Genomic DNA, 115343 nt, shown 5'->3' on the forward strand with positions numbered 1-115343 from the left:
TATCACACAAAAACAGATTGATAATTCGCGTCACAAAAAATAATGTATTCATGCTTATTAAGGGGTTTATACCGTTTATTATTGGCTTATTTTTTTAATTTCACGCGGTCTGCCTTTCCCGCGTTTTAAATGTCAAGAGGAAATTCACATGCATATCTTTACTGGAAAACGTAATACCCCAGCGCTGGCAATTGACGCGCCAGGCTGGATTATTTTTCCGCAGGCTAAAGCCGAAAGTTTCTCTGCTGATTCCAGCATTAACGTGCAGTGCCAGTGCCGATAATCATTAAGGAAAATGACATGAAATCATTAAAAACAGGCCTGCTGGCAACCGCAGTTGCTGGAATAATGGGCAGCGGAACAGCCTTTGCCAATCAGCAAACTGTCGATCAAATCAGTCAACTCAAGTTTAACTATACCGTCGTGGATAACCACGCGGCGCTGCATGGCGTTGATTGCGCCAGCCTGGGCGCGGACTGGGCATCCTGTAACAAGGCCACCATCAGGTTAACGAATGATGGCGATGCAATTACGGGTAAAGACTGGGCGATTTATTTCTCCAGTATTCGCCGGATTCTGAGCGTGGATAATGCCCGGTTTAAGGTTACGCATATCATCGGCGACCTGCACAAACTGGAACCTACTGATAAATTTAGCGCATTCCCGGCAGGACAAGCTGTGGACATCCCGATTATTAATGAATACTGGCAGCTGTTTATGAGTGATGTGATCCCGCGTTGGTACGTCACTTCCACGGATGCGCAGCCCAAAGTCATTGCCAGTACCGATACAGAAGATCTCAATCAGGTTGTCACACCAATTCGCGGTGATTTATGGAAAAGCACGGCCGCCGACAACAATGTCCTGATGACGGCCGAAGTACGCTTTGAGAAAAACAGCGATGTGAAATTGCTCAACGCCTCATCCCTGCGCGGCCAAATTGTGCCAACGCCGCAGGTGGTTAACGTGCATGATCGGGATGTTGATCTGAGCCACGGAGTTAAGCTGGATCTTTCTGCCCTGCCGAAGCCGTCGGCAGAGGCGATTACCGAGCGCTTCTCCCTGCTGGGCTTGAAAACCGATCGAGGTTACCCGGTGCGTACCGAAATTTCTGCGCCATCTTTCCAGGGTAAGGAAGCGGTACCGGGAGCTTATACCCTTAAGATTGACGAAAAGGGGGCACTGGTAACCGGTTACGATCGGGCTGGGGTCTTCTACGGCCTCCAGTCAATTCTTTCACTGGTTCCTGCAGAGGGGCCGATGAAGATCGCCACTCTTGAAGCCAGAGATGCGCCGCGTTTCCAGTATCGTGGTTTGTTTATCGATGTTGCGCGTAATTTTCATAGTAAAGCGGCTATCTTGCGGGCACTGGAACAGATGGCGGCGCTGAAGCTGAATAAATTCCATCTTCATCTCAGCGACGATGAAGGCTGGCGTATTGAGATCCCTGGGCTACCTGAACTGACGGAAGTCGGAGGAAAGCGCTGCCATGATTTGACGGAAAAAACCTGCCTGCTGCCGCAACTGGGGTCAGGCCCGGATAGCACTACGAACGGCAGTGGTTGGTTTAGCCGTGCTGATTATATTGAGATACTCAAGTATGCCAAAGCACGGCAGATTGATGTCATCCCGGAAATTGATATGCCCGCGCATGCCCGGGCGGCAACCATATCGATGGAAGCCCGCTACGATCGTCTGATGAAAGAAGGTAAAGAGAAAGCAGCGAATGAATTCCGTCTACTCGATCCTGACGATACTTCGGTGACTACCGGGGTTCAGTTCTACGATCGCACCGGTTATCTGAACCCATGCTTACCGTCGTCTCGTCATTTTGTCGATAAGGTGATGGGCGAAATCCAGAAAATGCATGAAGAGGCGGGACTACCGCTAACGACCTGGCATTTTGGTGGTGATGAAGCGAAAAATATTTATCTGGGCGCCGGATATACCGATAAAAACAATCCGCAGGAAGGTAAAGGTCAGATTGAACAGCGCAATCAGGACAAACCGTGGGCGAAGTCAGCGGTCTGCCAGGTCATGCTGAAAGAGGGAAAAGTGGCTGATATTGAGCATCTGCCGAGCTGGTTCGCCGTGGAAGTCAGTCAACTGGTCAACCAGCATGGTATTGCGAAAATGCAGGCCTGGCAGGATGGATTAAAGCATGCTAAGGATGCGACCGATTTTGCCACCAAAAAAACGGCGGTAAATTTCTGGGACACCTTGTTCTGGGGCGGTGCGGAGTCGGTTAATGACTGGGCAAACAAAGGCTACGAAGTGGTCATTTCCAACCCGGATTATGTTTATCTGGATCACCCATACGAGGTTAATCCTCAGGAGCCAGGCTTCTACTGGGCAACGCGCTTTAGCGATGAGCGTAAGATCTTTGGATTCACACCAAATAACCTGCCGCAAAATGCAGAAACTTCACTCGATCGGGACGGTAACCCGTTTGAAGGCAAGGCAGATAAAGAGTGGCCGGGCGCGTATGGCCTGTCGGCTCAAATATGGAGCGAAATCGTCCGTACCGACGAAGAGATGGAATATCGCCTCTTCCCGCGGCTGTTCTCCGTTGCCGAACGCGCATGGCATCAAGCGGCGTGGGAGCAGGATTACCTGAAGGGGAAAAGCTATAAGGCGGGCGTAACGCACCATGTTGATGCGAAAGCACAGAATAAGGACTGGATTCGTTTCGCCAATATCCTGGGCAGCCGGGAACTGGCGAAGATGGAAAAAGCCAGTATAGCGTTCCGTTTGCCGGTACCGGGGGCGAAAATCACCAACGGCAAACTGGAAGCAAACACCAGTTTCCCGGGGATGATCATTGAGTACTCCACCAATGGTGGCAGCAGCTGGCAACGTTATGATGACAATGCGCAACCACAGGTGCAGGGCGCAGTGAACGTACGTACTGTCAGCGCCGATGGTAAACGTTTTAGCCGCATCGATACCGTCAGGTAACGGGTTAACCGGTGAGGATACTCACCGGTTTTTTATGCCCTGCTGGTAATCGTGTGGCGTTGTTCAATGCCAATGTTCATCATTTTGGCCCCATTGTCGTAAAACAGGTGAACACAGAAGGGAATAATGTCCAATAGCAGGACGGGATACACCGGTTTCGTGCGGCAATATGCAACGCACTATTCTTCCAGAAAAACTAGCCTCTGCGTACTGTCAATGCCGCAAAAACCTGTTTCCAGTGCTGGTTCATAAATTTCATAAAGCGCCAACAGCCGCTCAAGAGACAATAAACGAATGATGCCTGCCCATTAGGCGATATATTTTGTCACTAATGAAATACCCCCCCAGTGAAGTACATTTAATACATGATCAGCTAACGTCTATCTTTTACCCGGCATAACGATTTCACATTTCGTACCAAATAAAAAAACAACATCGCCTTTATCTAATCGCTCCATTATTAAGAATCTCACGCATAGTTAACCTTTGTCGTAACGTCGACCACCAACGAAAAACCGCGAAGGCGGGGCAATATGTCTTTATCATTTGTGAAGCTGCGGCAGAACGCCTCAGGATAAGATTTTTTCACATTTTCAAATGCGCACTTCATGTTTCATCAGATTAAATCACTACACAATTCCAGCCCTCAACACCAAGATACTCCGGCAAACTAAAAAGCGCTTTGCGTTTATTTTAGTTGCATTGATGTTGAAATTTAACTCCGCGGTTATTTTATGCGCCAACCCTTAGCATGCGTATAAAACGAAGCGTAATTTCAACATTAACTTTAAAGGAAGAAATTACACTCACCAGCCTAATACATGTAGGCTGATTATTTTTCTAAAGGATATTTTGCAATGAAAAAAAGTTTGGTGTTGATCCCTGTTACTGCGATGTCTCTTCTGATTAGTGCACAGGCGTTAGCTGCTGATAATACCGTCACTTTCCTTGGGGAAGTCACCTCTGAAACCTGTACCGTGGCGATTAACGGCAACAAAGTTAGCCCGGTAGTTCTGCTGCCGAGCGTTAATAAATCCGAACTGCTTACTGCGGGTAGCGTTGCGAAACCAACCACCTTCGACATCAGCGTAAGCGGCTGTACTGGCAATCCTACACAACCAACGACTATTTCCAGCAAATTTGCAGGTAACAGCATCACCGTAGGCGGCAACCTGGGCAACGTGGCAACGGGTACTACTGCGGCAACAAATGCTGAAATCCAGATTCTGGATACCGCTGCAGCGCCAATCAACTTTACGACTCCCTTTACTGCATCTGGCGATCTGACTCTGGCGGCAGCAGCAGATTCTGCCTCTGCGACCTACACCGCGCAGTATATCAGTGAAGCCGGCGTTGCCACCCCAGGCGCGGTACAGGCCTCGATGCAGTACGCGGTTAGCTACAACTAATCAGGCGTTAAAACAGGGATTCAATATCTCTTAATCGATATTTAGATAAATTAAGACCAGGGATGGTCTTAATTTATTCTTTCCGGGTTGTCAGAAAATAATTTCCAACAGGTGACTGATATGTCCCGCTTACAATGGCGTAGCATTTTCTTATTTATATTATCCCTCTATTTTTGTCAGTCAGCATTGGCCAGTGTGGTCATGACCGGCTCGCGGGTAATTTATCCCTCTGACGCAAAGTCCGTTGATCTAAAACTAAGAAATGATGATGATTTTCCTTATGTGATTCAGGCCTGGTTCGACAGTGGCGATCCCTCCTCTACGCCTGAAACAGGAACGGCCCCTTTTATTGTTACGCCGCCAACGTTTCGCATTGCGGCAAAAGAAGGGCAAATTTTACGCGTTTTCTTTACGCAAGATAAACCGTTGCCGCAGGACCGGGAATCTATATTTTATTTCAACTTCCTTCAGGTACCTCCGGCAAACATTGGCGGCGATAAAGGTAGCAAAATCGTTGTGATGTTGAAAAACAGAATGAAAGTGTTTTATCGACCCACGGGTTTAAAAACTAACCCAAAAATGATTTTCGACTATCTGACGGTCAGTAACACGTCAGCAAATAGCATCCGGGTTACTAATACCTCTCCCTATTACATCTCATTAAGCAAGGTGAGCGTTAACGGTGTTAATGCAAAGCATAAACCACCAATGATTGCGCCTTTTACCGCTGTAGACATTGCGCTTAATGCCGGAAAGGTGACTGACAGGAGCGCTAAGGGAATAGAGATCGGTCTGGTTAATGATTATGGAGCAACGGTAAGCCATGTATATCCAATTCAAAAATAAGGAAGTTTATTTTCGTCTTGCATTAATAACCTGCATGATTAAAGCCTCTCTGTTTTCGCATTCGGCCTTTGCAGAAGAGTATCGTTTTGACAACAATTTACTCGCTGGATCAGGGTTTGCTAAAGGTATCAGCCTGGAAAAATTCAACGATACTGAGGTTATCATTGCGCCGGGGCAGCAGAATTTAGACCTGGTACTCAATGGTACTAAAATAAAAAGCCAGGTTCCGGTTAAATTCCAGAAAATCAATCCGACGGACAAAAGTGCGCAGCTGTGTCTTGATGCTGAGCTAATTAAACTGTTACAGCTAAAAATCCAGCCCTCCTCCCTACCCCAGGTCCCGTGTTTATCTTTAGCGGATATTACCCGGCAGGGAAGCTGGCGGATTAAACCGTCAACGCTGTCGGTGGAGTTTTCCATCCCACAAATTATGCTCAACCGCCCGCCTCGCGACTATATCCCGGTTGCCGAATGGGATGCGGGGGCGCCGCTGTTATTTTTACGCCATAACACCAGCTACACCCGCAATATTCTGCGTGACATTCACTACAGCTATCTGTGGAGCATGATCAACGCCGGCGCAAATATGGGGATGTGGCAATTACGTCACCAGGCCAATCTGCGCTACATGCAGAGCAGCACTGCAGGCAATGCCTATAAATGGAACTCGGTGAGAACCTGGGTACAGCGCCCGCTGCCCGCCATCTCCAGCGAGCTGATGGTCGGCGATACCTATACCGACAGCGCCATGTTTGGCTCAATCTCTTTTAACGGCGTCAAGCTGTATACCGATCAAAGCATGTGGCCACAGGGAAAACTGGGCTACGCGCCCGAAATCCGTGGCGTGGCCAATACCAATGCCCGGGTTTTGATCCGCCAGGCAGGCCATCTTATTTACGAAACGCAGGTTCCTCCGGGCCCCTTTCTGATCGACGACCTCTACAATACCCGCAGTCAGGGTGATATTGAGGTGCAGATCATTGAAACCGACGGAAAATCGTCCTTCTTCGTTGTGCCTTATGCTGCCGTGCCGGGCTCCATGCGTCCGGGCAATATGAGCTATCAGTTGGCCGCAGGTAAAGTCAGGAATTATTACTCCGTACAGAATGCTTTCGCCGAAGGCGTCTTGCAGTACGGGGTGAATAACCGTTTTACCGCCAACACCGGCACGCGGTTCGCCAACAATTATCAGGCATTGCTCGCCGGTGGCGTTTTCGCCTCTGAACTCGGCGCGTTATCGCTCAATACAACCTGGTCACATGCACAGGTGGAAAACAATCAGTCCAAAAGCGGCTGGCGCGCCGAGGCGGCATACAGCAAAACCTTCCCGAGCAACACCAATATTGTGCTGGCAGCCTACCGCTATTCCACCGCCGGATACCGCGATCTCCAGGATGTTCTCGGCGTGCGGCGCCAGCAACAGAACGGGGCTAATTATTACTCCGACACGCTTAAGCAACGTAACCGCTTCACCGCGACGTTAAGCCAGAACATGGACGAGTACGGTACTCTCTCGCTCAGCGGCAGCAGCACCGACTATTACAACAACCGTTCGCGTATCACTGAGCTACAGCTGTCCTACAACAACATATGGAAAAAGCTCAGCTACAACATCAACGTCGGCAGGCAGCGTTCCAGCTGGAGTAACACGAATTATATCTATAGCGTCAATGACGCTGAATATGATTCCAGTCGTTATCAGAAATATACCGAGAACGTCGTTTCCATCGGGTTTTCCATTCCGCTCGACTGGCGTGACTCTCGCTCAAGCGTGTCGTTCGACATGACGAAGAATAAAAATACCCGCACGGCGATGACCACCCTTTCCGGTTCCGCAGGCGAAGAAAATGATTTCACCTATTCCCTGTACGCCAATCACGACAAGTACACCGCACTGGAACAGGGCCGAAGCCATACCATGCGCTGGGGCGCGAATGTGCAGGAGCGTACCCGTTCAGGAACAATGCGAGCCTCTTACGCTCACAGCGGCAAAGATCACCAGCTGGGTCTGGGAACCGCAGGGACTCTGGCCCTGCACAGCGGCGGCGTCACCTACGGCCCGTACGCCAGTGATACCTTTGCTCTGGTTGAAGCCAAAGGTGCCAGCGGCGCGCGCATTAACAATGCGCAGGGAGCCAGAATTGATGTCTTCGGCTATGGGATTGCGCCTTCTCTGGCGCCATACCGCTACAACACCATCAGCATTGACGGTAATTCCCTGGACCAGGATGTCGAGCTGGAAGGCGGAAACGTACGCGTGGTCCCGGTTCGCGGCGCGGTGCCGAAAGTGGCTTTCAACACCCTTGGCGGTACCCCTGCCCTGATCGCGGTCATGATGCCCGATGGCTCTCCGGTACCGATGGGTGCGGAGGTTCAGGACCGGGATGGGAAAAACATTGGGATGGCCGGCCAGAATGGACAGGTCTATGCGCGCTTGCCCGATGCCTCCGGCACTTTATTCATTCGCTGGGACAGCAAGCAAACGTGCCGCGTCAATTACCAGATGCCCGCACGGAATAAAGCATCAGGCAATAACTTCATCCATTTAAATGGCATCTGCGTACAGTGAGATAACACATGAAATTTCCAGTTATTCAGTTAAAACACGGCCTGATTGCCGCACTCATGATAGTCAGCGCCCCCTGGGCTCAGGCGGAGTGTCGCAGAGTGACCTCAATCGGTACGGGAATCAACGATATTCCTCAGGAAGTTGCCGATATGGGCTACACCGCCACCCCGCTGGTCACGAATGGTAATAACGCCCCTATTTCTTTCGGGGTACTCAGTATCGGCACGGGGTCGGTATCATTAAACCCACCCGGTACGTTACTGGGCACTGCAAACGTGGACGTGATTAGCTCCGGGCTGCATGCCCCCTATGCGGCGAATCAAATTTTATACAAATGCCCTTTGTCCGATGCGGATTCGCTCTATGAAATGTACGCCACGGCTAACTCAAACTTTTATGGTGGGATTGAGGTCAATGATATTGACAGCGGGTATATTACGCCGGCAAAAAATGTCGCTTTTCGTATTACGAACCAGAAAGCAGGGGCGTATTACACAAAATTTTGGCAGGAGCGTAAATTAACCGCCGCGGATTATATTACCGTCGGTTCCACTATCTATGTTCCAGCTTCCGCGTTCAGCAATATCACCTTTGAGCTACTTAAAACCAACGATTCCGGCAATATCTCATATGCTGATCCACGTAACGCATTTAACACCCTGACCCAGGCGCAAGCCACCGTGCGCTTTAAACCGGTTTTCGGTATGACCAGCCCCATCGCGGGGGCAGTGGCAACCAGCCCCTCAGCTTCTGCTACAAACATAGTGGCGGTATGGGGGATGAGAGGAGGGAGTACCACCATCATCCACGGCGAGACCTGCGTGGTCAGTGATTTTGATCAGGTTGTTACTCTTCCCCCGATCGGGGCGGCTGAACTCAACGCCAGCATGACCAGCACCAGCAATTTTAATGTCGCGATTGAATGCGATGCCGGCGCGGTATCCGGGACGGTGACAAACACCACCACACCACCCGTGGCCATGGGGTTTCTGGTCACCCAGCCCACGGCGCTTGCCCAGGCCGCTACACTGGGGCTGAAAAACGCTTCCGGCGGCATCAGTCATTTGCTGGACAATAGCTACGGAACAAGCGGCGTGGCTTCAGGCGTCGGCATCCGCATTTACCCAGAGGGATCGAGTACGCCGCTTACTCTGCTGTCCACCAATACCACCACCGGAACAGGCAATGCCGCGGGCTGGTACGGCTTTAGCGATTATCTGGACAACGTTGGGGCAACGGGTACAGGTGGCAGTCGATATAGCGGATTATTCACCGCTTCTCTTGAGCGGCTTCCAGGGTTACAAGCAACGGCAGGGTCGGTCCATGCGCAAGCACAGATTTTTGTCAGTCTTCAGTAAGACCTGCCTGATGATGACACTCTTGCTGAGTACTGGCTACGCAGGCGCGGTGGTCAACAGCACGCAGAGCCGGCTGGTGTTTAATGAAAACAGTATCGCCGAGACGTTGGTGCTGGTGAATTCAGAAAGAGCGCCAGCGCTGGTTCAGGTCTGGAGCGATGATAACGATCCGCTGGCTCAGCCGGATAACCTCCATACGCCTCTGGTTGTGGTGCCGCCGCTGTTTAAGCTGGAACCGGGAGAATCCCGCAATCTGCGCGTCATGCTCTCCTCGCGTCAGGAAATTGCGGCCGGGCGCGAGCGCGTCTACTGGCTGAATATCTATCAGATCCCGCCGAACACGCAATCTGACGGCGAAAAGGGTAAAAAAATCATTTTGCCTCTACGTATCCGCTTAAAAGTTTTTGTCCGCCCGGCCGGTCTGAAAGCACCGGATGAGAACATCGGAGAGTCGCTGATATTTACGCTTAAAAAAGGCAGTAGCACAAACCGGTCGCTGCTGATTACTAACCCTACGCCCTACAACATGACGTTAGGAGAGCTACGTCTGGGAGGAAAACAGCTGACCACCATGATGATTGCGCCCGGAGCTTCCACCGCAGTGCCGCTTTCGCCAGCGAGCGCCTCCGGGCTGTTGAGCTGGTCAGTCATCGATGATTACGGCAAACAAATCGCCTATACGCGCCAATTATGAAGTCAGGCCTCTCTCCCCCACCCACTATCGATGGCTGGGGGAGAAGCGCAGATGCGATGTAACACGGTTTATTAAATTCGACATAATTATAGTCTCCCATGCAAAACATGACGCTTAACATTACCTACTTTCATAAATATTTCATGACCTATGACCTCATCACCACCTGTTTACAGCGTGAACTGCAAACACATTATTTAAGGCTACATCATTTACCCAATCTGAACGCACTGTTAAGCGCGGTTGAAAATAATAAAATAGATATTCTGCTGATTAATTCATCCTGCCTTTTCGATGGTTTTTTCCACGAAACGGAAATCAGAAAAATGCTTTCCGTTATTTGCCCTCATCAGCGAACGGTGACCGTACTCTTCGCCCAAAATATGAAGCCAGTGTTGCTGAGGAAAATGGTGAGTTCAGGCATGAATATTCTGATCAGCCCCCATGATACTGCTCATGAACTGCTGAGCGCATTGACGAAGGCGATCGCCTCACCTCATGCAGAACCTTATATATCACAGACGATTAAAGAACTTCTGCAACATTCATCGGATGAACTGACCACCAAGGAGTGGGAGGTTCTCAACCTGATCAATCAGGGTTATTCGCTGTCACAAATAGCCTCGAAGAAATGTCGTGCCATGAGCACCGTCTCGACGCAGAAGCGTAAGGCGATGGATAAACTGCATCTCGCAAACGAAAGTGAATTACAGCGTTTTTTACATCAGAACACCTTTTTTAATCACTAAGTCCTGTGGAACACCATGTTTAACAAAATACTTATTTCGCTTATCGTCGGATTATTGTTGTCCGGCAGTGCTTGTGCGCTGTCGCTTCAGCAAGCCCTGCTGGCAGCCAGCGCTTATAACGCCGAATTTAATGCGGCGCGCAGAGCGCATGAAGCTGATGCACAAAAAAAATATCAGGGATTTGCCGGATTACTGCCGGTTGTCACCCTCAACGCCGCCTGGAATAAGACCGATCAGCCGGACGCCGCCTATTCCGCTGGCGTCACCCGGCATAATTACAGTTTTAATCTGACGCAGCCTGTTTTTGACGTCGCCAGATATGCTAACTGGCGGAAAACCGTGGTCATCAGCGATCTGGCCGATGTGAATTACCTGATCGCGCAGCAAAAAATGATCGCTGACGTGGTAACGGCTTATTACAGCGTGGTGTATCAGCGCAGCGTCCTCGAAACCCAGCGCAAAATCCTTGCCGCCTTTGATGCGCGGCTGAAACAGGTACAAAAATCGTTGAAGTTAGGCGATGGAACGCGGCTGGATGAAGCGGAGGCGCAGGCTAATTATGACAAAGCGGTCGCTGATGAACTGGCATCCGAAAACACCCTTAATGATGCCAGAGTGACTTTTCACCAGCTGACCGGTCTGGACGCTCGGGACATCGCCGATCGGAGCCTGGACTGCGTTCGCTATGTTGACGACATGAATCCAGAACAATTAAAGCGCACGGCGGCGGCGAGCAATCTTGATGTTCTCGCCGCCCTACAAGCCATTAAAGGCAGCGAAGCCGATCTGGTCACGGCCACTGCCGGCCATCTGCCGGTTGTTACCTTACAGGCCGGTTATGGCAAAAACTGGAGCCGGGCGGAAGACAGTAACGTACTTGATGACCTGTTCGGCACCACCGCCAAAACAGATAACACCACCGTTGGCATCAATATCTCCATTCCCCTGTTCGCCGGCGGAAGCCACATTTCGCAGAGTCTGGAAGCGGCCCATCGCTTTGAACAAAGCAAAGATCTGCTGATTGATGCGCGTCGCAAAGCGGAACAGCAGACCTTACAGGCAATGTCGGGAGTACGAAACGCCCGCTCGCTGATTAAAGCTTACCAGCGAGCGATCGGCTCGGCAGGTAAACGGTTGAACGCAACCCGCTATGGACGGGAGCTCGGCCAGCGGACGCTGATCGACGAATTTAACGCAGAAAATGAATATTACCAGGCTATTCAGGATCTTGCTCAGACTCAGAACGCGCTGATCCAGTCGATCGTCAACTTAAAATCAGCCACTGGATCGCTGGATTACGCCGCGATGCGCAGTCTTGATTGCAGTGCCATCTAACCGGAGCTTTCGACAATGAATCACGACTTATTTCGTCAGGAATCGCTGGACGCGAACAAAACCAAAGTGTTAGGTCCGGTAGCACTTTACTGCCCTCCTTTCCGCTGGCTGATCGTGGCGATGGTATGCGCCCTGACTATCGTGCTGGTCGGCTTTTGTAGCCTGGGAAGCTACACAAAGCGGGAAACGGCGAAAGGGGTTCTGACGCCGGAAAGCGGCATCATGACCATTACCGCCCTGACGGCGGGCACCGTTACCGCCCTCCCCGTCCGTGAAGGCGCTGGGGTAAAAAAAGGCGAACGTATCGCCACGGTGTCTTCCGAAATCTCTACCGCACGCTATGGCCAGACGCGCGAGGCAATAGCCAGACAGCTCGAGATCCAGTCCCAGGGATTGACTCAACAGTTAACCAATCTGGAACAACGTAACGCTGAGGCGCTGAAATCCTTACAAGAAAGAAGCAGCCTGCTGGCACAACAAACGACGGAGCTGGATACCATTTACCGCCAGCGTCAGCGGCAAATTGCGCTGAGCCAAAAGCAGGTCGATAAAATGGCGGCGATGCGCGCCGAAGGCTACGCCTCTAATACCCAGGTCGAGCAGCAGGAGAGCGATCTGCTGGATGCCAAAGTACGATTACAGGACGTCGCCCGTCAACGTATCGAAATCAGGCAACAGCACGCGCAAACACGCCAACAGCTACGTGAGCAGCCTCTGACCTACTTCCAGCAAAAGAATGACCTGCAGCAAAAACTGTCGGATATCACGCAATCGATGATGGAAAATGAATCACGCCGTTCGGTGGATCTGCGCGCGCCGGAAGAGGGTACGGTGAGCGCCGTGCTGGTGAAGCCGGGGCAGATTGTCAGCGCCGGGCAAACTATCGCCATGCTTCTTCCGGACAACGCCCATCTACAGGCAAGGATCCTGCTCAGCAGCCGGGCCATCGGTTTTATCCACACCGGTCAGCGGGTGGTGCTGCGCTATGAATCCTTTCCCTGGCAAAAATTTGGCCAGCACTCTGGCGCGGTCAGCGAAATCTCGACATCCCCCCTGTCACCTCAGGAAATCGCCGGTATCACCGGCAATACCCAGATTCAGGAGCCGCTTTATCAGGTCAAGGTCACGCTCGATAGCCAGTCGGTACAAGCTTACGGCAAACAGATAGGCCTGCGTCCCGGCAGCGGGCTCGACGCAGACTTTATCGTCGATAAGCGCCGTATCTATGAATGGGTTCTCGAGCCGCTGAATGCGCTTGGCAAAATGACCTCTTTATAATTTCAAATGTTAACTCAGGTTGATCATGGATCTCTTTCACAAACTTAATTTGTCGTTTCGCCATAAACTCCCCGTCCTGCGACAAACCCAGGCCGCAGAATGCGGGCTGACCTGCGTCGGTATGATTGCCGGCTATTACGGCTATCAGATAGACATGGTGTCCCTGCGTCATCGTTTTCCCTCATCACAAAAAGGCAGTACGCTGGCCGACGTCATGTCCTTTACGCAAAAGTTAGATATGGGCTGCCGGGCGGTACGTCTTGAGCTGGATGAGCTCAATAAGCTGAAGCTACCCTGCATCCTGCACTGGGATATGAACCATTTCGTGGTGCTGAAAAGCATTAACAAAAATACCCTCACTATTCACGACCCGGCGCGCGGCGCGCGTAAGGTGGCGATGGATGAGGTATCGCGATCCTTCACCGGCGTAGCGCTGGAACTCTATCCTGCCGCCACATTTGAACGGAAGGATGAGAAAAAATCGATCTCGATGCTGAGTCTGATCCGTAACGTCTCTGGCATCGGTTCAGCATTTATCCAGGTGGCGCTGCTCTCGCTGGCACTCGAGTTCTTCGGCATCATTACGCCCTTTTATATGCAGTGGGTCATTGACCAGGTGCTGGTCTCGGCCGATCGGGATTTGCTGACGCTGCTTGGTGTGGCGTTCATTTTTATTACGCTGTTCCAGAATCTGATTGGCGCACTGCGCAGTTGGGTAACGACCTGGTTCTCCAGCATGCTGAGCGTACAGTGGTCCAGCAACCTATGTGCTCACCTGCTGGGTTTGCCGCTAAGCTATTTTGAAGATCGCCACGTAGGTGACATCCTGTCACGCTTTGGCTCCATCGCGAATATCCAAAGCACGCTGACCGGCCGGTTTATCTCCTCTATCTTCGACGGCATCATGGCCCTGGTCACCCTGGGGGTGATATTTGCCTACAATACCTCCCTGACGTTTATCGTTATTGGCCTGTTTCTGCTCTACGCGCTGATCCGCTGGATCTCATTCGAACCTTTCCGCCAGGCGAGTGAAGACCAGCTGCTGGCTTCGGCGCAGGCACAGTCGCAGCTGCTGGAATCCATTCGCGGGGTTCAGGCGATCAAGCTCAACAATAAACAGGATTTGCGTGTTTCAACCTTTACCAATGAAACCGTACAATCCACCAACAAAGGGATTACTACCCAGAAACTCTCTATCGGTTTCAGTACGTTACAGGGCACTATTTCAGGTGTGGGCAAAATCGTACTGATTTGGCTGGCCGCCGCGCAGGTGCTGGATGGCAACTTTACCAGCGGGATGCTGGTCGCCTTTATCAGCTTTTCTGACCAGTTTATTTCGCGATCCGCCGGGCTGATTAACGCACTGATTGATTTCAAAATGCTGCGTTTGCATGGGGAACGTCTCGCGGACATTGTGCTGAGCGAAAAAGAACCGGACCAGGCAAGCAGCGCCTCGCTGCCCGATCGGGAGGGGCCGGTGCATCTGGCCATCCATCAGCTCTCGTTTCGCTATTCCGCCACCGATGGCGAAATTTTTACGGGCTTCAACCTGGAGATCGAAGCCGGCGAATCGATCGCTATTATTGGCCCTTCCGGACAGGGTAAAACGACTCTGGCAAAACTGCTGTTAGGGTTACTTAAGCCAGAGAATGGCAGCATCTGTATCAACGGTATCGACCACAGAAAACTCGGGATGACCCTCTACCGCGATCTGATCGGTAGCGTGATGCAAACAGACCAGCTCTTTGCCGGTTCAATCATCGATAATATCAGCTTCTTTGATGCCAGCCTCGACCGGCTGCGGGTTGAACGCGTGGCCAGAATCGCGCAGATTCACGATGACATAATGGCGATGCCGATGGGTTACAACAGTATGGTCGGCGACATGGGTTCTTCCCTCTCCGGCGGGCAGATACAACGCGTTATTCTCGCGCGAGCGCTGTATCGAAACCCACGGCTATTGATCCTTGATGAAGCGACGAGTCACCTGGATATTGCCCGGGAAAGCGCCATCAATGACGCCATCAGGCATATGAATGTCACTCGTATCATCATTGCTCACCGTCCGGAAACCATTTTAAGCGCAGACCGTATTATTGAGATCCATAGCCGCGGCGTCATTGAAGTGGCAAAGCATGATTTTATCCATGCCATCAAAAACTCACAGTCAGTCCTGCGGGTTTGATTTGTGATTAAAACTGGCAACCCTTCCCCCTTATCCCCCATAGCCTTACATACAGGAGAGAATATGGCTAACCGTTTAGTATGCCTTGAAGGCACCGTAGATTTTGAAGAAGAGATTAGAAACCAGGCTGTGAATATCATCTCATTCCACCAGGGGCAGCAAATCACGATTAATCGCGACCGCATGCTGCCCGGCAGGTCTTTCGCTGAGCAAATATCATTGCAACTGGACAATGCTCAAAAAATATTTAAACAATTTAATTTTGTCAAAATGGAAGAGTGGAAAGACGACGATGTATTTGGTGAGACAATAGAAATTATATTTACTTTCGTATCAGCAAGCGGGCAACGCGTCTGGCAGGTTACTCTGGCATCCTGCATTGCCGGTCAGGATATTATCAATTTTACCAGCGTATACCCTGACAAAGGGAGCATGGAAAGAGAGATTGTCCGGCTTCATCGTTGCGTGAAGCGCTTCATTTTAAACACCTAGTGCTATCGCTTGCTGTTTTTACATGAAAACCAGCACCTTGAAAATTACAAAAACCAGTAATGAAAAAGGTAAAATAGAAGTAATTCTATTTATTTAAACATATACCATAGGCATAATTCACACATCAGAAATGACCGGCGGAAATTAATGCCAGGATATTTCTGTAATTACACTTTATTTTTAACTAAAGGAAGAAACACATGCGCGAATTAAACGTAATGGAAATTGATGCCGTCTCCGGCGCGGGTCTTTTTAGCTCTCTGACCAGCGCGATTCTCGGTGCAACGGCGGCCGGGTTTGCTGGCGCGATCATTGGGGGGATGCACGGTGGTGACGGCGGCGGTGTCCTGGGCTTTGGCGCCATCGGCCAGCTGGTGGGGATGATTGGCGGCGGCCTGATCGGCGTCGTTGGCGGGGCCGTCGGTGGCGCGGTGATCGGCTGGGATGATCCGGGTTCAGTGACTTCTAGTGTGCTCCAGTTTGTCAATAACGTCAGCAGTGGAGATTTCATGCGGGCCGCATGATTGCCTGACTAACCACAAGGTGCAGATCATTCTGCACCTTTTTCTTTTCCGCAACGTATTAATCAGCGGCATTACAGATATAGGTAGGTAGCGCTGAGATCATAAAAAGATAGTTGCCATTTTTTTGTTGGTTTATTCGAATATGAAGACTCTTGTCCGGGTACACGAAAAAATCAGGTTGGTACTGACTCAACCAGCCATCGTCCACATTATCATCCGGAAACTTAATATTTTTCTCTGATGTCATATAATAGATATCCTGATGCCGGCGCATGCTAAACGATATTTTACGGTTAAAAATATTCTGCGGATCAGATCGCGCACGGCCATTAATACTCACCACGCCAGCCTGACCGCTAAACATAAAACGGAGTGAAACATCGATATTTTCATTTGCATAATGCTGAGAAAAGCTGGCAACACAGGAAAAATCATCAGGCCCTTTTTTACTCCATAATGAATAAATGAACACCGCGGCAGTCGCTGCCGTTAATACCGGCAGCAGTACCTTTAATTTACGGCTAATTCTCACTTACTGGTCCTCAAAAAAATAATCAGAAACACAACTATTGGGTTCGTTCATCTGCTTATCACAGCGAATAACGGAGGTTCTCGGCAACAGCGGAAAACGAGTAACGTATACCCAGGGATAATTTGTGCAGTTCTCCAGGAACTGGCTGGCTCGTCTGAGAGCGGAGGAACGCTCTTTATCAGAGATAATGGCGCCCGAGAGATGGATGTGACAACCCTCAATGGTTTTCAGGAAGTCGTAGTGAGAAAAGTACTGGTTTTGCCCCTCAACATAACGACTCGTCGCGATAAATCCTACGCTAAGAATAATGGTCAGTAGCGCCCCGGTCATCACGCCTGGCAATGAGTGACGGCATCCTGTCTTGCGCCTTGTTTCCGGGTGTTCCGGTGGTTGTATTTCTTCGTTCTCGGTTATCGCCGATTCGCCATCAACCTGAATTGATAACGGAGGTTGCGTTTTAAGTGTCCGTTCCTGCAGCGTTTCATCAAAATTGATACCGTTAGAAGGCATAGGGCTGGTTTCAACCTGCTGTTCGGAGGTCAGTTTTTTAATATATACGCCACTGGCCAGCGTTAACCCCACGCGCGAAATCGTCACCACCAGCTCTTCATCAAGGCCCATCTTTTTAAGGCCTTTACGCAGGATAGAAATGTTTTGATAAAATGTATTAGTGGATACCTGCATACCGCATTTTGTCCAGACAATATCCAGGAATTCTTGCTGGGTAACGATACTGCCAATCCGTTCAATAAGAAGCAATAAACACCGACTGGCTGGTGAATTTAAGGTAATAACATTGTCATGATTATTAAGGTCGCGCAACGTACTGGTTGCCGGATGAAACTCAACGGTTCCATTTATAATATAATGGTTATGCATACGTTTACGTCAAGGCTCCTGGTAAAATGCAGGCACTGGCAATAATCCACTACGTACAATAACCCCACCAGAGATTGTTTTATTGTTTGGGTAGCGGGTTATGAGACTTCCTGATACAACATGACTAATAACGAACAGATGGAAGCGAGACAACTATAATTAATATAATCTACTACGGATTTAACATATCTTATTCATCAAGAAAACCAGCAATAAAATATGCATATTAGACTTCCTGCCATCATTAACAAATTAAAGCACGCATTTAATTCTTAATAAACATTAAGACAGTCCCAGTATAATCACAGCTCCGAGGAGCAGACCAACTGTTTTTAACCAATAGATATCCATCATTTGATAGGCAAAACAAATCATCCAAAATATAGTCAGCACTGTTATATTTTATCCAGCAATCGATATAATTCTTATATTCTGATTTATTGAGATAATTTCATAAACAGAATTCATTGATGCGCTTGATTTTAATCATTATTTTTTCACGCATTGATTTAAATCAATTATGACTTATCTAAAGAATTAAATAAATCAATCAGGATTCTTTATCTTTCCTTAAAAAATCATCCACAAATCTCACGCCAGGGCTCGCCCCCACGCTTAAAAATATTCAGCGTATAATGTGCCAGTTGTGATGATTCATAGAGGAGAAATAAGAATATTCCCTGATTTTAAAGGACCTGATGATGAACGAAGATTTTTTATTTTTACTTAAATGAGGGGGGCCTGCAGATTTTCATTTAGCTAACTCATCAGCCAGTGAGTGATGAAGGCCCCCAGTCAGAGGAGCCTGATTTAAAAAGCCCGCTTCAGGAAACTTAAGCGGACTTTTTGCTTTGCTGCTTTTGAATTCACCCGCAATGGGTTATTTCCACGCCAACGATCGCGCGCCGCTAGCTCCCGATATGGCTTTGGGTGCCAGCCTCGCTGATATTAACCGGCATGCCGGAGCGTCGTTCGAGAGCCTGCTCCGCCCGAATCACATTGACACCCACCCCCTTCACAAACGCCTGAATGCCTGCGGTCAGGGGTAACGGCACTTTTCTGTCCGATTCGTATTCTGCGCGGTTACGCGACAGCGGCTCATGAACTTCAACCCAGCGACTACCGTCCGGCTCTTCGGTAAACTTCACCGGCTGATCGATAATCTGCACGCGGGTGCCAACCGGGACGTTGTCGAACAGATATTTAATATCGTCATTCCGCAGGCGAATACACCCCTGACTGACGCGCAGCCCGATACCAAAATTAGCATTGGTGCCATGAATAGCGTACAACCTGCCGATATAAATCGCGTACAGTCCCATCGGGTTATCCGGCCCGGCCGGAACGAACGCCGGCAGACTTTCGCCTCTGCGGGCATATTCACGCCGCGTGTTGGCCGTTGGCGTCCAGGTCGGCGCTTCCTGCTTACGTTCTACGGTCGTGACCCAGTTACGCGGCGTTTCACGCCCCGCCTGGCCGATACCAATTGGCAAAACCTCAACGGTGTTGCCTTCCGGCGGATAGTAATAGAGGCGCATTTCCGCCACGTTGACCACGATGCCTTCACGAACCGTAGCAGGCAAAATCAGCTGCTGCGGGATCACCAGCGTCGTCCCCGACCTCGGTAGAAAGACATCAACGCCGGGGTTCGCTTCCAGCATATTGCTCAGCCCCTGCCCGTATTGCGCCGCAAAGGCTTCCAGCGGTTGAGTATTATTGTGCGGTACGGTAATCAGCTGCGGGCTTCCCACCAGGCGGCTTCCTTCCGGCGGCAACGGATAACTTACGGCCAGCGCACTCTGGCTTGAGAGAATAAATAAAAAAGAGCAAAACCATTTCACACGCCGCACCATTTATTTCCCTTCCTCAGTCGCGACAATCGTGAATGAATTATAGCGTTTTTCTCACCTCTTCGTGGCAGCGGACCGCTGTTCCTTTATCCGCCACCGCGAAAATCTTTCAAATCTGATAATCAATGGCCGCTTCTTCCGGCTCCATTGCCTGACGTTTAATTTCATCCAGCGACAGCCCGGCGTTGCACAGCTCGATAAACCGCCAGACATAATTGCGCTGCAGTTGCCCGCGTTTAAGCCCTAACCAGACGGTATTCGCATCGAAAAGGTGCCGGGTTTCCAGGCGGGTAAAGGTGTCTGACTCCCGGGCATCGCCCGATTGTTCCGCCACCAGCCCGACGCCGAGTCCCAGCTCAACATAGGTTTTAATGACGTCGGAGTCCTGTGCGCTAAGGACAATATCCGGCATTAGCCCTTTACGGTTAAAGGCTTCATCAATACGCGAGCGCCCGGTGATGCCCTGCCGATAGGTAATTAACGGCCAGCGAGAAATAGCTTCGAGAGTTAAAGGGGTCGTTTGCACCAGCGGGTGATCTTTCGGCACCAGCAGGCTGTGATGCCAGCGGAACCAGGGAAAAGCCACCAGCGTCGGATCGTTACTCAGACGTTCACTGGCGATACCGATATCTGCGCCACCGTTATGCAACAGCGCTTCAATCTCCTGAGGGGTACCCTGAATCAGTTCCAGCCGCACATCGGAAAAGAGCTCCCGGAAAGCTTTAATCACCGGCGGCAGGCTATAGCGCGCCTGGGTATGGGTCGTCGCAATGGTGAGCACACCGGAGGCATCGTTGGTAAACAGGTCGGCAAGACGGCGGACATTGCTGGCTTCATTGAGAATGCGTTCCGCAATGGATAAGAGCGCTTTACCCGGCTCCGTCATCCCCAGCAGACGCTTACCGCGTCGGATGAAGATCTCGATCCCCAGCTCTTCTTCCAGTTCACGGATATGACGGCTCACGCCCGATTGCGATGTATACAGCATATTTGCGACTTCCGTCAGGTTGTAATCCTGACGGGCAGCCTCACGAATAATTTTTAGTTGCTGGAAATTCACCCTTTCCTCCGGGCTATCAGACATAACATATGCTCTATTGTTAAAGTCTGTCGTCCTTACTAACAAATAATAAAAACCAGCAACTTATTCCTTTCGGGAATATAGATTAACTTACCAGCAACAATTCACGATTTTCCAGCGAAGGACGACTCACCAGCGAAAGCAAAATCTCTTTCACCGCCTGTGCCTGCGGTGACAGACTGCCCTTCGCCGACATATTCAGCGATAACGACAGACTCATCGAGGGCGTACTGATCCGCGCCATCCAGCCGTTTGCCGCTCCGCACAGCGATCGCGCGGCGGACTCTGGCAGCACGGTAACGCCCATTCCACTGGCAATCGCCGCGGTTAGCGTCGTAATGGATTCAATTTCACCGATAATTTTCGCCGACAGACGACGCAGGGTGAACGCTTCCGTCACCCGCGCACGTACCGCGCTGTAATCGCGCGGCAGGAACAGATTCATCTCCGCCACCGCGGTCAGATCGACGCTCTGTCCCGGGCAATCGCGGGTCCCCACCAGATAAAGATCTTCTTTCAACAAAGGCTGGCTGATGATGCCAGCTACCGGCGAACGCTCGTAGAGCACGGCCATATCCAGCTGGCCGCTGAGCAGTTTATCGTTAAGGATTGTCCCGCTACTTTCCTGCAGATAGACCATCACTTCGGGCAGCTCATTGCGCACCGTCTGCAGCAGCGGCATGGTAATGGCAGAAGCCGCGGTCCCCGGCGCAAGGCCAATCGAGACCTGGCCGCTGAGCGTATGACCCACGTTATTCACCGCCAGCTGCGCCTGCTCGCACTGACGCAGGATGGTGCGCGCATGGGTATAGAGAATCTTCCCGGCTTCGGTCGGGGTAACGCCGCGCTTTGTCCGAATCAGCAGCTGCTGGTCCAGTTCGCCTTCCAGGGTCGCCACCTGCTGGCTCAGCGCCGGTTGTGCGATGTGCAAGACTTCAGCAGCCTGGGTCAGACTGCCGATATCGACGATTTTTACAAAATACTTCAGTCGTCTTAAGTTCATTTTGCCTCCTGTAAGGAAAGCCAGTACCAACGCTGGCTATTGAGTTACAGAGGTTTTGCAATTTGCTTGCCAGTTTTTTTGCATCGGTGCAAAGGCCGCTACAGGCGGCGTGATAAGCGATTCTGATAGCAACAGAGTATTTATTTGCCCGGTAAGCGGATTACGCTATGCCCCATTAGGGGTATATTTGCACCACAACGGTGCGCATTGATGGAAAACAGCGCAAACGCATCCCTGTTGCTGAAATTGTCAGCAATCAAACAGATTCGGGTGATTCTGCCTTTGACAAGGCCATGCGCCGCCGTTAATATGCGCCCCGTTCACACGATTCCTCTGTAGTTCAGTCGGTAGAACGGCGGACTGTTAATCCGTATGTCACTGGTTCGAGTCCAGTCAGAGGAGCCAAATTCTTGTTTTCATGCCGCTCTACGAATCCTTATATGATTCAGATTCAATAGGTTAGTGTGAAAAGTCTTCCCGATGCATTTTCAGTTTTCCCTCTGCATCGGAAGATTTTGGTGGTCAGATTTGGGGTCAAGTTGGTTCGATGACGGAGTGACCCCCAAATGTCCCTTAACGACTCAAAAATCCGCAACTTAAAACCATCCTCAAAACCCTTCAAAGTTTCCGATTCTCACGGTCTGTATCTTCTTATCAAACCCGGCGGCTCACGTCACTGGTATCTCAAATATCGTATAAACGGCAAAGAATCCCGCATTGCACTGGGAGCCTATCCTGCCGTCTCCCTGTCTGATGCCCGCCAGCAGCGCGAAGGAATCCGTAAGATGCTGGCGCTGAACATCAACCCGGTAAAGCAGCGGGCCGCAGAACGCGGTGCCTGCCCAACTGAGAAGGTGTTTAAAACCGTGGCACTGGCCTGGCATAAAAGCAATAAAAAATGGTCGCAGAATACCGCTGACCGTCTGCTTGCCAGCCTGAACAATCATGTCTTTCCGGTTGTCGGACATCTGTCAGTTACCGGACTTAAACCCCGTCATTTCATTGATCTGCTGAAAGGGATTGAAGAAAAAGGTCTGCTGGAAGTCGCGTCCCGCACGCGGCAGCACGTCAGTAATATCATGCGCCATGCGGTCCACCAGGGATTAATCGATAACAACCCAGCTGCAAACCTTGACGGCGTGACGGCACCACCTGCCAGACGGCATTATCCCGCCCTGCCGCTGGAGCAGTTGCCTGAACTGCTTGAACGCATTGAGGCATATCATCAGGGCCGTGAACTGACCCGGCTTGCCGTCCTGCTGACGCTGCATCTGTTCATTCGCTCCAGTGAATTACGTTTCGCCCGCTGGTCGGAGATTGATTTCAGAAACCGGGTCTGGACAATTCCTGCCACTCGCGAGGCCATTGCAGGTGTGCGTTATTCCGGGCGCGGTACCAAAATGCGCACTGCTCACATCGTGCCCCTCTCAGAACAGGCCATCGCCATTCTGAAACAGATAAAGGAAATATCCGGTGTTTATGAATTGGTTTTCCCCGGCGACCATAACCCGTACAAGCCGATGTGCGAAAACACAGTCAATAAAGCACTGCGCCTGATGGCATACGACACGAAAAATGACATCTGCGGTCATGGTTTCCGGGCAATGGCGTGTAGCGCCCTGATGGAATCCGGTTTATGGTCGCAGGATGCGGTAGAGCGCCAGATGAGCCATCAGGAGCGCAACACCGTGCGTCTGGCTTACATTCATAAGGCTGAACATCTGGAAGCCCGCAAGGCAATGATGCAGTGGTGGTCTGATTATCTGGATACGTGTCGGGAGCTTTATGTGCCACCTTATATCCAGGGTCAGGAAAACAGCAATGCCGCAACCTGACTTATGAATAACCCATTATAAAAACCCAAGCCGTATCAGCTTGTGCTGATAGCTTCAGATCAGCGGGTAAGATTTGTCCCAATACCCTGGAGTCTGATACAGCGCCTTGAGATAATCGATAAATAATCTCACCTTCGCCGGCAGATAGCGTTGGTGGGGAAAAACGGCCTGGATGTTGTATGCCGGCAACGCATACTCATCCAGCGCCGTAATGAGCTCACCGCGCTGCAGTTCGCCATGAATCTCCCAGGTCGAACGCCAGCCGATCCCCAACCCCTGCTTTACCCACGACAGTAAAAGCTCGCCATCATTGCATGCCAGGTCGCCGCGGACCTTGATCGCCACCTGTCGCCCCTGATTCTGGAACGTCCAGCCGCGCTGTTGACCGCCCTGCATGCTAAAGGCCAGGCAGTTATGCTGTGCTAAATCATCAAGCGAGTGCAGCATACCGCAGCGGGCAAAATACTCAGGGGTACCGCACACCACCCGCTGATTGGGGAAAAGTTTAATCGCCACATAGGTGGGATCCAGAATCTCGCCGATACGGATACTCATATCAAAACCATCGTTGACCAGATCGAGAACCGTATCGGTAAAGTTGAAATTAAGGTTAAGCTCCGGATAGCGCTGTTTGAAAGCGTAGACATGCGGCGCAATATGGCGACGGCCAAACGCCGCCGGCGCCGATACGGAGAGCTGCCCGTTCACCGCCAGGTTGCTGTTGCTAATATCCCCCTCAACTTCATCGAACTCATGCAGCACGATTTTCGCGCGTTCCAGCAGACGTTCTCCGGCTTCAGTCAGCTTGAGTCCGCGGGTTGAACGATGCATCAGTTTAACGCCGAGGCGTTTCTCCAGCGCATCCAGCCGCCGCCCCAGAATCGCCGGGGTCACGCCTTCATTGACCGCGGCCGCCGCAAAGCTCCCCTTCTCCGCGACCTGCACAAATGTATTCAGTTCAGTGTAGCGCCCCATTCAATACCTCTTGTATCGACAGAAACCGATTTTAGGTCATTCAAGTAATATACAGCCTATTTTATGCTGAAGACGATAATTAAAATATCGACTATCAGGAGTTAATCATGGCAAAAATGAGAGCAATCGAGGCAGCCGTCCAGGTAATGCGGCGCGAAGGGGTGGATACGGCATTCGGCATCCCCGGCGCGGCGATTAATCCCCTGTACGCCGCGATGCAGAAAATCGGTGGTATCGATCACGTTCTGGCCCGTCACGTGGAAGGCGCCTCACATATGGCGGAGGGCTATACCCGCACCAACGCCGGCAATATTGGGGTCTGCATTGGCACATCCGGTCCGGCAGGTACCGACATGGTCACCGGACTCTACTCGGCCTCCGCTGATTCGATTCCCCTGCTGTGCATCACCGGCCAGGCGCCGCGCGCCAGAATGCATAAAGAAGATTTCCAGGCGGTCGATATCACCAGCATCGTCAAACCGGTGACAAAGTGGGCGACGACGGTCATGGAGCCGGGCCAGGTTCCTTACGCTTTCCAGAAAGCGTTCTACGAAATGCGCAGCGGACGCCCGGGGCCGGTGCTGATCGATCTGCCGTTCGATGTGCAAATGGCGGAAATTGAGTTCGATATCGATACCTATCAGCCATTACTGGTGCATCGACCGGAAGCAAGCCGGGCCCAGGCGGAAAAAACCCTGGAGATGCTTAACGCGGCCGAGCGGCCTCTGCTCGTCGCTGGCGGCGGCATTATCAACGCCGACGCGAGCGAACAGCTGGTCGCCTTCGCGGAAATAACCGGCATTCCGGTTATTCCTACCCTCATGGGTTGGGGCACGATTCCCGACGATCACCCGCTGATGGCGGGGATGGTGGGGCTGCAAACCGCACATCGCTACGGTAACGCCACGCTGCTGGCCGCCGATGTGGTATGCGGAATCGGTAACCGCTGGGCCAACCGCCACACCGGCTCGGTGGAGGTCTACACCGAAGGCCGCCGTTTTATTCATGTCGATATCGAACCGACGCAAATCGGCCGGGTATTCACCCCCGATTTTGGCATTGTCTCGGATGCCGGTGCCGCCCTGGAGCGTTTCCTGGAGGTGGCGCGCGAGTGGAAAGCCGCGGGCAAACTCAAGGATCGTAGCGCCTGGGCCCGCGAATGCGCCGAGCGTAAACGGACGATGCATCGCAAAACCCACTTCGATAACGTGCCGGTCAAACCCCAGCGCGTCTATGAAGAGATGAATAAATTCTTCGGTCAGGAAACCTGCTATGTCAGCACCATCGGTCTGTCGCAAATCGCGGGCGCCCAGTTTTTACACGTCTACAGGCCGCGCCACTGGATCAACTGTGGTCAGGCCGGCCCGTTAGGCTGGACGATCCCGGCGGCGCTGGGCGTGGTCAAAGCCGACCCGCAGCGCCAGGTGGTGGCGCTGTCCGGCGATTATGACTTTCAGTTTATGATCGAAGAGCTGGCCGCGGGGGCGCAGTTCAACCTCCCCTACATCCACGTTCTGGTCAATAACTCCTACCTGGGGCTGATCCGCCAGGCGCAGCGAAACTTCGATATCGACTACTGCGTCCAGCTGTCGTTTGAAAATATCAACGCGCCGGACCTTAACGGCTATGGCGTCGATCACGTGGCGGTGGTGGAAGGTCTGGGCTGTAAAGCGCTGCGCGTGTTCAACCCCGGCGATATTGCGGCGGCGCTGCGGCAGGCGCAGGAGCTCATGCGGCAATATCGCGTCCCGGTGGTTGTGGAGATTATCCTCGAGCGCGTCACCAACATTGCGATGGGAACGGAAATCAACGCGATCAATGAGTTTGAAGAGCTGGCGGGAAGCGCGGCCGATGCGCCCACCTCCGTTCCGCCGTTTAACTGATTATCGTCTCTGACCCGGAAAAACAAGGAGCACACGATGCCACGTTTTGCTGCAAACCTGTCCATGTTGTTTACCGAAGTGGATTTTATCGAACGCTTTTCTCTCGCCGCCAGCGCTGGCTTCAAGGGGGTGGAATATCTCTTCCCCTACGATTACAGCGCGGCGCAGCTCAGGGCGCTGCTCGATGAGCATCAGCTCACCCAGGTGTTATTTAATCTGCCGGCCGGCGACTGGAACGCCGGCGAACGCGGCATCACCTGCCTGCCGGAGCGGGTGGCGGAGTTCCGCGATGGCGTCGAACAGGCGATTCTGTACGCCCACATTCTGGGGAACCGCCAGGTTAACTGCCTGGCCGGCATTAAGCCGCAAGGCTATGACGATGAGGTCATCGCGACAACCTTTATCAACAATCTGCGTTATGCCGCCGACAAACTGGCGCAGGCGGGTATCAAGCTGGTTATAGAGCCGGTGAATACCCGCGACATCCCCGGTTTTTACCTCAACCACACCCGCCAGGCGCTGGAGATCGTCGACCGGGTTAACCACCCGAATCTGTTTATCCAGTATGACATTTATCACATGCAGATTATGGAAGGCGACTTAGCCAGAACGCTGCAGGAGAACCTGGCGATCATCCATCATGTCCAACTGGCGGATAATCCGGGGCGGCATGAGCCGGGCACCGGCGAAATTAACTATCCGTTTCTCTTCGCCCATCTGGAGGCGATTGGCTATCAGGGGTGGATCGGCTGCGAGTACAAACCGGCCACGACGACCCAGGCGGGCCTCGGCTGGATGAACGCGCACACTATTTCTTAACGGAGACCGCAATTATGGCACGTATTGGATTTATCGGAACCGGCATCATGGGCAAACCCATGGCGCAGAATCTGCAAAAAGCCGGCCACACCCTGCTGTTCTCTGAACATTACCGGCCGGCTCCCGCCGAGCTGCTGGGCGAATACGGTATCGCCCTGCCGACGCCGCAAGCGGTGGCCGAGGATGCCGAATTCATCATTATTATGGTGCCGGATACACCGCAGGTTGCAGAGGTGCTTTTTGCCGTTGGCGGCGTCGCCGAGGGGCTGGGCAGCGGCAAGGTGGTGATTGATATGAGCTCAATTTCACCCGGCGCGACGAAAGGGTTCGCGGCGCGGGTGAACGCGCTGGGCGCCACCTACCTCGACGCTCCGGTATCCGGCGGCGAAATCGGCGCGAAGGCGGCAACCCTGTCAATCATGGTGGGCGGCGATGAGGTCACCTTCGCGCGCGCGCTGCCGCTGCTGCAGGCGATGGGCAAAAACATCACCCACGTCGGCGGCAACGGCGACGGGCAAACCGCCAAAGTCGCCAACCAGATTATCGTCGCGCTCAATATTCAGGCGGTGGCGGAAGCGTTAGTTTTTGCGGCGAAAAATGGCGCCGATCCGGCCAAAGTGCGCGAGGCGTTGATGGGCGGATTCGCCTCATCAAAAATTCTCGAAGTCCACGGGGAGCGGATGATCAAACGCACCTTTAACCCCGGATTTCGTATCGCGCTGCACCAGAAGGATCTCAATCTGGCGCTGGCTGGCGCAAAAGAACTGGGCCTGAATTTGCCCAACACGGCCAATGCACAGCAGGTCTTTAGCACCTGCGTTGCGCTGGGCGGCGCCGAGTGGGATCACTCGGCGCTGGTAAAAGGACTCGAACATATGGCGAATTTCGCCATTGACGGTCAGAAATAGGCAACAACTCTCCTCCTGAAGCGTATGCCGGATGCGGGAAACCCTCCGGCTTTTGCTGAAAGAAGAGCCCTTACCGACGTACCCTACGCCCATCGGGCACATGTCAAATAAAGCGTAAAAATAAGACGCCATTCGCGCTGCCGCCGTCGGGCAGCGCGTACAGGAGATCGCTATGTCCTTCAATGCCCAATCGTTTCTCACGGGATTATTTACCACCGCCATTGCCGCCGCTCATCCGCGTCAGACCCTGAAGCCCTACCTGCCCGCCCCCGCCGGCGGCAGAACGCTGGTGATCGGCGCCGGTAAAGCCGCCGCCGCGATGGCGGCCGTCGTGGAGGAAGCGTGGCCAGGAGAGCTCACCGGCCTGGTCGTGACCCCCTACAAACATGGCGTCAGTTGCCAGAGAATTGAAGTGGTTGAAGCGGCGCACCCGGTCCCGGACGACGCCGGCGAACGCGTCGCCCGTCGCGTATTAGAGATGGTCAACGGCCTCAGCGCAGAAGACCGGGTCATTTTCCTGCTCTCCGGCGGCGGTTCATCGCTGTTAGCTCTTCCCTGCGCGGCCATCACTATCGAAGATAAGAAACAGATCAATAAAGCCTTGTTACGCTCCGGCGCCAGCATCAGTGAAATAAACTGCGTACGTAAGCATCTCTCGGCCATCAAAGGAGGACGCCTGGCGGCGGCCTGCTGGCCAGCCAGCGTCTACACCTACGCTATTTCCGACGTCCCCGGCGATGATCCTGCGGTTATCGCCTCCGGCCCGACGTGGGGAGACGCCACCACCTCTGCTGACGCGCTGGAGATCGTCAAACGCTACGCCATTCAGATCCCCGCTCACGTTCATCAGTGGCTGTCAGATCCGCAATCTGAAACCGTTAAGCCCGGCGATCCGCGTCTGGCGCGCAGCCACTATCAGCTTATTGCGACGCCGCAAATGGCCCTCGACGCGGCCACCAGCTATGCCAGAGCCGCAGGCATCACGCCGATCGTCCTCGGCGACCTGGAGGGGGAATCCCGAGAGGTCGCCCGCGTACACGCGGGGATTGCGCGGCAAATTCAGCGATATGGCCAGCCGATTGCCGCGCCGGCGGTGATTATTTCCGGCGGTGAAACCAGCGTCACCGTGCGCGGCAGCGGGCGCGGCGGGCGCAACGCCGAGTTTCTGTTAAGCCTGACCAATGAGCTCAAAGGACATCAGGGGATCTGGGCCCTAGCTGGCGACACCGACGGCATCGACGGTTCAGAAAACAACGCGGGGGCGATCATGACGCCGCAAAGCTGGCAGCGGGCGGCATCGATCGGCCTCAGCGCACGCCATGAGCTGGATAACAATAACGGCTACGGCTACTTTTCCGCGCTGGGCGATCTGATTGTCACCGAACCAACGCGCACTAATGTCAACGATTTCCGGGCGATTCTTATTACTCAGCCCGATAGCTGATTGCGGGGTCTTTCCCATTGTGGGGCTGCGGCGCGATGCTCTCGCGCCGCATTTTTTTACGCTATAGCGGATAATGCGCCGGATAATCCAACTGCGCGACGCCGCTGGCCACCGCGGCCTGGGCCACCGCGCCGGCGATTCGACCCAACAGCCGCTCATCCATCGGTTTCGGTAAGATATACTCCGGACCAAACGTCAGCGACCCGCTTTGGCTGCTGCGCAGCACGGCCTCCGGAACCGGCTCTTTTGCCAGCGCCGCCAGAGCATGCACCGCGGCAATCATCATAGGCTGGTTAATATCCCTGGCGCGGACATCCAGCGCCCCGCGGAAAATAAACGGAAATCCGAGAACGTTATTGACCTGGTTAGGATAGTCGGATCGTCCGGTCGCCAGAATCATATCGCTGCGCGTGGCGTGCGCCAGCGCCGGCGCAATTTCCGGGTCCGGGTTAGAGCAGGCGAACACCACCGGTTTTTCCGCCATCGCGCGTAGGTCATCCGCGCCAAGTAGATCCGCCCCGGACAGTCCCAAAAAGACATCGGCGCCCTGCATCGCCTCCCGCAGGGTGCGCGGGCCGCTGTTATTGATAAACTCTTCCTTGAAGCGGTTAACGCCGGCGCGCCCGGCGTAGATCACCCCGGCGCGATCGACCATATACAAATTCTCCGCCTGCGCGCCAAGCTGGCGCAGGAGCCGCATGCAGGCGATGGCCGCCGCGCCGGCGCCCAGGCAGACAATTTTGGCGCTGGCGAGGGTTTTCCCCTGAATCTCCAACGCGTTCAGCATCCCGGCGGCGGTGACAATGGCGGTACCGTGCTGATCGTCGTGAAACACGGGAATGGCGCAGGATTGCTTTAACAGCCGTTCAATTTCAAAACATTCCGGCGCTTTAATATCTTCTAAATTAATACCGCCAAACGTATCGGCGATCTGCGTCACGGTCTGAATAAACAGCGCCGGGTCTTTGGTATTAATTTCAATATCAATCGCATCAATATTGGCAAAGCGTTTAAACAGCAGCGCTTTACCTTCCATTACCGGTTTACTGGCCAAAGAACCTAAATCGCCTAATCCCAGAATCGCCGTACCGTTGGAAATCACCGCCACCTGATTGCCCTTGCCGGTATAACGCCAGGCATTTTCCGGATCCCGCGCAATTTCCCGCACCGGCTCAGCGACGCCCGGACTATACGCCAGCGCTAAATGTTCAGCATTATCGGCCGGTTTACTCAGGGCAATACTTATTTTCCCCGGTAGCGGATATTGATGATAATCCAGCGCTGAACGTTGCTTCTCGTAAGACATATAAACCTCATATTGATATTAAATCACTCAAACAGTCAGGATTAATTGACTCCGCCCAAAAATACGTCGGGTAATCCTCAGCGGAATACCCGACGCGGTATGACATTAATGCACCAGCATTCCCGTAAAGACGTATGCCTGAAGCAAGGTAATGACGCCAATAATGCAGGCGAAGATCAGGCTATGTTTAACGGTAAAACGGAACAGTTCCGACTCTTTCCCCACCATTCCCGTGGCGGCGCAGGCGACGGCGATAGATTGCGGAGAGATCATTTTTCCGGTTACGCCGCCGCTGGTATTCGCCGCCACCAGCAGCGTATTGGAAACGTGGATCTGCTGTGCCGTCGTTGACTGCAGCGAACAGAACAGCGCGTTGGAAGAGGTATCGGACCCGGTAAGAAACACCCCCAGCCAGCCAAGGAACGGCGAGAAGAAGGGAAACATCGCCCCCGTTCCGGCCAGCACCAGCGCCAGCGTGGTCGACATCCCGGAGTAGTTGGTCACAAAGGCAAAGGCCAGCACCATGCCAATCGACCATATGGGCCATTTCAAGCTGACCAGCGTCTCGCCAAATACCCCGACGGCTTTTTTGACCTCAACCTTTAAAATAAACATTGAGATAATCGCGGCAATAAAAATGGCGGTTCCCCCGGCCGAGAGCGGATCGAACTTGAATACCGCGTCCATTGGCGTAGGCTGCGCGACGATCGGCGCGGTTTTCATGACCAACTGATGCAGATGCGGGATCTGGAAATTAAAGACCAGGGAGTACAGCGCCCCTCCGGGAATAAACAGCGCTTTAAAGGATTTCATCGTCCAGATCGTCACCAGCAGCGTGAGAATCAAAAACGGCGACCAGGCGCGAAGAATTTGCCCAAAATGGTACTCAGAAGGGACCGGGCCGGTAGAAATCGGTTTCTGTAGCGCCATCGCCCCGGCGGACTGCCCCATGCTCAGCGACGTTTCGGTATTTTTCGGCCGCCAGACCTTGAGGAACAGCGAGAGTGAAACAATGCTGACCAGCGCCGAGGTAATATCCGGCAGCTCCGGGCCAATATAGTTAGAGGTAAAAAACTGCGTAACGGCAAAGCTGCCGCCGGCCACCAGCGCCGCGGGCCATGTCTCCTTAATGCCTTTCCAGCCGTCCATCATCGCAATCAGCCAGAAAGGCACCATCACCGATAGCAGCGGAAGCTGGCGCCCGGCCATCGCGCCGATATGAAACGGATCGATCCCCGTAACCTGTCCGGCGACCAGAATCGGCACGCCGAGGGCGCCAAACGCCACCGGCGCGGTATTGGCAATCAGGCATAATCCGGCGGCGTATAAGGGTCTGAACCCCAGCCCGACCAGCAAGGCGCCGGTAATCGCCACCGGTGCGCCAAAACCGGCGGCCCCCTCCAGCAGCGCGCCGAAAGAGAAACCGATCAGCAAAACCTGCAGACGCTGGTCGTCGGTGATCGACAGCACCGAGCTGCGAATAATATCAAACTGGCCGCTGATTACCGTCAGTTTATACAGGAAAACGGCGGCGATAATAATCCAGGCGATCGGCCATAGACCGTACAAAAAGCCATAGCCAGCGGCCGCAAACGCCATTTCGGCCGGCATATGAAAGGCATAAATCGCAATCACCATCGATAATATTAAGGTAATCGTCCCGGCAACATGACCTTTTAATCTTAATACTGCTAGGGCAATAAAGAAGAATATAATGGGTATTAAGGCGATCAGTGCTGATACCCCCAGACTGCCTGACGGTGTATACATTTGATTCCAGGTAAGCATATTTTTCAGTCTCTAATTATTTAATATACCTGGTATGCTCCGGGCATCCTGAGCGGCTGCAAATATAATTTAATATATCTTGCCGTCACGACTCATAAAGATACCCGCCAGCACACCTGATATATGTTGGTAAGAGGAGTTCTTCAGCACACGAATGCGCAGAAGGAGATTAAGATGTCCATCTTCTTCATACCGCCCGGCGTCAGTCACAAAATAAAACTGCGCGAGTTTCTTTATTTTTATTTTGACCTCAGCGGACGGGGGGCCGCCGCTCAGGTCATCAGCATAAAAAGCGCATCGTCGCGCTACCGCATTATCTGCAGTAGCCCCCGGCAAGAATATCGCCGGGGGCTTTTTATTGCGCCATCGATGGCGCCGCGAGGTCTCTATCCGTTATTCAGCGCGATGCGTGCTGCTTATCGCGTAAACGCCAGGCATGCAGCAGCGGTTCGGTATAGCCATTCGGTTGTTCCGCGCCGAGAAAAATCAGATCGCTGGCCGCCTGAAACGCGCTGGAGGCGGAAAAATCCGTCGCCATCGGTCGATAGGCGGCGTCTCCTGCATTCTGCCTATCCACGACTTGCGCCATATTCTCCAGCGAGGCCTGCACCTGCTCCCGGCTCAGCACGCCATGCCGTAGCCAGTTGGCGATATGCTGGCTGGAGATGCGCAGCGTCGCGCGATCCTCCATCAGCGCCACGTTGTGGATGTCCGGCACCTTAGAGCAGCCGATGCCCTGTTCAACCCAGCGCACGACGTAGCCAAGGATACTCTGCACGTTATTATCCAGTTCTTGCTGAATCTCCTCCGCTGACCAGACGTCCCCTTCGCTCACTGGCACCGTCAGCAGATCGTCCAGCAGCGGCTCAAACTCGGCGCTGAAATCGGTCGCGGCGATCCCGGCCTGCACCTTCCGGACATCGATCTGGTGGTAATGCAGCGCGTGCAGCGTTGCCGCCGTCGGCGAAGGCACCCACGCGGTATTGGCCCCGGCGCGCAGCTGTTCGCCCTTTTGTTCCAGCATCGCGGCCATCATATCGGGCATGGCCCACATCCCTTTGCCAATCTGCGCCTGGCCGCGTAAGCCGCAGAACAGGCCGGAGAGAACGTTATTACGCTCATAGGCTTTAATCCACGGGGTCGATTTCATCTGATTTTTACGCAGCACCGCCCCCGCCTCCATCGCCGAATGGATCTCATCCCCGGTGCGATCGAGAAAACCGGTGTTAATAAACGCCACCCGGTGACGGGCCTCGGCAATACAGCTGCGCAGGTTGACCGAAGTCCGCCGCTCCTCATCCATAATCCCCATTTTCAGCGTGTTTTCCGCCATTCCCAGCATCGCCTCGATACGCGTAAACAGCAGGTTGGCGAACGCCACCTCGCGCGGGCCATGCATCTTAGGTTTGACGATATATACGCTGCCGGCGCGCGAATTTTTCCTGCGCTGCAGGTCATGTAAGGCGATGGCGCCCGTCATGACGCCATCAAGAATACCTTCCGGAATATCGCGGCCGGCGCGATCCTGGATAACGGGAGTGGTCATTAAATGGCCGACGTTGCGAATAAACAGCAAAGCGCGGCCCGGCAGCGTCAGGGCCGAGCCGTCGGCGGCGGTGTAGCGGCGATCGTCATTGAGCCGACGCACGATTTGCTGGCCATTTTTGGCGAGCGTCTCCTGCAGCGTTCCGGTCATCAGCCCCAACAGGTTGCGATACACCAGTATTTTATCCTGCGCATCGACGGCGGCGACCGAATCCTCGCAGTCAAGAATGGTGCTGATCGCCGACTCGATAATCACATCATTAATATGCGCCGGATCGCCCTGACCGATTCGCCCTCCGGCATCAATCTGCAGTTCGATATGCAAACCGTGATTCTTGAGCAAAATCACCTCAGGGGCCGTCGCTTCGCCGCGATAGCCGACAAACTGCGCCGGGGTGCGTAACGTCGTTTCGCCTTGCGTACGCAGTTGAATACGCAATTGCCCCTGCGCCACGGTAAAGCCCAGCACATCGTGGTAGCTGCCCCTCTCCAGCGGCAGCGTCTCGTCAAGAAAGCGGCGTACCCATGCGATCACCTGCGCGCCGCGAACCGGATCGTAACCGCTGCCGGACGCCGTCTCCTGGGGAATAATATCGCTGCCGTACAGCGCATCGTACAGAGAGCCCCAGCGGGCGTTCGCCGCATTCAGCGCATAGCGGGCGTTCATCACCGGCACCACCAGCTGCGGCCCGGCCTGCCCGCTAATCTCCTCGTCAATACCGGTCGTCGCCACCTCGACGCGCGGCGGCGGCAGCACCAGATACCCCAGCTCGCGGAGGAAAGATTTATAGGCGGCCTTATCGCTTACCGGACCGGGAAACGTGCGGTGCCAGTTATCCAGCGCCGCCTGAATACGATCGCGCTCCGCCAGCAGTTTGCGGTTTTCCGGGGTCAGGTCGTGGATTAACGCCTCGATATCGCGCCAGAACGCCGCGGGCTGCACGGCGGTGCCGGGCAGGACCTCCTCATCAACAAAGCGCTTAAAATCGGCGTCAACGCGTAAAGTGCCCTGGGTTATCATCTCACTCATATTCCGCTCCTTATGACTCGTTCGTTGCCGTTACCAGACCCGCGACCGCCGCTTTCGCCACCTGGGCATCCTGCGCGCCGGTTAAGCCGGACACACCTACTGCGCCGATGACCTGGCCATCAACGATAATCGGCACGCCGCCTTCAAGCGGGGTTAATAGCGGCGCGGTCACAAACGCGGTACGGCCGTTATTCACCATCTCTTCATATCCTTGCGTTTCACGGCGGCCCAGCGCGGCGGTCCGCGCTTTCTCCTGTGCGATATAGGCGGCGATCGGAGCGCAGCTATCCATGCGGGTTAACGCCAGCGGATGGCCTCCGTCGTCCACCACCGCAAGGGCAACCGACCAGTTGTGTTTCAATGCTTCTTCATGGCCCGCGGCAATTATCGGGGCAGCCAGCTGCTGGCTGAGGATCGCTTTAGTTTTCATTGTGCTGTTCCTGTTCAAGGGCTTCTTCTACAATTTCAATCCAGTGGCGCACGGGCGTCCGCCCGGCGCTGGCCAGATGCGTTTGACAACCGATATTCGCGGTGACGATCAGGTCGGGTTTCCCGCTTTCCAGCGCGTTCATCTTGTTATCCCGTAACCGACGCGACAGCTCGGGATGCGTAATGGAATAGGTGCCTGCCGAACCGCAGCACAGGTGGCTATCCGGGACCGCCGTTAAACTGAATCCCAGCCGGGTCAGCACCTTTTCGACCTCACCATTGAGTTTCTGCGCATGCTGCAGCGTGCAGGGGCAGTGGAATGCCAGCTTTTTGTCTCCGCGAATGCGCAGGTTTTCCAAAGGCTCATTGCGCAGCAGCTCAACTAAATCAATCGCCAGCTCGCTCACCCGGCGCGCTTTTTCCGCGTACCGCGCATCGTCTTTCAGCAGATGGCCATACTCTTTAACAAAAGCGCCGCAGCCGCTGGCCGTTTGTAAAATGGCCTCGGCCCCCGCTTCAATCCCCGGCCACCAGGCATCAATGTTCTGCCTTGCGCGCGCCAGCCCCTTCTGCTGCGCATTCAGGTGATAATCCACCGCGCCGCAGCAGCCGGCCTGGGCAATCGGCTGCACGCTGATGCCAAGCTGGTCCAGCACCCGGGCCGTCGCCGCGTTGGTATTGGGCGACAGCGTGGGCTGCGCGCAGCCTTCCAGCATCAGTACCCGGCGCGCATGGCGCTGCGGCGGGCGCGCTTTCGCCACCGTCGCCACCGCGGGCAGCTTGGCCCTCAGCACCGTGGGCAGCACCGGGCGGAACACCTGGCCCACCTGGGTGAGCGCGCGGAAAACCGACGGCCGCGGGACGATCTGCCGCAATCCCTCCCGCAGCATGCGCTCCGGCAGGGGCCGCTTCACCTTCTCTTCGACGATTTCGCGGCCGATATCCAGCAGATTGTGATAGCGCACGCCCGACGGGCAGGTTGTTTCACAGTTGCGGCAGGTCAGGCAGCGATCCAGATGCTCCTGGGTTTTTAGCGTGACCTCGTTGCCTTCAAGAACCTGTTTGATCAGATAAATTCGCCCGCGCGGCCCGTCCAGCTCATCGCCCAATAGCTGATAGGTCGGGCAGGTCGCCGTGCAGAAGCCGCAGTGAACGCAGGAGCGCAGGATGCTTTCGGCTTCTTCCGCGCGCGCGTTGTGCCGCATTTCTTCATTAAGATTGGTTTGCATGATTAATCCTTATATTTCCGCGTACATCCGCCCCGGATTAAACACGCCGTGAGGGTCGAGCTGCATTTTTAGCCGTTGGTGATAGTGCAGTAGCGGCACGGCAAGCGGCGAGAAGCCATCATCGCCGGCGCTAAAACGGGTGGCGTAGCCGCCCGCCTCCGCGGCCATCAGGCGGATCAGCCCGGCATCGGCGTCGGATTTCAGCCAGCGTAGGGCGCCGCCCCAGTCGATCAACTGCTCGCCCGGGAAACCGACGATCGGCGCATCGATCGGCAGCGAGATTCGCCACAGCGTCGCCGGCAGGCGGAAAAAGGGCAGTTGATGCTCGCGGAGCTGCCACCAGAACTGATTGGCGACCGTCTCGCCGCCGAGCCGCTCGCGCGCCGCTTTCACCGAACCTTCGCCCCCTTCCAGGCGGATCCACAGCGCATTATCGTAATAACATAGCGCGCTGATCGGCAGCGGCTGCTGCTGCCACTTGGCGATCTCGCCCATCGCCACATGCAGGTTATAATCGAGACGTAAGCTCATCGTCGCTCGCGGCTTAGGCAGCACTTTCATGGAAACTTCGGTTAACACGCCGAGGCAGCCGTAGCTTCCCGCCATCAGCCGCGAGAGATCGTAGCCGGCGACGTTTTTCATCACCTCACCGCCAAAGCGCAGATGCCTGCCGCGGCCGGTAATGACGCGGGTCCCCAGCACAAAATCGCGCACCGCCCCGCTCCACGGCCGCCGCGGGCCGGCCAGGCCGCTGGCCACCATCCCGCCCCATGTCGCGCCTGCGCCAAAGTGCGGCGGCTCGCAGGGCAGCATTTGCCCCGCGTCGCCCAGCGCCTGTTCAATTTCCGCCAGCGGCGTGCCGGCGCGGGCGGTAATCACCAGCTCTTTAGGATCGTAGTTAACAATGCCGCGGTGATAACGCACATCCAACAGCTGACCGCAGGTCTCACGCCCCAGAAAGGTCTTGCTGTTGCTGCCCTGAATCGCTAACGGCGTTTTATTGCCGATGGCATCGTTCACCTGTTCCAGCAGCTCTTGGCTGTAATTACATTCGCCGGTCATCAGAAGCGCTCCAGTTCAGGAAAAGGCAGGTGGCCATGATGGACATGCATGGCGCCAAATTCTGCACAGCGGTGCAGCGTGGGAATATTCTTGCCAGGGTTCAGGAGACCATCGGGATCAAAAGCCGCTTTTACCGCATGGAAAGTGATAATTTCATCGCTGTTGAACTGCGAGCACATTTGATTGATCTTTTCACGGCCGACGCCATGTTCGCCGGTGATGCTGCCGCCCACCTGCACGCAAAGCTCAAGGATTTTGCCGCCGAGGACTTCGGCGCGGTCAAACTCGCCGGGTTTATTGGCATCAAACAGAATCAGAGGATGCATATTTCCATCGCCGGCGTGGAAGACGTTCGCCACCCGCAGATCGTAGCGACGCGACAGGTTGGCGATGCCTTCCAGCACCCCCGGTAGCGCGCGGCGCGGGATGGTTCCGTCCATGCAGTAGTAATCGGGCGAGATGCGCCCCACCGCCGGGAAGGCGTTCTTGCGCCCGGCCCAGAAGCGGATACGCTCGGCTTCATCCTGCGCCAAGCGGACATCGGTTGCCCCGGCCCGCAGCAGGATCTCGTTGACCCGCTCGCAGTCCTCCTGCACGTCGGATTCCACGCCGTCGAGCTCGCATAACAGGATGGCCTCCGCCTCGACGGGATAGCCGGCATGGATAAAATCCTCCACGGCGCGGATAGAGAGGTTATCCATCATCTCCAGGCCGCCGGGAATGATGCCATTGGCGATAATATCGCCGACGGCCAGACCCGCCTTTTCGATCGAGTCAAAGCTGGCCATCAGCACCCGGGCAACCGGCGGCTTGGGCAGCAGCTTGACCGTCACCTCCGTCACCACCCCCAGCATGCCTTCAGAACCGGTAAACAGCGCCAGTAAATCAAAGCCGGGGGAATCCAGCGCGTCGGAGCCGAGCGTCAGCGCCTCGCCCTCGAGGGTTAACACTTCCAGTCGGAGCAGATTATGCACGGTCAGGCCATATTTCAGGCAGTGTACTCCCCCGGCGTTTTCCGCAACGTTACCGCCAATAGAGCAGGCAATCTGGGAAGAGGGATCGGGAGCGTAATAGAGATCGTAAGGCGCGACCGCCTGAGAAATCGCCAGATTGCGCACGCCCGGCTGTACCCGCGCCCGGCGCCCGGCGGTGTTGATATCGAGGATCTCATTAAAGCGCGCCATCACCAGCAGGACCCCCTTTTCGAGCGGCAGGGCGCCGCCGGAAAGACCGGTTCCCGCGCCGCGGGTAACCAGCGGGACCTTCAGCCGGTGGCAAACGCTCAGAATAGCGCTCACCTCGTCGAGACGTTTTGGCAGGACCACCAGCATCGGCCGCGTACGGTAGGCGCTTAACCCGTCGCATTCATAGGGAATCATCTCCTCATCGCTATGGAGTATATCCAGGTCGGGGACGTGCTCACGCAGTGCCATCAGCACCGATGTCCGCTCGACATGGGGTAAAACGCCGTCAAGGCGCTCGTCGTATAAGATGTTCATGAGTAGGGTTCACTTTGTCATCAGGCTATGTGGCAGCAGTGCGTTTGCCTGCTGCTTCTACCATAAGGTTTTAGGTGGGGAATGGGCCGCCGTCTATCAGTTTATCTATCGGTCAGACCACTTTTTTTTGCGCAATCATTGACGGGAGATGGTTAATTTGGTGTTAAATGACTGTGATAATAAAACTTCCAGCATGTAACTATTGCGATAAGAACATAACAGCAAAATTGGTCCTACCAGCAATCGAGGTCCGTGATGAAAGATGAACATAGCTCGAACCGTCGCCCTATTTGTGAAGTTGTTGCGGAAAGTATCGAACGATTGATCGTGGATGGCGTGTTAAAAGTTGGCCAACCGCTTCCGTCAGAGCGTCGCCTGTGTGAGAAGCTCGGGTTCTCCCGTTCGGCTCTGCGTGAAGGGCTTACCGTGCTGCGCGGCCGCGGGATTATCGAAACGGCCCAGGGCCGCGATTCCCGCGTCGCCCGTCTGAACAAAATGCAGGACACCACGCCGCTGATCCACCTGTTTAACTCGCAGCCCCGCACCCTGTACGATCTGCTTGACGTGCGCGCGCTGCTGGAAGGGGAATCCGCCAGGCTTGCCGCCCAGCTAGGGACTCAGGCTGATTTTGTGCTGATCACCCGTTGTTATGAGAAGATGATGGCTGCCAGTGAAGGCGATAAAGAAATTACCCTCATTGAACACGCTCGCCTCGATCACGCCTTTCATCTGGCAATTTGCCAGGCATCGCATAACCAGGTGCTGGTGTTTACCCTACAGTCGCTGACCGATTTGATGCTCAATTCCGTCTTTGCCTGCGTGAATAACCTGTATCACCGTCCGGCGCATAAAAAACAGATCGACAGACAGCACGCGCGGGTTTACCACGCCGTGCTGCAGCGGCTGCCCAAAGTCGCCCAGCGCGCCGCCCGCGACCACGTCATGAATGTGAAAAAAAATCTCCATGACATTGAGCTGGAAGAGCAGCGTCTTATTCGTTCCACTATGCGTCTGGAGGGCTGGAGCTAGCGGCAAGCGGAGAGGAGAAGCGGAGCAATGCGCGCGAAAATTACCGCCCATTGCTCCCTGGCGTTGGCCAGCTCGTACGGAAAACCGCGGGGGAACGTCGCCTTAGCGGCGGCGCATGGCTATAGCCCCCTCGCCTGCTCTTTCAGCAGGTCGAGGCCGTAACAGTTAATCCGCAACAGGCCCGGATTCAGCTGATATTGCCGACGTTCCAGGTCCCAGTGCAGATCGGTCCCAATCAGGCCCTTTTCTGCCAGATACAGCAAGTGACCAATAAATATCGTCTCGCTGGCTTCCTCAGCAACATACTGCTGATAGCGCTGTTCGTCCGCACAGCATGGATATATTTTGGCGAGTTTAGACAAAATTGAAATCAGAATACTGGTTTGGATATGCATTGTTTCCTCAAAAAATATCAACGCGCGGATTTGAAAGAAGAGAGTTGGGAAAATGTGGTCAGAATGGCGATCACCAAATGGAAGGTAAAAAATAACAGCAGCCATTTGGCTATCTCTTCCGGTAGAAAATACCTGTCGGAATTGCTGGCAATAGGATTCAGGATATTGGCGTGCATAAATTCATTCAGCGATATGAGCCAGACCGGCAGCAGTTTTGGCATACCGTCACTCAGCTCTTCCGCGGCAGAAACCGGACTCAGAAACTGCTCCAGAGAGAGGCGTAACCCCTCGAAGGTGCTGATAAACCACAGCGCCAGCGCGCCGTAGCGCAGGAGGCTTTCGGGGGCATAAGCGCCGACCATGCCGGCAACCACGATGCCGCATAGCGCATATTCCTCATAGCCGATGCGGTCAGCGGCAATCAGGCCGCGGGCGGCAAAAAATAACATCAGCGCGCCCATTAATAACGCGCTGCCGGCAATGATGAACCAGCAGCTGCGTTTCTGTGAGAACAGATAGACATATTCAGGCATACGGCATTCCGAAAAAAAGGCGATGCTGGTCTGAGCCAACGCGCCTACGGAGAAAAGAGCCACCCGCGCAACGGTCTTCGATCAAGCGCATTGCCGGGTGACCCTGTCGCAGTGTTTAGCGGGCGGTGACGCGCCAGACGGCGTTGCCGACATCGTCAGCGATGATCAGGGCGCCTTCATTGTCCTGAGCCAGGCCAACCGGAGCGCCATACAGCTCTTTCTCATCATCGGAGACAAAGCCGCTCACTACCGACTCGGGTTTGCCTGTCGGTTTGCCATCTTTAAAGGCGACGAAAGAGACCTGATAGCCGTTCAGCGGCGAACGGTCCCAGCTTCCGTGCTCGCTGATAAACGCGCCGCCCTGATATTTCTGCGGCAGCAGCGTACCGGTGTAGAACCACAGGCCTAGCGGCGCCACGTGCGAGCTCAGCGCATAGTCAGGTTTAATCGCCTTCGCCACCATATCCGGACGCGGCGGTTGGGCGCGGCGATCGACATGTTGGCCAAAATAGCTCCACGGCCAGCCGTAGAATCCCCCGTCCTGCACCGACGTCATATAGTCCGGCACGAGGTCCGCGCCGATCTCATCGCGCTCATTGACCACCGCCCAGAGTTTGCCGCTGTGAGGCTCCCACTGCAGGCCCGTCGGGTTACGGATCCCGCTGGCGAAAATACGGCTGGCGCCGGTGGCGACATCCACTTCCAGCACGTTGGCGCGTCGATACTCGACATCGATACCATTTTCGGTGATGTTGCTGTTCGAACCGACCCCGACGTACAGCTTTTTACCGTCCGGACTGGCTAGCAACGCCTTGGTCCAGTGGTGGTTGATCTTATCCGGAAGATCGGCAAGCTCGGTTCCCGGCGCGCTAATCGACGTTTCCCCTGTCCGATAGGGGAAACACATAATGCTGTCGGTATTGGCGACGTACAGGTTATCGCCGATCAGCTGCACGCCAAACGGCGAATGCAGATGTTGCAGGAACAGATGCTTCTGCCAGCCGTCGGGGCCTTTGCGCAGCAGGGTAATTGAGTTCCCGCCCTTTCCGCCTTTGCCTGACTGATTTTTTACGATGCCGGCAATAAGCTGTTTCGGCGTGGTCAGCGGTTCGCTTCCCGGACTGTTGCTTTCGACCACCAGAACGTCGTCGTTCGGTAAGACATAAACCTGGCGCGGATGCATCAGACCGCTGGCGATGTTCTCAATTTTCAGCCCGGCCGCCACTTTGGGGGCCATCCCTGATTTCCAGCCCACCCCGGAAGGCACCTGCATCGGCGGCACGAGGAAATCCTGCGCTTTCGGTAAAAGCGGGTCGGGGCCGATTTGCTGGTCCGGCGTCAGTTTTGCTTTTTCATCGCAGCCGCTGAGAACGGCGGCAAGCGCGAAGGCCAGCGGCACAATCAGGAAATGTTTATACATGGCGTTCACCTCTTTTTTCTTCCCTTCTGCATGACAAAACCAACGAGGCGATCAGTAAGCAGGCCACCGTGATCGCAGAATAAACCACGTTCTGCGGCGCCACGGCGTAGGCATCGCGGCTATGAACAAAGGCGTTGAGAATCGCTGAAATGATGGCAACAACGTTTAACCAGAAATTGATCTTCACCGCTGAGAGAGCCGGCGATGACTGCCCGACCCACACCTGAAAAAGATTAATCAGCCGGGGAATAATGGCCAAAATAAGCCCCAGCGCAATTAACCAGGCCGCACTCTTTTCCCACATCACATTGGTGCTATAGAGATAAATAACATCAAAAATTAACGCCGCGCAGAAAAAACCATAAGGTATGGGATTAAGGAGTTCATAAATGACGGCCGCAGTTGAGCATCGGCGCCGGATCGTATTGGTACGCATATTAATATCCTTGGTATTAAAATAACTATCGCAGGTGAAGCGGGTATGCGAGTGAGCCCGGCCGGCCAGGGTTCTCCTCTTCGCGGGACAATCCGGCAACGGCGTCTTAACGCTTTCCCGTTCGCTGACACCGTAGCCAGTATGCCGTTTTCGAACAAGCAGAGAAACGCAATATATGGAATTCAGTTTTGCATAAATAGCGGGGGTACGAACATCGTCGCCCGGTCCTGTAAGTTAAAACGCAACACAGTTTTGCATCCAGGGACATTGTCCACGAAACGATCCCCGGTAGTATATTGTCCGTCAGGCCAGCGCAGAATATCAGCCATAGACAACCTATTCTCTTGGCCCGGAGATAAATATCGCACGGACTTAAAATCATTATCCTTAAATAAAGTTAATATTGAGAAATACATTATGGTAAATGCGTTTTCGTTATTGGTGGTCGCCCAATTAACAGGTGAACTACTAAGGAATTTACTCCATCTTCCGCTACCGGGGCCGGTTATTGGCATGTTTATTCTGGCGCTGATCATCATTCTGTGCGGCGCAAGCAAGATAGCCAATGCCCCGGATAGCGCATTAAAACAGCTCGCCGAGGGGTTGATAAATAATATGGGATTGCTGTTTGTCCCTGCGGGTGTCGGGATTATTACCGAAGGCGGGATCCTGCGTGAGTACTGGTTACCGATTCTCATTGGTCTGATCTTTTCGACCATCCTTGGGCTGCTCGTCACCGGCCTGGTGATGCATCATTTTTCACAAAAAAATAAACAGCAGAGTGAATCCACAGCACCGCGGGGACAACAATAATGTCAACAATTCATGCTTTATGGACGCCGATGGCATTAAGCCCTTTACTGTGGCTGACGCTGACGCTGTTATGCTTTATGGCGGGGAAAAAGATCCAGCGGCTGGCGGGAAATTCGCCGTTATTCAACCCGGTGCTGGTCGCGATTATTTTGATGGCTATCGTGCTTCATATCACCAGAACGCCCTATGCGGTCTATTTCCAGGGCGCCCGGTTTATCAATTTCCTGCTTGGGCCGGCGACCGTTTCCCTGGCGGTACCGCTGGCGCTGAACATGTCGCATATCAAAAGCAGCTTTCGGCCGATTGGCCTAGCGCTCCTCGCGGGTTCATTGACCTCAACGATCGCCGGCGCGCTGCTGGTATGGCTGTTTGGCGGCGCGCGTACCGTGGCCCTGTCGATGGCCTCCAAGTCAGTGACCACCCCGATCGCTATCGCGCTGGCGCAGGAGGTTGGCGGCGTGCCCGCCCTGACTGCCGCCCTGGCGATTGCCGGCGGCATCGTCGCGGCCATAGTCGGCCGAACGATTCTCGGCTGGTTTAAAATTAACGACTGGCGAGCGCACGGTTTTGCCGCCGGCGTGGCCGGTAGCGGCGTCGCCGCCGCGCAGATCGCGCCGCTGAACGGACTGGCCGCGGCATTCGCCGCCATTGGTATCGGTCTGAACGGGCTGCTCACGGCGTTGATTGTGCCACTGCTGGCGGGGTTGTGGCATTAAGTCGGTATTGTGCGCCATACCGTTGGGCGCGGAACCGGGGTTCGGGATGCGCGGCCTGCCCCTGGTTTCGCAACATCTGGCGGCTATGGCTGCTCCTGGAGCGCCAGAGTGCCTATTTTCTCCACCAGAAAATCAATAAACGAACGCACTTTGCTGGAAACGATCCTTTTACGCGGATAAACCATCCAGATAGCCGTTTCCGCGCGCAGCATGCTGAACTCCCATTCGGGAAAAACGCGCTGCAGACGCTGTTCCTGTACATCCTTACGGACCAGCCAGTCAGGCAGCACCGCGATGCCTGACCCATGACGGCAGGCATAAAGCAGAGCTTCGCTGTCGTTGGCAATCAGTCGGGCGTTGGTGGATATGCGGGCCCACGCCTCCCCGCTATCCTCTTTACGGGCATACCAGCCTTCGCCGTGGAGACGAGAAAACATCAGCATTTGCTGACCCGGCAGCAGCTCTCCCGGCGAATGACGCGCGATCCATTCCGGGCTCGCCCAGGCGTAGCGCTTCTGCGGCGCCAGCTTCCGCGCATGCATGGTTGATTCCGGCAGGATGCCGATGCGGATACTCAGATCGATGCGGGACTCGATCAGGTCCTGGACATCGTCGTTGAAGGTCATGTCCAGGGAGATTTCCGGGTGGAGCGCAAGGAACTCCTCTACGAAAGGCATAACGTGCATGCGGCCAAACGCGCTCGGCACGCTGATGCGCAACACCCCGGCGGGCCGCTTGTTCAGCGCCGACGTCGAATTTTTCGCCTCTTCCCACTGCGCCAGTAATTGGGTGGCATGCGAATAGAACAGCCTTCCCGCCTCGGTTAACGTCAGACCGCGGGTCGAACGATTAAACAGCGCAATATGCAGATCCGCTTCCAGGTCCGCGACATGCCGGGAGATGGTGGAAGTTTCGATATTCAGTTCCTTCGCCGCGGCACTGAAACTTTTCAATTCTGCAGCGCTAACAAACGTTCTGATCGCAGCAAAATAATTCATTTTTTTGTCCTTTTCCGCTCCATTAAGGGGCATTTCGCAGGTGGTATAATTATGCAATTGTGTTATCCATAAATCGCACTTCAGGAACGGCCCCTTCGATGCCATCGTATCTCATCATAAATAATGTCGGGGTGTCTATGAACTACTTTTCCGCTTTGCAGTCCTTTATCCACGTGGCCGAACTGCAGAGTTTTAATCGTGCCGCCAGCGAGCTCTCGATAAAGCGCTCGACCGTATCCCGGCACATCTCGGGCCTGGAAGAACATCTGCATATTACGCTATTCAACCGGACCTCCCGCGGATTAAGTTTGACCGAAGCAGGCACGCTATTTTTTCCGAAAGCCAAAGAGTTATTGCATAATCTGGCGGAGGCCAAAGCCGCCACCATGGCGTTAAATCAGCATCCTTCCGGGCAATTAAAACTGACCGTTCCCGGCGCCTTTTGTCGTCACCATGTGCTGAAACTGATAGATAAATTCTTTCTGCGCTATCCGGATATCGATATTTATCTGCGCTACGGCACGGGTCAGGAGAGCCTGATAGGCACGGAAACCGACCTCGCAATTTGTTTTGGCACTTTAAACCCGTCAACTGTACACGCACGTAAACTGGCGACGCAAAGCTACGCGGCTTATGCCAGCCCCGCCTGCCTGCAGCGTCCCGGATTCCCGTTGCATGTGCAGCAGCTGATCGCCAGCGCATTTTTCATCCCCAGCGAAGCCGGCTGGTTCTGGCGGGCAGGCAAAGGTGAATGGCAGGAAACCGGAATGCACCGCCTGCCGCGTCTCATTTCACGGGAAGAAGAAGTGCTGCTGGAGCGAGCCAAAAATAACCAAGGTATTGTGGTTCTCCCGGAGTGGCTGGCGTTTAATGCCGTACAGGCAGGGGAACTGGTCAAAGTTTTCCCGCACATTGCTTTTCAGCCGGGGCGCGAAGCGACGAATCTCTGGTTAGCCTATCCGCATAAAAAGACCGTATCATCAAAAGTCAGAGCCTTTATCGACTTTATGATTGCAGAGATCGGTGAAAAACCTTACTGGCTCACTCCTGCCCTGAGTGAAAATGTACTGCCCGGTCATCACTAGCGGATTAAACATCGAGCATGAGATCGCGTGCGGCAAAATAAGACGTTAGCCTGGCTCTCGATGGATGAAATGCGCTCCCAAACGCCCGGAATAAAAACCCGGCGTCAAACGTGTGATGTAATATTTTCTCGCGGCTCGCTTCAGCATTAAGACAATCGCTATCGGCAATAACGTTTCGCCAGGCGACAATTAAGGCGGCACGCCGCCGCTCACGTTACCGTGCCGATAGGAGGCAGTAAAAAAAATAATCAATAATACTGCTGACAGGCCGCCGAACGGTAGGCGCAGCGATTATAATTTATCCAGATCGTGTACGGTACGTTCATTGACGATATTGCCCGTATTTAACGTCGATTTTGGCTCCAGTAAAACAACGCAGCACTCGTGGGTTAACGCCTCAGGACAATGCTCGGTTCCTTTCGGCACAATAATGAACTCGCCGGCGTCAAGATCGATATCTCCCGTTCTTAGCCCCATCCGCAAACGGCCGCTGATAACAAGAAAAAGCTCGTCCTCATGTTCATGATGATGCCAGTCAAACTTTCCGGAGAATTTGGCCAGTTTGACATACGCGTCATTAATATCGCCGACAATTTTCGGACTCCAGTAATCGCTGAATAGATCAAAACTTTCTTTTAAATTAACTTTACGCATTCATCTTCTCCGTCACACTGATCTAACCCGTACGGGTTTATTTTGTCATAAAAAATAGTCGCAAATCGGCAGCACGTTGCTTAGCCCTAGATGGCTATATTCGCTTTTGCAAAAGAGACTTCGGCGGACCACGGGTAAATTGGCCGTATTACAGTCAGCGGTTCGCCGCTCGCGCTTGCGGAACTTTGTGGAAAAATAGAGCGCGAGGGGGCCGGGGCAGCTGTTCGAAATAAGGATACAAGCAGCCGGAAAGCAGAACAATGGGTTTCCCGATTACTGGCGCAGAAATTCATCCTTCCATGATCAACAGGCTGAATTTAGTGTCTTTTATTTATAAAAAATTTTACCGCCGGGCTATCAGGTTTCAGGTTTTGTTTCTTTAAGTGAACAAACGGGCGGATCGCCGGCACCTGACCTGAGGTCTCCTCGCCTGATAACGGCGCCGGGGCGTTAACCCGGGTCGAGGTGAGACATCACCACCGTCGCGCTAATCGCCGTTTCCGTTGAGATATACGCATGCGCAACCTCCGCGGAGAAAGCATAAAAATCCCCGGGTTGTAATGTGATAACCTCATTCTGGCTAAAACGCAGGAGCAAGGTCCCGCTATGAACCAGAATATGCTCATGCGTCCCGACGGAATGCCCGGGACTATGGATAGTGATTTGCGGATTCATTTGCAGGAGCCACATCTCGGAGGTATTGCCGGGGCCGATGCGGAATTTCATCATTTGCGAATAGTCGCCCGGCGCTGGACGATATTTTTCAAGATAGGGGTATATCCTGCTGCCGCCGCCCAGCAAATCGCCAACCGGCAAACGTAAAGCGGCAGCGATCGCGTCCAGCGTATCGACGCGCGGATTGGAGTATCCTGACTCCAGTTTCGATAAGGCCCCCTTTGAAACCCCTGACAATTTAGACAGGTCGTTTAACGAGATGCCTCGTGACTGCCGCAGACGCCTTATTTTATTGCCGATATTTAATGACAACGCGGTCGGTTTATCTTGCCCTGAATCAGGCGTTATTGCGTCACGCATCGTATGTTACCTTAGCAGTCGAATGGACATCCCACCCCATGACGAGAACCACGGGCGCGTCCGACGGGATCGCGAGCGCTAAGCATAGCGTTTTACAGAGTGGCTTTCTGCATAAAAAATCCGCCCCGCCGGCATCATGCCGGCAGGGCGATGGATAACATCAACCGCCTGATTCCGCGCGGGCGGCGACGGCCGTTAGCTGAAGCGAATATCCAGCGAACGCAGCCAGGTTTGCAGGCCAGCATCCTGGATTGGAATAAGCTTTGCGACCTCGCTGGATTCATTGATATGCGCATGCCAGTAGCCCGGAGGGGTCACAAAAGACATCCCCGGTTCCCAATCCACCCGGGTGGCATCGGCAATATTCCCCTGCTCATCGAGTTTCGTACCTACCAGCGAGTAGCATCCCTGCGGGCAGTCAACGATAAAGTCCAGCGCAATCGACTGGTGACGATGCGGTTTTTGTAGCGAATTTCCGGGCAACGTGCCAAACATAGCCCACAGGACATGGGTCACCGTGCGGGTCTGTGGGAAGTGCGTATTCCCCAGCAGCACCGAAATCCGGCTGCGGTTAGCCGCGTCTTTATCCACCGCGGCTTTACGCAGCTCCTCTTCTGCACGTTCGGCGCCATACAGCGTCGCGGAGAAGCGCGGCGTCACCTGACCCACGCCAAGATAAGCAAGCAGCGGAGCGTCATTGACGTAATAGAGCTTTAAGGTCGTCACGGCTTTCAGCGTGGTCGGGATCCCCCCCGGGAAGGCGAGGAAAGCGCCCTTATCCAGCGGGATATTTTTCCCATCCTGTTCCGCGACGCCAAAACCATCAATGACATACACAATTTGCGACGTCGCCAGCGGATTCAGCACAATGCGGTCCCCGCCGTTGATGCGAACAAAGTTAGCCAGCACTCCCGGCCCCGTTGCCGGGCCTACGCAGTTCAATATATCGGAGAGATCCAGGGGAATCACGCGGGACTCGCCGCTTTCATACAACGAAGCCGGAAAAGTATGATACGGCACACGTGAAATAATCTTTGCACCGATAGGATTAGCGGCTTTTGAGTATTCATAAAAGACGGCATCGGCGGTGACATCTGCCGAAAGAATATTATGACGTTCCATAATTGAATCGGCCATATTGCTACTCCTCAATAATATAAATAGGTGGTTGGCGACAAAGCCCTGTTGATTTTTAACTACGCAGTCACTTTACCCCGGATTATTTTCTGGAATAAGCTCTATGTCGGCAAAACTGTGTTGCGTTAATGCCAGGCCAGAATTATAAGGTCAATTTATGCCTGTCCTTCTAAATTCCCACCGCGACGATGCCTCTGCCGGCGGCGCCCGGCAAATGCAAAACTGTTTTCCATTTATTCCGCTTCTCCCCGGGGCTATTTTTACCTATGCTGACTAACGATGAATTTGGCCTGTATTCCCCCCTTGATAAATAACGAGAGCCAGATAATCATTTACACAAGGTTGTCATCCAATACAACCGGCAAGCAACACGCTTTAAGGCAATCATTTAATCCGACTGATTGCCTTTTTTTATTCCCGCCCCCATTAGGCTTAATCGCTCTTGCGCCGGGGCGGCTTCTTATAACACAGCGAGAAAAGATGCGTTGTCGCCGCGTAAACGATCGACAATAAGGCCACATCCGGCGATGCGGCCTGAAGAGAAATAGCGAGGGGTTAGTGCGTTTTCATTCCGGCAGCCAGCATCAGCAGCCTAAAGATCGATGCCACGATAGCTAATGCCATCACGCTGGCCGCCCAGATAACCACCATCCACCCGATGCGTTTCCACCACGGGCGCGGCGCGGCGGCCGCCGTTTTGCCCCGGTGGGATTTATAGGAGAAACGCATCAGTGATACCCCTCATCAGGATTGATTTTGCCGCGAAAGACGTAGTAGCTCCAGCAGGTATACATCAGAATCACCGGAATAATCAGCAGGCCGCCGACCAGCATAAGTCCCTGACTTTTGGGCGGCGACGCCGCCTGCCAGAGGGTAACCGATGGCGGAATAATATTCGGCCACAGGCTGATGCCCAGGCCGCTGAATCCGAGGAACACCAGGCCGAGCGCGAGCATAAACGGCCCGTAGCTGGCCTTACGACTATATGCGCTACGCACATTCCCCCAGCAGAACACCATCACCAAGAGGGGGACCGGAGCAAACCAGAAAGCATTCGGCAGACTGAACCAGCGATGCGCGATCTCCGGATGCGTCAGCGGCGTCCAGAGACTGATGACGACGATCGTCGCCAGCAGCGCCAGCGCCAGAGGGATCGCCAGATCCGACATCCTGCGGTGTAACGCCCCCTGCGTTTTCATGATCAGCCACGTACACCCCAGTAGCGCATATGCTACAACCAGCCCTGCGCCGCAAAATAGCGGAAACGGCGCCAGCCACGCCAGCGATGAACCGCTGAATGCCCGTCCGGCCACCGGCAAACCGTTCAGCAGGGCGCCGACGGCCACTCCCTGACTCAGGGCCGTGAGGATCGAGCCACCGATAAACGCCTTATCCCAGAACTGACGGTGCGCCGGCGTGGCCTTAAAACGAAATTCAAAGGCGACGCCGCGGAAAATCAGCCCCAGCAGCATCGCCGTTAACGGCACGCTTAGCCCGTCGAGAATGACGGAGTAAGCCAGCGGGAAAGCGCCATACAGCGCCGCCCCGCCGAGCACCATCCAGGTTTCGTTACCGTCCCAGACCGGCGCGACTGTATTCATCATCGTGTCGCGGTCGCGCCCGCTGTTAATGAACGGAAAAAGGATGCCGATCCCGAGATCAAAGCCATCCATCACGATGTACATCAGGGTTGCGAAGACGATGATGACAAACCAGATAACTGACAGGTCGATGCCCATATTATTCTCCTTTGCGCGTATGTATCGGCTCGCTGACCGCCGATAGCGGACGTGCCCGCGGCGAGTTCAGGCGTATCGCCGCTGACCGGCCCCGTTTTAATCAGACGTACCAGATAGAGATAGCCGATACCAAATACGGAGGCATAGACCGCGATAAATGCCAGCAGACTGAGGGACATATGGATATCGCCGTGGGCCGAGACCGCATCGCGGGTACGCAGCAGTCCATATACCACCCACGGCTGGCGGCCGATCTCCGTGGTAAACCAGCCCGCGAGGATCGCGATAAGCCCGGACGGCCCCATCAATAACACCAGCCAGAGAAAGGGCCGGCACTGATAGAATCGCCCACGCCAGCGTAATCCGGCCCCCAGCAGACCCGTCAACACCATCAGCATGCCCAGGCCGGCCATCACGCGAAACGACCAGAAGATAACGGTTGAGTCAGGGCGATCCTCTTTGGCAAAGGATTTGAGCGCCGGTACCTGTTGGGTGAGGCTGTGCGTCAGGATGATGCTGCCGAGCTAAGGGATCTGTAATTTGTACTTTGTCTCTTCCGCCTGCATGTCCGGCAGGCCGAACAGCACCAGCGGCGTCGCCTCCCCGGGAACGTTTTCCCAGTGCCCCTCAATGGCGGCTATTTTCGCCGGCTGAAATTTGAGGGTATTCAGCCCGTGCGCGTCGCCAATCACCGCCTGCAGCGGGGCGACGAACAGAGCCATCCACAGCGCCATCGAAAACATTTTCCTGATCGCGGGCGTATCGCGGCCTTTAATCAGATGCCATGCCGCCGAAGCCCCGACGAAAAAGGCGCTGGCCAGAAAAGCGGCAATCGACATATGCAGCAGGCGGTAGGGGAACGAGGGGTTAAAGATGATTTTTAGCCAGTCCACCGGAACGACGATACCGTTGGCGATGGCATACCCCAGCGGCGTCTGCATCCAGCTGTTTGAGGCGAGGATCCAGAACGTTGAGAACAGCGTCCCGAGGGCGACCATGCAGGTGGCGAAAAAATGCAGCCCCGGCCCCACGCGTTTCCAGCCGAAGAGCATGACGCCGAGAAAACCGGCTTCCAGGAAGAACGCCGTCAGGACTTCATAGGTCAGCAGCGGTCCGGTAATACTGCCAGCAAATTGTGAAAAACCGCTCCAGTTGGTGCCGAACAGATACGCCATCACCAGCCCGGAAACTACCCCCATACCAAAGTTAACCGCAAAGATTTTTGACCAGAAATGGTAAAGCTCCCGATACGTCACGTTGCGGGTCCTGAGCCATAACCCTTCGAGAACGGCGAGAAAACTGGCCAGACCGATAGTGATTGCCGGGAAAAGAATATGAAAGGATACGGTAAAAGCGAATTGTATCCTCGCCAGATGAAACGCATCTATTCCGAACATAATATCCTCCGGAAAATCGACGGCGCGCCATTTATTTCGTGTAATACCTGCATGTCTTAATCCTTGCATTTATTAAAATGATATCTCACGTATAAAACCGATATAAATATAACCGAGGGGTAAATAGAATGAGAGATACCCGCAGCGCTATTTAAAAATACGGGCAATGGTGGTCAAAAAATTTATTATGTTGTCGTTTCTGCGTCAGCCTGAACTGCCTACCGGCAATCCTACAGAGGGGTCAGCACCGCGCAAATACCTTTATATGCAAAACTGTGTTGCATATTAGCAGCCAGTAAGATGCCCTTTGCGCGGTCGCGATAACCATTTATGCAAAAGAGAAATCCCTGTATTGCATTTCTCTCGCCCGCCCTTCCACGCCATAATCATCGATACCATGCAGAAAATGCCCATGACTAATATCAGGCGCGGACAAAATAATTTAACGCCTTGCCAGTCATAACCCTTAATCAAAGCGAAGAGCTAAAAAGATCACCTGCCAGGAGTTTATATGAATAAGAAACGGCGTTCGGTTCCCGGGATCCGCTATTACGATGGCCCCGCTGGCGGCTGGGGCGCGTTAAAAGCGACGGCCATTGCCGTGCGCACCCAGATGGATGCGGTTGACGCCCCCGTCACCCTGCTGCGTACTAACCAGCCGGATGGTTTTGACTGCCCCGTCACCCTGCTGCGTACTAACCAGCCGGATGGTTTTGACTGCCCCGGCTGCGCATGGCCGGACAAAGAACATAAATCAACCTTTCAGTTTTGTGAAAACGGCGCCAAGGCGGTGACGTGGGAAGCCACCCATAAACGCGTAACGCCCGAATTTCTTCGCCACAACAGCGTCACCGCGCTGCTGGAACAAACTGATTTCGAGCTGGAAGGATACGGTCGCCTGACGCACCCGCTGCGGTATCACCGGGAGAGCGATACTTTCCAGCCCGTAGAGTGGGAACAGGCCTTTGCCCGAATCGGCGAAATTTTACGCGGGCTGTCGGCGGAACAGGTGGAGTTTTATACGTCGGGTCGCGCATCCAATGAGGCCGCTTACCTGTTTCAGCTCTTTGCCCGCAAATACGGCACCAACAATTTTCCCGACTGCTCCAATATGTGCCATGAAGCCACCAGCGTGGGATTGCCACGTTCAATTGGTATCGGTAAAGGCACCGTTTCGCTGGATGATTTTGACAAAACGGAGCTGGTCATCTCTATCGGTCACAACCCGGGAACCAACCATCCAAGAATGATGGGCACGCTCCATGAACTTGCCCGCCGCGGCGTGCCGATTATTGTGCTTAACCCGCTGCGCGAGCGCGCCCTTGAGCGTTTTGCCGATCCGCAAAGCGTTATCGAGATGGCCACCTACAGTTCAACCGACATCGCCTCGACCTATTTTCAGGTGAAAGCCGGCGGCGATGCTGCCGCATTAAAAGGGGTAGCTAAGCATCTGCTGCAGCTTGAGGATCAGCAAGGCAACGTTCTCGACCGGGAGTTTATTGCCGCCCATACCAGCGGTTTTGCTGATTTTTCCGCCGATATCGCCGCCACGCCCTGGGCGGCGATTGAAGAGGAGTCAGGTTTAACTCGCCAGCAACTGGCAAGCGTGGCGGAAGCGTATGCGCAATCCAAAGCCACGATTATTACCTATGGGATGGGCATCACCCAGCACAACAGAGGAACCGCAAACGTCCGCCTGATCGCCGATCTGTTGCTAATGAGGGGCAACATCGGTAAGCCGGGCGCCGGTATTTGCCCGCTTCGCGGCCATTCCAACGTTCAGGGGAACCGGACGGTCGGGATCACTGAAAAACCCCCGGTCGCGTTTCTCAACCGGCTTGAACAGGTTTTTGGCTTTACTCCCCCGCTCAAACACGGGCATGACGCGGTCCAGGCCACGCAGGCCATCATCGACGGGCAGGCGAAAGCGCTCATTTGCCTTGGGGGGAACTTTGTCGTCGCCATGCCGGACCACGAGCAGAGCTTTCCGGCAATGCAGAACCTAGCGCTGGGCGTCCACATTGGCACCAAACTAAACCGGACGCATCTGCTGGTCGCCGAAGAAACCTTTATTCTCCCCTGCCTGGGCCGTACCGAACTGGACATCCAGCGCAGCGGCAAACAGTCCATCACCGTGGAAGATTCCATGTCGATGGTCCACGCGTCTTCCGGGAAGCTGAAACCGGCATCGCCCCTGCTACGCTCGGAGCCGGCGATTATTGCCGGTATGGCGCAGGCCGCCTTGCCGGACACCCGGGTCGCCTGGTCAGAACTGATTGCCGATTACGATCGCATCCGCGAATGCATTGAACAAACGATCCCAGGATTCGATAACTACAACGCGCGGATCCGCGTGCCCGGCGGATTCCGCATGCCCCTGCCGCCGACGGAACGGATATGGCCAACCCCAACCGGCAAAGCGATGTTCTCCGTTTTTCATGGAGTAAATGAAAACCTGGCAGGGGAAGGCGAGCATATTCTACGGCTCATTACGCTGCGCAGCCACGATCAATACAACACCACGATTTATGCGATGGACGACAGATATCGCGGTGTTTTTGGCCGCCGCGATATTCTTTTTATGAACGAAAGCGATATGGCGCGCCTCGGACTGGAGCATGGTGACCGCGTCGATATTAAAACCGCGCTGCCCGGCAGCGCGCTTTGCCTCTGCGATATTACCGTGGTGGCATATAGCATCGCGCAAGGATCGGTTGGCGCCTATTACCCCGAAGCCAACGTTTTGGTCCCTCTGGATTACGTGGATAAAGACAGCGGCACCCCTTCCTATAAGTCGGTGCCGGTGCAGCTGACTTTACGTTCGAAAGATATACGCCCGCTGCGGCATTGAATATATTATTATGCCGAGTTTACGACGAAGAGACCGAAAAAAAGTAATCCACCTCCGTCACTGAAAGGATTAATATTGTGTAGAAAATTCCCAGAGCATTTACATGTAAATTCTAGAACTAAACTTTTCAAGCAGACAGGGGGACTGCCTGAACGTCATCTGGGTTAAAGGGCCAGAATAGCTGAGACTAACAGCCCTACATTTATAGTTAAGATAATAAACGTATATATCGTATTATGGGGAGCAACGTAAAGTATAGCCGCAGTAACTGGGTAATTACTTATCTCTCGAGGTTTTGGTCTAGCCTCATTTCTACCGGGAGAAATGGTATGTTTGATTAAAGCAGAGATGGCATGAAGCTCAATACTCTGACAATGTCCTTTAATTGGAATCAAAATGGATAACAATATAATAAAAATATCTTGTGGAGGGATAGGTTTCATATAAAAAATATTGAAGTGATTGTCGCTGCTGCAAACTTATTGCTTGCCATATAAATAAATTTCAATCAGTCAATTTCCAATACAATATACCGAGACACTATATGAGATGAGTGAAATGCATTTAAATTTATTAAAAATAATTTTACACTTATCATAACCATCAACTTAGTCACACAAGTGAAATCATTAAATTGGTAATTACCAAACATCATGCACGCTCATTAGCATTAAAGGTGTTTTTATGAAAAGAGAAGATAAAAAGATCAATAAGTCTTTACCGAAACCGGCATGGTTTACTATTCGAGAGGCTGTAAGAATAACAAACAAACAGAGAAGAATAAAAATTTCAGAAGGTGACATTTATCGCCACGCTTTATATGGAAATATTTGTCTCTCTGTCTACTTTCAATCCCTTCCCACATTAAGATTGAGGAAGATAAAATCATCCTTGAATAAAATAAAGCTACGCCCTCCTATAGAAAACTCGCTACGATACAGACTTTGCATGCTTAATATGAAAAACTTTATGAATGGTAATAATTTAATACTGAGTACATATGGAAACTTTATCAGACCTGACCGGCTAGTCATAAGCACTAATTTACAAGGATATGAATTTATTCTAATTCAAAGATTACTGGCATACTCCTTGAATATGCGCTTGCCTATTACAGGTGCAAGCGATGAGAACTATGGCATAACTGTTAATTTATCAGGTCAGCCCTATCAAGTTTTTGAGAAAATTCCATGTCAGGAAAGAATCTATAAGCAGATCATGAAACTCCCCGAACATATCGCTCCGGAAATATATTCACTTAATTCTAAATATGACTTCAAAGAAGATTCAGTGAAAGATTATTTTCCTATTTATGACCTTCCCGAAGATGCATGCTTTGTCATTGAGCAGGAAGAACTTGATACATTTCTCAGTCTCTCTGCAGAAAAATTTACTAACCCTTCATCCAATCGAATCTCAACCCCCCTTTCTCGTTTATTCTGGCTGTCATGTAAACATAATGATTCTATCAGTCCTCTGCTCAGTCACCCTTACAAGCTTCTGCCCATATTTGAGCAATGGGCATCTATCGAGGGAATTACTGACCACCTGAGTGGCGATACTCTGAAAAGAGCACTCGAACGTGGTTCCCCAACTTCGGTATCGAAATAACATGACAATCCGAACTCAAAGTCCGTATTAACAATCATCACCTCATAATACGGACTTGCTTCTCCTTAATATTTCATCTGTATTTCTCCTTCCTTAGATAAACCTTATCATTCCCAAAACCCCTAAAGTTAATCATATGACATCAAACTGATGCCTGACTAGCATCAGGCCTCACCACTGAGTAAGCGACATGACATTCGGGTCAGACCTAAAATCCGTATTAAGGATAGTATAACCCGCAATACGAGACTGCCAGCTATCTATCCATCCGCCTATGTGCTTTTTTTATTATTCCCATACATGCATTTTTCAGAAAAGAAGGAAGTTATGGCAACTCATCAGCTACTACGTTTGAAACAGGTTGAAGAAAAAACCGGTCTTAAACGCTCTCAGATTTACCTGTATATGAAAAACGGAACCTTTCCGCGGTCAATCAAGATCGGTCCATCCAGTGTGGCATGGCTTGAATCCGAAATTGATGAGTGGATCAACCTGAAATTATCCGGACGCGAGGCCAGTTGAAAACTTCCGTTTTTTATTTTCTCAGTTTTTTCCAGAAATAGTATGAGGAGATAACCGGATGATCCCGTCAATTAATTACGCCATCATAGCCAATGCATTGCATGCACTAAAAGAAGGCAATATTCATCATTGCGAAGCTCTGGGATTTACTGTCGACGAAATAAATTCTCTCGATCAATTATCCCTTGATGAACTGTTTATTGTCAGCCGTGCGGCGGCACCCTTTGTTTCGATCACTGTCCGCCATGATGTGCTGCATCATTTACTGGCGCAGGCCCGCCAGGAATACCGGCATCAACAGGAAATTAACCGGGCTATCCGCCTGGGTGGCTCTATCGCGTTGCTCAACCACTATTTTGGCCTGACGTCAAATGAAGTCTGCCTTCGCCGTAGGTTACTGGGTGTCAGCGTGCCGTATGGCCGGACACCTGAACCGGATGAAAAGACGGATGCGGCTATCTGGCTGCAATGGCAACAGTGCCGGGTGGAAAACCTTGAATCGCCCGCCGCACTGATCGCCATGATGCAGGTGACGGAATCCCTGATACCAAAGCCCGAAGGACTATCACTCACCACGGTCTGGAAGCGTATCGCGCTGTGCGAAAAGGACGTCATCGCCAACAGGAGGACACCATATGCCGGATGAGATCGACCGCGATCAGGAATTTAATGAGCAGCGACTGAAAGAAATGATTGAGCAGAATCGCTTTAAACCAGGGCCAGCGCCATCATTATTTCACTGTCGTGTATGCGGCAACCCCATTCCTGAAAAACGAAGGCAGACACTGCCGGGTATATCAACCTGTACCGAATGTCAGGAAAAACTTGAACGTTGCAGACGCTAATAATAGCGATAAAGACGTGCGGGGATATTATTTCCTTGCACGTCTTTCTGTTTTCATGAAGATATAAATACTTCTTTATTACCTGCTCCGTATCCTTCGCCCTCTTTCCGCATCTGATAATCCTCATCAGGATATCTCTCTTATTTTTATTTTGATTTTATCATTTATATCCCTGCCGAAATATCTGAATCTGAAAACGACGTTACAGCATAGTTGCCCAGATGGACATTAATTCGTCCGGGCCGGGCATTGCTCTTTAACAAAATGGATCGGGCTGTCACATAACCACAATTCAGGGTGCCGCTGAATGTTCTCGCTGCCCCGTTAAAACCGGAATGCAGAACCGGGATGTGATTCGTTTATTTTATTTACTGTTTTTGATTAAAGGAAATTACATGAGGAAACCCGCTTATCACGTCTTTGTTACCCAGGAAAGTCAGCCCGATGCTCAGGGCGAAAAAAACACGTACTGGACAAAAGTTGGTGTGGCCTTCGCGCATAACGGCAAGCCCGGCCTGAATATCGTTTTGGTACCCGGTATTGCCGTCTCCGGCAGGCTGGTGCTACTCGAACCTAGAGAAGAAAGTGACATTTCACAGGATGCCTCTGCCGCTTAATCCATTTTCTTTTCCTCTCCTCCGGCGGCGTATTTTTCTATAAGCCGCCGGTCTCTCTGTTACGAGGCCAGCATGCTTTCCACCACTGCCTTTCTGGCACTGGCGGTGCAGTGCGCCGCCAGTATTCACCCGTCCACGGTGCTTGATTTCGCACGAGTCGAATCCGGATTACACCCTTATGCCATTGCTGAAATTCTGCCAGACAGCCGGGGCGTGATTTCACATTTCCCCACGAGCCTGCCGGAGGCGATCCGCCTCACCGGACGGCTGGGAGCACAGAGCAGACGCTATTCGGTCGGCCTGATGCAAATCACCAGCACCAATTTCCGTCGCTACAGTGTGAACGCCCGAGTTCTGCTCGATCCCTGCACCAATCTGTCGATATTTGAGCGCATTCTCGCCGACTGTTACCGGCGCGGCGGAACGCTGAAACGGGCGCTCAGTTGTTACTACTCCGGCAACTTTGAAACCGGCCAGCGACCGGAATCCGCTTTTAACCAGACCAGCTACGTGCAGCGCATTGGCTATGTCGTCCCGTCCACGCGGGAAGACCGGCAGCTTGCCCCTGACCGGAACGCACAGCCGTCTGTCCGTTATCCCGCCGTTGTGCTGCGCGGCGAGCCTGCCGGTGCCACTGCGCCGGTCCTGACTTCTCTGCATTATCCCGGTGCCGTCATTCGCGGCGCTATCCCTGTTATCCCTGATGAGGAGAAATGATCATGCGTAAACGCCGTTACTCCACTGTTGCGTCCGTCCTGCTGTCCGCCCCGGTGCTGGCGGCGGACAGTGGCTTTAATAAAGCCAGTGAGACACTGAGCAACACCTCGACCGGCCTGCTGGGACTGGCCGCCGTCACCATCACGCTGGCGACCATGTGGGTGGGCTACAAGGTGCTGTTCGATGGTAAGAGCCTGCACGACATGCGTAACGTCATCATCGGCGCGATCCTGATTGTCGGCGCATCCGGCTTCGGTGCCTACTGGGCGTCATAAGAGAGGCAACGATGGCTACGCTAAATAAAGCACTTACGCGGCCTGCCGCCATTATGGGGATTCCTCTGGTGCCGTTCGTTCTCGTCAGCGGGGCCATCGTCCTGCTGGCGGTCTATGTTAGCTATTACCTGGCGGTTCTGCTCATTCCTGCCTGGGCGGAAATGAAAAATAAAGCCCGAAAGGATATGCATTATTTCAGTCTGCTCTGGCTGGCGTTTAAAACCCGTGGACGACTTTTCACCAATACCCATTTTGGTGCAAATGCCCTCCTGGCAAACCAGTACGATAACGTTGATGTCTCGGAGTTTATTCAGAAGATGAAATTAAACGAGCGTATTACGCTGGATAAATATATTCCATATTCCTCCCATATTCACCCTTACGTCATCAGAAACCGTCACCGTGATTTTGTTGCCACCTGGGAGCTGGGCGGCACAGTCTTTGAATGTGAAGACGAACATCACCTGACCCTGATGGCTACGCACCTGAATAACGTTATTCGTTCGTATGAGGGTCTGCCGGTAACATTCTATATTCACCGGCTCCGTGAAAAATACCATGATGCTTTTGAAGCCTGTTCGGGTATTCCCTTTTCCGATGACGTGACCCGGCGGTATTACCAGCCGGTAAAAGAAAAACCGTTCTGGCGGCACCGGCTGTTTTTCACCGTCTGCTACGCGCCGTTCTCTGCGATTGAGAAGAAAACCATGAAAGCGCAATCGCCCGGTAAACGCCGGGCGGCGCTGGATGAGGCGCTCAAAATCATGCTGGAATACCGTGAAGCGCTGGCGTCAGCGTTATCCCGTTATATGGCAACGCCGCTGGGGATATATGAAGAAAACGGGCGGGTGTATTCCTCACAACTGGCGTTCTTCCACCGTCTGCTCACCGGCCAGTGGCAGAAAGTGGCCGTAACACGCTCACCATTTTATGAAACGCTCAGTACACCGGACGTCTTTTTCACCACCGACACCGGTGAATGCCAGACGGTCAGCGGTTCCCGCTTCTTCCGCAGCCTGGAGATTAAGGATTATTCCCCGGAAACCCATACCGGTATGCTGGATGCGCTGCTGTACGCCGAAAGCGAGTATGTTCTGACGCAGTCCTTTACCTGCATGGCACGGGATGAGGCGCAGAATCATATCCGGCTGGCGGAAAAACGACTGAAATCGACAGACGATGACGCGACTTCCCAGCGCGAAGAGCTGACAGTACTGCGCGATCTGCTTCAGTCCGGACATGTGTCGTGCGGTAAATTCCACTTTTCCCTGCTGATCTCCTCAGACAGTGCCCTCCAGGTGGTGAAGGACACTAACGTTCTGGCCCAGCCCTTCGCCGATCTGGGTATTATGACGACGCTTTCCACCCTGTCACTGCCCGCCGCATATCTGGCGCAACTGCCGGGAGTCTATATGCTGCGTCCCCGACTGGTGGCCGTCAGCAGCCAGAATTTTTCCGATATGGCCTGCCTGCATAACTTCCATCCCCACAAACGCAGCGATAATCCGTGGGGGGAAGCCATCGCCATCCTCACATCTCCCGGCGGTGGCGGGTATTACCTGAACCTGCACGACAGCCAGGCCGGGCGGGATGACACTGGTGAGAAAACGCCGGGGAATACGGCGATTATCGGAAAAACCGGCTCCGGTAAAACCCTGCTGATGACCATCATGCAACAACTGATGCAGAAGTACCGTAACCCGGCGTCGTTTGCGCCTTCTGCCACCATCAAACGGCTGACTACAGTGTATTTCGATAAGGACCGGGCGGCGGAGATGGCGATCCGCCAGGTGGGTGGACGATACTTCCGCATCCGTACCGGCGAGCGCACCGGCTTCAACCCGTTTGCGCTGGAGCCAACCCGCCGGAACATCAGTTTCATCAAACGGCTGGTGCGCATGCTGTGCCGCCGCAACGGTAAGCCGCTCGATCCGCGCGATGAGGAGCGGATCAGTGCCGCCGTTGACACCATCATGCTGGACTATCCGCCGGAGTACCGCCGGTTCGGGATCACCCGGCTGCTGGAAGTGCTGCCGGAGCCGCCGACCACAGACGCCCGCACTAACGGGCTGCGTATTCGCCTGAAACAGTGGGCGCAGGGGGGCGAGTTCGGCTGGGTGTTTGATAACGAGGCCGATACATTCACCATCAGCGATGTCGATAACATTGGTATCGACGGCACCGAATTTCTGGATGATGACGATATTCGCGGTCCCGTGACCTTTTACCTGCTGTACCGTGTGACCAGTCTTCTTGACGGTCGCCGCCTGGTGATGTTTATGGATGAGTTCTGGCGCTGGCTGGCCGATGTCGAATTTTCCCGCTTCTCGCTCAATATGCTGAAAGTCATCCGCAAGCTGAACGGTATCTTCGTTCCGGCAACACAGTCACCGGATGAAATCGTCAGACACCCCATCGCCCCGGCGATTATTGAGCAGTGCGGTACCCAGATTTTCCTCGCCAATCCGAAAGCCAGTCATGCGGATTACGTGGAAAAAATGAAAGTGCCGGAAAGTGTTTATGACACGGTCAGAAACCTGGATCCGGGCGAGCATTATATGGTCATCCTGAAAACACCGTTGCAGGCCGGAGAAACCCGCCCGTTTGTGGCAATGGCGAAAATGGATCTGTCCGGACTGGGTAAACTCACCCGGCTTCTCAGCGGCAGTGAGGACAACCTGAAAATATTCGATGCCGTTTATCAGGACGGTATGCGACCTGATGAATGGAAAGACGCTTTCCTTGAGCGGGCAATCTGAAAGCCAACCGGAGGTAATATCAATGCGTACCCGGGATCATCTTCTGGCATTATCGTTATTTTTCTCGACGCAGGCGTTCAGCGCCGGAATACCGGTTTTCGACGCCGTGCAGAATACCGAATCCATTAATCAGTGGATGCAGAAACTACAGCAATGGGAGGATACGGCTACCCATTATAAAAGTGAACTTGATGCGTATAAAAAACAGTTAGCCACTGCAACCGGCGTGCGGGATATTCAGGGTTTTCTCAGTGATGCCCGAAGTCTGAAAACCGATATTGATAATCTCCGTAAGAGCGGTATTTCACTGGATGATCTGCTGACCACGCAAAACAGTTCATATTCTTCTGAACTGCAAAACCTTTACAATAAATACAAATCATTCAGCGTATGCAGCGAGGAACAGGAAGGAATAAAATCTCAGGCCCTGGCCGACAGTTGTAAACAGATGATCCTCAATCAGGCAATGGCGATTGAGAATACCACTGACGTTGAAAACAGGATCAACAGCACACTCAGCGACATATCAGACTTATCTGATCGTATATCGAATGCGCAGGACTCGAAAGAGTCTCAGGATCTGGCTAACGCCATCGCGGCGAAAAGCGTACAGTTAAATGTGCTGACGAATCAGTGGGAGATGTCTGTCAGACAGGCTCAACAGCGAACGACATTGCTGGAACAGCAAAGACAGAAAGCCTTTGAACAGCAGCAGTTAACGGCACCTGTTGCTGACCTTAATAATTTATAAGGAGGTTATCCGTGCTCAAATCCTTATTCATCTTATGCACACTCTCAGGCGTGATATTACTGTCCGGCTGCAAGGAAACCAAATCCGAAGCCTGGTATAAGCAGCATCCTGACGAAACTTATGCGGTTTATACGCAATGCCTGAAGGATGGCGAGGCAAGCGATAACTGCGAATTTGCCCACCGGGCAGCACTTATGTTTGCACAGGAAGGCCAGCCCGGGGTTAAGGAGAAATTCGGGGCAATATTTCAGCAGGAAGCTGAAAAACGAAATACAGTGACACAGTAATTACTCCTCCAGCAAAACAGGGAGTCCTCCCTGTTTTTTATTTCCTTTCTGACTATATCAAGTGAGGCACCATGTCCGGTGGTATTTTTGTTGGTATGGACAAAAACATCATGGATGGACTTAATGCCGTACTGGAAGGCCAGTCTTCCACTTACGGCACGATGATCAGCGTCATCATCGCCAGCTCTTTTACCCTGTTTATACTGTTTCGCGGTTATCAGACGCTGGCTGGCAAACTCCGGACCCCGGTTGAAGATGTCGCCTGGGATATGGGGCGAATGTTGCTGATCACCACCTTTGTGTTAAACCGGGATGGCTGGCTGGATTTGGCGGTAGCGGCTATCCAGGGACTCAAAGACGGTATCAGCGGCGATGATAACGTCTGGGCGCTGCTCGATACCGTCTGGGAAAAGGCACAGGCGCTGGGGCAAAAGTTATTTAATATGGACACCTCAACTTACGTCAAACTGAATGGCGGCCTTGCTGAAGTCCTGGTATGGGGTGGCGCAATCGTCCTGCTACTGGCGGCAACCTTTGCCAACCTGCTCGCCGAAATCACCATCCTGTTAATGACCACCACCGCGCCGCTCTTTATTTTCTGCCTGCTGTACGGTTTTCTTAAGCCGATGTTCGATAACTGGCTGAAAACGATTTTCGCGGCAATATTAACGATCATGTTTTCCGCCTTATCGATCCGTATCGCCATTAATTACCTGAATAAGATACTGGATGCTGCAACAAAAACATCCGCTGAAACTAATATGGTAACACTGGCGGCGCAGTGCCTGCTGGCCGGGATAGCAGCAGGTGTTGTGGTCTGGTTCTCCGCGAAGCTCGCCAGCGCACTCAGCGGGGCCGCCGTACAGGCGGTGCTGCAGGGGGCAGCCATGAGTGGTCTGAGCGGACTGGCGAATAAATCCTCCAGCCTTGCCGGGCCGGGCGTCAGAGGCAGTGCCCGCCTGGCTGCGAAAGGCGGCATGGCCGTCGCCGCGGCGACCGGCAGGCTCACTGGCGCAGGCGCGGGTAAAACCGTGAGCGCCTGGCAGAAACGCGCCGCCGCCATCGAAAGCATGAAACGCCTGAACCGGCAGCGACATCGTTAATCCTCCCGACCCTTAATTTCCTTTCCCCGTCACGCCGTGGCCTGCGCCACCGGTGCGGCATTCCTGCATCCATACGATAAGGGGCTTCCATGAAATTCAGCATCTTCTTTCTGATGCTGTGCGCGCTCACAGGCTGCGCACGGCATCAGGGCGACCTTCCGCCGGTATCCGGCGAACCCGAGCCGGTGAATTCCCCCGCCATCATTCAGGAGCTGACTCACCATGTCTGATATTCAGAACATTGTTAATGTTTCCCGCTCTTTTGAATCCATCCTGCTGGAAAAGGAGGAGCGTTCCCGAAAAACCGCCTGGCGGGTGGCCGCTGCCGGACTGATTCTGGCCGCAATGGCGATTACGGCCATTATTATTCTGCTGCCGCTGAAAACCACCGACACTGAATTATGGTCAGTGGATAAACAGACCGGTCGCTATGAATATATGACCCGCGTGAAGGAGCGGGATATTGCTGCTGAAAAAGCGCTGGCACATTCACTGGCAGCACACTATGTCAGACTTCGCGAGGGATATAATTATTTCTCCCTCCAGCGTGATTATGACGACGTGCAGTTATTTAACAGCGACATCGTGAACCGGGACTATCTGGACGGATTTAACGGCGACCAGGCCCCGGACGTGATTTTTAACAAGGCGGAATATGTTGTTGATATCGACATTATTTCCAATGTGCATGCGCCTGCCACCGGGCCGGATAATCTTGCAACCCTGCGTATCAAGCGCACAATTCGTCGTATTGCTGATAATTCCGTGAAAACGGATGTGTGGAATATCCGCCTCACATACCGCTACGTCCCGCACCGGCAACTGACCGACAGCCAGCGCGAAGTGAACCCGCTGGGCTTTATCGTCACCAGCTACCAGCGCGATAAAGAGCTGAGGGGGGAATGATGCTGAAACATACCCTGCTCCTCTCTGGCTTAATGATGTCATGCGTGGCATGGAGCGCAGCGACACCGCGCGGCAGCGCGTATGACAGCCGGATGCAGAACGTCACATACAACAACCAGAACGCCACGGTCGTCAGTACCCGCCCCGGCTACGTCACCATGCTGGTGTTTGACGATGATGAAACCGTTATCGATGCGCAGGTGGGTTTTCCCAGAGGCTGGACCGTGACGAAAAGCGATAACCGGGTGGGCGTCAGCCCGAACCCGATTACCCAGCCGGTCACGGATGCCAGCGGCAACAACGTCAGCCAGGTGTTTCTGCCGACGGCAAAAGACTGGAAAACCAATCTGTTCGTAGTGACATCGAAGCGCGATTACAGCCTGGAGCTGAACGTGCTGGATAAAGACTCGCCCGCTCTGGCCTTTGTTATCCGCTACCGCTATCCCGACGAACTGCGGAAAAAGTCTGCCGCCGCCAGCGCCGCCCGTCAGCAACATCTGCAAGAAGCACTGGACCGGCAGCGGATTGCGGCGGCATTCGGGCAGGCCACCACGCCGCGCAACTGGCGCTATACAAAACGGGTGGCCACCGGATCAACCACTATCGCCCCGGACTTTGCCTGGGATGACGGCCGTTTTACGTATATCGGTTTTTCCCCCACGAAAACCCTGCCTTCTGTCTTCCGGCTGGTTAATGGTCAGGAGCAGGCGGTCACGCCCCGAACCATTAAACAGGGCAATTACACCGTGATGGCGGTTCCGGCATCGCCGCAACTGGTTCTGCGTTACGGCACCTCGGTGGTGGGCGTGGAAAACGCCGGATTCGGGCGTATCCAGGTAACCCGCAGTGACACCGTTTCACCCTCCGTTACGCTGGAGGCAAAATGACCGACAAACCTTTCCCGGACGAACCGGAAAAAACCACCGCAGAACGGGAAGCGGAAGCCCGTGAACGCGCCCGCGCGGCAATGGCATATCAGGAGCCGGAGCAGAAAACGCCACCCGGTCAGCCGGAAGTGACCCGTTTCCGTAAAGCTTCAGGTCGCCGCACGTTGATCGTCAGCCTGCTGAGTCTGGTCCTGGTCATCGCGCTGGCATCCGGTGGCGATCGTCTTCTCAGCGCCCTGAAAAGGGGTGATGAGAAAGAATCCGACACCGCGCCGCCGCCCTCCTCCGGTACCGTGCAGCATGAGCGTAAGAATCTGGGTCTGGACAGTAACCCGTTTGGCCTGTTCGGGCCTGGGAGGCAGGAAAGCACAGACCCTGCCAGTCAGAGCGCCCCGGCCACTCCAGCTCTTCCGCCCGGGCCGCCCGCCCTGAACAAGGCGGCAGCACTGGCAGACGGGCTGAACAGCGGCAGTACAGGGTCAGGCGACGATACACGCACGTCCCGAAGCGGATTGCGCAGCAACGCGGGAACGTCGGGCAGCCCGCCAGCCTCCACGGCGTACACATCTTGTCAGTCTGTACTGGTCAGTGGCGAAGATGGACGTCTGCGCTGCCCGGATACGACAGCACCGGCAGGCAGCAATAACAACGACAATCCGGGCGTTGCCCGTGTCACTGGTGTCAGGCGGCTGGGCCTCGATCCCGATCTCTATATCCCGGTGGATCGTTATATTCCGTGTTCGATGATGCGGCGCTTCGTATCCGATGTTGGCGGTCATATCTCCTGCCTGATCGGTGAGAATGTCTGGAGCGCCAGTAACCATGTGAAGCTGATCCCGGCAGGAACGGTCGCCCGTGGCGTCTACCGCACTGGCGCACTGCAACACGGGCGCAGCCGGATGTTTGTGCTGTGGACGGAGCTGCGCACGCCGGAGCCCGGCAGCCTGCAAATCCCGCTCACCGATACGCAGGCCACCGGCCCGCTCGGTGAGGCGGGGATCGCGGGCTGGATCGACAGCCATTTCTGGGAGCGTTTCGGCAACGCCCTGATGCTCAGTACCGTGCAGGACGTGGCGGCAGCGGCATCAGATGCCGCGCCGGGTAAAGACCGCAATACCGACTATACCGAAAACACCCGCGCCGCCACGGCGGAAATGGCGAAAACGACGCTGGAAAACAGCATCAGTATCCCGCCCACGATGTACCTGAACCAGGGCGATGTGATCGGCATCATGACCGGCACGGATATTGATTTTTCCTCTGTTTATCAACTACGGCTGAAAAAGAAATGGTATGAGCGCTGAAAACCTGTCACTGGATTTTATGAAAAACCGGCTGTTTGGTGATTTTCTTGCTCAGGATGGCCTGACAGAAATTGCTGTTAACCGGCCGGGTGAGCTGCATACAAAAATTCGGGGAAAATGGCAAAAACAGGCATCCCCCATCACGTTGCGTCAGTGTCATGCTTTTGCCAGAGCGCTGGCGTCCTGGCATGACGATAATATTGACGATACATCACCCATCCTTTCTGCAACATTAGGATCCGGCGAACGTATTCAGGCGATTATTCCTCCGGCCTGTGAACGTAATACGGTGTCCATTACGCTGCGCAAGCCCTCGTTTGAACAGAAAACACATCAGTCATGGATTGATGCGGGATTTTACCAGCGCGTGGCCGGTCAGGAAAAAACGGAAAGTCAGGATAATGCACTGATCCGGCTATATCACAGCGGGGATATTCCCCGCTTTATGGAAAAGGCGGTGGAATACGGCAAAACGATTTTTATTGTGGGTGAAACCGGCTCCGGCAAAACCACCTATATGAAAACGCTGCTGCATTATATTCCGCTGCATCTCCGTCTGGTAACGATTGAGGATAATCCCGAAATCCGTTTTTATCACCATGCCAATTATGTTCATCTTTTTTACCCGGCGGATGCCGGGGATAATGCTATTGTCACGCCTGGCAGGCTGATCCGGGCTAATTATCGTATGAACCCTGACCGGATATTACTGGCGGAAATTCGTGGGCGGGAAGCGTGGGACGCGCTGAAAATTGTCGGTTCCGGGCATGAGGGGTTAATCACCTCCCTGCATGCAGGCAGTCCGGCAGAATGTATTGAAGGGATCATTGATCGCTGCTATGAAAACCCCGACTGCCGGAATATTCCTTTTGATGTTTTGTTACGCAAAGTGCTTAAAAGCATCGATATCATCGTCAGTATTGATATACAAGGCGATGTGCGCAGGATGCGTGATATTTACTTTAAGCCAGTTCATTTAAACAGCATGAAAGAGGCATTAATAAAATAACCCCGGCAAATAACATTACCCAAAATACGTAACCTTTCATTAATCATAACGGTGACTGAAATGAAAAAAGCAATATCCTCCGTATTATTGTTTTGCGTTATGGCGTCATGTTCAACATCTGTACTGGCTGCTGATGCCTGCGAGGTGGTGTTATGTATGTACGGTAAAGCAACCGGAAATGGCGGCGGCGGTGAATGTCATTCCGCTGAACGGGCATTCTTTAATATCGTAAAAAAGAACAGACATGGTTTTCTGCCTGACCATACGGCTGATGCCAGACAATCGTTTTTAAGTGAATGTGATTCGGCAGACCCGGCAGCTATAAGTCAGATCATCAGTAAATATGGCCGCGTTCGTGGTTAATACTGGCGAGACGGGCACAGAGCATGACGGTTTTCAGGTTTTTACGGCTTCTGTTTTTCGCGGATTAAGGAGCGAAGAAACAGGGTCCGTAAAAATGAGGCAGCGGGCAGAAATATTTTCGCGGGTTAAGGAGCGAAAATAATTCAGGCACTGCGCCTCACCGGCAAACAGCCGCGCCTACGCGGATTTTGCAGGCCGGGGGAAGCCGGATAAATTTCGCCGCCCCAGCGAGCGAAAAGCTGTCGCCCACGACAGCGGTTTACCCGGGGGGCACAGCCCCGCACACCGTCGCGGCTAAGTCTCCGGCCCAAAGCCGGTAGCGTGGCGCGACCACCCTCTTTAAAGGTCAGCTTCCCTTTTATTCCCGCTGCGAGGAACGAGCAAAGGGAAGAAAAAGGCGAAAGCGACCGTCTTAAAGGGGGTGGTCGCGCGTAGCGGGCGACGGTGTGCCGCCGTTGACGTTGGGGGGTAATGTCGCGGCGTCCAGCCGCGACATTACCCCCATGCGACATATCATAAGGGCGTCCAGCCCGCATGAACTGGCGCACGCCGTTTGGTGCAGGGAAGCATGCTTTCCTGCACATGGCCGCAACGCGGCCACCTTCTTCGTCCCTGACGCTCGCCCCGCCTTTTCGCCCGACACCGTGGGGCGAATTGATGGGGCGATGTCATGGGGCGAACTGCTGACGAAGGAGGCATCGTGATTTTGAATAAGCTGGCCGTTTCACTGTCGCCGATAGTGAATGGCGCGCTGAGCTTCATGGCTTTTATGCAACAGCATCAGCTGATGCTGGCGCTGTTATCGGGGCTGACGATGCCGTTTTTCGCGTCGATGAAAAGCGATGAACGGCAAAAAGCCCCGTTGTGGCAAAAGCTGATTATTGCTTTTTCCCTGCTGTGCTTTCTCTCTGGCACAATGGGGCCCGTTGTTATCTGGATTTTTCAGTGGCTTTATCAGGGCCGAATAGTTACCCGCGTTCCCGTTCTGGCATGGCCGGTGCTGATTGCCTTTACCGTAACGGGTTTTATTTTGCATATTCTGCTGCGCAGAGTATTAACACCTGAGTTAGACAAAATAAAGACACGCCTCGTCAGGAAAACCACGCTTGAACGGGAATTACGCACCGATGTCCGTACGGTGAAATCACTGCTGCCGGAAACACTGCATTATGACCCGCTGGATTATATCGACCTGAACAAAGGGTTATTTATCGGCATGGACCGCGATATTCAGCCGATGTACCTGCCGTTAAAAGACTGGCAAAAACAACACGCGGATATTATCGGCACCACCGGCGCCGGTAAGGGCGTTGCCACCGGGATATTGCTTTATCAAAGTATTCTGGCCGGCGAAGGCGTATTTGTGATGGACCCCAAGGATGATGAATGGGCACCCCACCTTTACCGCAAGGCCTGTGAGGATGCAGGCAAACCTTTTGCCCTGATTGACCTGCGTAAACCCCAATACCAGTTAAACCTGATTGAAGATATTACGCCAGATGAACTGGAAGAATTGTTCGTTGCCGGGTTCAGCCTGGCAGAGAAAGGTCAGGAATCTGACTTTTATCGGATTGACGACCGGAAAGCGGCCCGAATAGCCGCGCAGTTTGTTAATCAACATACCACCGCAACCATTCGGGATGTTTATAACGGCGACTACGTTCAGGGTATTGCAGATAAGATAAAAGCCTTTTTCGGGAAAATTGAAGAGCTGGCTTTACTCAATGCCATTAATGCCCCCACTGGATTTTCGCTTAATACGATATTTAAGGAAGGCGGTTGCTGTTATGTGATTGGCTCAATGCGCAACAGCAAAATCATTACCGCTCAGCGCATGCTGCTGGTTCGCCTGTATCAGCTAGCGGAAAAGCGCGAGCGAGTGAAAAAAGTGCCCCGCCCCATTGCTATTTATCTTTCCGAACTGAAATACCATTTATCCAGGCCCGCGCTGGAAGGTTTAGGCGCCGCACGCGATAAAGGCGTACACATTATTATGGACCACCAGTCGATTGCCGATTTAAAAGACTGCCCGGCAGATTTGAAAGGCGACGCCGTAGTCGGCGCGGTCGTTGAAAATGCCAAATTCAAACTGGTTTATCGGGTCATGGACCCGGATACCGCGGAATGGGTAGCCAGGATGTCAGGCACTATATTAGTCGACGATGAGGTCCGCAAAGCCAAAACCGATGCCGTGCTGACAGAGACTATCGACAGTGAACGCACCATCAGACAGGCCGAGCGTTTCTTTACCGACAGCAATATGATCCTGAACCTACCCGATTTTGTCAGCTTCATCTTCACGACAAAAACTCTCCCTGCTGCTTCTCTGATTTCGCCCATCAGGGTGAAAAAACGCGAACTGGAGATCTGTGCCGTGTCGCCCGCGATTGCCGCCAATGCCGCAACGGTAAATATCACCCTGGATTTTAACGAGGAGGAAACTTCCCCCGGACCCGCATCAAAGACGGATATCACCACAACGCGACCCGATCTTTTTTTTGATAATACGGACGAAGAAGACACAACAACACCGAACGCCGATAAAGAGGAAAACCCATCATTGCTGGATTTTTAAAGGGGGAATGATGCTGATCACCGCATATAGCGAACGCCAGACGCGACACCGTGAAAAAATACAACGACTGCTGAATTTCCTGAAAGAAGAAACGTACAGTGATTTTAAAACGCTGATGCTGCTATTCGGCTTCAGGGATCATAAATCGCTGTATTCCCTGCTTTCAAAAGTCGAGGGCATGGGCTTAATACAAAAGCACGTCCTGGTATCGCGCACGATGAAGATTTCATTGTGGGGCATAACCAGTGACGGACTGGCCGTTGTATTAACACCCGACGATGCGCTTTTCCCGGCGCGGTTTGAGCCGTCAAAAATTACCGGCTGGACGCTGGAGCACCACCTTGATAATCAGACCGCCCGTATCATCCTTGAGCAAAAAGGCGCATCAGGGTGGATAAACGGCGATCGCACAACCTTCCTCAGCCGGTATCAGGTCAGTCACCGACCGGACGGGCTGATCACCCTGCCCGGCGGCACCGTGATCGCCATTGAGACCGAGCGCCGCCTGAAAACCAAAGCCCGTTACCAGTCGATCATCGCCAGCCATTTACTGGCACGGACCCGTAAAGACTGGATTTACGTTTTTTATATCGTGCCGGACCCGCAGAAAAAGCGCGGTCTTGAACGGTTGTTTGACAGTATCAGGCACGTCATCGTTAACCATCAGCACATCCCGCTGGAAACCCGCCACCGGAATGTCTTCCGCATCTACACGCTCGACGAGCTGCAACAGCTCGATTTAGACCACGGCATATAGTTCTTCTCTATCACTTACAGTTCCAACCCACCCAACCCGCAGCGCAACGACCTGAAAAAATCCCCCTCGAAATACTCCCTGAAAATCAGAACAGACAGGACACCAAATGAACAGAGAAGCTGACCGACTTTCGGACGTACTGACCGAAATGAGCGCAAAAGCGCTGGTGACATGGATGACGCATTCCGCTTTGCAGGACATACCGCGCGAAGCATTACTGGTTCGCGGCCACGATTTTGTCTATGCCCTACATGCAAATTTTGTGCTGCTACGAGATGTCCTCTCAGAAACACTGGAAGATATTGAGCAGCAAAGTCATGACATTGAAGAAAGACTGGATAGCCTGGAACAGCGGCTGCAGATGCTTCAGAAAGATATTGATAATTTGTCCTAGCTCAGACTTGACCTGGCACAACTACGACATAGGGCCAAACCTAATCTGACAGGCAGCTTTGTGCCAAAAGCGGAAATCGTTAACTCAACAAATTTTCAAAATTAGGGCAGATCACCAGAATAATAGAAAATCTCTCAAATCCCGTTCTACACCGATGTATCAGGCGATCGTATACGCAAAACATGGCGATAAAAACTGATTCTTAGGGCTAATTGCTGGGCTTTTGGCAGACCGCATACAAAAAAGCACAAAACGCAGTTGATAAAAATATAAAGAATTATGTAAAACACTCATTATGCATTTCAACTTCACCCGCCACCCTTTTCGAACAGAGAGGGGAAGTTATCTGTTGAGATTTTTCAAATACAGCAAGGAAGTAATATGTACGATGACGAAACAATAGCTTTTGCGAAGAAGCAAGAGCAAAAACTGATTGATGCGCTGGGACATAGCCGTGAGCATACTGATATCAGCTCTGAAGTCCGAAACAGAGATGATTACCAGCGAGACTATGCCCGAATTCTTTACTCATCCTCATTCCGACGGCTTCAGGGGAAAATGCAGCTTTTTGAAGTAGATCCTGAGAAATTTAACCGAAACCGCTTAACCCACAGCCTTGAAGTCGCACAGATAGCACGCAGTATTGCATCAGATCTTAAATTGCAATTCCCCGTGGTTGTTGAGCTGGCAGCACTGGCCCATGATATTGGGAACCCTCCATTCGGGCACTCAGGGGAAAAAAAGCTTAACAACTTATCTGCTGAAATCGGCGGATATGAAGGAAATGCCCAAGCGCTTCGTATCTTGAGAAAACTCGAGAAAAAATATGCCCGCTGTGCAGGCTTAGATCTCACCTACCGCAGCTTATTGTCTGTCATCAAGTATCCAAATACAAAATCCACTTCAGATAAATTCATTTATGATGATGACTATGCCTTCTATACGCAGTTGCTGAAAGATAAGCAACTAGACATGAAGGCGGGTGAAAAAACTATTGATGCGCAGATTATGGATCTCGCCGATGAAATCGCCTATGCGGCGCATGACCTGGAAGATGCGTTGAGCAGGAACATGGTGACTATCGAAGATATTGAGTATGAATTTCTCAAGTCACCAGACTACAACGTTGCTCTTAAGCACTTCAATGAGATTGTCAGTACGTCCAAGAAAACTGCATCTGAGGCAACATTACTGAAGTCATCAGAAGAATTTGCCATAATTTTTCGAAAAGAGCTGACGTCCAATATCGTTAACCGCTTGGTCATGGATATTGGCGTCGTTGAAAGTAAAAATGGTTATGAAGAGCTTGGGTACAAAACGTTACAGGAACTTGCTGAAGGTCTCAAAAAGCTGCTCTTCAGAGTCATCATGCGCAAAAGAAACATACTGACTTACGAGTTTGAAGGAAATAAGATCATCAGTGATTTATATGCGTTTTATAATGCCGGTGACAACTATAAGTTTCTGTCACCTGAGCTCAAGTCTTCGTTATCTGAAACAGAGCCGAATGAGTTAAAAACCAAAAAAGCGCGGGCTGTGGTTGACTACATTTCAGGCATGATGGACACATTCGCCGTCAAGGAATGGGAAACTCATTGTAAGAAATAACACCAACGATAGACGTCTATACTGCATGAATTACTTTCAACTACAGTGCAGCGTTCTGTTTTAAGACCGTTTTGATAGCCTGCCGGAACAGCATCTTTTGCATCCTGGTAGGCTTTTCAATACGTTTGGTAACCGCTTTTGTATTACCTCACGCTGATTTTCGGCCTGACAGTCGCTAAGCCCGTAACATATGCTCTTAGTGAATGGCGGAGGATAATGGATAGTGCATTTAGTCAAAACGATCCGTCCTCCGGGGCAGTTTAAAAGGAGCGTCACGAATGAGAGTAATGACTGCTGTGTGTGCCAGGAGCGGACCTTACATAATCCATATTTATGGATCAGGTCAGAATGTCGCACATTGCCAATACAGCATAGGTGCGTGAGCCGTTCTTTCCTATTCAGAGGCCTTTTAGGCATTCATCACATCAATGATAAGATAATTATCCATCAATCTACTCTCCAGAAGTGACTGGCGAGCTTACTATTGTTCTATACCGATATCTTGAGGCTCATTATCGAATACGACACCTTCTGTATACTCAGCATACTTTTTCTTTAAAAACTGTAAACCATCTTCACGGTCATAAGAAAGATTGAGCTGATCTCTGAGAAATCCCAATCGATGCTTGTTTTCCTGTATAAGTTGCGACCATGTTTTTATCCAAATTGTCATCTCTTCGGCTTGATAGATAGCACCGTCAGGCAGGTTTGTTTGTTTTAATTCCCTGCGAGCATAAGTTGTCAGATCGTTTGATATTACCCAAAAATTCCACTTGGTTTTTAAACCATTAAATCTTTCATCTTCTGCAACCGCATACGCATATGATTTTACTTGTTCAATTTCTGCCTGCCCGATATTAACACTAGGCGCCTTTAATTCGATAACAATATGTTCACGTTCGTCGGGATAATTCTTGCCAATGCTCTTAGTCAACATTAAGTCAACAATGCCTACACGCCCATCGATTCTTGTAACTTTCTCATCGACTGGCGTATTAATACCGATAGTTCTTAAATGTGATCTTAACACTTCTGTCAATGATTTGTCACTCACACTCAAGGTAAACGACTCACCAAAAAACCATGTATTATCTGCCATTATTTTATGCAATTGGCTTCTTTCTTTGAAAATCTTTCGGGTGCTTTTATTAAACAATACATTTTCAAGGCCAGAGATAAACTTTAATCTGTCAGATATAATTTTCGAAACACCGATTACTGCTGACAGTGATGCGTCCTTTAATATTTCAGCAAGTTCATTTTGTTTTTCACTGGGTAGTGAAAGAACCTCTTCGAGTATGGTTCTTAAATCATCAGGACAACTTCCGACTATTTGCTTCAGTAGCTTAAACTGGAATTTTTTTAGTTTAAAATCTCCATTATCAAATTGCGGTATGTATTGAATAACATTCAGAGCCATAATGTCGAAGACTTTCCTTTCAGCCTCCTCCACAATATTTACAGCTTTTCCATTGTATGGATACACACCTTCACTTTTCCATTTATCAATCAACTCTCTAGATTTTTCGTGCTCTCTTTTATTAAAATGTTCTTTTATCAAGCATTCAGCCTGATGTAATACTGGTTTTAAAGATGGTTCTAACTCCATTAGAGATATGACGCCCGCATGAGAAAGTTCAGTCAAATGCGAGGATTTTAAATAAATAGAATATGAATATGCACTTGTTCCGCGAACTTTCTTTTCATGACTAATTAATGGAAAGCCTTCTTTGTCGCACAAAAAAATCTCATTATCCTTAACTGACTTCCATTCAATAATTTGAAGTTCGTATGGGTGAAATTCATTAGAATAAAAAGCATCGTCTAATTTATAGGTTGTATCGAATGAAATTTGTGAAGCTGGGTCGATCTGCTCTTTATTTACAAAAACCTTCACTGCCGGATATTTACTTAAATACAAAGCAAGTGTGGCAGATAAGAATTCAGATAACTTTTCAGGCGTTAATGATGTAAAGCTTTTAAGCATCTCAAATATAGACACCGTCGTGCCTGAGTTAACCCCATCTGATTCTATTCTCTCCGAAACTGAGATTGTTTTTTTATTATCTGCCGTTCCTTTTATTTTGTATTCATATAGAATATCGCCTAAGAAATAAGTCGTATTCCATTCAACAAATCGTCCTATAGAAAATGCTTTAAACCTTCCCTGTCCTTCCTTACCATGTAAAAATCGAGATCTTTCAGAAAAAATTTTGTCTTTTTTCCATGATCCACCAAGCGAGCTAAATAGCTTCTCAGCACTCTCATAAGGAATACCCTTCCCATCATCTTTGATTAATATTTGAGAGAGTCCTAACTCAGAAACCACCAAATCTACATAGACATTGTCCGCATCAGCGTCCAAAGCGTTCCATACCAATTCGGCGACTGCCTGCAATGCAGATGATTTAGAAACCTTATCTAGATAATCAATCTGAACCTCAACATTGAAAGATTTCTCAGCCATGCCCCACCCCTCTTTTATCTAAATAATCAGTGAGTTAAAAACATCAAAGCAAATAATTACAATCACTTTAATGCATGAAAAGAAAGCAGGCCAGTTTTTTAAAGTGATCTGCTCTCCGTTGATTCACACAGAATGCTGTAAGCAATGTCTGCTTCACGCCCTGAGACATTCGACAAGCTTTTTATGGCTTCAGTAAGGGCGAGTGGCGCGCTTCGAGAGCCAGCAAATATTTTGCTTCATCGTACTGGGTTCTGGTCTTCCAGCAGCGGTAAATGATCCTTATCCATTTGAATGCCAGAGCCCGGATTGCAGATTGGTGAGATTTTCCTTTTTCTCGCAGTCCCTGATAATAAAGTCTGGCCCAGTATGATGAGTTAACCGTCTTGGCAGCCCATTCAACAAAGGTCTGCCTGACGAACTTGGCACACTGCCATCGCCGGTGAACCCAAGATTTCTGGCCACTTCGTTCTGTCACCGGTGCAATACCTGCGTAGTTTTGAATTTCTTCAGCGCTGTTAAACCGGTCACGGTTATCACCAAGTGCAGCAAGCATTCGTGGCCCCATGCCCGGAAGTGATTTGAACAACTCCGCATCTGGCAATGTGTCAAACAACGCTTCGATTCGTTCGTCATAGGTTTTGATGATTTCACTCACGACTTTAATTTGTGTCGCCAGTGCTGTTGCCATCAAAGCATTAGCCTCTATAACGCTCGGGTCTGTAGTCAATAGGATCGCGTTATCAATACTCGCAACACGTTGCTCGGTAAGAGCCATTGCGCGGCCACCTTTGGCATTCAGAAAGTTGCGGATCGTGTCGCGCCTCGCTCGTTTCAGTTGTTGCAGACTGGGCCACCGGATAATCAGCTCACACAATAGTAAGCTACCCCGATGTGAGAACCACTCCAGTGGCTGAGGATAATACTGTTTAAGTGTGTTGATTATCCGGTTCACAAAACGGCGTTTATCTGCAACCAGCTGACGGCGCTGCTCAACCAGTTGCTGGAGTAACCGGATATCCGCATTGTCGGGTTCAATGGCTTTTATCTTTTGGGGATAACGCAGCATTAACTCTAATGCCAGCTCGGCATCCTGCGGGTCATCTTTAGCGCCGCTGGGCGAGAAGGCTTGCCGGTAACGAGCCAGGGACAAAGCGTGGACGGGGAAAACGGTGATAAATGGATATTTCTGAAGAGCATACACCACGGGACCTTTCTTCAGCTCAACGGCGATAGCGATCCTGCCTTTTACCTTCTGGTGTAACTCGGTAAGCCAGACATCAAGAGCTTCCGGCGTATGTTCAATCACATGGAATGTGCGTTCACCGTTTTTAAACTGAACACAGACATCGTGCTTTTTATCTGCCCAGTCCAGACCAACATGCGCAGCAAATTGATTAGTCGCAGTCATCACCAACTCCTTTTTATCGGGGATTGGTATGCATTCCACGTTCTTCGAAAGAAATATAGCCAGCAGTTTATCTGCATGCCCTGAGTATTCGTTAGCGAACGTGGAGCACCCACTGGCTCGAAAGAAAAGCGGCGATCATCACGTGATTCTCGCTCAATATTCGTAACCAGTAAGCGCATACCCTGAATCACTTAAAAGTGTAATTCTCAGGGTGCTAATGACTATACCTCGCTCATAAGGGACAACCATACTCAAATCTCCAACATTGCAGGAGATTTGAGTATGAACATGTCACCGTGGAATAAAGACCGTATCATAGGTCAAAAAAGACCACTTCAGATATCTCATATCTGGGGGATTCGAATCCGGCTTGAACTGGAAGGTAAAACGCGTGATTTAGCTCTGTTCAATATGGCCTTAGACAGTAAGCTACGAAGCTGCGATCTGGTGAACCTCAAAGTATCTGATGTTGCATATGGTAGCTCGGTTTCAAGCAGAGCAAGGGTGCTGCAACAGAAAACCGGTAGCCCTGTGCAATTTGAGATAACCAAAGGGACAAGAGAGGCTGTTGCTGCATAGCTAAAGCTTGGCAATTTGCACAGTAAAGACTTCTTGTTTCGGTCTCGGATCGGAACTAACCGGCACATATCAACCCGACAATACAGCCGAATTTTTCATGGGTGGGTAGAAAAGCTTGGTCTCGAAGCTTCGCTTTACAGCACACATTCCATGAGAAGAACAAAACCTTACCTGATATACAAGAAAACCAAGAATCTCCGGGTGATCCAACATCTGTTGGGCCATAAGAAACTGGAAAGCACAGTCCGTTATCTGGGAATCGAAGTCGATGATGCGTTAGAGATCTCTGAATCGATTGAAGCCTAAGGTTGTCAGGGCTGCAACAGCAGCCCTGTGCCAGAAGCAGAAGTAACTCAAACATATGTTTCTGCAAGTGGCTATCTGTTAACATAATTTTGTATGATATTATCTATACAATGAACCTGTCGAATAAAACCTATTGCATAAAAATGACACTAACACACTGATTGTAAATGAATATATGGAAAAAATACATTTAGTTTTGAGCGCTATGAAGGAAATGTTAATTCGAGTGTGGCATTGGAAACAACGCGACAATGTTCCGCTGCCTAAAATAAATGAACACATCTCAAATAAACTTAATATAAACAAACTTGACTCTAATGAGATAGAGTTATCACAGATTGATTTTCCTGATACAATCACAAACGGAAAAGAACGAAGGGTCAAGAATATAACTTTCAATAAGTGCATCTTTTCTCAATCAAGAATTAAAGGCTATACATTTATAGGATGCTCTTTTATAAGTTGTTCATTTAATGGGAGTGAAATTTCTGACTGTGAATTCCATAAATGCTCCTTCTCAGAGTGTAGTTTTTATAAAACAAAATTCATAACAACTTATATCGATCCGATTTCTTTCAAATTTTCATGGATGTGGCACTGGCATTGGGCAAATGTTAATGCTTGGCTTTTCCAATCTCTTTATAAAAACTCAAAGGATATGCATCAAGAAAAATTTGCAATGCAAGCTGATAGAAAATTTCAATTTTATAGGCGATATGAATTTTTACGCGGGCAAAAGCGACAATTAAAGAAGTTTTTTACAAGTCTTTTGTATGACTACATACTAGGTTATGGTTACGGAATCAAAAATGCATTAATTATAACTTTAATGATGATCAGTAGCTTTGCATACATCATCGATGGACATCTTAAAACACATGAGAAAAATTTCTTTAAGGCCCTGTATTTTTCAGTTGTTTCATTTACAACTGTTGGATATGGTGATGTTGGGCCTGAATTCGAAACCATACCTATGGTAATTACAATAATTTTCCTCCTTATCTCAATGATATGGTTTGCTGTTGTTACGGCAATAATTGTCAAAAGGATTGTAAGATAATGTCTTATTTAATCCTTGAGTGCGGCTCTGCTGCCCGTGGTGATACAAATATTCATAGTGACAGGGATTTGGTATGCATTTGGTCAGGAAGTCCACCAGATTATTCGATTTTAAAGGAAGTGCATGGTGAGATAATGTACTACTCTTTAGATACCATAAAAAAGATGAGTAAGAAAGGCTCACTTTTTTTAACACATCTGGATATTGATTCAAAATATTTAGATGGTGACCAAAAAATTTTTAGTTCTTTTAGAGGATATCGTCCAAAAAAAGAAAAAATTGAAGAGTCCCTCATAAATACCGCTAATGTCATTAAGGAGATAGTTTGGTACCCGGATACATTAGTTGGTAAATTGTGGTTGTATGATGTTCTTTACGTTTCTCTTAGAAACTTCATTTACTGTAAAAATGCGTTAAGTGATATTTATTCATTTGGTTACGAGGATGCCATTGAAAAATTACACATAACACAAAATGATAGTGATAAAATGTTATTGCTCCGTGAGGGTAAATATTCCTATAGACGTAATGATATAAAAAACATAGAGAATATAAGCATCAAGGACATTGAAAATGTATGTCAGGCAATACTAGGCAAAACAGTAAAATTCCTCAATGGAGGAAATACAAACTGGGAACAAATGTACAGAAAAGACTATTGGGCTGAGAGGTTTATTGAAAGAGCTATACTTAATGGTGAATACGACGATAGCAGCTTTCTAGATAAAATTAGATTTCACAACTATAATAAATACTGCATCAAATCTGATGTAGCCAGAATAATAGACTTTAAAACCAATAGACATGTAATAAAGGTAAATGCATAGTGATATCTTTTCAAAAAAGAATCATTAGAAGAGTTGATGAGTCTTCGTTGCTACTAATGGAAAATCTTTACAGGGCAGTTCAGAGAAAACGTCTGCTCCTTGCTCTTAACTGACTGTCATATTTGGCTGTGTACTGTACGAGAAAGCTGTACAGCGATATGAGCCAATGCAATTAATCACATGGAGTAACTACACATCAATCCCTCCTTGAGGTTGTTTTAATACCACTGCAGGAACATGACTGTTCGGTGCTCGCCCTGTCTGCGCTCCGCCTCACTCATGTCCCTACAGCGTTACTGTTTTAAAAGCCCCCTACACGCAAAGCCCCATTCCTTTGCAGTGCATTCCCACTCAAAGCTTATCTATCAAATAACGATGCGCTTTGGATGCCACGCTTGCGGCCTTGAAAATATAGCGCTTGTCGTTCTTCAGTGCTTTCAGCCAGGAAGCGATATAGCTTTCATGCTGCACCTCTCCAACGATCCCCAGATCCGCCATCAGGAACGCGCTTCCAAGTTCGGCGATCAATTCCTCAAACGCATATCCCTCACTGCCAAACTTCCCTTTCATTTCACGGTTCAGTCGACTTTTTGCCCCGCTCCAGTGAATCAGCTCATGCAGGCCGGTGGCGTAGAAATTGGCAGCATCGGTAAAAAGACAACGTTCCGGTAAACGGATTTCATCGGTTGACGGTGCAAAAAAGGCGTTTTGTCCCTTCTCAATGATGGTTGCACCACTGTTACGGAAAAGCGCTTCCGCACGCGGTAACGGCTCAAAGGTCTCTGCCGGACAAACGGCTTCGTCGCTCAGAGGCAAACCATCAATTTGCTCAACATTAAACACGGTGAAAGTCTTAAGCATCGGAATATAGTCAGTTTCTCCTTCGTTATTTTCCCTTTCCAACATGGTATAGAAAATAGCTGTTGTGCCGTGTTCTCCCTTACGTACCTGCCCGCCTTCCGCTTTTGCCTGTTTGTAGGTCATCCAACGCGAATCATTAAATCCCTGTTCTGACGCACTGCACCACAACAACATGATATTCATTCCACTGTAACCCATACCAGTTGCGTAATTGGACGGTAAACCCGACATACCGGGGGTACGCTGCCACGGACACGCCCAGGGTTTAACACCAGTTTCCAGTGCCGCAATGATGCTGTCAGTGACGGTCTGATAAATATCAGTTTTGGTTTTGGAAAATTTCGTTTTTGAGGAGCCTGACGGGTCCAGCGGGGATACGCTGGTCGCCGCTGCGGTGTTAGGGGCGCTAGCCTGGGTATGCAGGGAAATAGTCATGATTTTTTCTCCGTCAGTGGTGTGATTTTCGTCTTCGAATCGCCTGACGGTTCGCTTTCCCGACATCGTTCCGGCCCGCAAGGGCGCAGAATGCGTGCCATTTACCCTTGCGGGACGGGTTGTGTTGGGAAACGATTAACCAGAAGCTGATACGAGAACGGAAATCATGCAGGAGGAAAAACTGCCCCTGCTTAGGCAGGCATAGCGCCCCTTAGGCCGCAGTAGTGAAATGATTTTAAGATATTGAATTTATTGGTATTAGCTCAGTCATGAACTAATAGTATTTTGAAGTTGAAGACTATATGGCAGTCTGCTTTGCGAAAAGTGGGGATGCTAGAGATTCATAGGCTAGGTGTAAAGCTGACCCCAAAGAATATGTCTCCAGTTGATGCTCAGCAAACAGGTAAGTTTTGCCAGCCAGTGTATATGTCCTGAGGATTCTACATCCATGTGTCAGTTGTTCAGATGTTAACGCAACAATACAACAGTACCCTGAGGCATAGCATTGATTCTCCTTAAGAATCAACTGCTAACTTTGCGCATTTAGCTGACAGCTAATAGTTTTATCAATGAAAATAAATAGGCTAAATTTGGTCATGTTTTGGTTTTAACCCTCGCAATATAGAAGTATTATTTTAAGATTAATCCACTTCCCCTGCTTTCTCTCGCCATGCCTTGGCGTATGACGAAAGCCAGTTTTAAGGTTATTGCTCATGGAGTTATGGATATTTATAGCGGCGATTTATGTAATTTATCTATTGTTTTTCAAAAAGAAAAAACATAAATCTGCAGAACCTTATCCTTCCAAAACCGTGAAAGCGCCACCTAAAGAATGGCTTGCTGACATCAAGAAAAAAGAGGCTGTTGTGAGAAACGATGACAGTGAAGATGATGATCTGGCAACTTTTACAGTAGGCGGTCATAGTGTCGAATACAGAAAAACAACGACTCAACGTCAGAATACCTCAAAAACTACCGGTACTTTGGCTCGATGGGTATTGCCGGGTGCTCTGATCACTGTGGGTGGTGTGGAGATTACCGGTGGTTACTTTTATTTAGGTCAGCGGATGAAGCCCGCTGGGCAGAGCTTAAGCGGCTATTATGATGATGGCAGCGAGGCATCATTAATTGACGACACGCTCAATATTCACCACAAGCCTTATCTTCACGAAGATAGTACATTGGGATACTGGCCCAGCTATTCCTCGCTTTCAGCTGATGCGCGCGGCGCGTATCTAAACTGGCTTGCCAGTGATAGGTCCGACGCGTCATGCCCTGTAGGTTACGTTTTTATCTATCTGTATGGCCTGGAAAGAAAGGCACTGGTTGACAGCCGAGATAATAATACTTCTGGCGCTGAGTTCCGTACTCTATTTAATGAAGTATGCCGGTTACGATCGGTATTCATTGAAAATCGCTCCTTCCGGAATTACTCGTCCCAGTTACTGGAAGCAATGTCTATTCTGCGCCCGGACGTTGACCTGGTCGATGATCTTGACCGTGATTTGAGTTTCAGCAACGGTATGCTGTTTAAGCTTACGCTGGCAAAGGCTGTGGATGCTGGAGTTCCTGTGTCAGCCGATCTGGCGCTAACGTGGGTAACAAACCACACGGAGTATTCGTTACGAACTCCCGCTCGCCGCTGCGCGAAAGAATTTGCTGCACTTTTCAAACAGCGCTATACCCTCAAATACGGTGAGGGTATGGTTGTCAAACCTAATAAAACGCGACTGCGTCTGGATTACACCCCTGCAAGTCCCAGCCTGCGCGGCGTTCGCCTTCCTGTTCCAGACTTGCCTGACCCTAGTGCATTGAAGGGCCCAGTCCAGAAAATCATGACGCTTGCAGAGATCTGTACAGATGAACTGGATGCTTACAGCCGCTATCTTGGCAGGAAAGGTACGTCAGAAAATGATACTGCGGCAATTATGTTGCTGCCTGTGGAAATCATTAATGAAAGCGCAGGAAAAGTTTTAAGTACATTCAAACGCTGGGCTGATGAAGTGATCGCGAGTCGCAAAGGGTTAACCACCGTTGCTGACTTCTGGGCATATATGGGAGCCAAGTGCCCGGCTAAAATCAATAAAAAAGAGGCCGACCTGATGCAGGCCTTTGCACTGAAAATGGGCTACTGCCTGGCACCTGATCCGCTTTATCACCATGTGAAAGCAGAAGCTAACGGCGCACTGGTTTTATTTGCCGCTAGTAAGGGAACGCGCTTATCACCATCTCCGGCGTTTATCTCAGCGGTGATGACGCTAAGACTGGGGTCAATGGTGGCCTTAACCGACAATAGTCTTGATCAGGCCGAGCAGAAAGTGCTGGAAAATGCTATCGACCATAATTCTGGTTTTAACGAAGATGAAAAACGCTCCTTACATGCGTATTTGACATGGCAGCTTCGTACCCCGGCCAACATGACTGGAATGAAAAATAGAATAGCGCTGCTGAGTACGATGGAAAAATCAGCAGTAGGTAAGGTTATCGTGGGGGTAGCCTGCTCGGATGGCAGAATTGAGCCTGCCGAAATCAAGCAACTGGAAAAGATTTATTCAGGCTTGGGATTGGACCCTTCAACTATCTCCAGCAACATTCATCAGCATTCTACAGCAGAGGTTACCCCTCAGTCGTCTGCATCAGCGAGTCTTAGGGCCGCTGAGTTCACGCTGGACGCTAGCGTGCTAGCTCGCCATGAGTCGGCCACAGATGATGTCCGTAAATTACTTAGCGCGATTTTCACCGAGGACGAACCGGAATTTCGTGAGGGCACTCCCGTATCCAGGGCGCAGGATGGTAGCCTTGATAGTGCACATAGCCAGCTTTACCACAGGTTTCTGGAAAAGGAGCAATGGCCCCGTAAAGAGGCGACAGAACTGTGCGAGAATTTTAATTTGATGCTCAGCGGTGCGCTTGAGGTTATCAATGACTGGTCCTATACAGTGGTTGATGCACCAGTGCTGGACGATGCCGATGATGATATCTGGGTAGACTTGCAAATTGCTAAAGAATTAGAGGGATAGTTGATGTCTGTGACACGCATAAGAGTTAAAGAACGGGATGCCATTATCCAATCACTGAAGTCTGGCGTAACGCCAAGAATAGGCATTCAACACATCCAGGTGGGCCGGATGAATGAGATAACTGCCCTCCATCAGGATATTGAGCGGATAGCTGACGGCGGCGCAAGCTTCAGACTTATCATCGGTGAATACGGATCAGGCAAAACGTTCTTTCTGAGCGTGGTACGTTCGATTGCACTTGAAAAAAAGCTGGTAACAGTCAGTGCCGACCTTTCCCCCGACAGGCGTATTCACTCATCGGGAGGTCAGGCGCGCAATCTCTACTCAGAGCTTATGAAAAACATGTCCACCCGCAACAAACCTGATGGCAATGCGTTACTCAGCGTTGTGGAGCGGTTCGTCACGGAGGCGAGGAAGGAGGCTGATGCGGATGGCACTCCAGTCTCGTCAGTTATTCACCAACGCCTGGCTGCTCTGTCAGACATGGTGGGGGGATATGACTTTGCTAAAGTCATCGATGCATTCTGGCGCGGACATGAACAGGATAACGAGACGTTAAAATCCAATGCCATTCGCTGGCTCCGGGGCGAATACACCACAAAAACCGATGCCCGCAACGATCTCGACGTCCGGACTATTATCTCAGACGCCTCGTTCTACGATTCATTGAAGCTGGTAAGCCTGTTTGTCCGTCAGGCAGGCTATGCCGGGTTACTGGTCAATCTCGACGAGATGGTAAACCTTTATAAGCTGAACAATACTCAGGCGAGAACTGCTAACTATGAACAGATCCTGCGGATCCTGAATGACTGTCTGCAGGGTTCTGCCGAGAATATTGGTTTTGTTCTTGGAGGCACGCCCGAGTTCCTGTTTGATCCGCGTAAAGGACTTTACAGTTATGAGGCGCTGCAATCGCGTCTGGCGGAAAATCGGTTCGCTCAGAAAGCAGGAGTGATTGACTACTCGTCACCCACGCTACATCTTGCCAGCCTCACCCCAGAGGAATTGTATATTTTACTGAAAAATCTTCGCCATGTTTATGCAGGCGGAGAGCCCGAGAAGTATCTGGTATCGGATGATGCACTTACCGGTTTTCTGCACCACTGCAGCAAAACCATCGGGGATGCTTACTTCCGTACGCCTCGAAATACCATCAAAGGTTTTCTGGATATGCTGGCCGTGCTTGAACAAAACAGCACGATAAACTGGCAGACGCTAATCGCGGGTGTGGCGATTGAAGATGACAGGCCAAGCGATATGGATGATGTCATTGCGCGGGAAGAAAATGATGACGACCTGGCCAACTTCAAATTATGAGCAGCGCGTACGATAGTCTCGATCCCCGCGTTCGTAAGTGGGTTTATAAACAGGGCTGGTCTGCATTAAGACCCCTGCAAGAGAGCGCTATCCCTGCAATTTTAGCCCGTGACCGGGACGTGCTAATTAGTGCAAGCACAGCAGCGGGTAAAACAGAGGCTTTCTTTCTGCCTGCCTGTTCAGCAATTGCAGGTATCACTAGCGGGTTTGGTATTGTTTATATCAGCCCGCTTAAGGCGCTCATTAACGACCAGTACCGTCGTCTTGAGAGCCTTGGCGAGGCGTTGGAAATGCCTGTGACGCCTTGGCACGGTGATGTACCGCAAAGCAAAAAGAAGAAGATACGGACTGACCCGGCGGGCATCCTACTTATCACGCCAGAATCACTTGAGTCTTTACTCATAAATTCATCGGGCTGGATTAAACAGGCATTTTCGCCAGTAGCCTACATTGTTATTGATGAGTTTCACGCCTTTATTGGTACCGAGCGCGGCATGCAGTTGCTCTCCCTGCTCAACAGAATTGATCATATGCTGGGGCGTCATGTTAATCCGGTTCCCCGCGTTGCGTTAAGCGCTACGTTAGGAGAACTGGATAAAGTGCCTGAACTGTTGCGTCCGGATAAGCGATTGCCCTGCGAAACTGTGACAGACAATAATAGCACGACCACACTGCAAGTGCAGGTCAAAGGCTATCTGGTGCCGGTGACCGAAAAAGGAGAAGAGCCACAAAACTCAGCAGAACAACACGTCTGCGCTGACATTTTCAGACTCTGCCGGGGCGACTCCCATTTAGTCTTTGCAAACAGTCGAAAGCGCACTGAAAGCATCGCGGCGGCGCTAAGCGACATGTGTGAAGAAAATGTTGTTCCGAATGAATTCTTTCCACATCACGGATCCCTGTCCAGGGAATTACGCGAGACACTTGAAGCCCGTCTACAGCAGGGTAATTTGCCTACAACAGCTGTCTGTACCATGACGCTTGAGCTGGGTATCGATATCGGTAAGGTGCAGTCGGTTGTACAGGTTACTCCTCCACATTCCGTCTCCAGCCTGCGTCAGCGTATGGGCCGGTCAGGACGGCGAGATTCTCCATCGGTTCTGAGAATGCTAATCTCTGAACAAGAACTTACCGCAACCAGCAGCATCGTAGACTGCTTGCGGCTACAACTGGTTCAGTCGATGGCGATGATTCGATTGATGATCACTAAGCGATGGTTCGAACCGGCTGATGCCCGCCAGATGCACTACTCCACGCTGCTGCACCAGATTCTGGCGATCACCGCGCAATGGGGTGGAGTTCGAGCCGATCAACTTTGGTCACAACTGTGCCAGACTGGCCCGTTCCGGAACATCGATTTAGCTGATTTCAAAAGTCTGCTTCGGCATATGGGTGCATACGGACTGCTGACACAACTTGCTAGCGGAGAAATGGTTATTGGGGCTGAGGGGGAGAAGCTGACTAGCCATTATACGTTTTACGCCGTGTTCAATACTCCAGAAGAATTCCGCATTGTCACAGGAAGCCGAACCCTTGGCACATTGCCAGTAGATTCCCCTCTTCTACCTGACCAACACATAATCTTCGGTGGACGGCGCTGGAAAGTGACAGAGATCGAGGTGGAAAAAAAAGTTATCTATGTTGAGGCGACCAAAGGCGGCCAGCCGCCACACTTTAGTGGTGGAGGTATGTCTGTTCATGACGTTGTTCGCCAGGAGATGCTCGCTATCTACAGGGAAAATGATTATCGCATCGCAATAGGAAGTAAGAGGGTCGATTATGCGGATGCCACCGCCAGAAGCCTTTTTGCAGAAGGCGGTGACAACTTTAAACGTTACAATCTGCAAAACTCCCATTTTATTTCCGACGGCCAGCATAGTTACGTTCTCCCCTGGATGGGGGATAAAGTCGTTAATACAATAACGGCCTTGCTTATGCGTAGCGGCTTTAAAGCCAGTTCATTTGCAGGTGTTATAGAGACGCAGGGCGCAAGCGTATCCTCTGTCCAACGTGCACTAAAAGAAATACTGCTGTCGGGCTTGCCTTCAGAATCAGAGCTCGCTGCAGATGTTCCAGAAAAATATCTGGATAAATATGACGATTATCTGCCCGAGTCCCTGCTTGCGAAAGGATATGGAGCAAAAGCGTATGACATAGAAGGCACGCAGATCTGGCTACAGAAAAATATTCTGTAGTGTATTTTCGTAATAGGGTATAAAAAATAATTCACACCATAAATTATTCGCAGGATTATTTTTTTATTTACCTGTGGATTTGCTAGGTTTTAGCTCCGAGGTATTACCGGGAGCACTCAACGGGTAGAAGGTCAAAACCTGTCTTTGGTATGCGTGAACTACATAATTTTGCGTCATTAGCACTTTTTTAAGAAGAGGTATCGCTCAAAGACATTGTTGTGATGACAATCATAAATAAATTAGCCAATGGCAGGTTGAAAGGTTAATATTACTAATAACGTATCTTTGGGCTAACTACAAACTTAATGATTTTATAGCAGGTGCATAGTTAAATTTAAATTATTTCAAGCTGTTATGTATAACTGATATAACTGATACAAAAGGAGAATAAAGTTGCTAGAGTTTATCGTCTTAAATAAAAAATTAATCAGCTCAATGAAAAGTAAAAATACTGTTTACTTAACATTTTCTACTTGGAATGATTATTCTTATCGAACTCTATTTAATATGGACTACATGGATTCCAATGGTAAACTGCATGAGATTGGTCAGATTAAAATAGGATTCCGAAAACAAATTGTAGATATTCCAACTTTAGATAAAATACAGAAAAAATTTGTAAAACTTGAACAAGAATTTTTTAGTCTTGCGGAAAGCCCTGAGTTTTATGAGAAACTTTACTCCATTGATAAAGAATTGTGCAAGGTAATATTAAAAAAATTAAACTGTGTCGTCCTAAGTAAAAAGGCCATGCAGATTGCAAAGAATGAGGATGTATTTAAAACATCCTTACTAAGGGATGTTAATATAAATACCATTCATGGCCAGTTTTTAAGGATTATAAATGGAGAGAGTCTGCTTACCGAATTTGATTTTCAATTCGTCAGGAAAAATCATTTGTTCTCAGATTTGAATATTGAGTTTAATGTCGAGCCTTATTCCTTGCCACCTAGTAATATACACGCAATTATCGGTAGAAATGGTCTTGGTAAGACTACTCTACTAAATGAAATGGTTGATTCAATTGTAGGAAAGGAAAAACCAAAAAATGCTTATTTCGAAGAGGCTTATGCGGGAAGGATAACAGATGGCTATTTTAGCACTGTTATTTCTGTATCTTTCAGTGCGTTTGATCCCTTTACGCCATTCAGTGAGCAAAGTGACCCCCTCATTGGTACATGTTATTATTATATTGGCCTAAAAAAAAGTGATAGTTCTAAAGATGAGATTGGCAATCTTGAGGACATACGTAACCTCAGAAAGAAGTGTGCTACATCAGTTTACAACTGCTGTTCTGATGATTCAAAAAGGGAAGCGTGGATAACTGCCATAAACAACTTAGAGTCCGATACAAATTTTCGAGATCTAAATTTAAAGGACATAGCCAATTTATCCGGTAATATATTAGTAGATGACTGCATAAATCGGATGGAAAAAATGAGTTCCGGCCATGCTATTGTTTTCATGATAATCAGTAGCCTTGTCGAAAAAGTGCAAGATAAGACATTGGTTTTATTCGATGAACCGGAAAGTCATTTGCACCCGCCGCTTCTGTCAGCTTTTATACGCGCATTAAGTAATCTACTATCCAGAAGAAATGGAATCGCAATCATAGCAACTCATTCACCGGTTGTGGTACAAGAAGTTCCCAAAAACTGCTGTTGGGTCTTGACGCGTTTTGGGGACGAAATGATATATGATAGACCTTCAATAGAAACATTTGCTGAAAACGTTGGCACTTTAACTAAAGAGGTATTTAAGTTAGAGATGGAGCAATCCGGCTTTCACAAACTTCTCAAAGAGCAAGTTGATGATGGGCTTTCTTTCGAAGATGTTATAAGAAAATTCAAAAGAAAGATTGGCTTTGAAGGGCAGGCAATATTGATGAGCATGATTATGCTCAGGGACAAAACAGTCAACATCAAAAATTCTGATGGAGACGAAGATGAATAGAATTGCATACCCAAATATAAAATGTGCTGATGTTTTTAGTACATGCTTGCTGTCGGTAAGTATTAATAATCAAGATTATATAAACAGATTGCAACGTATTGCGAACACTGTATCTAGAGAATGGGTACTGTTTGATACTCGCTGCGCTCCTAAAAACTTTCATTTACTTACGCCTTGTTCTGCCAGAAGACCTGAACAAATAATTGCAGAAAATGTCACAAAAAAAGATCTAAAGGATCTTTATACTCTTCACATGTTGAAGACAGATAGTGAGTCGAGGAAAGTTTACGATAAATTAAGAGCATGTTCGAAGGGACTTTGTCCATTGTGCGGAATACACGGTGTAGACTCACTAGATCATTATTTACCTAAAGCGCGCTATCCACTTTTATCTGTTAATCCAAAAAATCTTATACCCGCTTGTATGCACTGTAATGGGTCTAAGTCAGAAAGTATATGTGAAGTTGCCTCAGACCAAACACTTTATCCTTACAATGATGACCAAAAATTCTATCAAACAGATTGGATCTCTGCTAGTATAACAGCAAATTATGGTATTCTAACTTTCGATTTTCATGCAGATCCTCCTCAAGGATGGATGAAAGTTGAACGTGATCGTGTAACAAATCATTTTATAAAATTTGAACTGCGCCAGAAATACGTACTTAATGCAGCACAGTTCGTGTCAACAATAACTTCAGATATTAGAAGGCTACTGTTAAATGGTAATTATTTAACGGTGCAAGACCACTACGCAGATTTAGCCAGAAAACAAAAAAATAATTCCACCTTAAGAGTTGTTTATAATGCCATTGCTAAAGATGCAAATATTTGCGGCGGAAGATTTTAGTTCTTAAGTGCATTTTTAATTATGAAATCCATCAGCATGGAGGCTGGTGGTTTTTCAATTTCAATATGGTGATATTTTTGTCAACCGTTATTCATTCCTCATAGCCCTGATATTTATTGCCATCACTATGTGGCTGTAATACATGAATAATGCTTCCATATTCCAGACCCAATTCGCTTTCAAGACTTTTCTTTATTCTCTTTACCCCTGTCTTAATCTGGTAAAGCATAACCTTATCTTGATATGCTCCCCATAACCAACATGGTACGATGTTAACAACTTCCGCTTCTGGTACCAAGCCGGCTGCTGCAGCTGCGCTGGTAGGCTATGAGCCAAGAACGGACGCTTATGACATCCGTTAATGTTCGCGTTCAGAATAATGAGGGACCAGTCCAGTAAAAAAGAAAAACTGCCTAGATATATAAGGGAAATTCATAACGAAAATTTGGAAAGTCATGTTCAAAAGAATTGATCTCCCGTTTATGAAACTGCTGGAGATTAGCTGGTAGTTGGAATCAGTGCAGAACGCTCGTCAACCTCTGCATACTCGCCCGCAAACCATTCGTAATGCACTTTTGTAATAATTGAAGTTGGAGGTTCTTTGTTTTCAATAATAATAACTTGTATAGTTTCCGGTAATTGGGCCAATGAATTCCAGAATCCAGTTTCGACACCCGCAGATATTGGTTCGTCTGAGCCTGATACTTTTGCTGCCCCTTTCTTCTTATAGCTGGTTAACGGTGAATCTATTACGACCACCCCGGGGTGCGGCCGTCCATTGTTAACACAGTACTTTAATAATCCAATGATAAAGGCCGAATAGAGAATCGCGCGGACCCCCTTGCCGTGTGACTGACGAGGCTGACCGTCAACGATGATGTCGTACTCTTTCTCATCGAAGGCAACTCGAGGTTTAGAGCCCCATTTCCAGTCGGTTAAAACTGCTTCAACTTCAGTGCAAAGGCCAGTTAGTGATAGAGAAGAAAGCCCTTCCCATTCCAATTTTGGTTGGTTGTCTTGGGTAAGCGATTTTTGGATACTTAATTTGAGCTTATGTAATTCTCCCCATCTTTGAAAATCAATAATCTCGGCGTCTCTTTCGGATCTATAATCAAGCAGTTTTTCGAGGCTCTCGAGTCTGCGAGTAAGCAGAGGTGTTAAGTTAAGAGTGAGCTCTCTCCGTAGATCCGTGAGCAAGTTATGAGCATTCTCCTTCTCTTGCTCTAGTTCTTCTTTTCTTTGAACGAGATTAACAATTGCTTTTTGGAGATCCGCCAAGTACGCATGGATCTTTGCAGCTTCTGCTATTGCAGAACGCCGAATTTCACCACTATTCAATAGCGTCTGCGTTTTTTCACTGTGATAATGATCGAAAGTCATATTCTGCCCACAGAAAGAGCAAGGAACCTCTTGGAGAGATTTAAAGTAATGAGCTCCTTCCGCAAGAAAGTCTAACCGCTTCAGATCGGAGTTGTATCGCTCTCCGAGCAAGCTATATCTTATTTGGATTTCAGCCACACCCAGTAACTGAGATTCAGCTTTTAGACTCAGTGCAGTTGTTTCCTGTATTTCCTCATGTAAGCGGGAAATATCGGTTGTTGCTTTTTTTACCTCTTCAGACAAATTTGCGATCACATCATCAAGCTCATTATCATATTCATGATCGAGCGGAGGAGTATCCGACCTGATACCAAAGCGTTCTTCAAGCGGTTGAATCATCTCTTGCACAATCTCAAACTTGGCTTGCAGTCGCGCCCTTACAATTTCAGTTTTTTCTTCAACAACAATTCCATCATCATCTATGCCAGTGAGAATATATGAGAACATACGTTTTCGGGCTGTATCATCGTATCCGGAGCGACCAGTTACTGGCGAGAATTCGTCGATGATGGATACTTCATCAATCAGAAATAGCGGGGCAAGCGTACGGATGGAAAGGCGTTGAGTTGCGCCACGTGCATTCTTACGTAGCTTAGCCTCCTTAATTCCTGCGAACGGGAAAAGTATAGATGTAACATCAGGCCCTGTACTCTTGCCTTTGCGGCCAGGTGCTATCGACTCTCCTTTTCCATCAATGCTGTGAATTGGAACATAATGAGCAGCTAGTTTTCCGCCATCCAGTGCACGAGTTAGCGTTAGCACTTTATTTTTGGAATTTTCGAACTCAACGAAAAGATGTGTATAAGCAGCGGCCTCTTTAGGCTTTTTTTTAAGTTTTTCTGCACCAAGAATATAATCTAAACAGCTGATAAGGTAACTCTTTCCGGTATCGGACTCCCCCGCCAGAATGTTCGCACCCTTATCGAAGTCCACATAAGCATCTTGAACACCATTTCCACGTAAAAGTATTTTTCTTATCCGAAACATTTTCACAAATCCAATAAGTCTATTGCTGTCAATCGATCGAATTCAGAGCCCCATCGACCTACATTTTGTGTCATAAATGAAGCAAGTTCTTCATTTGAAAAGTGACAAAACTTTTTCGTCACCCACAATGCACGTTCTGCAAGTTCACTTGCATAAGGAGACTCTAGGAGCTGGACAAATCTTCCAGTCAGCTCGGAAGCCTGATATAGAATCCCATCAGGGGAAAAAAACACCTCGATCAATTCCCTCGATAGCATGAGATTAAGCCCTGCTTGAATTGAACCACGTTTCACAAGTAGCTCAGCTCCCCTGTGAGGAACCGCCGGATGAAGACTCTTAGGCCCATTTTGCACATCGCTGGTATGTACAAGAAGGTAGTCATAAGAAACTATTCTTTGTAGGTCCATAGCCATGTTACCAGCTGCGTTTAATATGAATAACGCACGGAACCCATACTCCAGAGGGGAATTGAAAGGTCTATCTTCGAAGTGTCTCTTTATTTCTAATGTTTCAATCATGGATTGCACCAATCAATTACCCTATTATTGGCTAATTGATGGCACATACCTTCACGGTCCTTACTTGTGACGTGAGCAGCAAGCGGATGAGCACCAAGCTGTAAAGTTTGAGCTGCCTTTACGGTACTTTTCAAACGGACCAACGGTGTCCCTTCCTGATCTGTGTATGTGTAATACAACCCATCATTGAACTCCTCCAGTAAGGTATTGAAGAATGTTTGATTGGCCATCTGATCTCTAGCAAGTTCCTTCAATCCCTCCGCACAATAAAAGGTAATACGAGAACGTTCGAAAAGTTTTACGTGACTGATACTATTTTCAAAATCAGCGAAGGTCCGAACTAGGTTTGCTATATCATGGCTAATGACGGCGTACAGTTGCTCAATATATGCGGTCTCTATAGGGTCAACTGCTGATGGAGGAGCCTCAGGCGGGTCACGTTCAATTAGAGGTGCTCCAAAGACCGTAAGATGAAATGAAGTCTTTCTATGTTCTTCGAGTAATTCATGTGGTTGCTTTGCACGGAAAATACTGAAATCAAATTTTTTAATATAACTTTGAAGTTCTATTGTCAGGGGAATTTCATATTTTGTTGTAATCGTTTTGGCATAAGACATCCATCCTGAAAGAATCGCCTGCTTGAGTTTTTCTGGGTCGTCGAGAAGGTCTTGAAATGGTGACGTTACACCTTTGTGTGTAACAAAGTAGTATTCTTCAGGTGCTGTGTAGTCACTAATAAAAGTATAATAAATGACTTTTGCAATTTCGATACCAGCCTTTGGAAGACCTAAATTAGTATCATAATGTTTACATTGGTACAGGTGCCATCGCCGCGGTGAAACATTTGTTGGGTCAAGCCAAACAACTATGTCCCGTCCCTTATCCCCTGCACCACCACGCTGCTGAACTTCATTTACATATTGCTGCCTTGCAAGGTAATCAGAAGCCCATTCGAGAGTGAAACGTTCAAATTCAGCGGCACTAAATTGAGACAGACGAACAAGAGGCGCGATAGGTAGTCCTACACCTAATCCAAGCAACCGAGCATTAGCGCCCGGCCATGGTGTAGGTGCAGACAATCCGCTAAATGTAGTGCTAAGACCCTGTTTTATTTCCTCTGTCACTACACTCTCCATGCCATGCCGAAGTGATACATCAAGGTTTTTTCGGTCAATTTCATTTCAAAAAATTACCACACTAGCAAATGAATAGTAAGTATCTATCTGTCTCCTATTTTAGTAATGTCCACTTCACGCCCTGAGCAGACAGTCAGACTTCTTTGGACACAGTTCCCTAGGATAGGATCTTGAATGCTCACTCTAGCTACGCTCCCCTTACAGAAAACACAATAGTAACCATCGCCACATGTAGCGCGACGCTCAAACCAGCTTTTTTAACCCGCACTAATGGTGGTCATTTTGGTGGTCTTGACAGTACGGGGACTGAGAGTTAACTTAATTATTAGCCAGTTACTGGCAAAGGCGATCCCAGTCAGAGGAGCCATATTTAAGAAGCCCGCTTAAGGAAACTTAAGCGGGCTTTTTGCTTTTCTGTATTTATCCCTCACATACTATTTTGTCAGCCAATCCTCAGTGTCTGAAAATGTTCGCCTTTTCCCCGGTGGTTCACGGCCTGAATTTTCTCGTCGACAAAATAGCACCCGCTCGCCTTATCCGGTTGCCCCCCCTCCTGCCAGCCTTCCCATAATGTGCAGTTCACTTCGAGGAATTCATGGGCCACCGCGTAGCGCTCGGCGTGCATCGGCATATTTTCGCGACTGAAATTGCGCGCCACATCGCGAGAAAAAGAGGTCACGACGTTCCACGCGGCGCGACCGCGGCTGATATGATCGAGGGATGAAAAGCTACGCGCCAGATTAAACGGATCGCTGAAAGTGGTGGAGGCCGTCGCCGCCAGACCGATGCTGACACTTTGCTTATCGCACGCTGTAACCGGAGAGATCTGAGCCCACTCAATCTCAGCCCTCTTCCGTGACTCGTCGCGCTCCGAACGACAATATGCCGGGAACGAGTCTCCTGGCGGCCCCTCGCGCTTTTTATCCCGAGCAGGGACTATCCGCGGACCCGCGCTCGACAGACCTGTCCATTTTTGATCCCTTCCACGGATAAGCCACAGCGTTCATCGAATAATGCCCGGGGCAAACATAAGTTTTATTTTAATAATAATCCCCGAAATATGATTTTCTTATTTACACCACAATAATAGCCCGGTGCGGAGTGAGCGCTACCATTAAGGCGTATCATTTCCGTCTGACGAGGATTATGATGATGGCTATTATCATTTCGCTATTCGGTGCTTGAGAGTTAAATGGATCTTATCGGCATTATTATGTCGGCGGGAAAATCCTCCGTTGATGTCGCGCTTTATACGCTATTACCCATTATGGTCGTCATGCTGATGATCATGAAATATCTGGAAGTCCGCGGGGTACTGGACGTTATCGTTCGCTGGGTCGCGCCGCTGCTCAAACCTTTTGGCCTTGGCGGGATGAGCGCATTCGCGTTGATTCAGATTAACTTCGTCAGTTTCGCCGCACCGTTGGCGACGCTGGCCATTATGGATAAGCGTGGCGTCTCAGATCGCCAGATGGCCGCAACGCTCGCCATGGTCTTTGCCATGGGTCAGGGCAACGTCTTTTACCCTCTCACCCCTTTCGGACTGCACTGGATGGCCTCGATTTGCATTTCGATTATCGGCGGTCTGTGCGCGGGGGCGGTCACCTGGCACGTCATCGGGCGCCGTCTGTCAGTGATAGAGAATGCCCGGGCGGAGGTGCTACCCAACGCCGAACAAAACAGCCAGGGCGTGATTGCGGTCATTAACAATGCGGGATCGGATGCCATTCGTCTTGCGCTCGGCGCGGTGCCGATGCTGATCCTGTCATTAACCATCGTCGGGGTGATGCAGGCGGCCGGCATCATCGACATGCTCCAGCATCTGCTGATGCCGCTGCTGCAGTGGCTGCATATTCCAGTCAATTTTGTCCTTCCTGCGCTGGTCAAATGTATCGCAGGCGGTACGGCCTATTTTGGCGTGGTCTCTGAACTGGTGCAGCAAGGCAAAGTCACCATCAGCCAACTCAACGCCTCCGCCGGACTCTTCATCCAGACCTTCGATCTGCCCGGCATTGGTATATTCCTTGGCGTGAGCTCGCGCTTTGTTCGGCTGTTCCGCTTTGCCGCCCCTGGCGCTATCATCGGTATTCTTATTCGGACCATTATGCACGTGACGATATTCTGAATCTTTTCAGATTAAACGCATCCTAAACCATTAGGCTATTCTTATTGTAAGAAAAAAGGTAACGGGCAATTATCGCCTGAAATAACGCTGAACAGGGAATGTCTTATGGAGTGGTGGGTAAAAAAAGTACAATCATCCAAGCAACCGCAAGATTATTGCGCAGTATTACAAAGCGCACATTTAATGGTTATTGCCGAAATCACCACCCGGCAATGCGCTTTACAGTGCGGAGATAAACTCACGCCGCTGGCAAATGCCCTGTATTGCCTCAATGACAATCCTGCGCTGACATTAAAAGTGATAAAAGCCACGCACTTCAGCAGCGAACGCTGGGCGGAAATCGCCAAATCTGATTAATAAATCAGCGACCGGCCCTTCAGCAACAATATTTAATTCAATCACTTTCACCGCCGAGCGACTGAAATTCCCCTTCGCTCTTTTCCGTCTGTGACATACTATCAAGCATGTCAGCAGACCTGAAAAAAGGAGCAAAGATGAACCACAAGGCCGCCAGTCTGACCCCGGAACAAGCACTGAATCAGCTTGAACTGCAGTATGAGCGTTCGGTCAATGCATTACGTAAAGCCATCGGCGAATATATCAACCACAGCATTCTCCCGGATGACGACGCGCGTGCTAACGGCTTGTTTGTCTATCCGCAGCTGTCCGTTTCATGGGACGGAGCTGACCATAAAGCGCTAAAAACCCGGGCCTGGGGCCGCTTCACCCATGCCGGTTGCTACACCACCACCATTACCAATCCTAAGCTGTTTCGCGCCTACCTGCTGGAGCAGCTCACGTCGTTGTATCAGGATTACGGTGCGCATATCAGCGTCGGGTTATCGCAGCATGAAATTCCTTATCCGTATGTCATCGACGGCTCTGCCTTAACGCTCGATCGCTCGATGAGCGCGGGGCTGACCCGCCATTTCCCGACCACCGAACTATCGCAAATTGGCGATGAAACCGCCGACGGGCTGTTCCATCCCACCGAACACCACCCGCTTTCCCATTTTGACGCCCGCCGCGTCGATTTCTCACTCGCGCGCCTGCGGCACTATACCGGGACACCGGTCGATCATTTTCAGCCGTACGTTCTGTTTACCAACTATACCCGTTACGTTGATGAGTTCGTGAGCTGGGGGTGTAGCCAGATTCTCGATCCTGACAGCCCCTATATCGCGCTCTCTTGCGCCGGTGGGATCTGGATAACAGCCGATACGGAGGCGCCAGAGCAGGCCATTTCCGATCTGGCGTGGAAAAAGCATCAGATGCCCGCCTGGCATCTGATCACCAAAGATGGCCAGGGTATTACGCTAATTAATATTGGCGTCGGCCCGGCGAACGCCAAGAACATCTGCGATCATCTGGCGGTGCTGCGCCCTGACGTCTGGCTGATGATTGGCCACTGCGGCGGTCTGCGTGAAAGCCAGACCATCGGCGACTATGTGCTGGCCCACGCCTACCTGCGTGATGACCACGTTCTGGATGCGGTACTGCCGCCGGATATCCCGATTCCCAGCATTGCCGAAGTACAGCGCGCGCTGTACGACGCCACCAAGCAAATCAGCGGCATGCCTGGTGAAGAGGTTAAACAGCGGCTGCGTACCGGCACGGTGGTCACCACGGATGACCGCAACTGGGAGCTGCGCTATTCCGCCTCAGCGCTACGCTTCAACCTCAGCCGCGCCGTGGCCATCGACATGGAGAGCGCCACTATTGCCGCCCAGGGCTACCGCTTCCGCGTCCCGTACGGCACGCTGCTCTGCGTCTCCGATAAACCGCTGCACGGCGAAATTAAGCTGCCGGGCCAGGCCAACCGCTTTTATGAAGGGGCGATCTCCGAGCATCTGCAGATAGGCATTAAAGCTATTGATCTGCTGCGTGCGGAGGGTGACCACATGCATTCGCGCAAACTGCGTACCTTCAACGAGCCGCCGTTCCGCTAACCTTCTCCTCTCTTTTCCCGACGCGACGACGGACAAAGAGAAAGCGACAAACCGATCTCACGACCGACCACCGTCAGCCCGCCCACAGGCGGGCTTTCCCCTCAGCACCGGACTTCAGCCACGGTATAACTCATTGCCTTCCGTTATAACGCCTGCGCGCCAAAGCGCGATAACATCGTTTCTTTGTATTAGGAGTGGATATGCGACCACTTGCGCTGGCATCACAGGGACTCTTCTCCTCGGTAAAATATGTTCTGACCGATATGGATGAAACGCTCACCTTTAACGGACGGCTTTCCGCCGCCACCTATGGGGCATTAGAGCGGCTGCAATCTGCCGGTATTCGGGTTATCCCCGTCACCGGCGCCCCGGCAGGATGGTGCGATCAGATGGTCAGAATGTGGCCTGTCGATGGCGTCATCGGTGAGAATGGCGGCTTTTTCTTTCAGCGTGCCGCCGATGGCCACGGGATAAACCGCCATTTTTGGCATGCGGACAAGCAGGCCGACGTGCACAAAACACTCACCGCGATTGCGCGGAAAATCGCCGGACAATACCATTGGGCAACCCTTGCGGCAGACCAGCCTTTCCGCCTCTCCAGCCTGGCCTTTAACCTGCCCGCGCATAGCGCGCACATTGACACGCTGCGTGAGTCGTTGCGCGAGGCCGGGTTAAAGACCACGGTGAATAACTTATGGGTGCTGGCCTGGTCCGGGGAATACGATAAGTTAATCATGAGCCGTCACGTCCTCAGGACCTTTTACCATCTGGATGAACGGGCCGGACAGGAGAGCGTCTTTTATAGCGGAGACTCTGAAAATGACGCCCCGATGTTTGCCGGATTCAGGCATACCCTTGGTATGAGTACCCTGCGACATCACCTGGCGGCCATCCCGACGCTGCCTGCGTGGATAAGCGTGGGTCCCGGGGGAGACGGTTTCATCGAAGGGGTGGATAAAATACTGGAGCACAAAAAAGCACAGGCGTCGTGACTTAATACAGAGGTGTCATCCGCCAGCAGGCAAGAAGAACGCTTAGCTTCCCGCTGAGCGGAAATCGTTTTACTCCGGCTGGTCACTTTGGGGGCAGGTGTCGACACTCTCTTCTAGCCGCCCAGGATCCAGCAGTTGCCCTGTCAGCCGCTGCATATTCTCCTCACATGAGATCCCATCGGGCCGCTCGGCGATGCTGGCGATCAGATTCAGCAGTTCTGCCTTACTTTGCGCAAGCTGCTTTTGCATCAGATCAATCTCCGCTATACGCCCCTGTAGCGACTGTATCAGCGCCTCGTGATCCCACCTTTTCTGCCGTTGCGGTAAAAAGCGGCGAATTTGCTCCAGAGAAAACCCCGCACGCTGCGCACGATCGATAATCTTCAGCAGATCGGCCACATCGGCAGAATAATTTCGGTAGCCATTTCCCTGGCGCGGAGGTGGCGTAATCAGCCCTTCGCTTTCGTAAAAGCGAATCCGCGAGGGGGTTATCCCCGTCACTTTTGCCAGCTCACCGATTCTCATACCTTCCCCCTCTTGACCTTAAAGTTAACTTTAAACTTATACTGGTTAAATGGTCAACAGAGGCATGCTGCCGAATCTGTATGTGGACCGGGTTCAGGATCAGATAATGCCTTTGATGGCTGACTGAACCGGCGCGACATACCGTACAGCATGCCAATTGAAATGAGGAACTGCTATGCAAACCATTCTGGGAGCCAGCGGCCAGATTGCCCAGGAACTTGCCCGTGAGTTGAAACGCTCATATACCGATGACCTGCGACTGGTCAGCCGCAGTCCCCGAAAGGTAAACGCCAGCGATGTTACCGTCGCGGCAAATCTACTTGATGCGGAACAAACGCGAGAAGCGGTCAAGGGCAGCAGTATTGTCTATTTTGCCGCGGGGCTACCGACGAACTCGGCCCTTTGGGAGCAACAGTTCCCAACAATGCTGAAGAATGCGCTCGATGCAACTCGCGCGGCGGGCGCCAGGTTTGTCTATTTTGACAATACCTATATGTACCCACAGAACGGCGATCCGCAGACGGAAGAAACGCGCTTCGCCCCCCGAGGGCGGAAAGGAAAAGTGCGTGCGCAGATGACAAGCAGGGTGCTGGAGGAGATGGAACGCGGAGCCATTCCGGTCGTTATCGGGCGCGCGCCAGAGTTTTATGGGCCGGGAAAGACGCAGAGTTTTACCAACGCCCTGATCATCGACAGACTGAAAACAGGCGAACGGCCACGCGTACCGGTACGTGACGATAAGCTGCGTACGCTCATCTGGACACCTGACGCCAGCCGCGCCCTCGCGCTCCTCGGCAACACGCCGGACGCTTTCGGTCAAAGCTGGCACCTGCCGTGCGACGACGATCGCCTCACTTATCGCCAGTTTGTCACCCTGGCTGGTGAGATTTTCGGCAGAGAGGCGGAGTATTCCGTTCTCAAAAAGCAGATCCTGATCGCCGCGGGACTTTTCGTACAGAGGGTCCGCGAGCTGCGGGAACTGCTGCCGCGTTATGAGTATGACAATCTGTTCGAGTCGGCAAAATTTAAGCATCGCTTCCCGGATTTCACCGTCACAACGTACGGCGAGGGTCTGGAACAGATCTGCCGGGAATGGCGAAGCCAACGGACGAAAGCCCGATAGCTGCCTGCACCCGGGTTACAGCCTCTGGGGCCTGCCGTCGCGTGGGTATGGGCGACGCGGGATTTTGGTTGGCTATCTGGGACAGCATCAGAAAAGCAAAAAGCCCGCTTAAGTTTCCTTAAGCGGGCTTCTTAAATTTGGCTCCTCTGACTGGACTCGAACCAGTGACATACGGATTAACAGTCCGCCGTTCTACCGACTGAACTACAGAGGAATCGTGTGAACGGGGCGAATATTAACGGCGCCGCCTGGCCTTGTCAAAGGCTGTTTTCACAATTTAAATCGTTTGCCGATTTATTCTCCACTTTGGGCAAAAAGTACCGTTTCGCCCGAAAAAAGGTTATGTTTCGTCGACTTGAATCTTGCTGCGCGGATATTTCCATAGCCAGCGCCCGCTGACCATTCGACAATAGAACAGCACGCCACGCACCGCCCAGTCGAGCACCATTCCCAGCCAGACGCCAATCACCCCCATTCCCAGCACAATGCCCAGGGTGTAACCCGCCACCACACGGCAGCCCCACATTCCCAGCATCGATACCCACATGGTGTAGCGCACATCGCGCGCGCCTTTAAAGGCACAGGGCAGGATCCACGACGTGGCCCAGATAGGCATAAAGAAGGCGTTAAGCCACAGTAGCTCTTTGACCACCACTTTGACATCTTCTTCGCTGGTATAGAAAGAGGCGATAAGATTGGCAAACGGCGCCGTCCCCCACGCAATCACCGTCAGAACGATGGTGGATAACCAAAAGACGTGCCACGCCTGGCGCTCTGCCTGCCCGATTTGCCCTTTCCCCAGCCGTTTACCGGTAATAATCGTCGACGCGGAACCCAGCGCGTTCCCCGGCAGGTTAATCAACGCGGCGACGGAAAAAGCAATAAAGTTGCCGGCGATAACGTTGGTCCCCATCCCGGCAACAAACATCTGCGTCAGCAGTTTACCGCCGTTGAACAGCACCGACTCGATGCTCGCCGGGATGCCAATGCCCATCACTTCCCAGATAATCGCCAGGTTGAACGGCTGGAAGTAGCTCTTCAGCGAGATACGCAGCGCCGGGTTAAAACCAATTGCCAGCACCCAGACTATCGCCACGGCACCAATATAGCGGGCGATAGTGAGCCCGAGACCGGCACCGACAAACCCGAGGCCCGGCCAGGAAAAAATGCCGTAGATCAGGATGCTGCTGATAATAATGTTGAGGATGTTCATCCCGCCATTGATCAACAGAGGGATTTTGGTGTTCCCCGCCCCGCGCAATGCGCCGCTGCCAATCAGCGCAATGGCCGCCGCCGGGTAGCTCAATACCGTCAGCTCCAGATAGGTCAGCGCCATGGCCTTCACTTGCGCCGAGGCATCGCCGGCAACAAAATTAATGATCTCGCTGCCAAATGCATGGATCGCGACCGCCAGCAGAACAGAGAACAGCGTCATAATCGCCAGCGATTGTCTTGCCGCCGCCCTCGCCCGCCGCCGGTCGCGTTTGCCGAGGCTAAAGGCGACCACTACGGTCGTACCGAGATCAATGGCGGCGAAGAACGACATAATCACCATATTAAAACTGTCGGCCAGCCCCACCCCGGCCATTGCCTCTTTTCCCAGCCAGCTGACGAGGAACGTACTCAGTACGCCCATCAGCAAAACGCAGGTGTTTTCGAGGAATATCGGCACCGCAAGCGGGCTGATTTCACGCCAGTAAAGTACACGATAACTTTTACGCTTTTTGAACCAGGAAGTGCGTCCGAGGACCTGGCTTACTGCGGAGGTGACGTTCAAAGGAGACCTTAGTGAGAAAAGTTGAAACTACATTTCAAATAATGATAGAGAATGATGGTTCCTGCAAAACATTTTTCCTTATTAATTGTCGGTAATAGCAACAAATTGTTGATGGAAGCGGCAGTTGAACCTTTGCGGGCAAATTGATGTTTGACAAAATTTTTTTCGCCGCTAAGATACGACTCCACAACGATTCCTCTGTAGTTCAGTCGGTAGAACGGCGGACTGTTAATCCGTATGTCACTGGTTCGAGTCCAGTCAGAGGAGCCATATTTAAAAAGCCCGCTTAAGGAAACTTAAGCGGGCTTTTTGCTTTCGTACATCCTTACGAATCCTGATACGGCATGAATTCAACAGGTCAGGTGAAAGCGCTTCCCGGGGCGTTGAGACTTTACCCGCCATATCGGCAAACACGGGGAGTCAAATCCGGCGCCCTCCCCCGAGATATCAGGCACCGAGGCTTCGCCTTACCGGGTTGAGACGAAACCAGATGACCTCTCTTCAGCAGTTAAAGCCGCACCCGTGCAACGCAATACGGCTTTTTTATTGGCTCCGTCAGGGCAGAAAGGGATGACGGATGCAGATACCAGGCATCCATATCAGTGCCATGAAAAATATTCACCGACTTCCTGACATCAGCACACGGCCAGGGGGCAGCAGTTCCTCCGCAGCTTCTGTTGCAGCAGGTGCGCAACGCGCTGGCCGCTCAACGTTCTAGTGGACCAGCAAATCATTGAGGAAACGCCTCGCGCGCGGATGCTGCGGCGCGGTGAAGAATTTATCCGGCTCGGCCTTTTCCAGTATTTGTCCCTGATCCATAAACCAGATCGTATCGGCGACGTCACGGGCAAAATTCATTTCATGGGTCACGCACATCATGGTCATCCCTTCCTGCGCCAGCCCGCGCATCACGCTCAGCACCTCGCCGACCATCTCCGGATCGAGTGCGGAAGTCGGTTCATCAAACAACATGACCGGCGGCTTCATCGCCAGCGCCCGGGCAATCGCCACCCGCTGCTGCTGGCCACCGGAAAGCTGCGCCGGGTAAACGTCGGCCTTGTGCGACAGCCCCACCCGCTCCAGCAGCTCCCCGGCATGACGCCGGGCTTCGGCGCGCTTCTCGCCGAGCACTTTCACCGGCGACATCATAATATTCTCCAGCACCGAAACGTGCGGAAACAGGTTAAAACTCTGGAAGACGAAGCCGATTCGCGTTCGCAGCTGGTTCAGCCGGGTGCTTGAGCCATGAATATCGACGCCGTCAAACAGGATCTGCCCCTGTTCGATGGGCTCAAGACGGTTGACCGTCCGGATTAGCGTCGATTTCCCCGATCCGGAAGGACCGCACACCACCACCACTTCACCGCTTTTGATTTCGGCGCTGACGTCGGTCAGGGCCTGATATTCCCCGTACCATTTATTCACCTGATTGAACAGAATCATCGGTCGCATGGTTGCTCCTTATTGAGTTTGTGATGACGACGGGTCGAGAACCAGCGCCGTGACCGGCTTTCCCGTGGCGGACTGCGCGCCTTGCCTCCTGCTGGCGATACGCAGCTCCAGGCGATTGGCCAGCCACGTCAGGCTAAAGTTAATGATGTAATAGCTCAGCGCCACGATGGCAAAGACCTGGAACGGTTTCGTCAGCAGCTGGTTACTGACCTGGTTAGCCGCATAGGTCAGCTCCGGCACGTTAATCACGTAGCCGAGGGTGCTATCCTTGATAATTGACACCAGCTGGCTGACCAGACTCGGCAGCGTGTTGTACAGCGCCTGCGGCAGAATCACCAGGCGCAGCGCCCGGATGTGCCCCATTCCCAGCGCGCGGGAGGCTTCATATTGCCCCGAGGGCAGCGCCTGGATCCCGCCGCGCACGATTTCAGCGATATAGGTGCTCTCGTAGATGATCAGCGTACACAGCATGGTGCTGAAGCCGCTGATGTTGTGGCCAATCAGCAGCGGCACGCAGAAATAGGTCCAGAACACCACCATCATCAGCGGGATACCGCGCAGCAGATAGATCCAGCAGGTTACCGGCCAGCTCAGCCAGCGCCACGGCGAGAGGCGAGCGAGGCATAGCAGCACGCCGACCGGGAAAGCGAACAGGACCGCCAGCAGCGACACCAGCAAGGTACACAGCACGCCGCCCAGCGGACCATCGGGATACTGTCCCATCAGCAACAGCAGGCCGTTATCGTGCAGAATCGTGAAAAAATCAAACATACAGATTACCTCGCATACGCGCGCTGAAAGCGGCGGGCCAGCAGCGCCCCCATCCCCATCAGCAGCAAAGAGAAGGCCAGGTAGCCTACCGTCGCCACCGTATAAGCTTCGAAGGTGCGGAAGGTCTGGTTTTCAATATCGCGCGTCACGTAAGTCAGTTCGGCGACGCCAATGACCATGGCAAGGCTGGTATTCTTAAACAGCAGCACGGTGTGGTTAATCACCGACGGCAGCGCGTTACGGATCCCTTGCGGCAGAATCACCAGCCGCATGGCGCGCAAATACCCCATTCCCAGCGCCCTCGCCGCCTCATTCTGCCCTGCGGGGATGGCACGCAGGCCGCTGCGGATGTCTTCAGAGAAGTAGGCCGCCTGGCACAGTCCCAGCGCGACCAACGAGAACAAAAACTCCGCATTCATCTCGTTAACCCACATCTGCAGCGACTCGGGCAGCAGCGTCGGAATCGCGAAGTACCACATCATCAGCTGAATAAGCGTCGGTACGTTGCGGTGGTAGGAGACATACGCCGCCACCAACAGCTGCGCGAAGCGCTTGTTGCTCAGGCGGATCATCACCAGCACCAGCGCAATAAACATGGCCAGCAGCCATGCACCCAACGCCAGTTCCAGAGTGACGACGGTGCCATCAATAATCATCTGGCCGTAGTGGCCAGTCATCACGTTACTGAAGTCGAGTGCCATATACCCTCCTCGTTTGCCGTCATTCAGGACTCACGGTCGCCGGGACGCATCGTGGATAGCCCACCGGGTACCTGCAGCGTCGGGGTGATCTCAATATTGCCGATGTTGACCGCCACCGGCGCGGCGAGCGCGAAAGCCACGCAGTCGGCGATGTCTTTTGCTTCCGGCAGCTCGAAACCCTCGATAAAGCGACGACGCGCCTCTTCGTGATCGCCGGAAACGTTGCCGAAAATCTCCGTCGCCACCCGCCCCGGGCAAATTTCGGTAATTCGCACCCGCTTGCCGTAGCAATCGACGCGCAGCTGGCGCGACAGCGCGTGTACTCCCGCTTTGGTGGCGTGATAGATAGAGTTGCCATTGAAGTTATAAATCGCGGCGATGGAGGTGATATTAATGACGTGGCCGCAGTCGCGCGCCACCATTCCCGGGACCAGCAGCCGGCACAGGTGCAGTACGGCGCGCAGGTTGACATCCACCTGGGTGTTGATCCAGTCGGCCTCGGCATCGAGAATCGATCCCGGATGAGAGACGCCGGCGTTGTTCACCAGAATATCGACCTGCAGATCGCGGCACAGCTCGGTCAGCGCCGACAGATCGCCGACGTCGACGGCGTGGGGAATGCAGCCGGTTCTGTCCGCCAGCGCGGCCAGCTGTTCATGGCGACGCGCGACCGCGTGGACCACAATCCCTTCCTGACAAAGGCGTTCGACAATCGCTTCACCCATTCCGGCGGAAGCGCCGGTCACCAGGGCCACTTTATAATCTGAAAATGGCATATGTGCCTCTCCTGTTGCGGCAGAGCGATCTGCCTTTGACGTTGTTTTTCTGACTGTATGCAGTTATGTCCAATGGGGATAAGACATAAATAGTGTGGCCCGATAAGGGGTCCTTATAACTTCGCGGAAGCGGCATCCGCAGGCAGCAGCAGCGCGATCTCGCTGCCGTACTCCAGCCGGTTCCCCGAAGTCGCGACAAGGCTTTTGAGCGTCCCGGCCACCGGGCTGCGCACCGGCAAATAGAGCGCCCCGACCTGCACCAGCGCGAGGATATCGTCCGGCTCAACGCGCTGCCCCTCGCTGACGAACGCCTCCCCATGGCTGGGGTGGCTCAGCAGCAGGCGTCCCGGCATCGGGGAACACACCGGCAGCAGAGGGGGTTCGGTCGCCGCCGGCAGAGGCGGCGGTTCAGCCATCGTTTTGCCGCCGGGATAGCGCAGGCGAACCGACCAGTCCGCGCCGCGCCACTCAAGCTCCCGTAGTCCGGCGTTATGCATCTTCTGCGCCAGCTGGCGCACGTCCTCAAAAGCTATCAGTTCTTTTTCCATCATGATTCCATCGCGCTAAGGTCAGATCACGGCAGCGCCGCGCGCCAGAGTAGTGACTCTAGCGCGGGTATCGGGCGGGTTGATAAGAGGGTTTCGCTTTGAGGCAATAAGGGGGACTTATTATCCCACCAGGGTTAGCGGCCGGTTGTCCTCGGTCCGCTGCGCCATCAGGGAGAGCAAAATCCCCTTCACCGCCTCCGCGGGCTGCGAAAGCGGCAGATGGTCGGACATACAGAACGAGAGCGAGGTGAGCACATTGGGTTCGACAATTCTCGCCATCCAGGCATTGGCGGGCTGGAGCATGGTGCGCGCCGCGGATTCCGGCATGATGGTGCCGCCGAGCTCCGCCGCCAGCGCGGCGTTAAGCGTGGTCTGCGATTCAATCTCGCACTTCACCCGGTAGCTCAGTCCAGCCTGGGTAAAGGCGTCGTCCGCGGCTTTACGCATAATGTTATAAATGCGCGGCAGGAACAGATCGTAGCGGGCGACCTCCGCCAGGGCGATTTCACGCCGGGGCGCCCCCAGCGCGTGCGGGCAGACGAAAAAGAGTTCCTCTTTCATCAGCGGCAGAAAACGCAAACCGTGAATATCGCGGTCGCCATAAATCACCGCCATATCCATTCGCCCGCTCATGATTAATTCGCTGAGGGTGGTGCCAAAGTTTTCATTGAAATAGAGCACGATCCCTGGATGCTGGCGCTGCACTTCGGTGAGCAGCGGGATCGCCAGCAGCTGGGCCGCGGTGCCAGGCGCCAGGCCGACGGAAACCTGGCCGCTCAGGGCCTGTCCCGCGCCGTCGATGGCGCTCTGCGCCTGCGCGCACTGGCGTAGAATCGCCTGGGCGTGGGTATAGAGAATTTTCCCGGCATCGGTCGGCGTAACCCCGCGTTTGGTGCGAATCAAGAGCTGCTGATCGACCTCACCTTCCAGCGTCGCCAGCTGCTGGCTGAGCGCCGGCTGGGCGATATGCAGAATGTCAGCGGCCTGCGTCAGGCTCCCGACGTCGACGATTTTGATGAAATATTTCAGGCGGCGAAGATTCATAATAGCGGTCCCAATCAATACGCATCTCTGATGACAAGCAAGATCGGTGCCACAACCTAAAAGCCCCGCAGGCCGCCAATCGCGCCACCCGTTCGGGCAAACCGCTCTTCAACGCGCCGCGTTTGCACCGTAGGGGTGCACCGGCGCATAGGCGCGGCCCCGTTCGTCGGCCGGTCGGCACGGGCCTTTCCCGTCAGTCATCGCATTGCGTTATGTCCCCACAACAAAGCGCTATTAGCTCGCCGCCTTTGCCCCCCTCTATGCTGGTTGACGTGTATTGCCCCCCGCTCGCCGCTCGCGGCGGATCGTTCTGCGCCGCGTGCGGGTTTGCTGACCTTATAACCAGGAACCGCAGCCTCATGCCTGATATCGCCGATCGTCTCAAAAATGTTACCGTCTCCGCCTCCGTCGCCATGACGCAAAAAGCGCGCGATCTCGCCGCGCAGGGAATCGACGTCGTCGGTCTCTCTACCGGCGAACCGGACTTCCCCACGCCGCCTCACGTGATCGATGCCGCCTATGCCGCGGCGTGCGCCGGAGATACCCGCTACCCGCCGACGGACGGCACCCCCTCGCTGCGCGCCGCCATTCAGCGCAAGTTCCTGCGCGATAATGAACTGCGCTACGACATCAGCCAGATCCTGACCGCCGGCGGCGCCCGACAGATTATCTTCAACGCCATGATGGCGACCATTAACCCCGGTGATGAAGTGATCATCCCCATGCCGTCGTGGATCAGCTACGCCGACATCGTTAAATTCGCCGGCGGAACGCCGGTTGCGGTGCCCTGTCATGAAGAGTACGGCTTTAAACCGCTGCCGCAGGACGTCGAAGCGGCGATCACGCCGAAGACCAAATGGCTGCTGCTGAACTATCCCAGCAATCCGACCGGCTCCGTCGCCACGCATGCCGAGCTCCTGGCGCTAGGCGAAATGCTGCTGCGTCATCCGCAGCTCTGGATCATGACCGACGACATTTATGAGCATCTCCTGTATGACGGCGTGAAATTCTGGACGCTGGCGCAGGTAGAGCCCCGGCTGTACGATCGCGTATTGACGGTGAACGGCGTCTCGAAAGCCTATTCAATGACCGGCTGGCGGCTGGGTTTTTGCGGCGGCCCACTGACGCTGATTAAGGCGATGAGCAACGTCAATACGCAAAACAGCGGCGGCGTGGCGACCCTGGCGCAGGCGGGATCCGTCGCTGCGCTTGATGGCCCGCAGGATCTGCTGGCGGAACGCGCGGAAATCTATCGCCAGCGCCGCGATTACGTGCTTGAGCGCCTTGCCGGTATTCCCGGCCTGCGCTGCCATAAGCCGCAGGGGGCCTTCTATCTGTTCGTCAACATCGCGGAATTTATCGGTAAAACCAGCGCCGGCGGGCGTTTTATCGCCAGCGACGCCGATTTTGTGATGGCGCTTATCGAAGAGCAACACGTGGTGACGGTACAGGGGGCGGCCTACGGCATGAGCCCCTATTTCCGCCTTTCTTACGCCACCAGTATGGAACGCCTGCAAACCGGCTGCGATCGTCTTGCAGCCTTCTGCGCGGGTTGCCGTTAAGCTGCAGCGCGCAGATTGTGCGCGCTGAGCGGAGTGAAATGCCTGCCTGGCGTCTGACCGGCAGGCATTTTTTTTATCCCGCCGGCGGGCGACGGGTTCACTTCATGCCTGACGGGAAGGAAAATCGGTTTTGGCTGGATGAGGGCTGGAGTTCCACGGTGAAGGGAGAGCAGACGGTGGCGAGGAGCGCGGCGTGCGCCCCTCGCCACCGGGGAAATGCTTTACTGCGCCAGCACCTCCGCCGCCGGCGCAACCGTCGCGCCGCAGGCTTCAATCTCGCTGCGAACCAGCGTCGCCAGCGCCAGCGAGCCAGGGGTATCGCTATGAACCAGGATCGAACGCGCGCGTACCGGCAGCGTATTGCCGCTAAAGGTGGTCACCGTGCCCTGCTGCAGAAACTGACGTACTCTGGCGCGCACCGCCGTCTCCTCTTTGATCAGCGAACCGGGAATGCCGCGCGGAACCAGCTGCCCGCGATCGTCGTAGGCCCGGTCAGCGAGAAACAGCGTCAGCGTCGGCAGCCCCGCGGCCTGCGCCGCCCGTTCAATGATAGTGTCCGGCTGGCAGAAAATAATCAGTTGCGAATCGATCCGGGCGACGGTCTGCATCACCTGCAACGCCAGGGCGTCGTCACGGTTAATCATATTGCCCATCGCCGCGTGAAAGCTCAGGTGGGCGACGCGGGTGCCCTCGGCGCGGGCAATGGCCGAGAGCGCGCCAAGCTGATATACCACCTGCTGGCAGATCTCATCTGCGGAGAACGCCATCTCTTTGCGCCCGAAGCCCTGGCGATCCGGCAGGCCGGGATGGGCCCCGATACCCACGCCGCGCGCCTTCGCCAGGCGCACCATCCGGGTCATGATTGCCGGATCCCCCGCGTGAAAACCGCAGGCGATGTTAGCGGAAGAGACCCTGTCCATTAGCGCCGAATCATCACATAACTGATAGACGCCAAAACCTTCTCCCATATCGGAGTTCACATCAATTTTCATGCTGAGTTCCTTATAAACCGACAACCCTGGTCAGCGGCGCTACGCTGACGCGCAAACGCTGCAGCCAGCGTTCAATCGCCTGCCGCACCGCGATGGCGGTACGCGTATCGCCCTGTACCAGTTGAATTGACTGACCCGCCTGCAGCTGGCCCAGACGCCAGAGGTCCTCTTCAATCACGCAGGCAATTTTGGGATAACCTCCCGCGGTGTTGGCATCGCTCAGCTGGATAATCGGTTCGCCGGCCGGCGGAACCTGTACGATGCCCGGGATCAGGCCGTAGGAGCGCATTTCAACCGTTTCGGCGGGCAGAATGGGCTCCCCCGCCAGGCGATAACCGGTCCGGTTGCTGTGCAGCGAAATTTTCCACGCCTGGCTCCAGAAGCGCGGCGCATCGGCGGCAAACAGCGGATATTCGCCGGCGGGGATGGCGCGGATCTGCGCATCGCCCTGCGCGTTGCGAGGGAAAAAGGCGCTCAGGGCCACTTCCGGCGGCTCAATGCCGATCCCCGAGGCCGGCAGCGGCGCGCCCTGCCACCGGCCGCACGCCAGCACGTCGCCGCGCTGCAGCGGCCGGCCCTCGAGTCCGCCGAAGCCGCCGCGCAGGGCGGTGCTGCGCGAGCCCAGCACCTGCGGGACATCAATGCCCCCGGCCACGCAGAGATAGCCGCGCGCGCCGCGACGGGGAAAGCGCAGTTCCAGCTGCTGGCCTTTACGTACCGCGCAGCCCCACCACGCCGGTAGCGCTGCGCCGTCAAGCCTTGCCCGGCAGTCGGCGCCGGTGAGCGCGATCCAGGTATCCGCCAGGAAACGCACGCGGAAGGGAAACATCTGCACTTCGATGGCCGCCGCGTTTTCCTCGTTCCCCAGCAGGGTGTTGCCGGCACGCAGCGCCAGCGGGTCCATCGCGCCGCTCACCGAGACGCCAAGGTGGCGCCACGCCGGGCGGCCTAAATCCTGGATCGTATTTAGCGATGCGCTTTGTTCAATCTCAATCACAGTTCGACCCTCTCAGGCAGAAAACGGATGATATCGCCTGGCGCCATCAGCGCAGGAATGGCGGCATGGGGATTGAATACCTCAATTTCCGCGTAGCCGATCGCGTTCCAGCCGTTCGGCCCGGTCAGCACCGAGACGCCCGCCTGCGGCCCGCCGATGGTGACCGTCCCCTTAAGCATATTCAGCGAAGGCACCTTTTTACGCGGCGTCGCCAGGCGCGGATCCAGACCGTGCAAATAGCCGAACCCCGGCGCGCTGCCAAGCGCGACCACGGTATAGATCCCCTGCGAATGACGACGAATGACTTCCCGGGCGGAAAACCCGGTATGGCGACATACCGCCTCCAGATCGGTGGCGTGTTCGCCACCGTAGCACACCGGGATATCAATCTGTCGCCCTTCGACGTTGAGCGCCTGCGTCGCCAGCCAGCACTCGCGCAGACGGCGCGCCACCCCGGTCGGCTCCTCCGGCGTATCGCGTAGCAGCACCAGTAAATTGGTCACGCCGGGGATCAAGGACTCCACCTCCGGCCACTGCTGCAGGGTCTGCGCCAAAGACCAGATGCGCCGCTGCGCCGGCAGGTCGAAGGCGCCGGGCGCTTCGATAAGCCAGGCCCGGCTACCCATCATGGAGATCCGCGCCGGGGCGCCGGCGTGAAGCTCAATGCGGCGCTCGGGTAACAAGGTTTTCGATGTCGGCGTCATACTTATTCCAGCGGTTCAAACGTGAGGCTGGATAACGGTTGTACCCGTTCTTCGCGGACCATTTTGTATTCGGTGTTCGGTCCAATCCAGGTATTCCAGATCTTGTCGATCGTCCCGTTGTCATCCATCGCCTTCAGGCTTTCATTGACGCTGGTCAGCAGCTGCGGTTCGCCCTGCTTCATCCCCACGCCGATAGGTTCAAGCGCCATCGGCTCCTTAATCATCGCCAGATTGATGCCGTCCTTTTTCGCCTGGCCGATCATCTTGATACCGGTCATCGTGTTGGTGACGAAGCCCAGCGCTTTATTCTGCTCAAGGGCGAGGAAGGCCGACGCGGCGTCCTGGAAGGTGACCGGTTTGCCGCCCTTCAGCACGATGGATTGTTCAGAGGTGGTCCCCTTGGTGGCGCTGATGCGCTTGCCTTTAAAATCGGCGAGGGTTTTATCGGCGTTCGCCTCTTTTACCAGCAGCATCTCTTTCGCGACATAGTAAGGGTCGCTGAACTGAATCTGGCGGCCGCGCGTTTTGGTATAGGCAAGGTTGGCGATCAGCACGTCGGCTCGCCCGGTAGCGATGACGGCGATACGCGCTTCCACGGAAGTGGGAACCAGCTGCGCCTTGACCCCCATCTGTTTCGCCAGCGCGTGACAGAGTTCAACGTCCATCCCGACCAGCTGACGGGTTTTCGGATCCGGGGCCGAAAACGGCGGCACATCGGAATAGACCGCGCACTTCAGCTCGCCGCGTGCATGAATATCCGCCAGCATGTCGGCGCGCGCGGCGCCGGACGCCGCGACCAGCGTCAAAGCCAGCGCTAAACCCGCATTTCGCTTCAGTTTCATTATTGTTTCCCTCGGTCTGGATAAAAGAGTACCGACGTCTGCGAAGAGGCTCCCCGTTCCGCCGGTATGGCTAACCACTTATCGCGACTATATCGACATTGCTTGCGCAACGGGTAAGAGGGAAACGCTGTCGGGAGATAGG

General features: G+C 52.1%; 100 protein-coding genes, 3 tRNA genes and 3 pseudogenes. 60 read left to right on the top strand and 46 right to left on the bottom strand.

The features are described 5' to 3' along the window. Positions 1 to 148 precede the first annotated feature (148 nt). The 13 genes from BV390_RS31790 to BV390_RS01160 all read left to right on the top strand — a co-directional run bounded on the left by BV390_RS31790 (position 149) and on the right by BV390_RS01160 (position 16397). Complete coding sequence (locus tag BV390_RS31790) at positions 149 to 283, top strand: hypothetical protein (RefSeq protein WP_255378935.1); 135 nt, start codon at positions 149 to 151, stop codon at positions 281 to 283. Between the two features lie 17 nt (positions 284 to 300). Beyond that, on the top strand, positions 301 to 2958 hold the full coding sequence (locus tag BV390_RS01105) for a beta-N-acetylhexosaminidase (protein WP_085396369.1): 2658 nt from the start codon (positions 301 to 303) through the stop codon (positions 2956 to 2958). Between the two features lie 857 nt (positions 2959 to 3815). Next, on the top strand, positions 3816 to 4367 hold the full coding sequence (locus BV390_RS01110; protein ID WP_032695319.1) for a fimbrial protein: 552 nt from the start codon (positions 3816 to 3818) through the stop codon (positions 4365 to 4367). Positions 4368 to 4487: 120 nt separating this feature from the next. Continuing rightward, on the top strand, positions 4488 to 5213 hold the full coding sequence (locus BV390_RS01115) for a fimbria/pilus periplasmic chaperone (protein WP_032695320.1): 726 nt from the start codon (positions 4488 to 4490) through the stop codon (positions 5211 to 5213). Between the two features lie 34 nt (positions 5214 to 5247). Next, positions 5248 to 7782 (top strand): fimbrial outer membrane usher protein, encoded by a 2535-nt coding sequence (locus tag BV390_RS01120; protein ID WP_046852142.1) that lies wholly within the window; start codon positions 5248 to 5250, stop codon positions 7780 to 7782. An 8-nt stretch (positions 7783 to 7790) separates the two neighbouring features. After that, the gene (locus tag BV390_RS01125; RefSeq protein ID WP_050496741.1) at positions 7791 to 9140 is read left to right on the top strand and encodes a fimbrial protein; all 1350 of its coding nucleotides are present in this window, start codon (positions 7791 to 7793) and stop codon (positions 9138 to 9140) included. Positions 9141 to 9150: 10 nt separating this feature from the next. Then, on the top strand, positions 9151 to 9834 hold the full coding sequence (locus tag BV390_RS01130) for a fimbria/pilus periplasmic chaperone (protein WP_094898077.1): 684 nt from the start codon (positions 9151 to 9153) through the stop codon (positions 9832 to 9834). 143 nt (positions 9835 to 9977) lie between these two features. Continuing rightward, positions 9978 to 10583, top strand: coding sequence for a helix-turn-helix transcriptional regulator (locus BV390_RS01135; RefSeq protein ID WP_164887142.1), 606 nt, complete (start codon positions 9978 to 9980; stop codon positions 10581 to 10583). 15 nt (positions 10584 to 10598) lie between these two features. Beyond that, complete coding sequence (locus BV390_RS01140) at positions 10599 to 11918, top strand: TolC family outer membrane protein (RefSeq protein WP_085396370.1); 1320 nt, start codon at positions 10599 to 10601, stop codon at positions 11916 to 11918. Positions 11919 to 11933: 15 nt separating this feature from the next. Then, complete coding sequence (locus tag BV390_RS01145) at positions 11934 to 13196, top strand: HlyD family secretion protein (protein WP_032686862.1); 1263 nt, start codon at positions 11934 to 11936, stop codon at positions 13194 to 13196. A gap of 25 nt (positions 13197 to 13221) precedes the next feature. Continuing rightward, positions 13222 to 15381 carry a peptidase domain-containing ABC transporter gene (locus tag BV390_RS01150; RefSeq protein ID WP_085396371.1) on the top strand — a complete coding sequence of 720 codons (2160 nt, stop codon included), beginning with the start codon at positions 13222 to 13224 and terminating at the stop codon, positions 15379 to 15381. Between the two features lie 63 nt (positions 15382 to 15444). Beyond that, entirely contained in the window at positions 15445 to 15873 is a 429-nt protein-coding gene (locus BV390_RS01155; protein ID WP_032686860.1) for a DcrB-related protein, read from the top strand. A 200-nt stretch (positions 15874 to 16073) separates the two neighbouring features. Next, entirely contained in the window at positions 16074 to 16397 is a 324-nt protein-coding gene (locus BV390_RS01160; protein WP_032695325.1) for a hypothetical protein, read from the top strand. A 58-nt stretch (positions 16398 to 16455) separates the two neighbouring features. Here BV390_RS01160 and BV390_RS01165 read toward each other — a convergent pair whose 3' ends face one another. From BV390_RS01165 to nac (BV390_RS01185), 5 genes are all read right to left on the bottom strand, one after another. Beyond that, entirely contained in the window at positions 16456 to 16929 is a 474-nt protein-coding gene (locus tag BV390_RS01165) for a hypothetical protein (protein ID WP_094898036.1), read from the bottom strand. Continuing rightward, positions 16930 to 17808, bottom strand: coding sequence for a winged helix-turn-helix domain-containing protein (locus BV390_RS01170; protein WP_085396372.1), 879 nt, complete (start codon positions 17806 to 17808; stop codon positions 16930 to 16932). 908 nt (positions 17809 to 18716) lie between these two features. After that, the gene (gene ldtA, locus BV390_RS01175) at positions 18717 to 19661 is read right to left on the bottom strand and encodes a L,D-transpeptidase (RefSeq protein ID WP_094898035.1); all 945 of its coding nucleotides are present in this window, start codon (positions 19659 to 19661) and stop codon (positions 18717 to 18719) included. Between the two features lie 106 nt (positions 19662 to 19767). Continuing rightward, the gene (cbl, locus tag BV390_RS01180) at positions 19768 to 20718 is read right to left on the bottom strand and encodes an HTH-type transcriptional regulator Cbl (protein WP_015583978.1); all 951 of its coding nucleotides are present in this window, start codon (positions 20716 to 20718) and stop codon (positions 19768 to 19770) included. Between the two features lie 106 nt (positions 20719 to 20824). Continuing rightward, positions 20825 to 21742, bottom strand: coding sequence for a nitrogen assimilation transcriptional regulator NAC (gene nac, locus BV390_RS01185; RefSeq protein ID WP_004864391.1), 918 nt, complete (start codon positions 21740 to 21742; stop codon positions 20825 to 20827). A 329-nt stretch (positions 21743 to 22071) separates the two neighbouring features. Between nac (BV390_RS01185) and BV390_RS01190 the strand changes: the two genes are divergently transcribed. Continuing rightward, positions 22072 to 22147: transfer RNA gene (locus BV390_RS01190), tRNA-Asn, on the top strand. A gap of 161 nt (positions 22148 to 22308) precedes the next feature. Next, on the top strand, positions 22309 to 23577 hold the full coding sequence (locus tag BV390_RS01195; protein ID WP_085396373.1) for a tyrosine-type recombinase/integrase: 1269 nt from the start codon (positions 22309 to 22311) through the stop codon (positions 23575 to 23577). A 54-nt stretch (positions 23578 to 23631) separates the two neighbouring features. Here the strand turns inward: BV390_RS01195 and BV390_RS01200 are convergent, their stop codons facing one another. After that, a complete protein-coding gene (locus BV390_RS01200) occupies positions 23632 to 24552 on the bottom strand; it encodes a LysR family transcriptional regulator (RefSeq protein ID WP_085396374.1) in 921 nt (306 codons plus the stop codon). Between the two features lie 107 nt (positions 24553 to 24659). Here BV390_RS01200 and gcl point away from each other — a divergent pair, with 107 nt between their 5' ends. From gcl to BV390_RS01220, 4 genes are all read left to right on the top strand, one after another. After that, positions 24660 to 26435 carry a glyoxylate carboligase gene (gene gcl, locus BV390_RS01205; RefSeq protein WP_085396375.1) on the top strand — a complete coding sequence of 592 codons (1776 nt, stop codon included), beginning with the start codon at positions 24660 to 24662 and terminating at the stop codon, positions 26433 to 26435. A 36-nt stretch (positions 26436 to 26471) separates the two neighbouring features. Beyond that, positions 26472 to 27254, top strand: a complete 783-nt coding sequence (gene hyi, locus BV390_RS01210; RefSeq protein ID WP_085396376.1) for a hydroxypyruvate isomerase — start codon at positions 26472 to 26474, stop codon at positions 27252 to 27254. Between the two features lie 14 nt (positions 27255 to 27268). Then, the gene (locus BV390_RS01215) at positions 27269 to 28162 is read left to right on the top strand and encodes a 2-hydroxy-3-oxopropionate reductase (protein WP_085396377.1); all 894 of its coding nucleotides are present in this window, start codon (positions 27269 to 27271) and stop codon (positions 28160 to 28162) included. A 172-nt stretch (positions 28163 to 28334) separates the two neighbouring features. Continuing rightward, entirely contained in the window at positions 28335 to 29606 is a 1272-nt protein-coding gene (locus BV390_RS01220) for a glycerate kinase type-2 family protein (protein WP_085396378.1), read from the top strand. Positions 29607 to 29667: 61 nt separating this feature from the next. On the opposite strand, the gene BV390_RS01225 is transcribed toward BV390_RS01220, so the two are convergent. The 8 genes from BV390_RS01225 to glcD form a co-directional block, all read right to left on the bottom strand. Next, positions 29668 to 30912: a malic enzyme-like NAD(P)-binding protein gene (locus tag BV390_RS01225; RefSeq protein ID WP_085396379.1), complete on the bottom strand. Its 1245-nt coding sequence runs from the start codon at positions 30910 to 30912 to the stop codon at positions 29668 to 29670. A gap of 105 nt (positions 30913 to 31017) precedes the next feature. Next, positions 31018 to 32700 (bottom strand): glycolate permease GlcA, encoded by a 1683-nt coding sequence (gene glcA / locus BV390_RS01230; protein WP_085396380.1) that lies wholly within the window; start codon positions 32698 to 32700, stop codon positions 31018 to 31020. A gap of 69 nt (positions 32701 to 32769) precedes the next feature. Next, complete coding sequence (locus BV390_RS01235; protein ID WP_085396381.1) at positions 32770 to 33036, bottom strand: hypothetical protein; 267 nt, start codon at positions 33034 to 33036, stop codon at positions 32770 to 32772. 61 nt (positions 33037 to 33097) lie between these two features. Beyond that, positions 33098 to 35275, bottom strand: coding sequence for a malate synthase G (gene glcB / locus BV390_RS01240; RefSeq protein ID WP_085396382.1), 2178 nt, complete (start codon positions 35273 to 35275; stop codon positions 33098 to 33100). A 10-nt stretch (positions 35276 to 35285) separates the two neighbouring features. Beyond that, positions 35286 to 35705: a heme-binding protein gene (locus tag BV390_RS01245; protein WP_073554371.1), complete on the bottom strand. Its 420-nt coding sequence runs from the start codon at positions 35703 to 35705 to the stop codon at positions 35286 to 35288. Continuing rightward, positions 35695 to 36933, bottom strand: a complete 1239-nt coding sequence (glcF, locus tag BV390_RS01250; protein ID WP_085396383.1) for a glycolate oxidase subunit GlcF — start codon at positions 36931 to 36933, stop codon at positions 35695 to 35697. Before glcF ends, BV390_RS01245 begins: the two co-directional genes overlap by 11 nt. Before the next feature lie 9 nt (positions 36934 to 36942). Then, positions 36943 to 37995 carry a glycolate oxidase subunit GlcE gene (gene glcE / locus BV390_RS01255; protein WP_085396384.1) on the bottom strand — a complete coding sequence of 351 codons (1053 nt, stop codon included), beginning with the start codon at positions 37993 to 37995 and terminating at the stop codon, positions 36943 to 36945. Continuing rightward, on the bottom strand, positions 37995 to 39494 hold the full coding sequence (gene glcD / locus BV390_RS01260) for a glycolate oxidase subunit GlcD (protein ID WP_085396385.1): 1500 nt from the start codon (positions 39492 to 39494) through the stop codon (positions 37995 to 37997). Before glcD ends, glcE begins: the two co-directional genes overlap by 1 nt. A gap of 255 nt (positions 39495 to 39749) precedes the next feature. Between glcD and glcC the strand changes: the two genes are divergently transcribed. Beyond that, positions 39750 to 40523, top strand: coding sequence for a transcriptional regulator GlcC (gene glcC / locus BV390_RS01265; RefSeq protein WP_085396386.1), 774 nt, complete (start codon positions 39750 to 39752; stop codon positions 40521 to 40523). Positions 40524 to 40642: 119 nt separating this feature from the next. Here glcC and BV390_RS01270 read toward each other — a convergent pair whose 3' ends face one another. The 4 genes from BV390_RS01270 to BV390_RS01285 form a co-directional block, all read right to left on the bottom strand. Next, complete coding sequence (locus BV390_RS01270; protein WP_085396387.1) at positions 40643 to 40918, bottom strand: hypothetical protein; 276 nt, start codon at positions 40916 to 40918, stop codon at positions 40643 to 40645. A gap of 17 nt (positions 40919 to 40935) precedes the next feature. Beyond that, positions 40936 to 41451, bottom strand: a complete 516-nt coding sequence (locus BV390_RS01275; protein WP_139155970.1) for a disulfide oxidoreductase — start codon at positions 41449 to 41451, stop codon at positions 40936 to 40938. 115 nt (positions 41452 to 41566) lie between these two features. Beyond that, complete coding sequence (locus BV390_RS01280; RefSeq protein WP_085396389.1) at positions 41567 to 42871, bottom strand: PQQ-dependent sugar dehydrogenase; 1305 nt, start codon at positions 42869 to 42871, stop codon at positions 41567 to 41569. After that, positions 42864 to 43307, bottom strand: coding sequence for a DUF2231 domain-containing protein (locus tag BV390_RS01285; protein ID WP_085396390.1), 444 nt, complete (start codon positions 43305 to 43307; stop codon positions 42864 to 42866). Before BV390_RS01285 ends, BV390_RS01280 begins: the two co-directional genes overlap by 8 nt. Positions 43308 to 43724: 417 nt before the next feature. Between BV390_RS01285 and BV390_RS01290 the strand changes: the two genes are divergently transcribed. Continuing rightward, positions 43725 to 44120 carry a CidA/LrgA family protein gene (locus BV390_RS01290; protein ID WP_085396391.1) on the top strand — a complete coding sequence of 132 codons (396 nt, stop codon included), beginning with the start codon at positions 43725 to 43727 and terminating at the stop codon, positions 44118 to 44120. Further along, complete coding sequence (locus BV390_RS01295; protein WP_206098723.1) at positions 44120 to 44836, top strand: LrgB family protein; 717 nt, start codon at positions 44120 to 44122, stop codon at positions 44834 to 44836. Before BV390_RS01290 ends, BV390_RS01295 begins: the two co-directional genes overlap by 1 nt. 83 nt (positions 44837 to 44919) lie before the next feature. Here the strand turns inward: BV390_RS01295 and BV390_RS01300 are convergent, their stop codons facing one another. Next, on the bottom strand, positions 44920 to 45834 hold the full coding sequence (locus BV390_RS01300) for a LysR family transcriptional regulator (protein ID WP_085396392.1): 915 nt from the start codon (positions 45832 to 45834) through the stop codon (positions 44920 to 44922). A 137-nt stretch (positions 45835 to 45971) separates the two neighbouring features. On the opposite strand from BV390_RS01300, the gene BV390_RS01305 reads away from it, so the two are divergent. Further along, positions 45972 to 46919 (top strand): LysR family transcriptional regulator, encoded by a 948-nt coding sequence (locus tag BV390_RS01305; RefSeq protein ID WP_168185401.1) that lies wholly within the window; start codon positions 45972 to 45974, stop codon positions 46917 to 46919. A gap of 291 nt (positions 46920 to 47210) precedes the next feature. Here BV390_RS01305 and BV390_RS01310 read toward each other — a convergent pair whose 3' ends face one another. From BV390_RS01310 to BV390_RS01335, 6 genes and pseudogenes are all read right to left on the bottom strand, one after another. Then, on the bottom strand, positions 47211 to 47573 hold the full coding sequence (locus tag BV390_RS01310) for a cupin domain-containing protein (protein ID WP_085396394.1): 363 nt from the start codon (positions 47571 to 47573) through the stop codon (positions 47211 to 47213). 450 nt (positions 47574 to 48023) lie between these two features. Beyond that, positions 48024 to 48608: an XRE family transcriptional regulator gene (locus BV390_RS01315; protein ID WP_085396395.1), complete on the bottom strand. Its 585-nt coding sequence runs from the start codon at positions 48606 to 48608 to the stop codon at positions 48024 to 48026. 195 nt (positions 48609 to 48803) lie between these two features. Further along, positions 48804 to 49745: a cupin domain-containing protein gene (locus BV390_RS01320; protein ID WP_085396396.1), complete on the bottom strand. Its 942-nt coding sequence runs from the start codon at positions 49743 to 49745 to the stop codon at positions 48804 to 48806. A 555-nt stretch (positions 49746 to 50300) separates the two neighbouring features. Continuing rightward, positions 50301 to 50474, bottom strand: a complete 174-nt coding sequence (locus tag BV390_RS01325) for a DUF2474 domain-containing protein (protein WP_073554386.1) — start codon at positions 50472 to 50474, stop codon at positions 50301 to 50303. Further along, a complete protein-coding gene (gene cydB, locus BV390_RS01330) occupies positions 50474 to 51484 on the bottom strand; it encodes a cytochrome d ubiquinol oxidase subunit II (RefSeq protein ID WP_085396397.1) in 1011 nt (336 codons plus the stop codon). Before cydB ends, BV390_RS01325 begins: the two co-directional genes overlap by 1 nt. A 1-nt stretch (position 51485) precedes the next feature. After that, positions 51486 to 52881: pseudogene (locus tag BV390_RS01335) on the bottom strand (cytochrome ubiquinol oxidase subunit I). A gap of 511 nt (positions 52882 to 53392) precedes the next feature. Here BV390_RS01335 and BV390_RS01340 point away from each other — a divergent pair. The 22 genes from BV390_RS01340 (at position 53393) to BV390_RS01440 (ending at position 75022) form a co-directional block, all read left to right on the top strand. After that, a complete protein-coding gene (locus tag BV390_RS01340; RefSeq protein ID WP_085396398.1) occupies positions 53393 to 55732 on the top strand; it encodes an FdhF/YdeP family oxidoreductase in 2340 nt (779 codons plus the stop codon). 684 nt (positions 55733 to 56416) lie between these two features. Next, positions 56417 to 57343: a hypothetical protein gene (locus tag BV390_RS01345; RefSeq protein WP_085396399.1), complete on the top strand. Its 927-nt coding sequence runs from the start codon at positions 56417 to 56419 to the stop codon at positions 57341 to 57343. A gap of 327 nt (positions 57344 to 57670) precedes the next feature. Next, positions 57671 to 57865, top strand: coding sequence for an AlpA family transcriptional regulator (locus BV390_RS01350; protein WP_073554391.1), 195 nt, complete (start codon positions 57671 to 57673; stop codon positions 57863 to 57865). Positions 57866 to 57923: 58 nt separating this feature from the next. Next, a complete protein-coding gene (locus BV390_RS01355; protein ID WP_085396400.1) occupies positions 57924 to 58511 on the top strand; it encodes a DUF2857 domain-containing protein in 588 nt (195 codons plus the stop codon). Continuing rightward, positions 58501 to 58710 carry a TraR/DksA family transcriptional regulator gene (locus tag BV390_RS01360; protein WP_085396401.1) on the top strand — a complete coding sequence of 70 codons (210 nt, stop codon included), beginning with the start codon at positions 58501 to 58503 and terminating at the stop codon, positions 58708 to 58710. Before BV390_RS01355 ends, BV390_RS01360 begins: the two co-directional genes overlap by 11 nt. 395 nt (positions 58711 to 59105) lie before the next feature. Continuing rightward, positions 59106 to 59327, top strand: coding sequence for a hypothetical protein (locus BV390_RS01365; RefSeq protein WP_085396402.1), 222 nt, complete (start codon positions 59106 to 59108; stop codon positions 59325 to 59327). A 72-nt stretch (positions 59328 to 59399) separates the two neighbouring features. Beyond that, positions 59400 to 60044: a lytic transglycosylase domain-containing protein gene (locus BV390_RS01370; protein ID WP_085396403.1), complete on the top strand. Its 645-nt coding sequence runs from the start codon at positions 59400 to 59402 to the stop codon at positions 60042 to 60044. Then, positions 60041 to 60319 (top strand): TrbC/VirB2 family protein, encoded by a 279-nt coding sequence (locus tag BV390_RS01375; RefSeq protein ID WP_085396404.1) that lies wholly within the window; start codon positions 60041 to 60043, stop codon positions 60317 to 60319. Before BV390_RS01370 ends, BV390_RS01375 begins: the two co-directional genes overlap by 4 nt. Before the next feature lie 11 nt (positions 60320 to 60330). Further along, positions 60331 to 63078: a VirB4 family type IV secretion/conjugal transfer ATPase gene (locus tag BV390_RS01380; protein WP_085396405.1), complete on the top strand. Its 2748-nt coding sequence runs from the start codon at positions 60331 to 60333 to the stop codon at positions 63076 to 63078. Positions 63079 to 63100: 22 nt separating this feature from the next. Further along, positions 63101 to 63829 carry a TrbJ/VirB5 family protein gene (locus BV390_RS01385; protein WP_085396406.1) on the top strand — a complete coding sequence of 243 codons (729 nt, stop codon included), beginning with the start codon at positions 63101 to 63103 and terminating at the stop codon, positions 63827 to 63829. 11 nt (positions 63830 to 63840) lie between these two features. After that, positions 63841 to 64116, top strand: a complete 276-nt coding sequence (locus tag BV390_RS01390; RefSeq protein ID WP_085396407.1) for an EexN family lipoprotein — start codon at positions 63841 to 63843, stop codon at positions 64114 to 64116. A gap of 71 nt (positions 64117 to 64187) precedes the next feature. Beyond that, a complete protein-coding gene (locus tag BV390_RS01395; RefSeq protein WP_085396408.1) occupies positions 64188 to 65219 on the top strand; it encodes a TrbL/VirB6 family protein in 1032 nt (343 codons plus the stop codon). An 89-nt stretch (positions 65220 to 65308) separates the two neighbouring features. Further along, positions 65309 to 65449 (top strand): hypothetical protein, encoded by a 141-nt coding sequence (locus BV390_RS31040; RefSeq protein WP_049156886.1) that lies wholly within the window; start codon positions 65309 to 65311, stop codon positions 65447 to 65449. Beyond that, positions 65442 to 66125 (top strand): VirB8 family type IV secretion system protein, encoded by a 684-nt coding sequence (locus tag BV390_RS01400; RefSeq protein WP_085396409.1) that lies wholly within the window; start codon positions 65442 to 65444, stop codon positions 66123 to 66125. The genes BV390_RS31040 and BV390_RS01400 overlap by 8 nt, the downstream gene beginning before the upstream one ends. Further along, positions 66122 to 67012, top strand: coding sequence for a P-type conjugative transfer protein VirB9 (gene virB9, locus BV390_RS01405; RefSeq protein WP_206098724.1), 891 nt, complete (start codon positions 66122 to 66124; stop codon positions 67010 to 67012). The genes BV390_RS01400 and virB9 overlap by 4 nt, the downstream gene beginning before the upstream one ends. Then, entirely contained in the window at positions 67009 to 68316 is a 1308-nt protein-coding gene (gene virB10 / locus BV390_RS01410) for a VirB10/TraB/TrbI family type IV secretion system protein (RefSeq protein WP_085396411.1), read from the top strand. Before virB9 ends, virB10 begins: the two co-directional genes overlap by 4 nt. Continuing rightward, positions 68306 to 69325, top strand: coding sequence for a P-type DNA transfer ATPase VirB11 (gene virB11, locus BV390_RS01415; RefSeq protein WP_085396412.1), 1020 nt, complete (start codon positions 68306 to 68308; stop codon positions 69323 to 69325). The genes virB10 and virB11 overlap by 11 nt, the downstream gene beginning before the upstream one ends. Before the next feature lie 60 nt (positions 69326 to 69385). Continuing rightward, a complete protein-coding gene (locus tag BV390_RS01420; protein WP_085396413.1) occupies positions 69386 to 69688 on the top strand; it encodes a TrbM/KikA/MpfK family conjugal transfer protein in 303 nt (100 codons plus the stop codon). 700 nt (positions 69689 to 70388) lie between these two features. Further along, a complete protein-coding gene (locus BV390_RS01425; protein WP_085396414.1) occupies positions 70389 to 72263 on the top strand; it encodes a type IV secretory system conjugative DNA transfer family protein in 1875 nt (624 codons plus the stop codon). A 10-nt stretch (positions 72264 to 72273) separates the two neighbouring features. Then, positions 72274 to 73020, top strand: coding sequence for a MobC family replication-relaxation protein (mobC, locus tag BV390_RS01430; RefSeq protein ID WP_085396415.1), 747 nt, complete (start codon positions 72274 to 72276; stop codon positions 73018 to 73020). A gap of 106 nt (positions 73021 to 73126) precedes the next feature. Then, complete coding sequence (locus BV390_RS01435) at positions 73127 to 73414, top strand: hypothetical protein (protein ID WP_085396416.1); 288 nt, start codon at positions 73127 to 73129, stop codon at positions 73412 to 73414. Positions 73415 to 73795: 381 nt separating this feature from the next. After that, positions 73796 to 75022 carry a deoxyguanosinetriphosphate triphosphohydrolase family protein gene (locus BV390_RS01440; protein WP_085396417.1) on the top strand — a complete coding sequence of 409 codons (1227 nt, stop codon included), beginning with the start codon at positions 73796 to 73798 and terminating at the stop codon, positions 75020 to 75022. Between the two features lie 481 nt (positions 75023 to 75503). Here BV390_RS01440 and BV390_RS01445 read toward each other — a convergent pair whose 3' ends face one another. Both BV390_RS01445 and BV390_RS01450 read right to left on the bottom strand, forming a co-directional pair. Further along, complete coding sequence (locus tag BV390_RS01445; protein ID WP_015689800.1) at positions 75504 to 77489, bottom strand: ATP-binding protein; 1986 nt, start codon at positions 77487 to 77489, stop codon at positions 75504 to 75506. A 181-nt stretch (positions 77490 to 77670) separates the two neighbouring features. Next, positions 77671 to 78897 (bottom strand): IS110 family RNA-guided transposase, encoded by a 1227-nt coding sequence (locus tag BV390_RS01450; RefSeq protein WP_085396418.1) that lies wholly within the window; start codon positions 78895 to 78897, stop codon positions 77671 to 77673. 282 nt (positions 78898 to 79179) lie between these two features. On the opposite strand from BV390_RS01450, the pseudogene BV390_RS01455 reads away from it, so the two are divergent. From BV390_RS01455 to BV390_RS01465, 3 genes and pseudogenes are all read left to right on the top strand, one after another. Next, a pseudogene (locus BV390_RS01455) lies at positions 79180 to 79782 on the top strand (site-specific integrase). Positions 79783 to 79957: 175 nt separating this feature from the next. Further along, entirely contained in the window at positions 79958 to 80842 is an 885-nt protein-coding gene (locus tag BV390_RS01460; protein ID WP_085396419.1) for an ion channel, read from the top strand. After that, positions 80842 to 81669, top strand: coding sequence for a hypothetical protein (locus tag BV390_RS01465; RefSeq protein ID WP_085396420.1), 828 nt, complete (start codon positions 80842 to 80844; stop codon positions 81667 to 81669). Before BV390_RS01460 ends, BV390_RS01465 begins: the two co-directional genes overlap by 1 nt. 351 nt (positions 81670 to 82020) lie before the next feature. Here the strand turns inward: BV390_RS01465 and BV390_RS01470 are convergent, their stop codons facing one another. Next, positions 82021 to 82965 carry an ArdC family protein gene (locus tag BV390_RS01470; protein ID WP_085396421.1) on the bottom strand — a complete coding sequence of 315 codons (945 nt, stop codon included), beginning with the start codon at positions 82963 to 82965 and terminating at the stop codon, positions 82021 to 82023. Positions 82966 to 83678: 713 nt separating this feature from the next. Here BV390_RS01470 and BV390_RS01475 point away from each other — a divergent pair. The 5 genes from BV390_RS01475 (at position 83679) to BV390_RS30490 (ending at position 92300) form a co-directional block, all read left to right on the top strand. Next, the gene (locus tag BV390_RS01475) at positions 83679 to 85985 is read left to right on the top strand and encodes a tellurite resistance TerB family protein (protein ID WP_085396423.1); all 2307 of its coding nucleotides are present in this window, start codon (positions 83679 to 83681) and stop codon (positions 85983 to 85985) included. Positions 85986 to 85988: 3 nt separating this feature from the next. Then, positions 85989 to 87302 carry an ATP-binding protein gene (locus BV390_RS01480; protein WP_085396424.1) on the top strand — a complete coding sequence of 438 codons (1314 nt, stop codon included), beginning with the start codon at positions 85989 to 85991 and terminating at the stop codon, positions 87300 to 87302. Further along, a complete protein-coding gene (locus BV390_RS01485; RefSeq protein ID WP_085396425.1) occupies positions 87299 to 89497 on the top strand; it encodes a DEAD/DEAH box helicase in 2199 nt (732 codons plus the stop codon). Before BV390_RS01480 ends, BV390_RS01485 begins: the two co-directional genes overlap by 4 nt. Positions 89498 to 89890: 393 nt before the next feature. Continuing rightward, positions 89891 to 91450, top strand: coding sequence for an AAA family ATPase (locus tag BV390_RS01490; protein ID WP_085396426.1), 1560 nt, complete (start codon positions 89891 to 89893; stop codon positions 91448 to 91450). Beyond that, on the top strand, positions 91443 to 92300 hold the full coding sequence (locus BV390_RS30490) for an HNH endonuclease (RefSeq protein ID WP_133959766.1): 858 nt from the start codon (positions 91443 to 91445) through the stop codon (positions 92298 to 92300). Before BV390_RS01490 ends, BV390_RS30490 begins: the two co-directional genes overlap by 8 nt. Positions 92301 to 92798: 498 nt before the next feature. Here BV390_RS30490 and BV390_RS01495 read toward each other — a convergent pair whose 3' ends face one another. The 4 genes and pseudogenes from BV390_RS01495 to BV390_RS30495 all read right to left on the bottom strand — a co-directional run. After that, positions 92799 to 94613, bottom strand: a complete 1815-nt coding sequence (locus tag BV390_RS01495; protein WP_227517215.1) for a coiled-coil domain-containing protein — start codon at positions 94611 to 94613, stop codon at positions 92799 to 92801. 56 nt (positions 94614 to 94669) lie between these two features. Beyond that, positions 94670 to 95185, bottom strand: coding sequence for an ABC-three component system middle component 2 (locus BV390_RS01500; protein ID WP_085396429.1), 516 nt, complete (start codon positions 95183 to 95185; stop codon positions 94670 to 94672). After that, positions 95182 to 96309 carry an ABC-three component system protein gene (locus BV390_RS01505; protein ID WP_085396430.1) on the bottom strand — a complete coding sequence of 376 codons (1128 nt, stop codon included), beginning with the start codon at positions 96307 to 96309 and terminating at the stop codon, positions 95182 to 95184. Before BV390_RS01505 ends, BV390_RS01500 begins: the two co-directional genes overlap by 4 nt. Positions 96310 to 96781: 472 nt before the next feature. Beyond that, positions 96782 to 97114: pseudogene (locus tag BV390_RS30495) on the bottom strand (LLM class flavin-dependent oxidoreductase); the annotation flags it as partial. A gap of 399 nt (positions 97115 to 97513) precedes the next feature. Between BV390_RS30495 and BV390_RS01515 the strand changes: the two are divergent. The 4 genes from BV390_RS01515 to BV390_RS01530 all read left to right on the top strand — a co-directional run bounded on the left by BV390_RS01515 (position 97514) and on the right by BV390_RS01530 (position 101387). Then, positions 97514 to 98446 carry a nucleoside recognition domain-containing protein gene (locus BV390_RS01515; protein WP_032686857.1) on the top strand — a complete coding sequence of 311 codons (933 nt, stop codon included), beginning with the start codon at positions 97514 to 97516 and terminating at the stop codon, positions 98444 to 98446. A 105-nt stretch (positions 98447 to 98551) separates the two neighbouring features. Next, positions 98552 to 98803, top strand: a complete 252-nt coding sequence (locus BV390_RS01520) for a histidine kinase (protein WP_032686856.1) — start codon at positions 98552 to 98554, stop codon at positions 98801 to 98803. A gap of 137 nt (positions 98804 to 98940) precedes the next feature. After that, on the top strand, positions 98941 to 100395 hold the full coding sequence (locus BV390_RS01525; RefSeq protein ID WP_032686855.1) for an AMP nucleosidase: 1455 nt from the start codon (positions 98941 to 98943) through the stop codon (positions 100393 to 100395). Positions 100396 to 100595: 200 nt separating this feature from the next. Beyond that, on the top strand, positions 100596 to 101387 hold the full coding sequence (locus BV390_RS01530; RefSeq protein WP_064384333.1) for an HAD-IIB family hydrolase: 792 nt from the start codon (positions 100596 to 100598) through the stop codon (positions 101385 to 101387). 69 nt (positions 101388 to 101456) lie between these two features. Here the strand turns inward: BV390_RS01530 and BV390_RS01535 are convergent, their stop codons facing one another. Next, positions 101457 to 101912 (bottom strand): MerR family transcriptional regulator, encoded by a 456-nt coding sequence (locus BV390_RS01535; RefSeq protein WP_032699241.1) that lies wholly within the window; start codon positions 101910 to 101912, stop codon positions 101457 to 101459. 175 nt (positions 101913 to 102087) lie between these two features. On the opposite strand from BV390_RS01535, the gene BV390_RS01540 reads away from it, so the two are divergent. Then, positions 102088 to 103035: an NAD-dependent epimerase/dehydratase family protein gene (locus BV390_RS01540; protein WP_085396432.1), complete on the top strand. Its 948-nt coding sequence runs from the start codon at positions 102088 to 102090 to the stop codon at positions 103033 to 103035. Between the two features lie 138 nt (positions 103036 to 103173). Here BV390_RS01540 and BV390_RS01545 read toward each other — a convergent pair. The 3 genes from BV390_RS01545 to BV390_RS31875 all read right to left on the bottom strand — a co-directional run bounded on the left by BV390_RS01545 (position 103174) and on the right by BV390_RS31875 (position 105000). Further along, a tRNA-Asn gene (locus BV390_RS01545) sits at positions 103174 to 103249 on the bottom strand. A 126-nt stretch (positions 103250 to 103375) separates the two neighbouring features. Further along, positions 103376 to 104812 carry an EmmdR/YeeO family multidrug/toxin efflux MATE transporter gene (locus BV390_RS01550; protein ID WP_032686851.1) on the bottom strand — a complete coding sequence of 479 codons (1437 nt, stop codon included), beginning with the start codon at positions 104810 to 104812 and terminating at the stop codon, positions 103376 to 103378. 8 nt (positions 104813 to 104820) lie between these two features. Beyond that, positions 104821 to 105000, bottom strand: coding sequence for a DUF5951 family protein (locus BV390_RS31875; protein ID WP_219637347.1), 180 nt, complete (start codon positions 104998 to 105000; stop codon positions 104821 to 104823). Between the two features lie 6 nt (positions 105001 to 105006). On the opposite strand from BV390_RS31875, the gene BV390_RS01555 reads away from it, so the two are divergent. After that, a tRNA-Asn gene (locus BV390_RS01555) sits at positions 105007 to 105082 on the top strand. Between the two features lie 444 nt (positions 105083 to 105526). Here BV390_RS01555 and BV390_RS01560 read toward each other — a convergent pair. From BV390_RS01560 to nac (BV390_RS01585), 6 genes are all read right to left on the bottom strand, one after another. Further along, complete coding sequence (locus BV390_RS01560) at positions 105527 to 106264, bottom strand: amino acid ABC transporter ATP-binding protein (protein ID WP_032686850.1); 738 nt, start codon at positions 106262 to 106264, stop codon at positions 105527 to 105529. Positions 106265 to 106273: 9 nt separating this feature from the next. Further along, positions 106274 to 107035 carry an amino acid ABC transporter permease gene (locus BV390_RS01565; protein WP_032699237.1) on the bottom strand — a complete coding sequence of 254 codons (762 nt, stop codon included), beginning with the start codon at positions 107033 to 107035 and terminating at the stop codon, positions 106274 to 106276. 5 nt (positions 107036 to 107040) lie between these two features. Then, on the bottom strand, positions 107041 to 107736 hold the full coding sequence (locus tag BV390_RS01570) for an amino acid ABC transporter permease (RefSeq protein WP_032686848.1): 696 nt from the start codon (positions 107734 to 107736) through the stop codon (positions 107041 to 107043). Positions 107737 to 107759: 23 nt separating this feature from the next. After that, positions 107760 to 108512 (bottom strand): SDR family oxidoreductase, encoded by a 753-nt coding sequence (locus BV390_RS01575; protein WP_032686847.1) that lies wholly within the window; start codon positions 108510 to 108512, stop codon positions 107760 to 107762. Between the two features lie 113 nt (positions 108513 to 108625). Next, positions 108626 to 109063, bottom strand: a complete 438-nt coding sequence (locus BV390_RS01580; RefSeq protein ID WP_223849389.1) for an acetyl-CoA carboxylase biotin carboxyl carrier protein — start codon at positions 109061 to 109063, stop codon at positions 108626 to 108628. 117 nt (positions 109064 to 109180) lie between these two features. Next, positions 109181 to 110104 carry a nitrogen assimilation transcriptional regulator NAC gene (gene nac, locus BV390_RS01585; RefSeq protein ID WP_032687315.1) on the bottom strand — a complete coding sequence of 308 codons (924 nt, stop codon included), beginning with the start codon at positions 110102 to 110104 and terminating at the stop codon, positions 109181 to 109183. 359 nt (positions 110105 to 110463) lie between these two features. Between nac (BV390_RS01585) and BV390_RS01590 the strand changes: the two genes are divergently transcribed. After that, on the top strand, positions 110464 to 111666 hold the full coding sequence (locus BV390_RS01590; protein ID WP_085396433.1) for a pyridoxal phosphate-dependent aminotransferase: 1203 nt from the start codon (positions 110464 to 110466) through the stop codon (positions 111664 to 111666). A 221-nt stretch (positions 111667 to 111887) separates the two neighbouring features. Here BV390_RS01590 and BV390_RS01595 read toward each other — a convergent pair whose 3' ends face one another. The 4 genes from BV390_RS01595 to BV390_RS01610 are packed head-to-tail and all read right to left on the bottom strand — an operon-like array spanning position 111888 to position 115201. After that, positions 111888 to 112658 carry a 5-oxoprolinase subunit PxpA gene (locus BV390_RS01595; protein ID WP_032686844.1) on the bottom strand — a complete coding sequence of 257 codons (771 nt, stop codon included), beginning with the start codon at positions 112656 to 112658 and terminating at the stop codon, positions 111888 to 111890. Between the two features lie 10 nt (positions 112659 to 112668). After that, positions 112669 to 113655: a 5-oxoprolinase subunit C family protein gene (locus BV390_RS01600; RefSeq protein ID WP_032686843.1), complete on the bottom strand. Its 987-nt coding sequence runs from the start codon at positions 113653 to 113655 to the stop codon at positions 112669 to 112671. Continuing rightward, positions 113652 to 114359, bottom strand: coding sequence for a 5-oxoprolinase subunit PxpB (gene pxpB / locus BV390_RS01605; protein ID WP_139155971.1), 708 nt, complete (start codon positions 114357 to 114359; stop codon positions 113652 to 113654). Before pxpB ends, BV390_RS01600 begins: the two co-directional genes overlap by 4 nt. A 2-nt stretch (positions 114360 to 114361) precedes the next feature. Further along, complete coding sequence (locus tag BV390_RS01610; protein ID WP_032695344.1) at positions 114362 to 115201, bottom strand: ABC transporter substrate-binding protein; 840 nt, start codon at positions 115199 to 115201, stop codon at positions 114362 to 114364. Positions 115202 to 115343 lie beyond the last annotated feature (142 nt).

Origin of the sequence: Klebsiella sp. YJ, assembly GCF_002108615.1 — a bacterium.
Taxonomy (GTDB): domain Bacteria; phylum Pseudomonadota; class Gammaproteobacteria; order Enterobacterales; family Enterobacteriaceae; genus Klebsiella; species Klebsiella planticola.

What these genes read in the sequence shown, in the direction of transcription:
- BV390_RS31790 (WP_255378935.1), top strand. Translation starts at nt 149, where the DNA reads ATGCATATCTTTACTGGAAAACGTAATACCCCAGCGCTGGCAATTGAC.
- BV390_RS01105 (WP_085396369.1), top strand. Translation starts at nt 301, where the DNA reads ATGAAATCATTAAAAACAGGCCTGCTGGCAACCGCAGTTGCTGGAATA.
- BV390_RS01110 (WP_032695319.1), top strand. Translation starts at nt 3,816, where the DNA reads ATGAAAAAAAGTTTGGTGTTGATCCCTGTTACTGCGATGTCTCTTCTG.
- BV390_RS01115 (WP_032695320.1), top strand. Translation starts at nt 4,488, where the DNA reads ATGTCCCGCTTACAATGGCGTAGCATTTTCTTATTTATATTATCCCTC.
- BV390_RS01120 (WP_046852142.1), top strand. Translation starts at nt 5,248, where the DNA reads ATGATTAAAGCCTCTCTGTTTTCGCATTCGGCCTTTGCAGAAGAGTAT.
- BV390_RS01125 (WP_050496741.1), top strand. Translation starts at nt 7,791, where the DNA reads ATGAAATTTCCAGTTATTCAGTTAAAACACGGCCTGATTGCCGCACTC.
- BV390_RS01130 (WP_094898077.1), top strand. Translation starts at nt 9,151, where the DNA reads ATGATGACACTCTTGCTGAGTACTGGCTACGCAGGCGCGGTGGTCAAC.
- BV390_RS01135 (WP_164887142.1), top strand. Translation starts at nt 9,978, where the DNA reads ATGACCTATGACCTCATCACCACCTGTTTACAGCGTGAACTGCAAACA.
- BV390_RS01140 (WP_085396370.1), top strand. Translation starts at nt 10,599, where the DNA reads ATGTTTAACAAAATACTTATTTCGCTTATCGTCGGATTATTGTTGTCC.
- BV390_RS01145 (WP_032686862.1), top strand. Translation starts at nt 11,934, where the DNA reads ATGAATCACGACTTATTTCGTCAGGAATCGCTGGACGCGAACAAAACC.
- BV390_RS01150 (WP_085396371.1), top strand. Translation starts at nt 13,222, where the DNA reads ATGGATCTCTTTCACAAACTTAATTTGTCGTTTCGCCATAAACTCCCC.
- BV390_RS01155 (WP_032686860.1), top strand. Translation starts at nt 15,445, where the DNA reads ATGGCTAACCGTTTAGTATGCCTTGAAGGCACCGTAGATTTTGAAGAA.
- BV390_RS01160 (WP_032695325.1), top strand. Translation starts at nt 16,074, where the DNA reads ATGCGCGAATTAAACGTAATGGAAATTGATGCCGTCTCCGGCGCGGGT.
- BV390_RS01170 (WP_085396372.1), bottom strand. Translation starts at nt 17,808, where the DNA reads ATGCATAACCATTATATTATAAATGGAACCGTTGAGTTTCATCCGGCA.
- ldtA (WP_094898035.1), bottom strand. Translation starts at nt 19,661, where the DNA reads ATGGTGCGGCGTGTGAAATGGTTTTGCTCTTTTTTATTTATTCTCTCA.
- nac (WP_004864391.1), bottom strand. Translation starts at nt 21,742, where the DNA reads ATGAACTTAAGACGACTGAAGTATTTTGTAAAAATCGTCGATATCGGC.
- BV390_RS01195 (WP_085396373.1), top strand. Translation starts at nt 22,309, where the DNA reads ATGTCCCTTAACGACTCAAAAATCCGCAACTTAAAACCATCCTCAAAA.
- BV390_RS01200 (WP_085396374.1), bottom strand. Translation starts at nt 24,552, where the DNA reads ATGGGGCGCTACACTGAACTGAATACATTTGTGCAGGTCGCGGAGAAG.
- gcl (WP_085396375.1), top strand. Translation starts at nt 24,660, where the DNA reads ATGGCAAAAATGAGAGCAATCGAGGCAGCCGTCCAGGTAATGCGGCGC.
- hyi (WP_085396376.1), top strand. Translation starts at nt 26,472, where the DNA reads ATGCCACGTTTTGCTGCAAACCTGTCCATGTTGTTTACCGAAGTGGAT.
- BV390_RS01215 (WP_085396377.1), top strand. Translation starts at nt 27,269, where the DNA reads ATGGCACGTATTGGATTTATCGGAACCGGCATCATGGGCAAACCCATG.
- BV390_RS01220 (WP_085396378.1), top strand. Translation starts at nt 28,335, where the DNA reads ATGTCCTTCAATGCCCAATCGTTTCTCACGGGATTATTTACCACCGCC.
- BV390_RS01225 (WP_085396379.1), bottom strand. Translation starts at nt 30,912, where the DNA reads ATGTCTTACGAGAAGCAACGTTCAGCGCTGGATTATCATCAATATCCG.
- glcA (WP_085396380.1), bottom strand. Translation starts at nt 32,700, where the DNA reads ATGCTTACCTGGAATCAAATGTATACACCGTCAGGCAGTCTGGGGGTA.
- glcB (WP_085396382.1), bottom strand. Translation starts at nt 35,275, where the DNA reads ATGAGTGAGATGATAACCCAGGGCACTTTACGCGTTGACGCCGATTTT.
- BV390_RS01245 (WP_073554371.1), bottom strand. Translation starts at nt 35,705, where the DNA reads ATGAAAACTAAAGCGATCCTCAGCCAGCAGCTGGCTGCCCCGATAATT.
- glcF (WP_085396383.1), bottom strand. Translation starts at nt 36,933, where the DNA reads ATGCAAACCAATCTTAATGAAGAAATGCGGCACAACGCGCGCGCGGAA.
- glcE (WP_085396384.1), bottom strand. Translation starts at nt 37,995, where the DNA reads ATGACCGGCGAATGTAATTACAGCCAAGAGCTGCTGGAACAGGTGAAC.
- glcD (WP_085396385.1), bottom strand. Translation starts at nt 39,494, where the DNA reads ATGAACATCTTATACGACGAGCGCCTTGACGGCGTTTTACCCCATGTC.
- glcC (WP_085396386.1), top strand. Translation starts at nt 39,750, where the DNA reads ATGAAAGATGAACATAGCTCGAACCGTCGCCCTATTTGTGAAGTTGTT.
- BV390_RS01270 (WP_085396387.1), bottom strand. Translation starts at nt 40,918, where the DNA reads ATGCATATCCAAACCAGTATTCTGATTTCAATTTTGTCTAAACTCGCC.
- BV390_RS01275 (WP_139155970.1), bottom strand. Translation starts at nt 41,451, where the DNA reads ATGCCTGAATATGTCTATCTGTTCTCACAGAAACGCAGCTGCTGGTTC.
- BV390_RS01280 (WP_085396389.1), bottom strand. Translation starts at nt 42,871, where the DNA reads ATGTATAAACATTTCCTGATTGTGCCGCTGGCCTTCGCGCTTGCCGCC.
- BV390_RS01285 (WP_085396390.1), bottom strand. Translation starts at nt 43,307, where the DNA reads ATGCGTACCAATACGATCCGGCGCCGATGCTCAACTGCGGCCGTCATT.
- BV390_RS01290 (WP_085396391.1), top strand. Translation starts at nt 43,725, where the DNA reads ATGGTAAATGCGTTTTCGTTATTGGTGGTCGCCCAATTAACAGGTGAA.
- BV390_RS01295 (WP_206098723.1), top strand. Translation starts at nt 44,120, where the DNA reads ATGTCAACAATTCATGCTTTATGGACGCCGATGGCATTAAGCCCTTTA.
- BV390_RS01300 (WP_085396392.1), bottom strand. Translation starts at nt 45,834, where the DNA reads ATGAATTATTTTGCTGCGATCAGAACGTTTGTTAGCGCTGCAGAATTG.
- BV390_RS01305 (WP_168185401.1), top strand. Translation starts at nt 45,972, where the DNA reads ATGAACTACTTTTCCGCTTTGCAGTCCTTTATCCACGTGGCCGAACTG.
- BV390_RS01310 (WP_085396394.1), bottom strand. Translation starts at nt 47,573, where the DNA reads ATGCGTAAAGTTAATTTAAAAGAAAGTTTTGATCTATTCAGCGATTAC.
- BV390_RS01315 (WP_085396395.1), bottom strand. Translation starts at nt 48,608, where the DNA reads ATGCGTGACGCAATAACGCCTGATTCAGGGCAAGATAAACCGACCGCG.
- BV390_RS01320 (WP_085396396.1), bottom strand. Translation starts at nt 49,745, where the DNA reads ATGGCCGATTCAATTATGGAACGTCATAATATTCTTTCGGCAGATGTC.
- BV390_RS01325 (WP_073554386.1), bottom strand. Translation starts at nt 50,474, where the DNA reads ATGCGTTTCTCCTATAAATCCCACCGGGGCAAAACGGCGGCCGCCGCG.
- cydB (WP_085396397.1), bottom strand. Translation starts at nt 51,484, where the DNA reads ATGGGCATCGACCTGTCAGTTATCTGGTTTGTCATCATCGTCTTCGCA.
- BV390_RS01340 (WP_085396398.1), top strand. Translation starts at nt 53,393, where the DNA reads ATGAATAAGAAACGGCGTTCGGTTCCCGGGATCCGCTATTACGATGGC.
- BV390_RS01345 (WP_085396399.1), top strand. Translation starts at nt 56,417, where the DNA reads ATGAAAAGAGAAGATAAAAAGATCAATAAGTCTTTACCGAAACCGGCA.
- BV390_RS01350 (WP_073554391.1), top strand. Translation starts at nt 57,671, where the DNA reads ATGGCAACTCATCAGCTACTACGTTTGAAACAGGTTGAAGAAAAAACC.
- BV390_RS01355 (WP_085396400.1), top strand. Translation starts at nt 57,924, where the DNA reads ATGATCCCGTCAATTAATTACGCCATCATAGCCAATGCATTGCATGCA.
- BV390_RS01360 (WP_085396401.1), top strand. Translation starts at nt 58,501, where the DNA reads ATGCCGGATGAGATCGACCGCGATCAGGAATTTAATGAGCAGCGACTG.
- BV390_RS01365 (WP_085396402.1), top strand. Translation starts at nt 59,106, where the DNA reads ATGAGGAAACCCGCTTATCACGTCTTTGTTACCCAGGAAAGTCAGCCC.
- BV390_RS01370 (WP_085396403.1), top strand. Translation starts at nt 59,400, where the DNA reads ATGCTTTCCACCACTGCCTTTCTGGCACTGGCGGTGCAGTGCGCCGCC.
- BV390_RS01375 (WP_085396404.1), top strand. Translation starts at nt 60,041, where the DNA reads ATGATCATGCGTAAACGCCGTTACTCCACTGTTGCGTCCGTCCTGCTG.
- BV390_RS01380 (WP_085396405.1), top strand. Translation starts at nt 60,331, where the DNA reads ATGGCTACGCTAAATAAAGCACTTACGCGGCCTGCCGCCATTATGGGG.
- BV390_RS01385 (WP_085396406.1), top strand. Translation starts at nt 63,101, where the DNA reads ATGCGTACCCGGGATCATCTTCTGGCATTATCGTTATTTTTCTCGACG.
- BV390_RS01395 (WP_085396408.1), top strand. Translation starts at nt 64,188, where the DNA reads ATGTCCGGTGGTATTTTTGTTGGTATGGACAAAAACATCATGGATGGA.
- BV390_RS31040 (WP_049156886.1), top strand. Translation starts at nt 65,309, where the DNA reads ATGAAATTCAGCATCTTCTTTCTGATGCTGTGCGCGCTCACAGGCTGC.
- BV390_RS01400 (WP_085396409.1), top strand. Translation starts at nt 65,442, where the DNA reads ATGTCTGATATTCAGAACATTGTTAATGTTTCCCGCTCTTTTGAATCC.
- virB9 (WP_206098724.1), top strand. Translation starts at nt 66,122, where the DNA reads ATGATGCTGAAACATACCCTGCTCCTCTCTGGCTTAATGATGTCATGC.
- virB10 (WP_085396411.1), top strand. Translation starts at nt 67,009, where the DNA reads ATGACCGACAAACCTTTCCCGGACGAACCGGAAAAAACCACCGCAGAA.
- virB11 (WP_085396412.1), top strand. Translation starts at nt 68,306, where the DNA reads ATGAGCGCTGAAAACCTGTCACTGGATTTTATGAAAAACCGGCTGTTT.
- BV390_RS01420 (WP_085396413.1), top strand. Translation starts at nt 69,386, where the DNA reads ATGAAAAAAGCAATATCCTCCGTATTATTGTTTTGCGTTATGGCGTCA.
- mobC (WP_085396415.1), top strand. Translation starts at nt 72,274, where the DNA reads ATGCTGATCACCGCATATAGCGAACGCCAGACGCGACACCGTGAAAAA.
- BV390_RS01435 (WP_085396416.1), top strand. Translation starts at nt 73,127, where the DNA reads ATGAACAGAGAAGCTGACCGACTTTCGGACGTACTGACCGAAATGAGC.
- BV390_RS01440 (WP_085396417.1), top strand. Translation starts at nt 73,796, where the DNA reads ATGTACGATGACGAAACAATAGCTTTTGCGAAGAAGCAAGAGCAAAAA.
- BV390_RS01445 (WP_015689800.1), bottom strand. Translation starts at nt 77,489, where the DNA reads ATGGCTGAGAAATCTTTCAATGTTGAGGTTCAGATTGATTATCTAGAT.
- BV390_RS01450 (WP_085396418.1), bottom strand. Translation starts at nt 78,897, where the DNA reads ATGACTGCGACTAATCAATTTGCTGCGCATGTTGGTCTGGACTGGGCA.
- BV390_RS01460 (WP_085396419.1), top strand. Translation starts at nt 79,958, where the DNA reads ATGGAAAAAATACATTTAGTTTTGAGCGCTATGAAGGAAATGTTAATT.
- BV390_RS01465 (WP_085396420.1), top strand. Translation starts at nt 80,842, where the DNA reads ATGTCTTATTTAATCCTTGAGTGCGGCTCTGCTGCCCGTGGTGATACA.
- BV390_RS01470 (WP_085396421.1), bottom strand. Translation starts at nt 82,965, where the DNA reads ATGACTATTTCCCTGCATACCCAGGCTAGCGCCCCTAACACCGCAGCG.
- BV390_RS01475 (WP_085396423.1), top strand. Translation starts at nt 83,679, where the DNA reads ATGGAGTTATGGATATTTATAGCGGCGATTTATGTAATTTATCTATTG.
- BV390_RS01480 (WP_085396424.1), top strand. Translation starts at nt 85,989, where the DNA reads ATGTCTGTGACACGCATAAGAGTTAAAGAACGGGATGCCATTATCCAA.
- BV390_RS01485 (WP_085396425.1), top strand. Translation starts at nt 87,299, where the DNA reads ATGAGCAGCGCGTACGATAGTCTCGATCCCCGCGTTCGTAAGTGGGTT.
- BV390_RS30490 (WP_133959766.1), top strand. Translation starts at nt 91,443, where the DNA reads ATGAATAGAATTGCATACCCAAATATAAAATGTGCTGATGTTTTTAGT.
- BV390_RS01500 (WP_085396429.1), bottom strand. Translation starts at nt 95,185, where the DNA reads ATGATTGAAACATTAGAAATAAAGAGACACTTCGAAGATAGACCTTTC.
- BV390_RS01515 (WP_032686857.1), top strand. Translation starts at nt 97,514, where the DNA reads ATGGATCTTATCGGCATTATTATGTCGGCGGGAAAATCCTCCGTTGAT.
- BV390_RS01520 (WP_032686856.1), top strand. Translation starts at nt 98,552, where the DNA reads ATGGAGTGGTGGGTAAAAAAAGTACAATCATCCAAGCAACCGCAAGAT.
- BV390_RS01525 (WP_032686855.1), top strand. Translation starts at nt 98,941, where the DNA reads ATGAACCACAAGGCCGCCAGTCTGACCCCGGAACAAGCACTGAATCAG.
- BV390_RS01530 (WP_064384333.1), top strand. Translation starts at nt 100,596, where the DNA reads ATGCGACCACTTGCGCTGGCATCACAGGGACTCTTCTCCTCGGTAAAA.
- BV390_RS01535 (WP_032699241.1), bottom strand. Translation starts at nt 101,912, where the DNA reads ATGAGAATCGGTGAGCTGGCAAAAGTGACGGGGATAACCCCCTCGCGG.
- BV390_RS01540 (WP_085396432.1), top strand. Translation starts at nt 102,088, where the DNA reads ATGCAAACCATTCTGGGAGCCAGCGGCCAGATTGCCCAGGAACTTGCC.
- BV390_RS01560 (WP_032686850.1), bottom strand. Translation starts at nt 106,264, where the DNA reads ATGCGACCGATGATTCTGTTCAATCAGGTGAATAAATGGTACGGGGAA.
- BV390_RS01565 (WP_032699237.1), bottom strand. Translation starts at nt 107,035, where the DNA reads ATGTTTGATTTTTTCACGATTCTGCACGATAACGGCCTGCTGTTGCTG.
- BV390_RS01570 (WP_032686848.1), bottom strand. Translation starts at nt 107,736, where the DNA reads ATGGCACTCGACTTCAGTAACGTGATGACTGGCCACTACGGCCAGATG.
- BV390_RS01575 (WP_032686847.1), bottom strand. Translation starts at nt 108,512, where the DNA reads ATGCCATTTTCAGATTATAAAGTGGCCCTGGTGACCGGCGCTTCCGCC.
- BV390_RS01580 (WP_223849389.1), bottom strand. Translation starts at nt 109,063, where the DNA reads ATGATGGAAAAAGAACTGATAGCTTTTGAGGACGTGCGCCAGCTGGCG.
- nac (WP_032687315.1), bottom strand. Translation starts at nt 110,104, where the DNA reads ATGAATCTTCGCCGCCTGAAATATTTCATCAAAATCGTCGACGTCGGG.
- BV390_RS01590 (WP_085396433.1), top strand. Translation starts at nt 110,464, where the DNA reads ATGCCTGATATCGCCGATCGTCTCAAAAATGTTACCGTCTCCGCCTCC.
- BV390_RS01595 (WP_032686844.1), bottom strand. Translation starts at nt 112,658, where the DNA reads ATGAAAATTGATGTGAACTCCGATATGGGAGAAGGTTTTGGCGTCTAT.
- pxpB (WP_139155971.1), bottom strand. Translation starts at nt 114,359, where the DNA reads ATGACGCCGACATCGAAAACCTTGTTACCCGAGCGCCGCATTGAGCTT.
- BV390_RS01610 (WP_032695344.1), bottom strand. Translation starts at nt 115,201, where the DNA reads ATGAAACTGAAGCGAAATGCGGGTTTAGCGCTGGCTTTGACGCTGGTC.